The sequence below is a fragment of the Flammeovirga agarivorans genome (assembly GCF_012641475.1).
In the GTDB taxonomy this organism is placed as follows: domain Bacteria; phylum Bacteroidota; class Bacteroidia; order Cytophagales; family Flammeovirgaceae; genus Flammeovirga; species Flammeovirga agarivorans.
Window position 1 is genome coordinate 115,343 of the sequence record NZ_JABAIL010000006.1, and the last position, 115,343, is coordinate 230,685.

Annotated in this window: 53 protein-coding genes (2 of these 53 running past the window's edge); 34 read left to right on the forward strand and 19 right to left on the reverse strand. The window is 35.7% G+C overall.

Going from position 1 to position 115,343, the window contains the following annotated elements:
- The 12 genes from HGP29_RS19280 to HGP29_RS19335 all read left to right on the forward strand — a co-directional run.
- Window positions 1-1,241: the 3' portion of a glycoside hydrolase family 3 N-terminal domain-containing protein gene (locus tag HGP29_RS19280; RefSeq protein ID WP_168884061.1), read on the forward strand. 982 nt of this gene lie to the left of the window's left edge; the window shows 1,241 of its 2,223 coding nt (coding positions 983-2,223); the start codon falls outside the window, past its left edge; its stop codon occupies window positions 1,239-1,241.
- A 1-nt stretch (window position 1,242) separates the two neighbouring features.
- Window positions 1,243-3,015 (forward strand): DUF5060 domain-containing protein, encoded by a 1,773-nt coding sequence (locus HGP29_RS19285; protein ID WP_168884062.1) that lies wholly within the window; start codon window positions 1,243-1,245, stop codon window positions 3,013-3,015.
- A 102-nt stretch (window positions 3,016-3,117) separates the two neighbouring features.
- Window positions 3,118-4,278: an endo-1,4-beta-xylanase gene (locus HGP29_RS19290; RefSeq protein WP_168884063.1), complete on the forward strand. Its 1,161-nt coding sequence runs from the start codon at window positions 3,118-3,120 to the stop codon at window positions 4,276-4,278.
- Between the two features lie 240 nt (window positions 4,279-4,518).
- Window positions 4,519-8,448: a hybrid sensor histidine kinase/response regulator transcription factor gene (locus tag HGP29_RS19295; protein WP_211093344.1), complete on the forward strand. Its 3,930-nt coding sequence runs from the start codon at window positions 4,519-4,521 to the stop codon at window positions 8,446-8,448.
- 549 nt (window positions 8,449-8,997) lie between these two features.
- A complete protein-coding gene (locus HGP29_RS19300) occupies window positions 8,998-12,072 on the forward strand; it encodes a SusC/RagA family TonB-linked outer membrane protein (protein WP_168884065.1) in 3,075 nt (1,024 codons plus the stop codon).
- Window positions 12,073-12,077: 5 nt separating this feature from the next.
- A complete protein-coding gene (locus HGP29_RS19305) occupies window positions 12,078-13,547 on the forward strand; it encodes a RagB/SusD family nutrient uptake outer membrane protein (RefSeq protein ID WP_168884066.1) in 1,470 nt (489 codons plus the stop codon).
- A gap of 45 nt (window positions 13,548-13,592) precedes the next feature.
- Window positions 13,593-14,819, forward strand: coding sequence for a carbohydrate binding domain-containing protein (locus tag HGP29_RS19310; protein ID WP_168884067.1), 1,227 nt, complete (start codon window positions 13,593-13,595; stop codon window positions 14,817-14,819).
- Window positions 14,820-14,877: 58 nt separating this feature from the next.
- Window positions 14,878-16,224 (forward strand): endo-1,4-beta-xylanase, encoded by a 1,347-nt coding sequence (locus tag HGP29_RS19315; protein ID WP_168884068.1) that lies wholly within the window; start codon window positions 14,878-14,880, stop codon window positions 16,222-16,224.
- A 165-nt stretch (window positions 16,225-16,389) separates the two neighbouring features.
- Window positions 16,390-17,913, forward strand: a complete 1,524-nt coding sequence (locus HGP29_RS19320; protein WP_168884069.1) for an MFS transporter — start codon at window positions 16,390-16,392, stop codon at window positions 17,911-17,913.
- A gap of 33 nt (window positions 17,914-17,946) precedes the next feature.
- Window positions 17,947-18,927 carry a glycoside hydrolase family 43 protein gene (locus HGP29_RS19325; RefSeq protein ID WP_168884070.1) on the forward strand — a complete coding sequence of 327 codons (981 nt, stop codon included), beginning with the start codon at window positions 17,947-17,949 and terminating at the stop codon, window positions 18,925-18,927.
- Window positions 18,928-19,193: 266 nt separating this feature from the next.
- Entirely contained in the window at window positions 19,194-21,872 is a 2,679-nt protein-coding gene (locus tag HGP29_RS19330; protein WP_168884071.1) for a glycosyl hydrolase family 8, read from the forward strand.
- Window positions 21,873-21,972: 100 nt separating this feature from the next.
- On the forward strand, window positions 21,973-23,325 hold the full coding sequence (locus HGP29_RS19335; RefSeq protein ID WP_168884072.1) for a glycoside hydrolase family 11 protein: 1,353 nt from the start codon (window positions 21,973-21,975) through the stop codon (window positions 23,323-23,325).
- A gap of 25 nt (window positions 23,326-23,350) precedes the next feature.
- Here the strand turns inward: HGP29_RS19335 and HGP29_RS19340 are convergent, their stop codons facing one another.
- Together HGP29_RS19340 and HGP29_RS19345 are read right to left on the reverse strand one after the other, a co-directional pair.
- Entirely contained in the window at window positions 23,351-23,809 is a 459-nt protein-coding gene (locus tag HGP29_RS19340; RefSeq protein ID WP_168884073.1) for an RNA methyltransferase, read from the reverse strand.
- 166 nt (window positions 23,810-23,975) lie between these two features.
- Window positions 23,976-25,598: a glycoside hydrolase family 43 protein gene (locus tag HGP29_RS19345; RefSeq protein ID WP_211093345.1), complete on the reverse strand. Its 1,623-nt coding sequence runs from the start codon at window positions 25,596-25,598 to the stop codon at window positions 23,976-23,978.
- Window positions 25,599-25,901: 303 nt separating this feature from the next.
- On the opposite strand from HGP29_RS19345, the gene HGP29_RS19350 reads away from it, so the two are divergent.
- The 3 genes from HGP29_RS19350 to HGP29_RS19360 all read left to right on the forward strand — a co-directional run bounded on the left by HGP29_RS19350 (window position 25,902) and on the right by HGP29_RS19360 (window position 30,809).
- Window positions 25,902-26,981: an alkene reductase gene (locus tag HGP29_RS19350; protein ID WP_168884074.1), complete on the forward strand. Its 1,080-nt coding sequence runs from the start codon at window positions 25,902-25,904 to the stop codon at window positions 26,979-26,981.
- Window positions 26,982-27,318: 337 nt separating this feature from the next.
- Window positions 27,319-29,280, forward strand: coding sequence for a family 43 glycosylhydrolase (locus HGP29_RS19355; protein WP_168884075.1), 1,962 nt, complete (start codon window positions 27,319-27,321; stop codon window positions 29,278-29,280).
- A 17-nt stretch (window positions 29,281-29,297) separates the two neighbouring features.
- Window positions 29,298-30,809, forward strand: a complete 1,512-nt coding sequence (locus tag HGP29_RS19360) for an alpha-L-fucosidase (RefSeq protein ID WP_168884076.1) — start codon at window positions 29,298-29,300, stop codon at window positions 30,807-30,809.
- Window positions 30,810-30,894: 85 nt separating this feature from the next.
- On the opposite strand, the gene HGP29_RS19365 is transcribed toward HGP29_RS19360, so the two are convergent.
- The 13 genes from HGP29_RS19365 to HGP29_RS19425 form a co-directional block, all read right to left on the reverse strand.
- Window positions 30,895-33,807: a T9SS type A sorting domain-containing protein gene (locus tag HGP29_RS19365; protein ID WP_168884077.1), complete on the reverse strand. Its 2,913-nt coding sequence runs from the start codon at window positions 33,805-33,807 to the stop codon at window positions 30,895-30,897.
- 199 nt (window positions 33,808-34,006) lie between these two features.
- Window positions 34,007-38,881, reverse strand: a complete 4,875-nt coding sequence (locus HGP29_RS19370; RefSeq protein ID WP_168884078.1) for a PKD domain-containing protein — start codon at window positions 38,879-38,881, stop codon at window positions 34,007-34,009.
- Between the two features lie 267 nt (window positions 38,882-39,148).
- A complete protein-coding gene (locus HGP29_RS19375; protein ID WP_168884079.1) occupies window positions 39,149-40,702 on the reverse strand; it encodes a sulfatase family protein in 1,554 nt (517 codons plus the stop codon).
- 1 nt (window position 40,703) lies between these two features.
- A complete protein-coding gene (locus HGP29_RS19380; protein WP_168884080.1) occupies window positions 40,704-43,199 on the reverse strand; it encodes a glycoside hydrolase family 2 TIM barrel-domain containing protein in 2,496 nt (831 codons plus the stop codon).
- A 32-nt stretch (window positions 43,200-43,231) separates the two neighbouring features.
- The gene (locus HGP29_RS19385; RefSeq protein WP_168884081.1) at window positions 43,232-44,923 is read right to left on the reverse strand and encodes a sulfatase-like hydrolase/transferase; all 1,692 of its coding nucleotides are present in this window, start codon (window positions 44,921-44,923) and stop codon (window positions 43,232-43,234) included.
- 12 nt (window positions 44,924-44,935) lie between these two features.
- Window positions 44,936-46,711, reverse strand: coding sequence for an arylsulfatase (locus tag HGP29_RS19390; protein WP_168884082.1), 1,776 nt, complete (start codon window positions 46,709-46,711; stop codon window positions 44,936-44,938).
- 12 nt (window positions 46,712-46,723) lie between these two features.
- Window positions 46,724-48,916 (reverse strand): glycoside hydrolase family 3 C-terminal domain-containing protein, encoded by a 2,193-nt coding sequence (locus HGP29_RS19395; protein WP_235958331.1) that lies wholly within the window; start codon window positions 48,914-48,916, stop codon window positions 46,724-46,726.
- Window positions 48,917-49,127: 211 nt separating this feature from the next.
- Window positions 49,128-52,034, reverse strand: coding sequence for a glycoside hydrolase family 2 TIM barrel-domain containing protein (locus HGP29_RS19400; protein ID WP_168884083.1), 2,907 nt, complete (start codon window positions 52,032-52,034; stop codon window positions 49,128-49,130).
- 19 nt (window positions 52,035-52,053) lie between these two features.
- Window positions 52,054-54,951: a T9SS type A sorting domain-containing protein gene (locus HGP29_RS19405; protein WP_168884084.1), complete on the reverse strand. Its 2,898-nt coding sequence runs from the start codon at window positions 54,949-54,951 to the stop codon at window positions 52,054-52,056.
- Window positions 54,952-55,188: 237 nt separating this feature from the next.
- The gene (locus HGP29_RS19410; protein WP_168884085.1) at window positions 55,189-56,703 is read right to left on the reverse strand and encodes a carbohydrate binding domain-containing protein; all 1,515 of its coding nucleotides are present in this window, start codon (window positions 56,701-56,703) and stop codon (window positions 55,189-55,191) included.
- A gap of 30 nt (window positions 56,704-56,733) precedes the next feature.
- A complete protein-coding gene (locus tag HGP29_RS19415; RefSeq protein WP_168884086.1) occupies window positions 56,734-58,380 on the reverse strand; it encodes a RagB/SusD family nutrient uptake outer membrane protein in 1,647 nt (548 codons plus the stop codon).
- Window positions 58,381-58,396: 16 nt separating this feature from the next.
- Window positions 58,397-61,504, reverse strand: a complete 3,108-nt coding sequence (locus HGP29_RS19420; protein WP_168884087.1) for a SusC/RagA family TonB-linked outer membrane protein — start codon at window positions 61,502-61,504, stop codon at window positions 58,397-58,399.
- Window positions 61,505-61,822: 318 nt separating this feature from the next.
- The gene (locus HGP29_RS19425) at window positions 61,823-66,001 is read right to left on the reverse strand and encodes a hybrid sensor histidine kinase/response regulator transcription factor (protein ID WP_168884088.1); all 4,179 of its coding nucleotides are present in this window, start codon (window positions 65,999-66,001) and stop codon (window positions 61,823-61,825) included.
- 473 nt (window positions 66,002-66,474) lie between these two features.
- Between HGP29_RS19425 and HGP29_RS19430 the strand changes: the two genes are divergently transcribed.
- From HGP29_RS19430 to HGP29_RS19450, 5 genes are all read left to right on the forward strand, one after another.
- Window positions 66,475-68,013, forward strand: coding sequence for an alpha-L-fucosidase (locus HGP29_RS19430; RefSeq protein ID WP_168884089.1), 1,539 nt, complete (start codon window positions 66,475-66,477; stop codon window positions 68,011-68,013).
- A gap of 71 nt (window positions 68,014-68,084) precedes the next feature.
- Entirely contained in the window at window positions 68,085-69,959 is a 1,875-nt protein-coding gene (locus HGP29_RS19435; protein ID WP_168884090.1) for a GH39 family glycosyl hydrolase, read from the forward strand.
- A gap of 522 nt (window positions 69,960-70,481) precedes the next feature.
- Entirely contained in the window at window positions 70,482-71,684 is a 1,203-nt protein-coding gene (locus HGP29_RS19440; protein WP_168884091.1) for a sensor histidine kinase, read from the forward strand.
- 242 nt (window positions 71,685-71,926) lie between these two features.
- Entirely contained in the window at window positions 71,927-75,910 is a 3,984-nt protein-coding gene (locus tag HGP29_RS19445; protein WP_168884092.1) for a hybrid sensor histidine kinase/response regulator transcription factor, read from the forward strand.
- Window positions 75,911-75,921: 11 nt separating this feature from the next.
- Complete coding sequence (locus HGP29_RS19450) at window positions 75,922-76,338, forward strand: energy transducer TonB (protein ID WP_168884093.1); 417 nt, start codon at window positions 75,922-75,924, stop codon at window positions 76,336-76,338.
- Window positions 76,339-76,406: 68 nt separating this feature from the next.
- Here the strand turns inward: HGP29_RS19450 and HGP29_RS19455 are convergent, their stop codons facing one another.
- The 3 genes from HGP29_RS19455 to HGP29_RS19465 form a co-directional block, all read right to left on the reverse strand.
- Entirely contained in the window at window positions 76,407-78,131 is a 1,725-nt protein-coding gene (locus HGP29_RS19455; protein WP_168884094.1) for a hypothetical protein, read from the reverse strand.
- Window positions 78,132-78,179: 48 nt separating this feature from the next.
- The gene (locus HGP29_RS19460; protein WP_211093346.1) at window positions 78,180-79,757 is read right to left on the reverse strand and encodes a RagB/SusD family nutrient uptake outer membrane protein; all 1,578 of its coding nucleotides are present in this window, start codon (window positions 79,755-79,757) and stop codon (window positions 78,180-78,182) included.
- Window positions 79,758-79,829: 72 nt separating this feature from the next.
- Window positions 79,830-82,871 carry a SusC/RagA family TonB-linked outer membrane protein gene (locus tag HGP29_RS19465; RefSeq protein ID WP_168884096.1) on the reverse strand — a complete coding sequence of 1,014 codons (3,042 nt, stop codon included), beginning with the start codon at window positions 82,869-82,871 and terminating at the stop codon, window positions 79,830-79,832.
- A 592-nt stretch (window positions 82,872-83,463) separates the two neighbouring features.
- Between HGP29_RS19465 and HGP29_RS19470 the strand changes: the two genes are divergently transcribed.
- The 12 genes from HGP29_RS19470 (at window position 83,464) to HGP29_RS19525 (ending at window position 105,665) form a co-directional block, all read left to right on the forward strand.
- Window positions 83,464-84,492 (forward strand): hypothetical protein, encoded by a 1,029-nt coding sequence (locus HGP29_RS19470; RefSeq protein WP_168884097.1) that lies wholly within the window; start codon window positions 83,464-83,466, stop codon window positions 84,490-84,492.
- 36 nt (window positions 84,493-84,528) lie between these two features.
- Window positions 84,529-85,665, forward strand: a complete 1,137-nt coding sequence (locus tag HGP29_RS19475) for a glycoside hydrolase family 26 protein (RefSeq protein ID WP_168884098.1) — start codon at window positions 84,529-84,531, stop codon at window positions 85,663-85,665.
- 6 nt (window positions 85,666-85,671) lie between these two features.
- A complete protein-coding gene (locus HGP29_RS19480) occupies window positions 85,672-87,555 on the forward strand; it encodes a sodium:solute symporter family protein (protein ID WP_168884099.1) in 1,884 nt (627 codons plus the stop codon).
- Window positions 87,556-87,636: 81 nt separating this feature from the next.
- Window positions 87,637-88,845: a glycoside hydrolase family 130 protein gene (locus HGP29_RS19485; RefSeq protein WP_168884100.1), complete on the forward strand. Its 1,209-nt coding sequence runs from the start codon at window positions 87,637-87,639 to the stop codon at window positions 88,843-88,845.
- A gap of 159 nt (window positions 88,846-89,004) precedes the next feature.
- Window positions 89,005-90,219 carry an AGE family epimerase/isomerase gene (locus tag HGP29_RS19490; protein WP_168884101.1) on the forward strand — a complete coding sequence of 405 codons (1,215 nt, stop codon included), beginning with the start codon at window positions 89,005-89,007 and terminating at the stop codon, window positions 90,217-90,219.
- Window positions 90,216-91,562: a glycoside hydrolase 5 family protein gene (locus tag HGP29_RS19495; protein WP_168884102.1), complete on the forward strand. Its 1,347-nt coding sequence runs from the start codon at window positions 90,216-90,218 to the stop codon at window positions 91,560-91,562. The genes HGP29_RS19490 and HGP29_RS19495 overlap by 4 nt, the downstream gene beginning before the upstream one ends.
- Complete coding sequence (locus tag HGP29_RS19500) at window positions 91,562-93,334, forward strand: arylsulfatase (protein WP_168884103.1); 1,773 nt, start codon at window positions 91,562-91,564, stop codon at window positions 93,332-93,334. Before HGP29_RS19495 ends, HGP29_RS19500 begins: the two co-directional genes overlap by 1 nt.
- A 92-nt stretch (window positions 93,335-93,426) precedes the next feature.
- Window positions 93,427-95,112: a DUF4493 domain-containing protein gene (locus tag HGP29_RS19505; RefSeq protein ID WP_168884104.1), complete on the forward strand. Its 1,686-nt coding sequence runs from the start codon at window positions 93,427-93,429 to the stop codon at window positions 95,110-95,112.
- Between the two features lie 17 nt (window positions 95,113-95,129).
- The gene (locus tag HGP29_RS19510; RefSeq protein WP_211093347.1) at window positions 95,130-95,750 is read left to right on the forward strand and encodes a DUF4493 domain-containing protein; all 621 of its coding nucleotides are present in this window, start codon (window positions 95,130-95,132) and stop codon (window positions 95,748-95,750) included.
- A 110-nt stretch (window positions 95,751-95,860) separates the two neighbouring features.
- Window positions 95,861-99,397 carry a two-component regulator propeller domain-containing protein gene (locus tag HGP29_RS19515; protein ID WP_168884106.1) on the forward strand — a complete coding sequence of 1,179 codons (3,537 nt, stop codon included), beginning with the start codon at window positions 95,861-95,863 and terminating at the stop codon, window positions 99,395-99,397.
- A gap of 221 nt (window positions 99,398-99,618) precedes the next feature.
- Complete coding sequence (locus HGP29_RS19520; protein ID WP_168884107.1) at window positions 99,619-100,011, forward strand: helix-turn-helix domain-containing protein; 393 nt, start codon at window positions 99,619-99,621, stop codon at window positions 100,009-100,011.
- 224 nt (window positions 100,012-100,235) lie between these two features.
- Window positions 100,236-105,665: a PKD domain-containing protein gene (locus tag HGP29_RS19525; RefSeq protein WP_168884108.1), complete on the forward strand. Its 5,430-nt coding sequence runs from the start codon at window positions 100,236-100,238 to the stop codon at window positions 105,663-105,665.
- 125 nt (window positions 105,666-105,790) lie between these two features.
- Here HGP29_RS19525 and HGP29_RS19530 read toward each other — a convergent pair whose 3' ends face one another.
- Window positions 105,791-107,131: a family 16 glycosylhydrolase gene (locus HGP29_RS19530; protein WP_168884109.1), complete on the reverse strand. Its 1,341-nt coding sequence runs from the start codon at window positions 107,129-107,131 to the stop codon at window positions 105,791-105,793.
- A 753-nt stretch (window positions 107,132-107,884) separates the two neighbouring features.
- Between HGP29_RS19530 and HGP29_RS28915 the strand changes: the two genes are divergently transcribed.
- The gene (locus HGP29_RS28915; protein ID WP_168884110.1) at window positions 107,885-114,025 is read left to right on the forward strand and encodes a PKD domain-containing protein; all 6,141 of its coding nucleotides are present in this window, start codon (window positions 107,885-107,887) and stop codon (window positions 114,023-114,025) included.
- A gap of 262 nt (window positions 114,026-114,287) precedes the next feature.
- Window positions 114,288-115,343, forward strand: the 5' portion of a protein-coding gene (locus HGP29_RS19540; protein WP_168884111.1) for a T9SS type A sorting domain-containing protein. It continues 1,431 nt past the right edge of the window; 1,056 of the gene's 2,487 nt are visible here — the first part of the coding sequence; its start codon is at window positions 114,288-114,290; its stop codon lies beyond the right edge, outside the window.

The window sequence follows — 115,343 nt, forward strand, 5'->3', positions numbered from 1 at the left end:
TCAACGATACAATAGCTTTGGATAGTAAGTCCTTTAGAAATAGAGCTTATATCTCGGCAACTCAGTCGATCGTATTGCTAAAAAACAACGGAATTTTGCCTTTAAAAAAAGACCTTGAAAAGGTGGCATTAGTTGGTCCAAATGCGGCTTCTGTAGAATCTTTATTGGGTGATTATACTTATCAATCACTAAAACTATATTGGGATAAACAGCCGATTGACCGACATAATCCTGAGTTGATCACATTATACGATGGATTGCAAAATGCGATAGGACAAGAAGTAGAAATTCTATATGAAAGAGGTTGCGATTGGATGGTAGAGCGTAAAGACCCATCAAAAACAGCAAAAAGTATGATTGGTGACGAGAGAGAAAAAAATGTAGTAGAGTTGCACCAAGATCATGTGACAGATTATAAAAAAGCGATCCGTTATGCTGAAGAGAGTGATATCATTATTGCTGCGATGGGAGAGAACAGGTACTTATGTGGTGAAAGTAGAAGTAGAAATGATATTCGATTGGCAGGGGAGCAGGAGCAATTTGTCAAAGACTTGATTAAAACAGGAAAACCTGTTGTGTTAATCATTTTTGGAGGAAGGCCTCATGTTCTTACTGCAGTGGAAAAAGGTTGTTCAGCGATCATTCAAGCTTGGTATCCAGGAGAAGAAGGTGGAAATGCCGTTGCTGATATACTAACAGGTAAAGTAAATCCTTCAGCTAAAATGACGGTTACGGTGCCTAGAACAAACGAACAATGTCCAATTTGGTATGGTAAGAGGTATAAAAACAAAAAGCCATTGTATCCATTTGGTCATGGGTTATCATATACTACTTTTTCTTATGATGAGTTTGAAATTTCAGATCAGAATAAGACATCGTCTAAATGGATCACTGTAAGTTGTAACATCACAAATACAGGCCAGAGAGATGGGGTAGAGATTCCGCAATTATACATTTCTCCTAAAGGTTTATCTATGCCAAGGCCTGCATTATCATTGCAAGGATTTACAAGAGTGGCCTTAAAAAAGGGAGAATCTAAAAGAGTTACTTTCCAAGTATCACCCGAACAATTGGCTTTTTATAATCAAGAGATGAGTCAGGTCATTGAACCAGGAACCTATGAGTTTTTAATTGGGGCATCCTCTACAGACATAAAATTTTCTAGCTTAATAGAGCTCAAAGGTGAGGAGATAAAATTACCACTAAAGAATATATTCTTTTCAGAAACGCTAATAAACTAACATGAAAAATTACCTTCTTTTTGTCTTATTTATCCTTTTGAATAACAGTCTATCGGCCCAACAGGTTACCGGTGAACTTAAGGTATGGCATACTGTTACTATCACTTTCGATGGACCAGATACTTACGAAAAGGATCCTATCAATCCTTTTTTAGATTATCGCTTAGACGTTACATTTTCGAATGGGAAAGAACAATTTGTAATACCTGGTTTTTATGCAGCTGATGGAAATGCAGCAGAAACTAGTGCGGATAAAGGAAACAAATGGAGAGTGCGCTTTACACCAAATGACATCGGAGAATGGTCTTACCATGCGACTTTCATTAAAGGTAAAAACTGTGCTGTTGCTGAAGATGTATCTTCCTTTCAAAAAGTTAAGCTCGATGGTGAAAAAGGGAACTTTCATATTTTAGCATCTGATAAAGAGGGAGTTGACTTAAGGGGAAAAGGTAGGCTAAAACCTTCTAATACCCATTATTTACAGTTTGAAGGAACAAAAGAATATTTTATTAAAGGAGGAGCGAATAGTCCAGAAGATTTATTAGGGTACTTTGAATTTGATGGAACTCCTCAAAAACATCGATTTGAAAAACACATTCCAGAATGGACGGATGAAGATATTACTTGGCAGAATGGAAAAGGAAAAGGTATTATTGGTGGACTAAATTACCTTTCTTCTAAAGGAATAAATACGGTATACTTTCTGACGATGAATGTAATGGGTGATGGTAAAAATGTTTGGCCTTGGACGGAAGAACATGAACGCTACCGTTTCGATGTCAGTAAACTAGCTCAGTGGGAAATGGTATTTTCTCATATGGATAAGAAGGGATTAGTAAAACATATCATCACACAAGAAACAGAAAATGAATGCCTATTGGATATGGGTTATACGGGGATTCAAAGAAAACTATATTACCGAGAATTAGTTGCAAGGTTTGCTCATCATCCAGGAATTATTTGGAATATGGGAGAGGAAAATGGAATTACGCACTGGTCTCCTGTTGGACAAACAGAAAAGATGCGTATTAAAATGATCGAATATATGAAAGGTTTGGATCCTTACGGCAATACTATTGCGATCCATACTTTACCTACTGAAAAAGATCATGATCGTACAGTTACACCTTTACTAGGCAATAAGTCTTTAGATGGGCTGTCATTTCAAATTCACAACTTATTCCATACGTATGAAACGACATTAAAATGGAGAGAGGCCTCTGAATCTTCGGGGAAGAAGTGGGTAGTATGGTTAGATGAAATTGGCCCTGCTGGAAAAGGAGTATTACCCGATGATTTTCCTGCTCAACAAGATACAGTCCGCAAAGAAGTCATTTGGGCAAACCTGATGGCCGGCGGAGGTGGGGTCGAACATTACTTTGGATATAAGTATCCGCATAATGATCTGAATTGTGAAGATTGGTATACAAGAGATAGAATTTGGGATATGACGTTTTATGCTACAGACTTTTTCCAGAAATATCTGCCATTTACAAAAATGAAAGCGGATAATAGTCTTATCGATACAAAAGATAGCTACTGTTTTGCATTAACAGGTCAGGTATATTGTATTTATCTCAAAAATGGAGGCCAACCAACTATCGATTTGTCAGATGCCCCGTTTAACTTTTCAGTGAATTGGTATAATCCAAGAAAAGGAGGAGAGTTAATTAAATCGAAGATCAAAAAAGTTAAAGGCGGACAAAGGGTTTCATTGGGAGCTTCTCCAACTTTAGATGAAGATTGGGTGGTTTTGGTGAGGAGAATAAATTAAGGTTAATTTTTATTTCATGAAATAAATGACTAAATAGTAATGTCGAAACAAAACTAGAATAATCAACTTGACTATGGTTTTACTCTTTTAAATTCATTGAGAATGAAAACTTATAGTTGTGTACTTTTATTATCAGTACTTTACGGGTTATTCAGTTGTACAAATCAAACATCTTCTTCTTCAAAAACACCACTTACCCTCAAAGAGGCTTATAAGGATAAATTTCTTATAGGTACTGCTTTAAATACGGACCATACCAATGGTTCAGAAAAATCAACATCTTTATTAATAGAAGAACAATTTAACACCATTGTTGCCGAAAATTGTATGAAACCTGAGGAGGTACATCCTTCAGAAAATATTTACGATTTTAGGAAAGCAGATCAGTTTGTAGAATACGGTGAGAAACACAATATGTTTATCGTGGGGCATACATTAATATGGCATTCTCAGGTACCAGATTGGTTTTTTGAAAATGAAGATGGAACAACATGTTCAAGAGAACGCTTGATAGAGCGTATGCGAGAGCATATTTATACAGTAGTAGGTCGTTATAAAGGACGAATCCATGCTTGGGATGTTGTTAATGAGGCCATTGATGATTTAGAAGGCTTAAGAAAAAGTAAATGGTATCAAATTATAGGAGAAGATTATATAGAACTTGCCTTCCAATTTGCCCACGAAGCAGACCCCAATGCCGAGTTATATTACAATGACTATTCATTGATATTATCACATAGAAGAGAGGAGGCGGTCAAACTTATCAAAAAATTACAAGAAAAAGAGATTAAAGTTGATGGTATCGGAATGCAAGCACATTATGGTTTAGATTATGTGAAAATTCCTGATTTTGAGAGAAGTATTACCGAATTTTCAGCACTAAATATAAAGGTAATGCTAACAGAATTAGACATTTCTGTCTTACCATTTCCTACAGAAAAAATTTCAGCAGAAATATCTCAGAAGTATGAAATGTTACCAGAGTATAATCCTTATACTGATACACTTCCAGATAGTATACAGCAACAGTTAGCACAAAACTATGTTGATCTTTTTAAGGTGTTATTGAAATATGAAGATAAAGTAAGTCGGATAACATTTTGGGGCGTAAATGATGAACATTCTTGGAGAAACGATTGGCCAATAGAAGGAAGAACGGATCATCCTTTATTGTTTGATCGAAACAATCAGCCTAAAGAAGCTTATTATTCAATTATTGAATTAGGCGAAGCGGCAAACAATACAAAAAAACAGGTACTATAAGCCATCGTTTATATTAATACCATGATCACGGTCCTCATCATGGATAATGATGTGTTTCATTTTTTTATCTATTAATTTCTCAGTATTATTATAAAAATATGAAATGAACCGTGATCTCTTTTTTTATTTAATCAACGATTACTACTTAGACTATATATGAAGTATTATGTACTATTTTTTATTCTATTACTATCGTCTAGGATCGCAATATGCCAACAAAATGAATTCATAAAATTAAATTTGAATACAGATGGAAGGCCAATAACAGATATAAATTTAGACGATGAAGGCTTCCTGTGGGTTGGAACTTTTGGAAATGGAATTTATAAATACGACGGACTGAACTATGAGTTGTTCAATAATTCATTTAACGATTCCTCTAAGCTTAATGATAATTTTGTGAGATGCTCTCTAATTGATAGGGACAAAAACTTATGGGTTGGAACAAATAAAGGAATTAGTATTTACAGTAAGGAAAACAATCACTTTAAGTCCATTTCAGTGGATGATCAAAGAGATGTAGTGACTTTTGAGATGATTGAAACGAAAGATCAATCACTACTATTATGTACCAATTCTAAAGGTCTTTATCAGAAGACATTAGACAATAACATTATTTACTACCCAATAGAGACTGCATTAGAGGAATACTTTAAGATCAATTCAATTGCTACAAAAAATTATAGTGATTATTACTTAGCAACAAATCAAGGATTGTTTGTTTTTAATGATCAGAACAAAACGTATAAAAGGCTGAACCTAAAAGAGGTAGAAGCCAATGTAAGTATTCAAAAAGTACATATAACTCCATCCGGTCATCTTTGGATAGGCACGGTTGAAAAAGGAGTGTATATGGTTGATTTAAAGAATAATACTACCCGAAAATATCCTATTACAAATGCTAGAGTGATGGACTTTAGTGAAAGTAAATGGGGGATTTTTGCAGCAACAGAAAACGATGGGGTTTTTATCTTTAAAGAAGATGGAACCTATAAGCACCTGGAAGCTGATGCAAAAAAAGAAAATGCTTTAGCATCCAATTCTGTTTGGTCGATACATACTGTAGATCAGACTATTGTTCTGATGGGATATTACGAATTTGGGCTAGGCTTATTTGACCCTAATTTTTATAAGTTCAATCAATTAACACATGATCCGTACAATAAAAATTCTTTAGGAACGTCTTCTGTCAATAGTATCGTTATCGGTAAAAATAATGTCTTGTGGATAGGACAAGATGGAGGAGGTATAACGAAATATGAAAAGGATAATGAGAAGTATACGGTAATTAATACGTTACACCATAATCTAGTAAAAGGGTTAAAAAGTGATGCCGTTCAGGCACTATTTAGGGATAGTAAAGGACAAGCTTGGATAGCTACTTGGGGGAATGGCATTTATCATTTATCAAAAGGGAATGACCATTTTACTAACCTCACAAAGGCTAACTCAGGACTGTCTTCTGATAGGATTATTTATTTTGATGAAGATACAAAAGGTAGAATTTGGATTGCTACTTTCGATAGAGGAGTTTGTTATTACGATCAGTCAGATAACATGGTACACTATCCAAATGACGGGGACTTTGTATCGACAAGTTTATCCACAAAAGATGTGAGAAAAGTCCTTGTAGATGACAAGGATAATGTTTGGGTTGCATCAACAGAAGGTCTATTTTTTATCAATACGGCTAGTGTTCCTTTTAAAGTGAAAAGAGTATTACAAGGACAATTAGGAGGCGATAATATTCTGTCCATTTATATCAGTAATGACAACCAACTTTGGATTGGTACAGATGGCGGTGGACTGTATAGTTATGATTTGGGCTCTAAAAAATTAACTGCCTTTAATGGTAGTGATAAAATCAATAGGAGAGTAATTTGTGGCATCGTTGAAGATAATTCTGGTAATATATGGGTTACTAGTAAGAATGGAATAGGTGTTATTCAAAAATGGAACAATTCCATCAGATACTTTTCGCAGAAAGATGGTTTAGTTTCTGAAAACTTTAATTACAATGCTGTCACTTTCGATAGTACTTCCAATACAATTTATGCCGGTTCTATCAAGGGACTTAACTTTATCAATACTTCGATTATTAGGCCACAGGAATGTGAAGCAAAAATTTTCCTGAACTCTATCAATATACATCAAACCAACTTTCAAGATGATCATCATAAAGTAAGGAAGAAAATTAGTACAGGCGATAAGATTATCTTATCTCAAGAAGAGAATATCTTTTCTATTGATTTTACGGGTATTGACTTTCCTTATTCGGATAAAATCAATTTTGCTTATTATCTAGAAGGACCTGAGAAAACATGGAATTATGTAGGAGCAAACCGTAGTGTCACCTATACGTCCTTACCCAAAGGAGATTATGTTTTTCATTTAAAAGGAATGGATAATAATGGAGTTTGGTCTGAAGAAAAAACGTTAGAAATTGAAGTACTCCCTTATTGGTACCAATCAAATCTAGCGATTGGAGTTTACATCCTCTTATTTTTACTTGGGTTATATATTTTGAATAGCTTAATGAAAGCGAGAGTAAGAATATTGGAAGAAGCGAAAGGCGAAAGAGAAAGACGTTTACATGAAGAAGAACTTACAAAAGCTAAGCTTCGATTCTTTACCAACATATCTCATGAGTTTAGAACACCGCTGACTTTGATATTAAATCCCATCACTGATATGTTGTCAGGGCAATATTCGACTCAACAGTTAAAAGAGAAGAATATATCAATTTATCGTAATGCCTTAAGGTTGAAGCATTTGATTGATGAATTGATGGATTTTAGAAAATTGAACTCAAAGAAAATTAGTTTAAAAGCACAGTTAGTAGATCCAATCGAAATCATTGAAGAATCTATTTTATTCTTTGAAGAGGAAGCTGAAAGTAGAGAAATAAATATTTCTATTATCAAAGAATATAAGAAAGAACTGAAAGTATATCTTGACGAAAGTATGATTGAAAAAATCATCTTCAATCTATTTTCAAACGCTTTTAAGCTAATGGAGAATGAAGGAGAAATTACAATTTACCTATCTATCATTGGCAATTATTTCAGGTTATCTGTGGAAGATACAGGCCCTGGTATATCTGAAGAAAATTTAGATAAAGTATTTGATAGGTTTTATCAGGTAGATTCTGTTCAAGATGCCTATTATGGAGGTACTGGTGTAGGATTGGAAGTCGTTAAACAATTTGTAGATCTACATAAAGGGAAAATATCGGTAGAAAGTACTTTAAATGTTGGAACTACATTCCATTTAGATTTTCCTATTGGTGAGGAGCATTTATCTGAAGATCAGAAATACCAGACAGAGAGTATTGTAAGGAAAAAATACACACTTCCAGTAAATGATCTCAAATCTAAAAGTCAAAATGAGACATCGTCTTCTTCTAAAAAACAATCTATATTATTGGTAGAAGATAATTACGAATTGAGGTCGTATTTAAAGGAAGTACTATATCTGAATTATAATATTTATGAAGTCAATGATGGAATGGCTGCATTGGATTTATTAGAAAATAAACCAATTGATATAATTATCTCAGATGTCATGATGCCGAAAATGAATGGTTTTGAGCTTTGTAAAAATGTAAAGAGTAACTTAAAAATCAGTCATATTCCACTTATTCTTTTAACAGCGAAGAATGATCAAGAGGATAAAATAAAGGGGATCGATTTAGGAGCAGATGCATATATTCAAAAACCTTTCGATTTAGAATTGCTTCAGGTAACAATAAAACAGCTACTTAAATCAAGGCAGATTTTGTTTGATAAATTTATTGGAAAGTTTCAGGAAAATGATTTTGAAACTGAGAACACCACCAATGTAGACAAAGAGTTTTTGAAAACGATCACAGACTATATTTATGAGAATATCTCAGATTCCAATTTAAATGTTGAACAATTATCAGAGGTGTTACATCTGAGCAGAAGCCAATTGTACAGAAAAATCAAAGCATTGACGGGTTTAACGGCAACAGTATTTATAAAAAGAATACGATTGGAAAAAGCAAAACAGATGATTCTTTCTGGGAATTCCAATATCAGTGAAGTTGGGTATCAAACAGGTTTTTCATCTCCTTCTTATTTTTCAAAATGTTATAAAGAGTACTTCAATATCTTACCAACGCAAGAAGTAAAGAATATAGAGGTCTAAGGAGATTACCATTGATCAAAAGGGTACTTATTAATTAAATAGCTCGATGATAAGTCGGGTTATTTTTTTGTATTTACCACATGTAGTTGAAAACAGTATCTTATCAGATTCCATGAAATAAAAGATATGTTGCATCAAATAAGACAAATGATGCATCATATGTCAGAATCAACATTTTTACCACAAATAGCTTCATTTTTTTTATATGTATTAAGTACGATTAATCAAATTGCAGTATGAAAAAAAAGTCAAGCGAACAAAATGTTCACTCTAGGAAATTAGTAGTACTAGAGGTCTTGGTTATTACTAGTTTAATTGGTCTAATCATTTTAATAGTAACAATTACTTAAAAGTTAGGCCAATAGTTTCGACACAATTTGATGCCCTACGGCAATTTTTTTACTTAAAAACCGAAATGAAAATATTATGAAAAAGACTGATACTTAAACAAAATTTCAAACTCTCATTTATGCTATCTCTAACTATTCGCTATAGTTTAATATATAACATATTTCTATAGTATCTGATGAATTTAATCTAGAAAATGAAATGAACAATTATTTACTTAGAGTGGGTGTACCTCATAAAGTACATCTAATGCTTACTCTATTTTGCTTTCTTCTTTTTCCTAAATTACTCTGTGCTCAAGACTCACGAATTATTAAAGGAGTTGTAGTTGATAACAATAACAGCCTACCTCTTCCTGGTGTAAATGTTTATATAGTTGGAACTACCGTTGGAACAATCACCAACTTTGATGGGGAGTACTCTCTGGAAGTTCCTTCTGATAAAACTGAGCTAGGGTTTCGATATATAGGTTACATAGATCAAACAGTAACGATCGGCAACCAAAAGAAAATTGATATTTCTTTGAGTGAAGACGTGATGCAATTAGAAGAAATTGTTGTTGTTGGATATGGTACACAGGAAAGAGCTAAAGTAACAGGTGCAATTGCAACGGTTGATTCAGAAACGATTACTTCTACTCCTGTATACACTGCAGATCAGGCCTTACAAGGTAGAGCAACTGGTGTTTCTGTAACGAATAACGGTTCTCCAGGTAGTGACCCTATTGTACAAATTCGTGGTGTTATGGGTACAAGTGGAAATAACCCTCTGATTGTAGTGGATGGTATCATTGTACAAGGTTTAGGAGATCTGAACCCTGCTGATATTGAAACGATGTCGGTATTAAAAGATGCATCTACAACGGCAATTTATGGTGCTCAAGGTGCAAATGGTGTAGTTGTAATTACGACAAAGAAAGGAAAGTCAGGTGATATTAAAATCGATATCGATGGTTACCGAGGTGTACAAATGGTCCAAAAGCAACACGAGGTAATGGAAAGAGACGATTATATCAACTATTCTCGCATGTGGGGTAATGCAGCACAAGGAAGACTCGAAAATGAAAAATATGCTGATATCAGTAAATATAATACGAATTGGCAAGATGAGATTTTCCAAAATGGAATCATTGAAAACTACAATGTAGGCTTATCAGGTGGTGGAGAAAACACCAATTATAGAATTAGCGGTAATTACATGAATCAAGAAGGTGTGTTAAAGAACACTGGAATTGAAAGATTTATGTTTAGATCAAATGCGAATTATACGAAAGGCAGATTGAAAGTGGCTCAAACTTTTTCCGTTTCATCTACAGAGAAAAAGCCTGAACAAACAAGTGCTGGACGCTCGGCCTTGGAACATGCGATAAAAATGCCTCCGTACCTTACACCGTATAATGCAAGTAACTTAGGTGGTTTTCAAGGAACAGATATTCAGTTGGACGGACAAGATGCTGAAAACCCAGTACGAGTTTTAGAGCATACGGAGATATCAAATAAGAGAGTGAACTTAATGGGAACATTATCTGCAGAACTCGAACTATTCCAAGGTTTTTCGATCAAAGGACAAGGTGGTATCGACTACTTTAACTATAACAACGATTTATTCTCACCTTCTTACGATGATGGGTCCGCTTTAGCTAGACCAACAAGGTCATTAATTGAGAAGGGGTATGGTTCTCATGCCATGATGACCTTAATTGGTCAAGCGACCTACAACAAACAATTTGGTAAGCATAATGTAAATGCTGTTGCAGTTGTGGAACGTATTGAGAAGAAAAATATGAACGCTGGTACATCAAGTTTTAATGAGATTACCAATGAGATAAAAAATACAACAAATACAGATCTTACTGGAGGTTCTTTTACTGTAGATTATGGTAAACTTGGTTACTTAGGGCGTATCAATTATGATTATGACGGAAGGTACTTATTTGCTGCTTCCTACAGAAGAGATGCTTCGTCAAGGTTTGGTAGCAATAACCGATGGGCTGGATTCTATTCTGTTTCTTTAGGTTGGAATGTATTAGATGAAGCTTTTATTCCCGATTCAGAATGGATGTCTCAACTTAAGTTAAGAGGTAGTTACGGATCTGTTGGTAACGATAATATTGGCGATTATAGATATTCAGCATCTATTGTATCAGGGAATCACAGTTATGTTTTTAATGGTGCAAATGGGGTATATCAGGCATTTGGTACTACAGCAGGAAATCTACCAAACCCAGATTTAAGATGGGAAACCACTTATATGACGAACGTTGGTGTAGACTTAGGTTTCTTTGAAGACCGACTGACTTTATCTGCTGAATATTATAAAAACGAAAGTAACGATCTACTTATCAATGTTCGACAAGTATCATCGATTGGTGGTGTAAATGCTACTCAGGCAAAAAATGCAGGGTCAGCTCAAGTAAGTGGTTTTGAATTTAACTTAGGAATCAAAAACCAGGAAAAAGCACTTAAGTGGTCTACAAACCTTAACATCAGTACAATGGAAAACATTGTCAATGATTTAGGTGGAGAAATTCTTTACGAAGGGTACTATGAAAATAACGGTTCTATTTTAAGAACAATCGAAGGTGAACCTTTAAGACATTTTTATGGGTACCAAACTCTAGGGATCTTCCGTTCATGGGAGGAGATTTACACTTCACCTGTACAAACATCAAATACGGCTCCTGGAGATATTAAGTTCAAAGATATTTCTGGCCCTGATGGTACGCCAGATGGTGTGATCGATCATTATGATCAAACAATAATTGGTAACCCAACACCTGATATTGTGTTTGGTTTGAATATGGATTTCAGTTACAAGAATTTTGACTTAAACATATTTTTTAATGGTACTTATGGTAACGAAATCTATAATACAACGAGATGGTATTTAGAAGGAGGTCAAAGATTCTTTAATGCAAATCCTAAGATGCTTGATGCTTGGACGCCTGAGAATCCAGATTCAGATGTACCAAGATTAAGCGAATCGGGTGATAATCTAAGAACATCTAATCGTTTTGTTGAAGATGGTTCATACCTAAGACTAAAGAATGTGACTCTAGGGTATACACTTCCAAAGAAAGTATTATCAAAATACATTTCGAGATGTAGATTCTATGTCAGTGGCCAAAATGTTTTTACAGTGACAAAATACTCTGGTTTGGATCCTGAAGTTGGAGCTGCTGCTGCAAGTGGTAACAACCCAGCAGAGACAGGTATTGACAGAGGTAATTACCCAACACCATTGACAATTATCGGAGGATTACAATTAAACTTCTAAACAGCATGAAAAAATCATATTATATATATTCCGTTGTCTTGATGTTAGTTTTTGGGAGTGGCTGTAGTACAGATTTCCTGAACATTTCTAATCCAAACGAACTAACAGAAGACACTTACTTTAAGAACAAATCACAGTTACAATCTTCTGTAGATGCTTCTTATGTAAACCTTCAATCTAAAGGATTATATATCCGTCATCTATTCTTTATGAATGATAATATGGGACATGAGGTGGAACTAAACCCCCAACATGAACCCGACAAGAGGCAGTATTATAATTTTACTTTTGATGCCAATCATGAAGGAATTTTCACCTATTGGGATAACTGTTTCAGAGGTATAAATAAAGCCAACTTTGTGATATCTAATCAAGAAAAGTTCGAAAATGTATCTCAAGATGATATTGATAGAGCATTAGGCGAAACTCATTTTATGAGGGCTTTCTACTACCATTTATTAGTTACAAGGTTTGGTGGTGTGCCGATCTATTCAGAATTGACAAGTACTCCTAATCCAAGAGCGACAAAAGAGGAAGTATATCAGTTTATTCTAGAAGATCTAGCGTTAGCTGCACAGCTTTTACCTGTACAAGCAAATACTGAAGGTGGAAGAGCATCTTCTGGTGCCGCTTGGGCATTAAAAGGTAAAATGCATCTATACCGTCAGGAGTGGCAGGAAGCGAAGGAAAGCTTTGAGAAAGTAACAGGTTATACATTGGTTGATGAATACAAAGACAACTTCTTAGAAGAAACAGAATATAATACGGAGTCTGTTTTCGAAGTAGGTTTTACAAGAGAGTTTGGTTGGTCAGATCAAGATACTTGGTGGGTAGAAGATGCATCGGGTATGCAGTTCGTATCTCTTAGAGGTCAAGAATATGGGTGGAATGATTGGTTTAATTCTTATCCAGGAGATGACCTATTGGATGAGTACGAAGCCAATGACCCTAGATATACTGCAAACTTCTACACTGATGGCGAATTATTTAATAATGATACAGAAGTGGTAAGCTTACCAGACCATAGAGCGGCATGGAAGAAGTACCAGAATTATTACCAAAGACCAAAAGAAGAAATTGCTTCTGGTATTAATCATAGGGTGATCCGATATGCTGATGTCTTGTTGATGTGGGCAGAAGCAGAAAATGAACTTGGTAATTCTAGTAAAGCAATTGATTTAATGAATCAGGTGCGAACAAGGGTGAGCATGCCTTTATATGGTTCTTCAGAGATGAATGCCAACTATCCGGTAAGTAACAAATCAGAAATCTTTAATGCTATTGTTCATGAACGTAAAGTAGAGTTAGCTGGAGAGCAGGTAAGGTATAACGATTTATTAAGATGGGGTTTAGCTGAGTCTTTCTTACAAGGGACAGGCTTTGTTAAAGGGAAATCAGAATTGCTTCCTATTCCTCAAAAAGAAATTGATGTTAACCCCGAAATCTCTGCAGGGGATCAAAACCCTGGATATTAATCCATGGCAAAGTGAACATACTTTTGAATTGAAAATGATATTAATATGAAAAAGCAATATATCTTTCTTCTAATCTCAGTGTTAAGTGTAATGTGGAGTTGCTCTACAGATGAAACAACTGTGGTGGAAGAAATGCCAAAAGCTGCATTTACTGCGACTCCAACCAATGAAAACCCCAATTATATTGTACTAGAAAATCAATCGACGGGTACAAATATTATGAGCTCTTGGAAGTTCAAAGAGGATGGCCCATTTGTTAGAGGGTCTCAAAGTAGCGATACAACATATTATCCTAATGAAGGGACTTATAAAGTCACACTTTACACAGGAAATAATTTGGGGGTGGACACAATCTCACAGGAAATTATTATCGAACAAAGAGACCCTGATTTACCACCAATTGGAGGTGATGATGCTTTTCTTCTTTTAGGTGATTTTGAAGATGGAGAAGTAGGAGATTGGAATGCATGGGGACAAGATGTTTCGGTGGTGAGTAACCCTGCTGGTTCTGCAGTAAACTCTTCGGACTTAGTATTAAAAATGACACAAACAGAACCATGGCAAAATAGTGCAGTTCGAAATATCCCTCAGGTGACTTCATTTGCGACTAAAATTGTAGTGGATGTTTATTTTGAACAAGAAGGTGATTTGAAATTACAAATAGAAGGTGACTTTGCAACGGGTTATTTCCAATCGGTTACACCTGGTGAGTGGGTTACTTTAGAGTATACTCTTGAAGGAGAAGTTGACGACAGTACTGAATACCCTTGGATATTATTTCAAGGTAATACTTCAGGAAGTTATTATATCGATAATATTAAGTATTACGCATTAGATATTGGAGGAGATAACGGAACTGTTTATGGTGATTTTGAAGATGAGCAAGTTGGTGACTGGAACGCTTGGAATCAAGATGTCTCTGTTATTGCTAACCCTGCCGTAGATGCAGTAAACTCTTCTGATTTTGTGCTACTGATGACACAGGTAGATCCTTTTTCAGTAAATGCGGTAAGAAATGGACAAATAGTTGGTGTTGCAGCCGATAAAATTACGGTTGATGTGTACTTCGAACAAGCGGGGTCTCTGAAATTACAATTAGAAAGTGATTTTGAGACAGGATACTTCCTAGATGTGGAACCAGGTAAGTGGGTGACATTAGAATATGATTTGAACGGACAAATTGATGGAAGTATCGAATACCCTTGGGTGGTGATTCAAGGGAATACCCCAGGTAATTATTACATAGATAATATTACTTATTACGAACAGTAAATAGACAATCCAGGGATCAACTCCCTGGACTGTTTCCTAAAGATTTAAAGAAAATACAATGAAAAGAATATTAATATTGTTATCAACTTTGGTGACCCTCTTGTCATCATGTGAAGATAATCAAGTTCAGGAGGTAACACTTTCCTCTCCAGATATCTATAAGATTTCAAATTTAAAAGCCAGTAGCTTCACAGCAGATTGGACAAGTATTGTCAATGCACAAAGTTATGAACTTAATTTAGCAACAGATGCCAACTTTACTAATCTGGTATCACCCTATGAAAGTGTAGCAACGAAAGAAGATTCTTATCACTTTGAGGGGGTTGAAAATGGTCAGACATTTTATGTAAGAGTCAAAGCACTTTATAAGGATAAATCATCGGATTATTCCAACTCAAAATCTATCACAACATTAGAAGAAGACGGTGTAGAACCTGATACCCCTTTAAAAGATGTTGCTACTACATTTAGAGTAGGTATGGCCACCATTGTGAACCGCTTAAATGGTACTCATGATGAAATCTATAAGAGAGAGTACAATCAAATTACTGCTGAGTGGGAAATGAAAATGAACATTATGTACCCTGAAGAAGGTAGGTATGATTTTACTCTTGCTGATCAATTGGTAGAATATGCTCAGAATAACAATATGGAAATTCATGGACATGCATTGATTTGGCATGCAGCAACTCCTGATTGGGTGGTGAATTTTGAGGGAACTGATGCTGAGTTTTCTGATATGGTAGAAGACTACATTAAAACTACAGTGACTAGATATAAAGGAAAAGTGTTGTCATGGGATGTTGTGAACGAAGCCATAGATGATGTTGGAGGGAACTATAGAAGTTCGGTATTCTTAGATCGAATGGGAGAAGAGTACATCGCAAAATGTTTTCAATGGGCGAGAGAAGCTGACCCAGATGTATTGTTATTTTACAACGATTACAACTTATGTTGGGATAGAACTAAGCTGAATGGAGTAATCGATAAGGTTATTACTAATTTTAAAACAAACGGAATTCCTCTAGATGGTATTGGTTTTCAAATGCACATAGGCTACAACGGACCTACTAAAACCAAAATTGCAGAACACACCAAGTTAATTACAGACGAAGGTCTCTTAATGCATTATTCAGAGTTAGATGTGAAAATCAATCCTGATAATGATTTAACTACACCTACTGAAGAGAGAGAATTTATTCAAAAAGATAAAGTACGTGAGGTTGTAGAAGTGTATAATGCGATTCCTGAAAGCAGTAAATTCGCTTTGACTATCTGGGGACTTAAAGATGACGAATCGTGGATTCCAAGTGTACAAGGACATGACGATTGGCCATTACTCTACGATAATAACTTTACGATTAAAAAAGCACATACAGGCTTCTTAGAAGGCCTTCAAGAATAGAGTTAGCATATGGAGGGAGGGGGAATAGTAGTACCTCTTTCTCCAACTAACAAACAAGCATCAAATTATTTTTATCAGCTCGTCAATGAATAGAGTACTCATTATTTATGGGACTTCTTTAAGTACTATTCTTTAAATTTTATTGACCATACTACGTAAATTAAAATGAAACTAGATCACCAAAAAGTTTCTCTTAAGGAGAAGGTGGGATACAGTCTTGGAGATTGTTCTGTAAACTTCGTTTTTCAAATAATGTTGGTATTTCAGTTGGGGTTTTACACCGATGTTTTTGGAATAAAAGCAACAGCTGCAGGTACAATTCTTCTTATGGCAAGGATCATCGATGCCTTTGTTGACCCTTTGGTAGGAATAATGTCGGACAGAACAAATACCAAGTGGGGGAAGTATAGACCATGGGTGTTATGGACTGCGCTACCTTTTGGCTTATTCTTCTTTCTTGCATTTACCACACCCGATGTTTCAGAACAATATAAGATAATCTATGCAGGGATAACATATACCCTGTTAATGGCCATCTACTCACTTAACAATACACCTTACTCTGCTTTGCATGGAGTAATGTCAAGTAATATAGATGAAAGAACTAGTATTGGTTCTGTTCGATTTGTTTTAGCGATGGTCGCATCATTAATAGTACAAGGCTTTACTTTACCATTAGTAGATAAGTTAGGGCAAGGAGACGATCAAAAAGGCTGGTCTATGGCTATTGGTGTTTTGGCATTAGTTTCTATTGTATTTTTTATCATTACTTTTTTGTCAACCAAAGAAAGGATCACTCCACCGGCCACCCAAAAAACATCAATAAAACAAGACATTAAAGACCTACGACATAATGGGCCATGGTTTTCTATGTTTATCGTGACTCTATTTATCTTTACTACTTTGTCTTTATGGGGTGGCGGAATGTATTACTTTTTTAGTTATTACATGGAGCCTGAAGCTATCTTTTCATTCCTGAAGGAATTCAATTTAGTAAAACAGTTAGATCAAGAAAGTTCTATGATGTACAATATTATGGATGCTTTTGGTTTGTTGGTATTGCCAGATAAAAGCAATGCTTTTAGTGTAGGATTCAGCTTTTTTAATATGGTGGGTCAGTTTTTTACGATAGTAGGAGTCTTGACCATGTCTTCATTTTTAGCTAAGAAATTTGGCAAGCGAAATACATTTATCGTATGTCTTTTTATGACGGCTATTTTTACGGGGTTATTTTTCTTCGTTCCATCGGATAGAGTAGATCTTGCGTTTAGTTTAAATATTCTAAAATCGATTTTTTATGCTCCAACTATTCCCCTTCTATGGGCAATGATGGGAGATGTAGCAGACTATTCGGAATGGAAATACAAAAGAAGAGCTACAGGTTTTGTTTTCTCAGGGATTGTATTTGCGCTTAAGGCAGGTTTAGGTTTTGGTGGTGCGCTGTGTGGGTGGATTGTTTCTATATATGGCTATGAACCAAATGCTATACAATCTCCCGATGCAATTTTTGGTATTCGACTTACAGCTTCCATTGTGCCATCAGCAACATTTATGGTATCAGTAATTTCATTGATTTTCTATGTGATTACAAAAGAGTTTAATATCAAAATGCAAAAAGATCTATCCGAGAGAAGAGAACAGTTACACATGGCCAATGTTACCGAAGTAGAAAATTCGATCACTATATAGTTTATATATAATAGTTATTAAAAATATAAAAAAATGAATAAGATTAAGAATAAACCAAAATATATCGCAGACCATTTATATACTGCAGACCCTTCAGCTCATGTATTTAATGGTAAACTCTATATTTATCCATCACATGATATTGAATCAGGAGTGACCGAAAATGATAATGGTGACCACTTCAATATGCAAGATTATCATGTTTTCTCAATGGAAGATACAGATGGTGAAGTACAAGATCATGGATGTGTTTTAAAACTAGAAGATATTCCATGGGCAGGAAGACAGTTGTGGGCCCCTGATGCTGCTGAAAAAGATGGAAAATATTATCTATACTTTCCGATGAAGGATAAGAACGATATTTTCCGAATGGGTGTAGCCATAAGTCAACAACCGGAAGGTCCATTTGTTCCTGAACCAACACCAATAGATGGAAGTTACAGCATAGACCCTGCAGTATTTCAAGATAACCAAGAAGATTATTATATGTACTTTGGAGGAATCTGGGGAGGTCAATTGCAACGATATAGAGATAACAAAGCGATAGAAGTTGGGCAAGAACCTGCTGACCATGAGGATGCTCTTTGTCCAAAAGTGGTTAAATTATCGAAAGATATGAAAGCATTTGCTGAAGCACCTCGAGACTTAGTCATTTTGGATGAAAATGGTACTCCATTGAAGGCAGGTGACTATGATAGAAGGTATTTCGAGGGACCTTGGATGCATAAATATAACGGTAAATATTACTTCTCCTATTCAACTGGTAATACCCATAAAATCTGCTATGCAGTAAGTGATTCTCCTTATGGTCCATTTGAATATAAAGGTATCATTTTAACTTCTGTAGTCGGTTGGACCACACATCATTCTATAGTAGAATTTAAGAATAAGTGGTATTTATTTTACCATGATAGTCAACCATCGGGAGGAAAGACTTGGCTAAGAAGTGTCAAATTTGTGGAAATCGATTATCATGAAGATGGCACAATTTCAACGATCGAAGGTAAAGATTAATTTATAGTATTTATTTCATTTCCAAAAAGCATATCATATTGATATGCTTTTTTTATATAACACATTTGATGCATCGGAATGCAACATATTTACATGCAACATTTTTAGGAGTTTTTGGAGATAAATTGATATTTAATTATTTGGTATTCAGTTACATTTATGTGTGAGATCTCAATGAAATGAATTAACTCTTCTACTTTCTATTTTGTTCCGGCTACATTTTAGAAGTCAGAAAGAGTGCTAACTAAATCGACTAAATTTTTGAAATGAAAAACTATCTAAATGAAAAGGTAAATCTTAGGAACAATAATTTAAAACCACCAAACTTTGTAAATACTATCACTCTCTTATTTATTTCACTACTGTTGATTAGAGTGGATTGTAATGCCGTTATTTCTAATTCGGGTATGACAATACAAACAGAGTCAATGACTTTAGGAGGAGCATATGCAAGTACGACAACAATTCCTTTTGATGGTATCATTTTATATGCTAATGATGATCATGGAGCTACAACAATTCAAATTTCAAATGCCCCTGGAGTATTTGATATAAGCTTAAAAGGAGCCTCAACAAATACCAATGCTGCAGGTGTTAGCTTAGAAATTGATGGAACTGAAGTGACCTCTTTTTCTTTTTCTGGAACTGCCCCAAGTATTGATACAAAATCAATTAAAATTGAAGGAAATGCAGGAAATAAAGTAATCAGGTTGGTTCTGAAAACAGATAATGGATCTAATGATACACTACTGGATTGGATCAGCTTTACTAGAATGGGTGATATCCCACCTCCACCAGCACCTCCAACTTTGCCAAGCGAGGGTGCTTTCTATACAGGGAATTATAGAAATATGTTCAAAGAGGCAGGGTATACACAGCAACAAATTGATGATAAAATTAATAGTGTATATCAACAGTTATTTAATGGAGATGATGCCACTGAGAGAGTATATTATCCCAAAGGTTCAGATGAAGCTTACATTCTAGATATCGATAATAATGATGTAAGATCAGAAGGAATGTCTTACGGAATGATGATCGCGGTTCAGATGAACAAGCAAGAAGAATTCGATCGGATGTGGAAATTCGCGAAAACTCATATGCAACATGGTCCGGGAAATAGAGAAGGATATTTTCGTTGGATTGTGGATGCTAATGGAGCAGAATTAGATCCTAATACGGCTTCAGATGGTGAAATCTATTTTATCACTGCCTTGTATTTTGCCTCAGTAAGATTTGGCGATCGTGGAGGTATTTATAATTACCGAGCAGAAGCGGATTATATCTTGGAGCAAATTATGAACAAAGGGTGGCCACACAATCAGATCATTGGTTCAGTGCCAAATATGTTTAATGATGAAAAGAAAGTATGTTTCGTGCCTTATGCTCAAGCTTCTACTTATACAGACCCTTCTTATTTCTTGCCTTCTTTTTATGAAGTTTGGGGAATGATGGCAAAAACCAATCGTCAATATTGGAAAGACGCCGCAGTTGTTGCTCGCGACTTTTTTCAAGCAGCTGCACATCCAACAACAGGTTTAATGCCTGATTATTCCAATTATGATGGTAGTCCAACCGGCGGACACAAAGAGGATTTTGTGGTTGATGCTTGGCGATGTGCTATGAATATATCCATGGATTATGCTTGGTTTAAGAAAGACGAAAGAGAGAAAACTATTACCGATAACATTCAAGACTTTTTCTATGGTGAAGGTATTTATAGTTACTCAAGTGGTTATACTTTAGATGGTAATCCATTACCAGGGACAGACTATCAAGCAGTGGGTTTGGTCGCTTGTAATGCCATGACATCTTTGGCTTCCACCGATGCGAAATCTTGGGAATTTATCAATGCTTTATGGGATCGAGCACCAACAACAGGTCGATACCGCTATTATGATGGGTTATTACAAATGATGTGTCTATTGCATTTATCAGGTAACTTTAAAGCTTATGTTGATGGTTCTGCTCCTCCTGTTGATCCTAATCCGATTCCTGTAACAGGAATTACTTTAACTCCATCATCATTGTCTTTGGAAGTGGGACAAACCAATAATTTGTCAGTGAGTATTTCCCCCTCAAATGCTGATGATAAACAAGTAAGTTATACATCGTCGAATACGAGTATTGCAACCGTTTCAAATTTGGGTTTTGTTCAAGCGATTCAAGCAGGAAGTGCAACAATTACAGTAAGAACTGTAGATGGTGGTTTTACAGATCAAATTTCAATTACCATAACTTCTGAAGGCGGTAATAATGGAGGAGACAATGGTGGGAATACAGGAACCTGTTCTTTTGGTTTACCTAGTTCGGAAGCATTTCCAACAATCAATACAAGTTTCACTCATGCCCATGTATTAGGTAATGGCCCTGACCTATCTCATGTAAATAACATTTCAGTCAATTGGTCGAAAGAAGGTGGACAAATTTGGGACTTCTCTATGCGTACAAATAATGGTGTGCCAAATTGGTATGTTGATCTTAAAACAGCTATCACACATACTTTAGGTAGTGCTTCTCCATCGATCACTTTTTCGAATAGTGGATTCAACGGACTAGATGGAGCGTATTGGATAGGCAAGGAAGGTTCAAATGTAGTATTGGTTTCTAAAACTTCAGATTTCACTATTTACTTAAATAATTCTTCTTCAGCACCAAGCTGCTCTAATGCTAGGAGGATGTCAGTGAATTTAATGTCAAATAGTGGTTTGGAAGATGAAATTCAGCTATACCCAAATCCTGCTACTGATCAGGTGATCATCAAGGGAGTTCAAGGGAATACTGCTAAAGTCAAAGTTTATACGATAAGTGGAGTATTGGTTTCAACTTCAATTTTAACTGGAGATGTAAGAAAGTTGAATGTTTCAGCTTTAAAGAAAGGCACCTACATACTTCAGGTTGTATCGGATGATAACTATCAAATTAAAAAACTGATGATTCAGTAATCAATTTATCCATTCAAGAGTCCAATAATTCACTATTCTACATCACTCAAAACTATGTATTGGGCTCTTGAATTTTTTATGAAATGAAAACTTTATTAAAATGAAAAATCAACTATCCATGAATACGCTTTATATTTTAAGTGGTATTGAAATCAACAATCAATTGATCCAACGTTTAAGTAAAAGCGTTTTTGTATTATCACTTTATCTATTCTTAGTATTTGATATACAGGCTCAAACCATCTGTAATAATCAGATTGGTAGTCAGGGTGGGTATACCTATGAATATTGGAAAGATTCTGGTAGTGGATGCATGACCCTCAATAATGGTGGTAATTTCTATGTTTCCTGGAACAATATTGGGAATCTTTTGGCTAGAAAAGGAAAGCGACCTGGTGTGAAAAATCAGACAGTGACTTATGGAGCCAATTATCAGCCGTCCGGTAATTCTTATTTGTGTATTTATGGCTGGAGTCAGAACCCTTTAGTAGAGTATTATATTGTGGAAAGTTGGGGAAGTTGGAGGCCTCCCGGAGCAAATGCTAAAGGTACTGTTACAACAGATGGAGGTACCTATGATATTTATGAAACCACTAGGGTTCAGCAACCATCCATAGAAGGCACAAAAACATTTCAGCAATATTGGAGTGTAAGAAGAAATAAACGAACGAGCGGAACGGTAACTTGTGCAAATCATTTTAATGCATGGGCCAATTTAGGAATGAATATAGGCAGTTTATACGAAGTCTCTTTTACGGTTGAAGGATACCAAAGTAGTGGTACCTGTGATGTTTACAGCATGACGATGGGAACAAGTAATGGCAATAGTGGAGGAAACAATTCCACTTCCATTAAAGTAAGAGCGAGAGGGGTGACTGGACAGGAAAAATTGAATATAAGAATTGATAATCAGACAATACAAACATTGTCTTTAACAACGAATTTTAAAGAATACACTGTAAATACTAACTCTTCTGGAGGCGTAAATGTGGAGTATTTTAATGATGCTTCAGGTAGAGATGTGCAAATAGATTGGCTTGAAATTAATGGCAACCGTAAGCAGGCAGAACAACAATCCTATAACACTGCCGTTTGGCAAAATAATACATGTGGAGGGCAGTACAGTGAATGGATGCATTGTAATGGAGTGATAGGTTTTGGATCCACTTCCAACAATAGAACTATATCACATAAAAACGGTAATGGATTAATTACAAACAGTATATTTCCGAACCCAGTACAAGGTAATTCACTTACCATTCGAAATGCCAATCTAGGAGAAGTCAAAGAAGCTATAGTGTATAATTCTTTAGGCCAAATAGTATACCACCAATATTTTGAATCTAGCTTTTCAGAACAAGAAATGCCCATAGCATTACCCAATGGATTGTATTTTATCCATGTTATAGGATCATTGAATTCTATTCAAGAAAAAATAGAAATTAGAAGGTAATACTAGATACCAGGGAAGGGGTTATTTAAACCCTTTCCTTACCCAATTGTCTATCGTACATTACAATACTTCCTGCAACAGCTACATTTAAACTTTTAGGCGATTTAAATTTGACAAGGAAATGACTCGAATCCATGGCTTGTTTGGACAAACCGTGGTCTTCAGCACCTAGTAAATAAACACATCTTCTTGGGTGATGAAAGGTTTCAAGATCTTCAGATTTATCAGTAAGTTCTACGCCAACAATTCGAGTACCTACAGGAAGATTATTGACAAAATCTTCGAAGGTATTATAATGATAGTAAGGAATAGCTTTTACCGCATTATGAGTATCACTAGCTTGTTTTGCATAACGGTTACCTATGGTAAAGATAAAGCTAGCTCCAAAATTTTGAGCAGAACGCCATAAAACGCCTAGGTTTTCGGGTGTTTTACCATTTTGAATGCCAATGCCAAAATATTCATTTGTGAAGTTTGACTCCATAGTTATTAATCCGTTTTTTAGTCTATACCATACCAATTAAGCACAATGCCAAAAGGAGGAACAAAAGTAGAACTAAAATTTTGCTTAACTATGGATTTTAGGAAATATTGTATGTATTCATCATGTAGAAGATCACCCAAAGTATTGATTCTTTAGGAGACCTTTTTTAATCTATTATTGTCTTCTTCTCAACTCCTTGATAGCTAAACCAATCAAAGAAGGCTTTATTTTTAGTCGGTTTACCATTGCTTGTTGCATAGATACCAATACCAGGGCCATTAAATTGTGCATTACCCTGACCATCTGCAATGGTGATTAAACTGAGAGGTTCACCAATTGGTAGAAAGTGATCATTGGTAGTACTATAATAGAATTGTATTTTCATATCTTCAGCCATGGCTTTAAGATGAATACCCTTGTGATGATAAGGAACACTAGCAACCTCTTTTCTCTTCCCCTTGAAACTCTCAATAAGTACTAAGGAATCTTTTCTTTTCATCAGTGTAAAGTAGTTTTCATTGGTTCTATAAACACATAACCCCACTTCTTCATTTGTTTTTTGTGTCTTAAAAGAGAATGAAGTTTTTGCCACAAAATGATGATCCATTATTCTTTGAACCAATAGAGAGGAGTGAACCAAACTATCGATCACTTCAGGTTGTAATGCTAATTGTAATTGGCTGTTTTTTATTGTAAAATAAGTGGATTGGGGAGTACGAATAGTACACCATTTTAGATCTAAATCATGTTGATCGAAATGATCGATTACAGATGGTTTTGGCACTGGAGTCCATGGTAGATCTGGCCTTTTTTGTTCTGATAATACCTTACCAAATCCTTTGTTAATAATAGGTGTTTGTCCTTCAAATTCTACTTTTGCTAAAAAGGTTTCTCTGGCCAGTGTGGTAATTCCTTTATTCAATCGTTTACCCAGCATCACACACCACCATTCTCCATTTTGTGTTTCTACTAGATCTCCATGGCCAACAGCATAAATAGGGTATTCTTTACCAAGGTGTCGGTGTGTAAGTATAGGATTTACTATATCAGCAACAAAAGGTCCTTTTAAATTATCGCTATGATGTACTGACATAGCATGATACTGTTCTGTTCCTCCTTCAGAAAGTAGCAAAACATATTTTCCATTAATTTTATAGATGTGAGGCCCTTCTGCGTAAGCAGCATTATTAGCATGACCAAAAGATAGTTCGTTTCTTTCCCCAATAAGCTGATGGGTATTAAGATCAATTTCTTGGTTATACACTACAGTTTGTGCAGGCCAAGCTTTGTCTTTTACACTTCCCATTCCGGTGTAATAACATTTTCCATCGTCATCCCAAAATAAAGAAGGGTCAATGCCTGGGGCATCACTTAACCAAATTGGGTCAGACCATGGTCCGGCAGGGTTTTTAGCAGTGATGTAAAAGTTCATCTTACATCCTACGCATGTATTGATGATATAAAAAGTACCATTATGGTGTCGAATGGTGGGAGCAAATAAACCCAATTTATCTTTCAACCCATTAAAGTTTACAGCTTTTTCATTACTTATCCCATACCCAATATGTTCCCAGTTTACAAGGTCTTTACTATGATATATGGGTAAACCAGGAAACCATACAAAAGAAGAATTAACGAGATAATAATCGTCACCTACCCTACAAATGGAAGGATCAGGATGGTAACCTGAGAGAATAGGATTTTTAAATTGAGTGGGTGGAATTTGTGATATAGAAGTAAAATGAATGGTAAAAAATAAGACACTCATTACGATTGTTTTTAGTTTCATGGAGGTTGATAGTAATAATTTATTATTCAATTTCATTGAACTTAAAGATACGAACGATCAGTTTTTCTTTGTGAAATAAAAAGCACTAATACCGGTGCTAAATTAATTATCGCGTTTTCTAATTTATTGAAAATCAATACTCATTAATATTCAAGCATCTAGAGTGTGATAGCATATCTAATTGTAACGAAGGGGTGATTACCAATATTAATTTTAAGTGAAAAAAGTGTAAATGAGTTTTTTTATTTAGAATATAAAATTATATTCGTTTAAACAATATACGTATAAACGATAAAGTAAACCATGAAACTATTTTCATCATACTCATTAGGCAATACTAGTTTAAATAATAGAATTGTAATGGCTCCAATGACACGTTGTAGAGCTGAAAATAATATACCCAATAAGCTTATGGCAGAATATTATGCACAGAGAGCTTCAGCAGGTCTAATTATTACAGAAGGTACGGCACCTTCAAAAAACGGATTAGGTTATGCTAGAATTCCTGGTATTTATTCTGAAGCCCAAGTAGAGGGGTGGAAAAAAGTAACTCAAGCAGTTCACCAGCAGGGAGGAAAGATATTTATACAATTAATGCATACAGGAAGAGCATCTCATCCATTAAATATGGAAGCCGATACAAGAGTAGTTGCACCTTCACCCATTGTATTAAGTGGAGAAATGTATACGGATTCGGAAGGTAATCAGCCTTATCCTGTTCCTGAGCAAATGACAGAGCAAGATATTCAGGAAGCCATTCAGGAGTTTGTCAATGCAGCGAAAAATTCAATAGAAGCAGGAGCTGATGGTGTTGAACTTCATGCGGCCAATGGATATTTGATCAATCAATTTCTTAGTCCATTATCAAATCAAAGAACAGATAGTTATGGTGGAAGTGCTGAAAATAGAAATCGTTTTGCCATTGAAGTAGCACAAGCTGTGATCGATGCGATTGGTGCTGATAAAGTGGGAGTGAGAATATCACCTTATGGTGTATTTAATGATTTAGCTCCTTTTGAGGGCATAGACGAACAGTACCTTTCATTAGTAGATGCTTTCAACAATTTGGGTGTTGTTTATCTACATTTAGTGGATCATAGCGGAATGGGAGCCCCTGAGGTACCTGTTTCTATTAAAGAAAAATTAAAAGAGGCGTTCAATAATACATTTATTGCTAGTGGTGGTTTAGACAGAAAGAAAGCCATCGATATTTTAGAAGCGGACCAAGGAGACTTAGTAGCTTTCGGAAGGCCTTTTATATCCAATCCAGATCTCGTTCATCGATTAAAAGATGATCTTGAATTAACACCACCCGACTTTGATACTTTCTATACACCGGGAGAAAAGGGTTATACAGACTATGCCTTTAAAGTAGCAGAGTAATAAGATCTGGATTTGGGTTGCATGATATTTTATCAGTATTGACCAATGTATTTTACCCAAAAATTCCCCAACAGTTCAAACTTCCAAGGCTTTCAATAGATGATATTGAAGGCCTTTTTTATGTGTTTTATGAGAAAAATTTATGGAAATATAGGGGGGAAATAAGCGTATATTAATTTGAAGGTATAAACGCTTCATTTTCTTCCAACAACACTGCTATGGATTTCTTTTCTTGAAGTAATCAATGAATGAATTATTACCATGAGAGAAGAACAACTACAAAATGTAAATACCAACATTGTTTTGATATTCATGGTGCAAAAGTTATGAAATCACAATGATGAAACTAAACTGTAAAAATCTATTATTCTTTTTGGGTTGGGTATGGTCAATAGCAGGCTATTCTCAGAATCCTTTAATCACACATCGTTTTTCTGCAGATCCTACAGCTAGGGTCATGAATGATACACTATTTGTATTTCCCTCATCAGATACTACATGTACTCAGATCAAAGGGAACAATGGTTTTTGTATGCCAGATTACCATGTCTATTCTACAACGGATCTTACAACTTGGAAAGATCATGGAGAAATTCTTTCTCATAACACAGTGCCTTGGGTAGAAGAAAATAGTTATGGTATGTGGGCGCCAGATTGTATCGAAAAAGACGGTAAATATTATTTCTATTTTCCAGCAATGCCCAAAGATGGTAGTGCATTTAGAAGAATAGGGGTTGCCGTAGCAGACACTCCAACAGGACCGTATACACCAGAAAATTCATATATCGAGGGAATTGAAGGTATAGACCCCAATGTATTTATTGATGATGATGGTAGCATATTCTTATATTTCGGTGGTGGCGAGAACCTTTTCTATGTTGAATTGAATCAAGATATGAAAACGATCAAGACGAAGCCTCAGAAGGTAGAAGGCTTGCCATCAAAGTATAAAGAAGGGCCATTTGTTTTTAAGCGAAAGGATAAATACTATTTTACTTTTCCACATGCACCAGGGCCAGCAGAAGAGATTTCTTATGCAGTAGGTGATAGTCCAAGAGGACCTTTTGAATACAAAGGAAAAGTATTAGAACATTGGAAAGATGGCTGTTGGACCAACCACCATTCGTTTGTAGAATATAAAGGTGAGTGGTTATTATTCTACCATCATATGGATATTTCAGGAAATAAACACAGAAGATCAATGTGTGCTGATCGCATCTATTTTGATGAAGATGGAAATATACCTGAAATCAAAGCAACTCAGAGAGGTATTGCCGCACTAACAGCAAATAATGCTATCCAATTGGATAGATATAGTGTTCTTGAAAATGCGACTGTAACTAAAACAAATGCAGCTACACCCAATTGGATCGTCAAAAGAATTTCTGAAAAGACTCAACTTGAAATTAATGAGATCAACTTTGAAAATAACAAATGGGATCATTTAGCTCTTTTTGTAAGCTCTCAAGAAAAAGCAACTATTGAGGTATTAGCGAACAACAAAAAATTATCGGCTGTTGAAGTCCCTAAAATGAAGGAAGGAGAATGGAGGTTAGTGAAAGCACCATTATTATTTTCTCCAGAAGGGATGGTTGATCTCTCATTCCAATTTTCGGGTAATACAGAATTCTTAGCATTGGATTGGATGCAATGTCTTACTAGAAAACAAGTACTACTTTCTAAATCTTATGATATTGATCTATTTAATGCAGCCAACCAAAAGATCCTTTTTCAAGCTAATCAAGGGAATATTTATTCAGAAAAGGAATTTAGACAGCTAAAGCCACATATTCTATCTACCTCATTGGTACAAGGAGAAATGCATATCAATAGTGAAAATGCGGTACACTTGGATGGAGTTAAAAAGGGCGATGTTGTTAGTTTCTCATCAGATAAATCAAGAAAAATGTATGATGCATTTGTAGGGATAGAAGCGGCTAATTATTCAGATCAAGAAGGAGTAATGGTAGAGTCATGTAAGCTAGGCGGTAAAAACGTTGGTTACATTGAAAATGGGGATTACCTGATGTTCAATAATTTGTTATTCCCTCATTCTCCTAAAAAAGTAACCATCGGAATCGCATCACCAAATAAAGGAGGTATAGTCGAAATAAGAAAAGAAAAAGTTGACGGTGAGTTAGTTGCTTCATTTAATATCGATCAGACTGGGGGTTGGCAAAATTGGTCTTCTATTACTTCAGATATAACTGCTCACCTTGTTGAAGACGAGAAAATCTATGTTGTCTTTAAAGGCGACAAAGGCTTCCTAATGAATATCAAAGATGTAAGATTCGAGTAAAACCAATAAACAATATCATGATTAAAAAATATATTACTTCTGCATTGTTGAGTGTCTTATTAGGGGCATGTGCAACGAAAGAGACGGTCAAACAAACAGCAAAAATTAACTATGAAGCGAACTGGGAATCTTTAAGTCAATATGAAGTGCCAGAATGGTGGAAAAACACCAAGTTTGGTATCTATTTTCATTGGGGTCCTTACTCTGTACCTGCACATGAAACAGAGTGGTACTCACATTACATGTATAATCCTGGTAATGAAGTGAGAAAGTACCATGAAGAAACGTATGGTCCACTCAATGAATTTGGCTATAAGGACTTTATTCCCATGTTTACTGGAGAGCATTTTAATGCTGATGAGTGGGCAAAGCTATTTAAAGAGGCAGGGGCACAATTTGCTGGCCCTGTAGCTGAACATGCAGACGGTTTTGCCATGTGGGATAGTGACTTAACGCATTGGGATGCCAAAGAGATGGGACCAAAACGAGATATCGTTGGAGAGATGGCTGAGGCGGTTAAGAAACACGATATGAAGTTTATTGCGACATACCACAGACATTGGATGTATGCTTGGTTCCCTACATGGGATAAAACAACAGATGCTGCCGATAAAAAATACGAAGGGTTATATGGACCCTATACTCCAAAAGGGACATTTAATATGGCAAAGACAAAGAGTGACCCTTTACCTGATGATAAATTCAATGAAGAGTGGTTGGCAAGGTTGGATGAACTGATGGAAAAGTATCAACCGGATATCATCTGGTTTGATAACCGTATGGACATTATTGGAGAGAAATACAGACAACAGTTTCTTGCTAATTACTACAATAATGCTCAGAAATGGGGAAAAGAAGTGGTATGTACATATAAGTTTCATGATTTACAAGAGGGGACAGCTGTTTTGGATTTAGAACGTTCTCGAATGAAAGAGAAACAGCCTTTCGTATGGTTAACAGATGATTCTGTAGATTGGAAAGCTTGGTGCCATATTAACGATCCAAAGTACAAAACAACCAATAGACTCATTGATTTCTTAGTAGATGTCGTTTCAAAAAATGGAGCGGTATTATTGAATATACCACCAAAAGCCAATGGTGAAATTCCCCAAGAAGTCATCACTAGGTTAAAGGAAATGGGGAAATGGTTAAATACAAATGGTGAAGCAATTTACGATACCAGACCATGGAAAATCTTTGGAGAAGGTCCTCAAGAAATCAAAGAAGGACATTTAAGTGAGCATAAAAATAAGGAAGCAGTAGCTGAGGATATTCGTTTTACAACAAAAGGCGACTATTTGTATGCTATCGCTTTGGATTGGCCAAAAGATGGAATTCTAAAGGTAAAAAGCCTTGGACAGAATAGTGAGGTATTATCTCAGGAACTGCTTCAGGTAAGTATGCTAGGAAGTAATAAAGTGATAGAATGGGAACAGGAAAAAGAGTATTTGAAAGTTCAATTACCAGAAGATAGACCCTGTGAGCATGCTTTTGTGATTAAGTTGAAATTAAGTCCTCAAGATTTATAAACAGCGATCCGATTCATTAAAACAAAGAAAAGGCTACCAAAATATTTATTGGTAGCCTTTCTTTTTTTAGATAGTGTAAGCGAATTTAATTCTTTAGCATTTTATATAAAATATTTAAGTTGTTAGAAGTGATTTTTAAAAAGTAAATTCCTTTCTGAAGATCGGATATATTAATAGATTGAAGACCTTTTGCTAATGAAAGAGTCCTTACTTTTTGTCCATTGGAAGTAAAAAAGATCACATCAGAAGCATCCTTTAATTCTACATTTACAATATCATCAACAGGGTTTGGATAGAAAGGGATACTCTCTTCGATATTCAAAGCATATGTAGGGATGTCTGTTGAATTTGGAGTAACTGTTACAGTAACTTCATCGTATTCTGTAAGCCCTTCTCTTGTTCCTTCAAATTCAAAGACAAAGGCTGTTTCACTTTCTACTTCAGGAGCAGTAAATTGAATGGACAGCGCTTCAGAGTTTTCAATTAGTATAGAAGAAGAGGAAGACCATTTTGTTACAAACTCATCATTGTGAGAAGTAGAAGCGGTAAGTGTGACTAAGTCACCACTTTCAACAGTCTGATCGTCACCAGCATTTACCCAAGCTTCTGATGTTAAAGTCAACACAACGGGAATGGATAAATCTTGATCTGAGATGGTAAATGAGCTATTGTAAGTAGTATACCCTGAAAGTTCCACAGAAAAGTCAAATTCACCTGCTTCTAGTTCCGAAAAACTGATATTACCTTCTGAATTTGAAGTTTTTTTTTCCTCTCCAATCGTTATGATGGCACCTTCTAAGATTTGTTCGGATTCATCTTTAATAGTAAAGTTAGCAGCAAAAGTATCTCCTTTTTCTACTGCAATCACATCGTTTTTTTGATCTGTTGCGAGATTATATTGCCAACTTTTTCCTTCAGGGCGAATACTGGCCTTGATGATATATTTCTCTCCAATAGTGGGTGCATTCTGTAAAGGAATACGTAAAGTTTGAGTTCCACTGCCTGCATCAATGGTTTTAGTTGCTTGTCCTAACCATTGTTGTGAGGACCAAAATTCAGCAACTAAATCTCTTGTGGTTGTTGCTGTATATTTTAGATCTATACTTACCTGTTCAGCACTTCCAATAGTATTATTAGGAAGTAAAATCTCTACACTTTCCATCCCGATAGAGATATCTTTCTCATTAGAAAGCTCCAAAATCATTGAACTAATATGGCCACCCTCATCAGGGAAAGTGACAGAGATTTTATTGTTTGCTTTTAATAGATCAGAATCAAAAGGGATTTCGATCACACCAAAGAAGTCATCTCTATGTGCTTGGTCACTACCTTTCCAATTGCTAGGGACAGTGATCATTACATCATTTACTTTAATCGTAGGTTGTTTCGACTTATCATGCTTTCTACCTATTCCCATATGAAGGATAACTTGTTGTGTACCATCCGTATCAACGCCGTTAAAAGTAAAGGTGTTGGTTTGGTTCGATTGAATGGCTTTGATATGTTCTGGTGCATAATATTTTTGCTCTACCATTGCAGAAGTAAGCGTAGGTGCTTCTTCAAAATGATAGGCTAGAATACAAGTTTCTCCACCAATCAATTCTAATGAAGAAATGGATTCATTGAGCGTTGTAATACTCATCTCTTCTTGTTTATCATCATAGATACGAAGCGACTTTTTAGTGATAGACTTCAACGCATCTAAGTTTTCTACAAACTCAATATCAATAGTTTGACTGTTATCGTCTAAATTATTGAAGGCGATGTATAAGGTATTTTCTTCTTGGAAAGCATGAGTTTGAATATCAGGGTTGTCCGAGTTTATTTGCACTCTTTTTCCTTTAACATCTTTCCATAATTCATAAAAATGAATCCTTGGAGAATATCTCCATCCTTTTACCTCTGCCTCCCCAATGTTTGTTGGAATAAACAATGCAGCTCCATAAGGTTGGTAATTATTACCAGCATTAAGATGCCATTTAGATTTATCTGTGATAAATGGAATAGAAATATCAATCACATTTTCTCTATCCAATAAATTAAATAACATATGGTTGATTCCTTTTACAGATTGTACACTTTCCAAATCTGTATAGTCATCATCAAAGCCATGAGTAATTACTCCGTACTCAGTAATGGCATGTGGTTTTACTTTTCCCCATTTCAGGTAACTGTAAGTTTCAATAAGGTCTAATATGGCTTCAGAGTTACTACCAGAACGAATATTATTCTGACCCGTAATATTCACACCGTCATATAAATGTGTTGAAAAACCGTCCATATGTTCACCTGCAACATCCATAAACATTTTCATATTCTCTTCCCAATGGGCAAAGTCATGAATCTCCATAGATGGCCAAGCAGCAGAATAACCGACCACCTTCATTTTTCCAAGGGAAGGTGTTTCATGGATTTTTTTACCAATAGCAGCAAATAAATCAGCCATTCTGCGTTTTACTCTAATTTCATCTTCTGTAATCCACTTCCCTTCATAAAAATCATGAGCGTGTACAAAAGGCTCGTTCATTGGTTCATAGAATTGTGGGCGGTCATTTACACTCACTTCATCTACAAAATATTTTACAGCCCAATCAGCAGCTTTATCTACATCCATTTCATCCAGGAAGGCACTTTTAGGATGTTCTGTACCAACATATCTGAAGACATCTTTTTCTGCTGTGCTATTATCGTTTACAGTGGAGTTGGGGTAGGTGCCTACAGCAAATCCTTTTCTTTTAGACTCTGATAAAGGACCCCAAAAACCACGGCCTTGTCCCACATTGTATTCTTCATAAAATGCGTTCAGTTCTGCATCGTTTGCTTTTGCATGAAGATTGAAAAATTTGTTTCGGTTTAGTTCGGAAACACCTCCTATAAATCGTTGAGTTTTGTGATTGATCGTCACTTTTGTTTGTGCATTGCCTTGCCATGGACTGAGTGTGAAAACAAGTCCAAGGAGCGTCCAAACAAACGTACTACATGTTGTATTCCATTTCATTTCAAATTATTTAAATAGTTGATTAAGTGATTGTTTATTGATCAAAATTAATCACTTAAAGACCGAGCGATGGTTTGAAATTTTAGTAAATAACGAGGGGGAATTATTTTTAATAAATAAAAAAATACCGGAGAAAAACATCTCCGGTACTTCTTTCAAAAATAACATGAGTGAATAAATTTTATCACCTATGTTGTATTTATTTTACGATTAATTGAATACTCTTTATGAAGCTTTCAGATTGTACATGTAGAATGTATACTCCGCTAGCAGCATCACTTAAGTCCAGCTCATGGATACCTGTAGATAAAGATTTTCTCTCTACTACTTGCCCTGAAAGATTGATTACTGATACTTCAGCATCACTTAATAACTCAATATTTGTTCTTCCTGAATGAGTAGGATTCGGGTAGCATTTTACTAGGTCAGCAGCTAAATCTTCTGCAGAAGTAGGTGCTTGAATGTTCGCTGACAATACAGTTACTGTTACTTGATCTGTAACTACCATATCCGCTACTGTTGCCTTAAGTACAAATACATAATCATTGTCATACTCAAGTTCAGGTGCAGTGAATGTTGGTGTAGCACTATTAACATCAGAAAGTGTAATTCCTTCAGGAACGATCCACTCTAGTTGTACATCTAAAGGAGTAGAAGCCGTACCATCTAATGTCACTTCATCACCCGCATTAACCGTTTGGTCTTCCCCAGCATTGGCTACTGGTTGTTCTACAGATTTGATTGTAATCATTACTTCGTCTGTAGATGTCATGTCTCTGTAAGTGGCAGTTAATGTGAAAGTATATTCAGTATCTTCAGCCAATTCAGGTACATTGAAAGTAGGTTGTAATGCATTAGCATCACTTAAAGTAATTCCTTCTGGGGCAGTCCAAGTAATGTTAGCGTTTTGTGGTATTGTTGCCGTAGCATCCAATGTCACTGTGCTGTTAATGTAGGCTACTTGATCATCCCCAGCATTGGCTACCAATTCAGGATATACCAATACTTCCACTTCGTCAGTAGATTCTCCTTCAAGGTATTGTGCTCTAAGTGTAAATGTCAATGTAGTTTCTTCAGTAACATTTGGTGCTGTAAATGTCGGCATTGCTGAAGTGTTATCAGATAGAGTAATACCTTCCGGTGCTTCCCAAACAAATGTAGTTTCCTCAGGTGTTGTTGCAGAGGCATCTAAAGTTACTGTCGTACCTTGTTTTACTACTTGATCATCGCCAGCATTAGCATTGATTTCTGGAACTACAGTTACTTTCACTTTATCAGAATAAGAAAGCATTCCTTTTTTAGCTGTTACTGTAAATTCATATTCCATAGGAGCTACTAAACCAGATGCACTTGTAAATGTTGTTGACTTCATATCTGTTGAAGACAAAGTAACACCACTCGGAGCAGTCCAAGTATAAGTAAACTCATCAGAAGAGTTGTGAGTGGCCATTAGGTCAACTGAACTACCAGATTGGATAACGATATCATCACCAGCATCCAATTGGAAATCAATACCATATTCTACAACGCTGAAATCATCTAAATAGAATAATTCCTCTTCTGTTTTAGGTGTTTGGATATATAACCTTGTTGGTACAATATCTCCTTGTGATAATGATTTTGAGATATGGAAATTCTCATCGATTGTGATGATTTTTTCAAAAGAAACCCATTCACCAATAGTGGCATTGAAATCTCCCCAGCTTATACCTGGAGCAGTGATACCTAACTTCGTTGCGCCAGAATCTTTCCACTCATCACTTGGCATAAATCTAATGTTGTAGACTTCAACATTCATTGTTTCTACCAAGATTTTACCTGTGAACTTATATTGTTTTCCCACTTCTAGATTAAAGTAGCTATCTGAAGATGTTTCTACTAAGTCGATTTTTGCAGTGGCTGCAACTTCTAAGCTTGATGTTCCTTTCGATTGCTCTGAAACAATATCAGAAATAGAGAACATTTCACTTTCAATACCAGACCAACCTACTGATTTGCCCTCTTCAAATCCACCATTCACTAAAAGTTCTAAGCCACTAATCTTTTCATTAATTACGGTAATAACTACGTCATCTGCTTTTGATGAATTTACCCCATCATTTACAATTAAACTGAAAGTGAAAGAAGTTTCTCCTTCTACCATCGGGGCCGTAAATGTAGGCATTGCAGCAGTATTGTCCGATAACGTAATTCCTTCTGGAGCAGTCCATGCATACGATAAATCACCTTCTGTCTGACTTTGAGAACCAGAACCATCTAAAGTAATAGTCGCTCCAGTTCCTACAGTTTGATCATTCCCAGCATCTGCTACAGGAATTGAACTTGGGTTTACTGTAATCACTACTTCATCAGAAGCAGAAGATTCACCTAAGTTGACAGCCAAAGAGAATGTAAAAGTAGTACTTTCAGTCACGATAGGAGCAGTGAAAGTTGGCATAGCAACATTAACATCAGATAAAGTGATACCTTCTGGTGCTGTCCAAGTTAAGGTAACATCTTCAGGTGTAGTGTTTGATGCGTCTAAAGTGACAATATCTCCGGCATCTACTGTCTGATCATCGCCAGCATTGGCAGAAATTCCTGGAACAACAACAACATTTACCTCGTCAGAAGCTTCAAAACTTCCATCACTAGCTTTTAACTTTAATGTATAAGTAGTTTCTTCAGTGATATCACTAGCAACATCAAAAGAAGTAGCTAATGTATTTGTAGAAGTTAATGTAATTCCTTCAGGTGCTTCCCAAGTATATGTAAATGAATTTGATGAATTATGGCTACCCATTAGATCAACAGTGGCACCAGGAAGTGTTGTTTGATCTTCTCCAGCAGACAAAGTAAAATCAATGTCTGTTTCTTCTAACATCAAATCATCAAAATAAATAAGTTCGTCTGTTGCATCATTTGAACTTTGAAGATGTAATCTTGTGCTAACCACATCACCTTTTGATGAACCAGCCGCAAAAGCTTCGTCAAAAGTTAATATCTTTTCGAAAGAAACCCAGCTTCCTTTTTCTGGTTGTAAATCACCCCAGCCACTACCTGATTGTGTAATAGAGAACTTCGCATTATCAGCATCAAACCAATCATTTGATGGCATAAAACGTAAATTGAATACCGTAACCATCATTTTATCAACTCTGACTTTACCAGAGAATTTGTAAGCTTTTCCGATTTCAACATCTATGAAATCATCCATATGAGTTTGGACACCGTCTACTTTACTAGACGTTTCAAACTTAACACTTTTACTACCTTTCGACATTGGATCTACCACATCTGATTGAGCATAAGCACCCATGCCAGTCCAACCTTTCGTTAGTTCTTCTTCAAAACCTCCATTAACGATTAAGTTTAATCCATTAATGATTTTGCTTTTTGCAACGAAAGAAACAGTAGCAGGTTCAGAGTCTACTTCTCCGTCATTTACGACTAATGAAAATGTTAGTGTCGTTGTTTCTGTAACCACAGGAACTGTAAAAGTAGGAATAGCAGCATATGCATTAGACAAGGTAACTCCATCAGGGGCTGTCCATGTAAATGATAGTGCATCTTTGTTTTCATCATAAGAATCTGCACCGTATAATGTTACTACCTCACCAGATTCTACTGTTCTTCCTGACCCTACAACGGCTACAGGAGCTTTATTGATTTCTACTAGAGTAATCTCCTCGTTATAGTTTTCTGTTGATAGGGTAAATGTTCCCTTTTTCTCTTCAAATAACGTTTTTTGAATAGCGTATTCGTAATCACCAACAACAAGTTTTTCAACAGTCACTTTGCCTTCAGCATCCGTAGTGAATGATTTATCGAAAGTAAGGTCTGTCTTTTTTAAATTGAATGTAGCATCTGCTACAACTTCACCGTCCTCATCTTTTACTACAAAAGCAGCAGTATACGTTACCAGCGCATCTGAGACTAAAGTGATAGTTTTTTGTTCATCACCTGTACTGAATGATCCAGTATATTCGTTGTAGCCTTCAGCATTTACTGAATAGTCGTAAGTACCAGATTCTACTAGACCTTCAGGGTTACCGTTAGCGTCTGTTGTATAGTCTTTTAAATTGATAGTCACAGTAGCACCACTAATTGGATCTGTTCCATTAGAAGTAACAGTTAGAGGTATATCATAAAAAGCGTCCATTATAGAGAATGCCGCGTCTGGGAATCCGCTTAGAACAGGGTAAGAGTTGGTATTCATTTTCCAAGCACCACTTTCTGTAAAATCTAATGCTGAGAATTGACTTGCATCTGTCATTTCAAGAGGAGTAAGTACAGTTACCTTGTCAGAAGGATTTTCTTTACCCGTAGTAGAAATGGCATATAAGCCAGAAATCGCAATATCGTTTTTAATATTTGCATCTGCTGTGATACCAGGAACACCATTTAAAACAGTACCATAAGTGGTAGCATTAGTGATGGATGCACTTGCTTCTACAGCATTCATATTACCAACAATACCACCGTTATTACCCCATTTGGCATCCAGTTCTACTGCAGCAAAGCAATCTGTTAGCGTTACATTTACAACCATACCAATCAATCCGCCAATTGAGCCAGATCCTGATACTTTTCCACCTAAAATAAAACACTGATCAACTATCGTATTCCATTCTGCATGACCAATAAGTCCACCAACTCTTTCAATGTTAGGTACTTTTTGTTCGTTCGATAAATTAATAATACCTAAATGTTTTATTGAAGCACCTTGGCTATATCCGATAAATCCAACTCCTAACGAAGATTGGTCCGGATGTTTCGTAATCGTAAGGTTGCTGATGGTATTGAAGCCCCCATCAAATGAACCTTTAAACGTTTTTGAAACATCACTTCCAACTTTATATCCAATAGGATGGAAAGTTTCGCCATCCATATCAATATCCGTAGTTAATTTAAAGTGCATACCCCATAACTCAGAAGAATTATCTAATTCAATCAATTGAGCTTTCGATGAAATTAAATAAGGGTCTTCTACAGTACCGGCACCATCAAACGATTGAGCTTGGCCGGTGGTATGAAAACATAGGCTATACACTGCGAGCCATAACAGTGTATGTAGTTTGTAGATGTATTTCATTTTATACTAAGAATAGATTGTTTTAAAAAGTTTTTTCGTACTTCAAAGATGTAAAACTTACACTAAAAAATAGGGTGTAAAAAATCCGCCAATTGAGGGGGTGAATTTTTTATATTTTCGCCCTTAGTAATCCTTTCTAAGTAGGTATACCTAAAAATAAGCTTTTTTGGGGTATAAATAAATAACTATGTGATGAATACGATTTAGGACATAAAAAAAGGAGAAGATAAACACCTTCCCCTTTTCAATTCTTAAGCTATTTTATAGTTACATCAGTTCTAATTTTTTTGTTTCGTTATAGTCCAGTCCTCTAAGTTTTTGAAATTCAGCCAACAGTTGTTTTGTCAATTGTGGATTGTCTTTCGCAATATTTTTCATTTGTGAAGGGTCTTCTTTCAAGTTGTAAAGTTGAATTTCAGTGTCATTACCCAACTCAATATTTACCTGTTTATTTTTCTTCTTCCCTTTGTAAGGAGGTATCAATACTAAGTCTCCTTTTCTGTATGAAGTTCTTGTTGTCGCTTCAAGAATAAGGGAAGTTCTTCCTTTTTGATCAGCACTTAATAAAGCCCCTAAAACATTTTCTGAATCTGGAGTGGAAATTTCACTACCTGTAAGAGCAGCTAATGAATTCAATAAGTCCATTTGACACACTAAAGCATCCGATTTTCCAGGTGCGATGGTTCCTTTCCAATAAGTAATAAATGGAACATGGGCACCCGCATCATAAAGGGAATATTTTCCTCCTCTTAATCCACCTTTTGGATCATGATTACCAATTAATTCTACCGCTTGATCGTAGTAACCATCGTTTAATACTGGCCCATTATCAGATGAGAAAACGATTAGCGTATTTTCTTCAATACCCTCTTCTTTTAATGTTTTTAAAAGTTCGCCAATACACCAATCGGCTTCAAGAATCACATCACCTCTTGGACCCATTCCTGATTTTCCTACAAATCTTGGATGTGGCGTTCTAGGTACGTGAGGCTGCTGCATTGTGTAGGTTAAGAAGAATGGAGCTTCTTTATTTGACTGATCTTTGATATACGATTTCACTTTTAAAAGGAAATGATCTGCCATATCTACATCACTCCATAAAGCAGATTTACCACCTTTCATATAACCGATTCTAGGGATACCATTCACAATTGAGTTATTGTGCCCATGGTGCCATTTCATTTTCACCATTTCTGGGTGATCGATAGCTGTTGGTTCTCCTTCAAAATTTTTATGGTAATCGATCTGAATTGGATCATTTTTATCCAATCCAACTACATCACCATCTTCAATATAGACAGTAGGAACTCTATCTTGAGTTGCTGCCATGATGTAAGAATAATCGAAACCTACTTCGTTCGGGCCTGGTGAAATATGTTCGTTCCAATCTTTATCATGTGTACCTAAACCAAGGTGCCATTTACCAATAATGGCTGTTGAATAACCAGATGATTTCAACATTTTTGGTAACGTCATTTGTTTAGTACTGATGAGCATCGGAGCAGATCCAGGAAGTATTTGAGCATTTTTTCTCCAAGGATACTCTCCGGTAAATGCCGCATACCTAGAAGGTGTACAAGTGGCCGACGAGGCATACCCATTAGAAAAGTTAATTCCACCATTGGCTAAGGCATCCATGTTAGGCGTTTTAATCTCAGTAGCTCCATTGGCACTAATATCACCGTAGCCAAGATCATCCATATATACAAAAATGATATTTGGTTTCTTGTTGAGGGATTCACTTACCGTAGAGGTGTTTTTTTGGCACCCCCATGACAGTAATGCCATAGGGATGATCATCAAATTATATATGCTTCTCATCTTAAAGACTTTGTTGAAATGAAATAATAGTTTCTGCAGAGGCTAAACCTTCTGCTGTTGCTGTTAATTTTATTGGTGAAGAAGCATTTTTTGTTCCCTGGATTATTGCTAATGCCAAGCCATTAAATACTTCCATATGTTTTCCTTTGTGTGGAGTAACTGATGTGGCATCTCCATTGCCAACACCTGCAATTTTACCATCACCTGATACTTCGAACTGAATATCATTTGAAGCGGTGTAACAGAAGTTACCGTCTTTATCTACTACTTTAACAGTAACATAAGATAAATCTTTACCGTCTGAAGCAATTAAATTACGGTCTGCTTCAAGCACAATATGATGTGGTTTTCCTGCAGTCTTAATGACTTTTCTAGCCACCTCTTTTTTATCAGTATAGGCTACCACTTCGATTTTACCTGGCGTAAATGGAACGTCCCAACTTAATCTATATTTAGACATCATAGGTCCTTTCTTCTTCCAATCTCTATGCGTCATTTTGATAGGAGTAAGGTCTACGCCTTTCACTTTTTTACCGAAAGATTTTCCGTTAACGAAAAGCTCAACTTCCTCAGCATTGGTAAAAGCATGTATTGGTATAATTTCGCCTTCTTTACCGTCCCAGTTCCAATGCGGTAAAACATGTACCATTGGTGTTTTAGTCCACTGACTTTGGTACAAGAAATACCTGTCTTTAGGGAATCCACATAAATCGGCTGCACCAAAATAAGACGAATGGGAAGGCCAATCTCCGTTCCAATATCCATTGGTCCAGTTGTCTTTTCCTCCAAAAGGTGTTGGTTCTCCTAGATAATCGAAACCGGTCCACATAAACTCACCCAAAATTCGGGGGCTTTTTTCTAACATATCAAATTCCAAATCAGGAGGATAAGCCCAAGGTGGTCCTACTAAATCATAACTTGTAACTTGTTTAGATCCTTCGGCAACTTTAGGCTCGACGGGTAAGTCATAGTATCCTCTTGAACTGGTACATGAAGAAGTCTCTGAACCATAAACTATCCATTCAGGATATTCTTCAAGAATTTTTTCATAACGCATAGGGAAGTAGTTAAACCCTACAACATCAATCTCATGTGCTAACTTGTTGACAATCGCTAATGGATGGTAGTTAAAACCTGCAGTGACAGGTCTTGAAGTATCTTCAGATTTTGTAATTCTAGCTAAACGTCTGGCTTCTTTCCAACCGTCTTTTTTTGTTTGTTCTAGAATCTCATTTCCAATACTCCACATAATGATAGAAGGGTGATTTCGGTCTCTGCGGATCATTGCTCTAAGATCAATTTCACTCCACTTATCCCAATCTTTGTTGTAACCGTTTTCTACCTTTCCGATTTTCCAATTATCAAAGGCTTCATCAATCACAACCAATCCCATTTTATCACAAAGTTCTAATAATACTTTTGATGGAGGGTTATGGCTAGTTCTTATGGCATTTACTCCCATGTCTTTCATGATTTGTAATTGCCTTTCTTTGGCTCTTCTATTTACAGCAGCTCCTAAAGGACCTTGATCATGATGAAGACATACCCCTTTAAGTTGGATTCTTTCACCATTGAGTAAAAAACCTTCCTTTGCTAAAAATTCAATTTCTCTTACCCCAAATGAAGACACATATTTGTCTAAAACCTCATCTCCTTGTTTGATATATGTGACTGCTGAGTAAAGGTGAGGGTTTTCCATCGACCAAATTTCTGGTTGCTCAATAGTTAATGTTTGAGAAACTGTTTTTTGAGCATTTTTATCCAGTTTATAGGATTTTGTGATATTACCCACTTTCTCACCTTTTTGATTCTGAACGATGGTTTCAATATCAATAGATGATTGTTTTTCTAATGAATTGACAACATCAATATCAATCACTAGTTCTGCTTTCTCTTCTGAAATAACAGGCGTTTTGATGAATGTACCATCAAAAGCAATATGGATAGGGTGTTTAAATTCTACCCACACATCTCTGTAAATACCCGCACCAGGGTACCATCTAGCACTAAGATCTTCAGGGGCACATTTTACTGCTACTGTATTTATTTCACCAAAGTTTAAATATTGGGTCATGTCTAATTCAAAGCCGATATAGCCATAAGGACGTTCTCCAATTTTTTTACCATTAATAAATACCTCGGCATTATTCATTACTCCTTCAAAATGGATAAAAGCTTTTTTGCCTTCCATCTTTGAAGGAACATTAAATTCCTTTCTATACCAAGCTTCACCATGCACAGGTAGACCACCTGTACGGGAGTTATAGGCAATATCAAAAGGTTCTTCGATGGCCCAATCATGTGGGAGATCTAGTGATTTCCAAGACGCATCATTGAAGTCTTTTTTCATTGCATCAGCTTTCTTACCTCTAGAGAATTTCCATTGATCATTAAAGCTGATTTCCTCTAAACTCTCATAATCCTGTTGGGGAATTTGCTGAGAGCAAGACATTAGTCCGCATAGAAGACCAATGCCTAATACCTTTATATTTTTCATTTTATTTTCTGTTGAAATGATGTATCGAATAGTTAATCATGGATTAGCTTTGAAGGATTTTTTTGAAATTCAAAACTAGATTCCACCGTAAAACGTTCCACTAATGGTTGCCCTTCGCCTCTCGCATTTTTAATTTCATTCTCCCATACCTTTCTTAATGATTGAAGCTTTTCTTTGTAGAAGCTATCCTCTGCAAGGTTATGTAACTCATTGGGGTCAGTGCTTAGATGATAAAGTTCTTCATACACAGGAATTTCACCGTTTAATGGCCCTTCGACAAAACTTCTGTAAATAGGTATCTCTTTGTCTGTCATAGAATAAAGCACACTGTTGACATTAATGTCCATTGCTTTTGCGTATTGAATCCTTTTGCTAGCAGAAAAGTTTTCGTTTTTGTAATAACGAATATATTTCCACTCTTTGTCTTGAACGGCCTCACATCTTGGGTTACCAAATTGAGTAGACCATAAATTTTCGGTAAATAAATAAGGTCTTACTTCTGCCTCTTTATTGACTAAAAGCGGTGATAAATCTTTACCTTGATATACTTCTGGGATGTTAATTCCCGCCTTTGCTAAAAGAGTAGGGGCGATATCTATACTTTGTACCAAAGCATCAGTGTGTGGAACTCTTTTCTTTTTTGGAATTGTTGGATCGTATATAATAGTTGAAACTCTAGTACAATACTCATACAATAAAGCTTTTCCTCCCAATCCATATTGTCCCATTAATAAACCATGATCAGATGAGAAAACGATAATGGTATTTTTATCTAACTTCAGTTCTTTTAATTTTTCTTGAAGGTGACCAACTAAACGATCAATACCCTTCATTGCTTGGTACTGTCGAATCAATCGCTCCTTTGTCATTTCAGGAGTATCTACATGATCATAAATATTTTGTCGGTCTTCTACTCTTAGTAAATCAGAAGGTAGCTTAGGAGTTTTGATGTCCTTTTTTGCTATATAGTTCTCTGGTAACGGAATCTCCTGATCTCGTAAAAAACTTTTATATAATTCATCATCACTCTCTCTTTGTTGCATGCTAGACGTACTTGCTCCATGTGGTAAGTTGAAGCAAAGATTGATCAAGAAAGGTTGATCTGTTGGTCTTCCTTCCATGACCTTAAAGGCTTGCTCAATTCTGAAATCATTATTGTCTAATACATCAAAGGCCGCTTCTTCTACAATTTCAATTTGAGTATCTTTTTTAGCCCCTCTAAAGATCTTATGACGATCCTTTGGATAGAAACCTAAATGACGATGTCCACCATAGAAGTAGTCAAAGGAGTTTTCCATCACCATAGACTTGTAGCCATTTTTTCCAAGAGGAGTATGGTTTTTTCCTATATAAGCGGTGAAATAACCGGCATCTCTCATGACCATCGGGTAGGAGTTTTGCCATGCCTCTTCAGATAAAGCGGTGGCAGAATTAAAGTTTACACCATGTTTTCTTTCGAACTGAGACATCAACATCGATACTCTACTAGGCATACAAATAGGGCTTGTAATATGTGCATTAGTAAATAATGTCCCTTCATTCGCCAGTCTATCAATATTTGGAGTGGTAATCACTTTATTTCCCGTAACGCTCAAGTAATCATAAGGTTGATCGTCAGTAAGAATAAAAATAATATTTGGACGTTGATCTGTTGTTTTATTTTGAGCTACCATACTATTGATGAAAGCAAATAATAAAACATTGATAAGTATATATTTCAGCATAGTTTAAGTCATTTATAGTTTCTCCACATACACATAGTATGCACCCACTTCATTTTTATTCTTCTCGACTAAAGTGGCACTTAATGTGGTTTCCCCTTCCGGTATATTGACTTCAAAAGTGATACTTTTAGAATTTTCTGAAGAAATGTTTTCTTCCCAAACTTGATCACCAACTCTTAAATGTCCTTTCGTTATTTGGAACACTTTTCCTGCGGGTAGTACATAATTTTTGAATTCACTATGATATACTTCTGCAGAGGCATTGATAGGTAAGTTGGCCTCTTTAGGATAGCGTTGGATTGAGATTTTGTATTTTCCTGTTTGAGTGAAATTAACTCTCCATTCTCCATTTCCATTTCCACCTTTTCGGATTAATTTCTGATTCCAAGGGATCATACGTTCCTCAGCTACATGCCAATCATGGGCAGTTAATGTAGATGGATTTTCATATTCTGTACCCAGTTTGATATAAGGGAATTGATCGAAACATTTGTATTGTTTTTTCCAGTTCTTCTCGTAGCCTTTTCTTAGTTCCTGAGCGATTTCTGGAAATACTTTAATTACATTTTTAGCCTGCCCAGGATCAGAAGATACATTATACAGTTCTTCATTGTTGACTAACCTCCAGTTGCCTTTCATGGTGTAAGAATTTCTCCATTTTTCTGGGAATTCAATACGTTGAGAGTCTCCAACTAGTATTCTTTCAATATCCTTATTGTTAGATAATACCTCTGTTAAATCTGTACCATCAAACTTTACTTTATTAGGTAATGTTAGTCCACACATTTTTACTAAAGTGGGTAATAAGTCGATATGTGCAGTTAGAGTATTGACATCTTTAATTTTTGATAGTTGACCATCTTTCCAGTAGAAGAAGCAAGGAACTCGATGCCCACCTTCATAGGCACTACCTTTTGTTCCTCTCATACCGGCATTGTATCCACTCGCCAGTAAACCATCTTTAAACTTGGCACCATAAGCGGTACCGTTATCGGTCATAAAAATTAAGATAGTATTATCAGCAATACCCCATTCTGTGAGTTTATCTCTTAAGACACCGAGATTATCATCGATGTTAGAAATCATCCCATAAAATTCAGCTCTACCTTTTGGAACACCTTGTTCTAAATAGGGTTTGGAGTATTGTGTAGGCACATTTAAAGGTCCATGAGGAGCGTTGGTAGAAATGTAGCAAAAGAACGGCTGATCTTTATTTGTTTCAATAAAAGATAAGGCATTGCGAAACCACACATCAGTACAATAACCTTTTACTTTTTCTTCTTCTCCATTTCTTAAGTAGACATCATCCTGATAATCATTGTTCCAATAATCAGGAGTTTGACCTACACCACCGCCTCCATGAGTAAGTACCTCTTGAAAACCTCTAAACCTTGGTGAAAACGGATAGTTATCTCCTAGGTGCCATTTACCAAACATGGCTGTTTTATAGTTATTATGGCTGAAAATATCTGCCATCGTTACTTCATTTTCATACAATAAAGATCTTCCCATTACAGTATGCCAAACACCAACACTATTAGCATACTTCCCTGTCATAATAGCCGCTCGGGTAGGGGCACATGTAGGACTAACATGGAAATTAGTTAAGTGAACACTTTCACCATATAGATGATCAATGTTAGGTGTATGAATTTCTTTATTTCCATGTGCACCTAAATCTCCGTACCCTTGATCATCAGTGACAATAAGTATCACATTTGGCTGTTGTGCATAATTAAATGCGGTAACGTATAAAGTTGAAAAAAGGAAGATGATAAAATATCTCATGTTGTAGTCCTTCTATAGGATTTTGACTGTTGTAGTTTTTAAGTTGGCGCCTAGTTCATTGCTTCTTTTCATTGGTGAAGCATTACCTATCGTAATATTTAACTTCCCTTTTGGATCTACAGCTTTCCCTTGATCATCAAAAATTTGTCGCTCTTCTTGTGAGATATGGAATGACACTTCTTTAGATTCTCCCGGAGCTAATTTTATTCTCTGGAACCCTTTCAGTGAATGGTTTGGAGCATCAAATTTTACTTTGTATTCCGATAAATATAATTGTACTACATCCTCTGCTGTATGTTGACCTGTGTTTGTGATTTTTACAGTTACTTTCAAGTCTTCTTTTGCTTTTATTGAAGATTTTGATAGTATGATATCATCGTAAGAGAAAGAGGTATAAGAAAGACCGTAACCAAATGGATACATAGGATCTACATCCATATATCTGTAAGTTCTTCCTGCCATAGTGTAATCATCATATGCTGGAAGTTGGTCAACAGACTTAGGGAAAGTGATTGGTAATTTTCCTGAAGGTGAGGCATTACCAAAGATCAAGTCACCTATGGCATCTCCGCCTTCTTGTCCAGGGTACCAAGCAAATAAAATGGCATCGGCTACCTCTGCTACCTCTGTTAAATTGATAGGGCTACCTCCTGTGATAATAACAATCAAAGGATTCTTAGACTTCGATTTAATTTTCTTTAGGTAAGCAATTTGATTTTCTGGTAGCTTCATGTTGTTTCTATCTCCCTTTGAGGATGAAGCAATAGCTTCTCCTTCTTCTCCTTCAATCAGCCCAGAAATACCCATTACAGCAATACAAGCATCAGCACTAGCTGCTTCACCCGTCGACCAATCGATAGGGTTATTATTTGGACGGTCTAGTAAAATACCTTGTTTGTAATTGATACTTGTACCAAGGCTTACTTTGCTGACGATACCTTCTAAGATGTTTGTCATATGTCCACTCACACCGAAGTAATTACCTAATAATACTTCACTATTATTGGCATTAGGACCAACAACATATAATGTTTTAATGTCTTTCTTAAGTGGTAGTGCATGATTGTCATTTTTTAATAACACTACAGACTTTAAAGCAGCATTATAGGCTAGATTTCTATGAGTCTCACATTCTACAGTATCCGGAGAAACTTTATTGTAAGGGTTCAGCTCTGCTGGATCGAATAGGCCTAGTTTGAATCGAGTAGCAAGAAGATTACGCATTCTATCATCTACTTCTTTTTCCGTAATTAAACCTTGGTTTACTGCAGCCACAATATTTTGTTTATATACTTTACCACAGTTTAGATCAGTTCCAGCTTTGATAGCTGCTGCTGTGGCTTCAACACCCGATGGATAAACTTTATGATGAGCATAAAAATCTTCAATAGCTCCGCAATCAGAAACTACATGTCCATCAAAACCCCATTCTTTTCTTAAAATATCATCTAATAATAATTCACTACCACATGCAGGGTCTCCAAAAACTCTATTATATGCACCCATTACTGCTTCTACATCACCTTCTTTTACCAAAGTTTTGAAAGCAGGTAGATATGTTTCTCTAAAATCTCTTTGATTTGGTACGGCATCAAAAACATGGCGATCTTCTTCAGGGCCTGAATGTACAGCATAATGTTTTGCACAAGCTGCCGCTTGCAAGTACTTCTCATGGTCACCTTGTAAACCTTGTACAAAGTTTAACCCCATTTGTCCAGATAGGTAAGGATCTTCACCATAAGTCTCCTGACCACGACCCCATCTTGGATCTCTAAATATATTGACATTTGGTGACCAGAACGTTAACCCAGCATACTTACTTCTATTGTCCATTTCCATTGCCACCAAAAACTTTGCTCTAGCTTCTGCACCGATAGCAGTGGCGATATCATGAATAAGTTCCTTATCGAAAGTCGCAGCCATACCAATCGCCTGAGGGAATACGGTTGCTCTACCATTTCTGGCAACACCATGTAAACTCTCATTCCACCAACAATATTTTGGTACTTCCAGTCTAGGAATAGCTTCACTTACATCGATTAATTGAGAGGCTTTTTCTTCTAAAGTCATTGCTTTTAGGAGTGCATCAATACGATCATCTGTGTCGCGATAAGGATCCAACCAGATAAATTCTTCTTGTGCTTGTGCTCTAAAATTTAGAGTGAACAAACATAAGGTCATTAGAGTAAGTAATAGAGTTTTCATTTCGATACCTAAAAATATTTGTTGTTGTTTAACTACTATTTCAAAGGTATTATATTAACTATAAACGAATGGGTGTAATTTTTACATAAATAAAGGGGGTAGATTTTAAGGCGATTTTTACCTGTTGATAAACAGTGAATTACACCAAACAAAAAATCCCTTATAAACCAAGGGTCTATAAGGGAAAATGAATTATTAAAATGATTACTATTTACAACGTTTGTTTTGTGATTTGTGTTTTATTCTTCTTGGTAATCTCAAAACCATTTAATACCACAGGAATATCCTGTGCATAGTTTTTAATGATTACCTTAATTTCTGATTTACCATCTGAAGTGATAGAATAATTTGCTTTGGCTGGGAAAAGGTTTCTTAATTTTGTGCCACTTGTTGGTTCTATCGCAGGAACTGCAATTCGTTTTCCTAATGCGTCTTCAACATTAATTTGATACGTATTGAGTTTCTTTTCAAGAATAGCATTTCCTTTTACTTTTGCTAAAACCTTTATTGAGTGATGATATGTTTTAAGATCATAAGTACCTTTTGGTAAGTTCTTGAAAGTGATGCTAAGTTCATCTTTGCCATCTACAATAACACCATCCATAGCTAGGTAAGGTTGGTTACCAAGTAAACCGAAAGCGGTTGTCCATTGATTTTCTTGTTTTGATGATACAGTAACTTCTGCGTTATCATAATCTTTTAGTGTAAATGTAGAAGAGTTAGTTCCATCCCAACGGTACCAGTCAAATTGTAGTAATTGATCATCACCACCCATATCTACTTTTACGATAGGGAAGTCATAAACCTCAGCGATATTCTGCTGACGGATATCTCTATTGTAAGGAAGCGTTTTTCCTTCAATAGTAGAAGATTTTAATCCTTTTGCTTTAGCTGTAATTTTAAAGTTTCCTGCCGTAAGCGTTGACTTTAATACAATAGAGGCAGTACCCCAATATGCTTTATTTGGGTTGGCACCAATTTCAGCATCCCCAACTAAAATTCCTTCACCCTCAATTTTAAATGAAACCAACGATTGATCACCGATGACATGGTTACCGTCTTTATCTAAGATATAGGCTCTCACCATTCTCATATCTGAACCACTGGCTACCATCGTTTTATTTTGTTCTTCAATTTCTAATTTTAGCTGATAAGCTTTACCATATTTGTTTAGGGTATAATCGGCTACTTCTACACCTCTAATTAGTCCTTTTGCTTTTAAATCACCTTTCTCGCTATTTAAAGTAAATGTATAAGAAGGAGAGTTACAGAAGCTTCTGTTTGGATCACTGTCGGGTTTTTGTTTTGCGACTAACTGACCATTATTATATAGCTCTACTTCATCGCAGTTACTGAATACAACAATTTTTGTATCCGTTGATGCTCTCTCATCTGCAATATACACCATTGGTGTTTTCGTTAATTCAGACTTATACCAATAGTTTACAGGGTTAGGAACTCTGTAAATAGAGAAAGGTCTTCTTGGTTGCATTCCCCAATCTTTTTGGAAAGAGAAATAATCATGAGCTGTCCATAAAGCAACACCAAATCGATTGGCAGAAGCTCTCGATTTAGATACCTCAAACTGATTCGTTAATGCATCCTTTGATGAGCCATGCTCACATAAGAATGAGAAATCATCTTCTGTAACAGGAGTATTTTGGTAATCCATAGGAGTATAGATATCACAAATTCCAGAATGAACAGGGCCTGTCCATGGAGCACCATTGGATCCAGTCATACGCGTAGGATCTTCTTCCTTACATGCATAGTGTAACCTTTCTACTGGACCTCTATGGTTTAATCCGCCACTCCACATTAATATCGAAGGGTGGTTTCTATGGTTACGAATCATAATTCTTGTAGCTTCTTCGAGATTGTCGAACCATTCTCCTTCAACAAAGTGAATCCAAGATGGAGCTTCTTCGATCAGTAAGATTCCTAATTCATCACAAGCTTCAACAAAAGAATTATCATGAGGGTAATGTGCTAAACGGACAACATTATACCCTGCCTCTTTAAATTGTTCAGCATCTTTTCTGTGTAAACTGTTGGCTACTGCATCTCCAACAAAAGGGTATTGCTGATGTTTGTTGACACCAATCAATTCAATATTTTCACCATTTAATAAGAAACCTTCGCCATCTATAAAATCAAACTTTCTGATGCCAAGTGGGTTTTCCACCATATCCATTACTTGATCATTTTGATAAACGATGGTTTGTACTCTATATAAATAAGGGTCGTCAATAGACCAGCTGTGTAAATTTTCAGTAATACCGGCGGTCTGATTAAATGTATACTCAGTGTTAGGGCCAACTTCTTTTTCTGAAGTCATCTTAGCAATTACATACCCATCCTGGTCAATAATTCTTTGAACAACCGTTGTAGATACCGCTGATTTTTGTTCATTTCTAACTGTAGAGCGAATACTTACTGTAGCGTTGTTTTTAGCTACTGATGGCGTTGTGATGTATACACCTGCATACTTATCTTCCCAATCGAAAGTAAGATGCAAAGGGTTTTTTACTACTAGATATACATCACGATATAAACCACTATAAAGAATGTAATCTCTTCTATCTCCATCAGGAGGAATATTTGGATTTAAGCGGTTATCTACACTTAAAACGATAGTATTTGCTTTGCCGTCTTTATGGAAAAAATCAGTCACATCGAAATGAAAAGGAGTGAAGCCACTTACCATATCTTCTCCTACATATTTACCATTCACCCAAAGTTTTGTATGTTGATGTGCACCTTCAAATTCAAGGTATACTTTTTGGCTAGCATTCGCTTGTACTTTTAGTTCTTTTCTGTACCACCCAATATAGCGATGGAAAGTGCGTTGGTAAGAAGTATCTGTAGAATTATCGAGCTCATTGGAAGATAATTTCATACTGTGTGGTACATTTACTACTTCCCATTTTGAGTCATCAAAAGTAGTAGACGTTACCTCTTGTTCATTTAATTCACCTCTATAGAAGGTCCATTGTTCGTTAATATCTAACTTAACTCTTGCTTTTTGTAGTTGTGTAGTTGTTTGTGCAATAAGCCCGTTAGTTAAAAGGATGCTAACGAAAATTAGCATCCCTTTAATTGATTTTATTAGTTTCATTTTTGATTTAACCGTTTATTTATTGGATCATTATCTTTTTTGTGTAACTTCCTTGCTCACCATATATTTTCACTAAGTAGATACCTTGTTGGTAATGTCCTTTTATTGAGAGATTTACTTGTTTTAAAGGTTGTGAGAACTCAAAAGTATCCAATACCTGACCATGCATATTGATCACTTCTACTTGATAAATTTTGCTCTCTCCTCTGATACCTAAGCTTTGGTTTTGTCTTAATGGATTAGGGAATACTGTGATTAATTCTTCATCAGCCAATCCATTCTCGACAGATAAAACTGGGTTGAAGTCGAACTCAGTATATACTTCCTCAGCAAAACTATTTAGGCTATTACTATTTACTTGAACTACTCTAGCGACCAACTCAACATTGGAATAGTTTAAAGGTTCTGCATAGACATCCAATGGGATATCTGCATTACCAGTACCCGCTTCTACAGTTACTCTTGATTGTCCTAATAAGAAGGCATCTCCCCATAATTCTAATACAATATCTCTGGCATTTGCTGCCGTATATTCTACTTCAAAAGTATTTGTTTCACCCATCTTAATTTCAGAGTTACTAGAAGTAAAAGTGATGGCATCTGATAAAGTTTGAGCATTAGAAAACTCTAAATAATCGACTTTAACATCACCATTGGCCGATAAATGTAATGGGTAACTTCCTTTTGGTAGTTCCACTTGGATTTCCTTCTCCATATTATCACTGTTGGTGATAGTGATAGGCTCTCCTAAGTTTTCATTATCAACAGCAAGAGTGATCTTAGATTCTTCAGTATTCGAAGATGTATTCAATTTTAATGTATATGAAGCAGATTCAGGTACATCGATACTATATGATGTCCATTCTCCATCTTGTAAATTGATTTCAAAAGCATCATCATTCTTATCAATATTCACCCCTTCATTTAGACGATAAAAACCAAGAGTATTTTCATTTTTCGCGGTATTGTATGCGATGCCTTGCCCACCGAAATCAAAGTCTTCTGCTTCTACTTTTTGAGGAAGTGAAAAGGCTTGTCCATTAAATGGCAAACGTCCTTTTACATCATAAATATTATTGACGAAAAGTACTACTGAACTTACAGTACCTCCATCATCAGGGAAACTGATTTCAACAGTATTGCTCGCTTTTAGCAATTGGTGAGGTACAGGCACTTCAATAACTCCAAAGAAATCATCTCTGTTGGCTTGGTCGTACCCTTTCCAATTAGATAATACATTTACCTCTGTACCGTTAAGTTTAATTTTTGGCTTTTTTGTAAGGTTATGAATTCTACCGATGGCCATTCTTAAACGAGCTTCACCATTTGGAGCATTAACTTCAACATCATTGAAATCGAAAGTTAGTTTCTCTCCATTTTCAATAGGTTGCATGTACGTTTTCGAGTAGTATTCTTTACGTACTGCCTTTTTGTTGAACGTAACCGCTTTGTCTAAGTCGTAAGTAAGCACAACTGTTTCATGTGGTTCTAAAGTCACTGATTCAGGTACTTTGTCTATATCCACATCCTCATAAATAGCTTTCTCGTTTTGGTAGATTTTTAAACTTCTCTTGTTGATGTTTTCGATATCACCCACAGAAGATAAAAACTGTAACGCTACATCTTGATTATCAGTAGCAATATTATTTAAACAGATATAGGCTTTGTCTTCATGCACAAATGCTTGTACAAAAACATCTGGATTGCTAGATGAACAACGTACCCTTTTACCTTGAACATTTTTCCAAAGGTCATAGAACATCACTTTTTCTGTAAATGAATATTCTTTAATCACACCATTCTCTACAGAACTTTTTACAGGTCTCCAAAGGTTCGCACCGTAAGGCTCGTAATCATTGGCCTCATAATACCATGGAGATTTACCTGTAATAAATGGAATTGAGATCATTAAACGGTCCTCTCTATCCATCAAACCAAATATGATGTGATTGATTGAACGAACAGTCTGAATACTTTCTACATCAGTATAAGTATTACCATAACCTTCAGAAATACCACCATATTCAGTAATAGCATGTGGTTTAATCATGCCCCACTTGATATAACTATATGTTTCGATAAGGTCCAAAATGGCATCAGCATTACTACCTGATCTTTCTGTGTCTTGTCCTGTTACGTTGATACCGTCATAAAGGTGAGTAGAGAACCCATCCATATAATCTCCGGCAACATCCATGAACATCTTCATTCTAGATTCCCAATGTCCAAAGTCCCAAAGTTCCATAGACGGCCAAGCAGAAGAGTAACCGACAACAAAAGTATTTAAACCTTCTTCATCAAATGCCTTACCGATTTCTTTAAAATATTCGGCTGTTTTTCTTCTTACTTCACTCTCTTTATAAGAGTCGCCCATAAATTCTTTTGCATGTACAAAAGGTTCATTTACTGGCTCGTAATACAACGGTCTTAACTCGTCTTCATAATTGTATTTAAAATACTTCGCGGCAAATTTTCCAGCCTCTTCAGTATCTAAATCCATATGAATCATAGAACTTGGGTGATCGGTAACCACAAGTTGTCTTGTAATATGTTTATAGAAAGGCTGTTCTTTTGTACTGATAATATTCTTCTGTCCATCCGACATGATCTTATCCTCAGTAGGGAATACTTGGTTAGAGGAGATATAGTCATTATATCTACCAAAGGCTCCCCAAAAAGAACGCCCCATTTTTACATCCCATTCTTGTAGATCTTCCATGTCTTGGTCAGAGTAATCTTTACCTGCCGACATGTGTATATTAAAAAATTTTGATCGGTCTAATTCTGACACCTCATCAAGATACCTTTGAGTTTGAAAGTCAATAGATACTGCAGTTTGTGCTGTTGTTTCTTGCGCGTATACCAATACTGAAACACAAGCCAAAACCTTACTTAAAGAGTGATAGATTTTTTTCATACTGACTGCTTATTAGTAATAATTCGTTTAGTTCAAATATAGTCTATTGATCTAAGGCGATGTGGGTATAATATTATTGAAAATAGGGGGGTAATTATTTAAAAAATTGCCCTTATACCTATTTAATTGCCTATTTTTTCTATACCTATATAAAAGTATAAAACAGGACACTCAATAAAGAATGCCCTGTGTTTTCTTCTTTTAGAAGAACATGGTTCAAAGTTTTGTACTCACTGATTACTCGGTCGGTCCTACCTCATATTCATAGAATCTCATATTATCGATTTCAATTTTACTTTGACCACCAGCTCCACTAAATAATTGGAAGTGTATTTTTGTTGCCTCCCAATCTGCAGGAGGATTTTTATCAGTTAACATTGTGATTTTTTGCCATGTACCGTTGTTTTCAGTTTTTAACTGATTTGTACAGCAGCTACCAAACCATTGTTTGTAACCATCATTCCATCCATCAGATGGCATAAATCTTACCGTCATTTCAAAATTCGATGGATTCTCATCTACTTTGATCCAGAATTCGAATGCGTATACTTTGTCCTTTTCAACAGGGAAGAAGCCGTCGACCATTGCGAATGACATTCTTGTACTTTCTCCCATTGTAATACCCAATGAATGTTCGCCACTAGCAGCAGATCCTGTTAAAATGGCTGCACTGCCTGTACCTCCTGCACCTGCATTTTCAACAAATGGAGCACCAAATGGAGATAATTCACCAGATTCAAAGTCATTGTTTGTCGTAAATACCTCAACAGCAAAGATATCGATAGCTAAATCTGTGAATGTTTCAACATCCACAAAGTCAGACGATCTTAATGCACCATTGTCTGCATTGTATGAAACGGTTGCTGTCTGAGAATTTAAAATATCTTCTTCAACTGTAATTTCTAAGATACTTGCATCATCACTATTCAACGCTAAACCTTGAATAGTAGCTGGAGTAGTTTCATCAATCATTACAGTAAAGTTCCCAATTTCGTTACTGAAAACATCTAAGTCTCTACTGAACTGTAGTTGAATTACACCCATATCAGTTTCACTTACTTCTGTCACAACAATTGGAAGAGTTGAAGGAATTACTTCAATAAAATCAGTAAGAAGTAATGTATCTGGGCGGCCGTAAGGCTTCACTCTAGAAGAAACTAATTGTACATCAAATACACCCAATTTCTTATAAAGAAGGTCAATAGATTTTGACGTATATGCTTCGTCTTCAAAACCTTCTAAGATCCACTCATAAGTATCAGGATTTCCAGAACTGGTATCTTTTAATGTTACAATAGAACCAGCTTCGATAACCAATTTTCCGTCTTGCTCAGTGAAATTACCTTGAATATTTTCTACTGAAATGTCTGCTGTGATAGAATCTAAAACAGTTACCATTAAAGTAGAGTCGTAGTTCAATGTACTATCTGCAAATTCTAAATGTAAGTTGACAGGAATTCGACCAACTTCCATAAAGCGAATATGTGCAATGTCTTCTGTTAATTCAGAAGTATCGTTATTGATAAAGTACGAAGGGTTAGGGACAGTCCATAACCTAGAAGTTGTTCCTCTAGAACCATCTGCAAAAGATGCTGTGCCTTCTACTTGTACTGTTACTCCCCCAGAAGCAGGGGAGAAAACAGCAATGTCAGTAAAGTCACCATAAGGAATCACATCATCTTCTTGGTTACAGGCTGTTACTATCGAAAAGCCTGCTAGAATGCTTAAAAATATATTTTTATATGATTTCATTTCTCAATTAGTTTAGATCTCTCCAAAAAATTAGTTGCTACTACTTTCACCAATATTTGGATTGGTCAAGGTCTCATCAACTGGGATAGGGAAATAATTATGAGTATCTGGAGTATAAGCATCTGAGCCTTCTCCATACTCCTTTAAAGTAGTTACACCCAAATCATCGAATGTGGCATAACGTAAAACTTTCTCTTCAATAATAAATTCCAAATCAGACAAACGGTCATATTGTTCTTGGATTTTATCCCATCTTCTTAAATCTACCCAACGAGTATCATGTCCTTCGAACATTAATTCTAATGGTCTTTCAGTCCACATGATATGTTCCATTAACGAACGAGAACTATACTCAATCGGGTCTAACTGAACAACTCCTGAACGAGCACGAATTAAGTTGATTAAACGAACAGACTCATTTACACCTGCATCTCCGTTTAATTGTAATAAACATTCAGCATATAATAAGTACACATCTGCTAAACGAATTACTCTCTCATTAATACCCGAGTTGGCAATTTGACCTAAACCATCATTATCATTCCAGTGGTTTTGGTATTTTCTTAAGTAAGAAGCTTCGTTGTTATTAAAACCTGCAGTAGCTACTTCTTTTTGATAGAAGGTAGTACCATCATCTGCCATAGCAATAGATGCTTCTGCTCTTAGAGAGAATGCTCTACCTTCGTTTCTGCTATCATTAGGATCCATTTCTTCTTCTCTAAATTGCATAGTCATCCAATAAGATGGCATTACAATTCTCCATCCACCTGCAGGACCTGGAGCTAATGTTCTTGCTCTTGTTGTTCCTTCAGAACCTGTTGGACCATCATCTACATATCCTGAAGAACCTGCTTTTTGTACTGCAGAGAAAACGACTTCAAAGATAGATTCTGAGTTGAATTCATGCTCAATATCAAAGTTCCAAGAAATCTCAGGAGTTAGTTGGTATAAATCTGTTCTATCTACTACTTTCTTGAACTCATCATGAGCAAGTTGGTATTCATGTTCGTTGATATATACTTGACCTAACACCGAAGTGGCAGCTCCCCAAGTTGCTCTACCTAACATATTGTCTTCCCAAGTTTCAGGAAGGTTTTCTTGAGCAAACTTCAAGTCTTCAATAATGATCGCTAAAACTTCTTCTCTGTCTGAAAGTGGTTTAGCAAAATCTTCTTTTGAGTTCGGAACAGTTAAGTGAACAATGATATTACCATGGTTATACGTACTGAATAACCAGTAATAATATAAACCTCTCAAGAATCTAGCTTCAGCAATGAAAAGTGTTTTTTCTTCTTCGTCCATCTCAATATCAGGGACATTATTGATCACCTGATTGGTTCTTAGAATACCAGTATATAAATCTGACCACTTTTCCTTTACTACATTTGTATTATCATTGAAAGATAATTTTTGTAAAGCTTGTGCTCCAGCATTCCAGTTGTTGGGTCTTCCTGTATCTGATCTTACAGGAAGGTTAGTAGTAGATGTACCTCCCATAGAACCAGAGTGTTGTAAGGCACTGTAAGAAGCCATTAAACCTTTAAATGCATCCTCTCCATTTTGCCAGAAAGAATCTTCTGTAATTGTGTTTGGGTTATCTACATCGAAGTAATCACTACAACTAAATAATGTAGCGGTGAAGAAAAACCCAAGAACTATTTTTGATATATATTTCATAATTTCAACTACTCTTTTAGAATTGTAATGAAAGACCACCTCTATAGATTGCTGAGATAGGATAATTACCTCTATCCACACCTCTTAAGAATATGTTTTGTGAACCCACTTCTGGATCAAAACCGTTGTAGTTAGTGAAAGTGAATGGGTTTTGAGCACTACCATATACTCTTAAACTACCAACTTTAATTCTTTCCATCCATTTCTTAGGGAATGTATAACCCAATGAGATATTCTGGATTCTTAAGTAAGAACCGTCTTCCAAGAAATAGTCTGAGAATGTTCTTGTATTGAAATGCTCAATTTCGTCTCTTGGTGTAGGAATCTCTGAAGTCGGGTTAGATGGTTGCCAAGCATTTGTCAATTCTTTGTTTCTCTTCACTAAGTAAGAATAAGCTCTAGATCCATTGAATACTTTTGATCCATATGCTCCAAATAATTGAATACCTAAGTCAACACCTTTATAGCTTACATTAAGGCTTAAACCTGCTTCCCATTGAGGTGTACCGCTACCCATATATTGTCTATCATCCTGGTTAATATCGCCGCTATTATCCGTATCAACATACTTAAGGTCTCCTAATCTTGCTGAAGGAACAAGCTCTTGATATGCTTTCAATTCTTCTTCAGTTTTGATCGTTCCTTCTGTTGGAATTAGGAAAAATGACCCCGCAGTATATCCTGGCTTTAAGAATGTAGTAGGTTCACTACCTCTTACCATGATTGGCTCACCACCTGAAACTGATTCTACTGAAGGAGCTAGTGCAATTACTTTGTTGTTGTTTTTAGTGAAAGTACCATTCACTTGGAAGTGTACATCACCAATGTGGTTGTTATAACCTAATGCTAATTCAATACCTTCATTAGAAAGGTTACCTACATTTTGCCATACTAAATCGTAGTTGTTGGCCGAAGTAGCACCAGTTGATGGAGGAATCTTCACAGCTAAAAGCATGTCTCTTTTTTCTGCTCTGTAGATATCTGCTGAGAAAGTAATTCTACCTTCCAAAAATTCAGTGTCGATACCAATGTTTTGTGATACGTTCGTTTCCCATTTGATATTACGATCAACGAAAGTAGGAGCAGTGGAACCGTAGTATAAATTATCACTACCTTCTTTACCTAAAGTATAATCTACCTGTGGTGTGATGATCGATTGGTAAGGTAGGTCAGCCATTAAGTTCTGTAAACCTTGACCCGCTTTATCACTACCTGTTTCACCATAACCATATCGAATTTTAAAATTCGATACTGTCTTTTTGATAGGCTCCCAGAATTTTTCTTCTGAAATATTCCAACCTGCAGAAACTGATGGGAATAAACCCCAGTTGTGGTTGTTATCAGAATGGAATCTTGATGATCCATCTCTTCTTATTGATGCACTAAATAAATATCTGTTATCATAGTTGTATTGAACTCTACCTAACATACCGATATTTTTCGATTTCGAATAACGTTCATCAGAAGCTCTAAACTCGTTGGCAGCACCCATAGATTGAGCATCGTTGCTTGGGAAGTCCGCACCATGGATAAAGATTTTACTAGCCTGAGCTGATTCGAAAGTCACACCAGCTACTACACCAACTTTATGCTTACCAAATTTCTTATTGTAAGTGGCAGTATATTCCTGAATTGTTCTTGTGTATTCATAGTCCGTATATTTCAATTCAGAAATTGGGTTAGAAGCATTTAAAATATACTCACCATTTTGATCATAAATAGAGTAAGTAGGCTTAAACCATTTATTTTCATTTCTTGATACAGATCCACCAATGTTGGCATTCAATTTAAATCCACTGAAAAATTCATAAGATAAGATTGCATTACCATTATAACCATTTGTTCTTGTTTCATTTACCTCGTTTAACTTACCAATAAACTGACCCATATTTTCTGGGTTGGCACCAGGAACAACATAATCAGAACCACCCGCTGAAATACCTTGACGGTAAGGAGCTTGCTTAATAGCATCATATTGTAATGCCCATGGTTCGTTGTCTTTTTGGCTATTGTTTAAGCCCATGTTTACTTGGAACTTAAATTTATTTTTCTTGAATGTAGTGTTTGCTCTTAAAGTTTGTCTACCATAAGCAGAACCAATAAGTACCCCTTGCTGATCGAAGATAGTACCTGTAATGTTATATGTTAAGTACTCAGAACCACCTGAAAGTCTTAAACTGTAGTTTTGTATCGGAGCATTATCTTGTTGTAGCTCTTTTAACCAGTCTGTGTTATAATATAAACCGTTTGGAGCTTGCTCTAGTGGGTTGAAAATACCAGACTCTTTACCTAAGTTGGTGATCTTGTTAATGTATAACGACTCCACTGTATTTGCTAAAGGAATACCTGAAGTAATTTTTTGAACACCATAGTAAGAATCAAAATTCACTTTAAGCGAACCTTTCTCACCACGTTTTGTCGTGATTAAGATAACACCGGCAGATGCTCTTGATCCATAAATCGCAGCAGAAGCACCATCTTTTAATACTTCAATAGATTCGATTTCCTGAGGGGAGATGTTGGGATTGGTAGTATACGTTACACCGTCCACAACATATAAAGGTTCTGAACCACCATCTTGGAATGAGGTTACACCTCTAATTGTAATTGTTGAGTTAGCACCAGGAGAACCTGAAGCAGCTCTAACACTTACACCGGCCATTTGACCTTGTAATGCAGTACCAATATCTGAAGTAGCCAATTTGTCTAGATCTTCAGATTTCACTTGAGTGATGGCACCAGTTACTTCTCTTTTTTCTTGTTCACCGTAACCAATTACGACAACTTCATCCAATGCTTCCGTATCGAAAGGAAGAACGATGTTGAATGTAGTTCTTTCACCGATAGCTAACTCTAATGTTTGATAGCCAATTGATGATACTACAATTGTAGATTCTTTATTTGGTGCTTTCAATTCAAAATTACCATTCAAATCTGTAACGGTACCTATAGTAGTACCTTTTACGATTACGTAAGCACCAATTAATGGTGTCTTCTCTTCATCTACAATATTACCTCTGATTATTAAGTCTTGGGCATATAGATTGAAAGATGAAAACAATACTAAAAGGGACAGTATCCCCAAGCATTTTAATAGCGTTGTTTTTGTAGAATAAAAACTCATACTTTACATACTAAGTTTGTTAAAAATTCAATTCATTCATCATTGATGTTTCAAAACTAGAATGTTAATTTCTATTAAGTGTTGAAAAAACTATTATAAATTAGGGGGGAAAAAAATTATAGAAAGAGGTATAAAATATTTTGATTGGCTAAAAAATTAACCCCCGCCGGTGTAAAGAGTTTGATCAGATGAAATTTTAATAGAAAAAGGATGTAGTTAAATTATAATTGTAGAGAATTGATACATATTATAGCTTAAAAAGTTTAAAAAATAGAGTAATCTACTCATCTATAAATATAAGTAGACTACTCCAAAATATTAGTCTTGCAATTCAATATTTTCCATAGAAATAGAATTATTTTCCTCACTTGCTTCTTTCAAATACGTTGAAGGAGGGATGCCAAATTCTTTCTTGAAGCAATTTCTAAAGTATTTTAAATCATTGAATCCCACTTCATAAGTGACATCACTGACGCTGTATCGTCCTAATTTTAACATCTGAGCGGCTCTTTTCAATCGGATATTTCTAATAAACCCTTTTGCTGTTTGCCCAGTTAATGCTTTTAGCTTCTGATTTAGGCGAATTGGTGTAGCACCATACTCTGTCGCTAACTTATCTACTGTGAATTCTGAATCCGAGATATTTTCTTCGACAATACTTACAAGTTTCTTTAAGAACTTCTCATCAATAGAGGTAAAAGTGATTTCACTAGGAGTGACATCTACTTTAGTTCTGAATTTTTTCTGTTGATTCTTTCTGTTTTCTATCAAAGCATGGATTCTTGCTAAAAGAACGTCAGAGTTAAATGGTTTTGTGACGTAAGCGTCTACTCCATATTCATACCCTTTCAATTTACTATCTTCCGAGTTTTTCGCTGTTAGTAAAATGATAGGTAAATGACATAATTGGTCATCATCTCTAATGCTTTTTGTTAGCTCATAACCATCCATAATAGGCATCATGATATCAGAAAGGACCAAATTAGGCATCACTTCTTTGGCTTTTTGTAAACCTTTTTGGCCATCTTCGGCAGTATAGACTTCATAGTCATCTTCCAGTAATCCTTTTAATAGATCTCTAATGGAGTGGTTGTCATCAATAACCAAGATTTTTTGTTTTGCCGATACATCCAATTCATCTTCTTCCTGAGCGTTTTGCTCTTCTTCATTGGTAGCAACAGGGGCAAGATCAACAATTTCTTCAGGAGAAAATGCATCTCTTTCCAATGGGAATTCTAAAGTGAAAGTGGTGCCAATATTCACAGTGCTTTCCACATTAATAGTACCATGATGAAGATCCACAAGACTTTTTGTAAAGGCCAATCCAATACCTGTACCTCTATTTTTTGCTGTTTTAAGGTTAGAAACTTGGTAAAAGCGATTGAATAGATAATCTAATTTTTCTGCTGAAATACCAATACCAGTATCCTTTAATTGAATAACGGCTTTATTGTCTTTTTGAGTGATGGATAATTTAATTTCACCATTATATGTGAATTTAAATGCATTGGATAATAAGTTATATAAGATCTTTTCCAACTTATCATGATCCATAAATCCATGAATATCGTTTTCTGGTCTTTCAATAACGAAAGCGATATTTTCATGTTCAGCAAATTCTTTAAAAGAATAATATACTTGTTCGATAAAGGTAGACCAGTTTCCTCTCGACAACTGTAACTTCATCTGTCCTTGTTCTACTTTTCTAAAGTCTAACAATTGATTGACTAAGCGCATCAAGTGTTCTACATTCTTAAAAATTAACTGATAGCTCTTTTCTCTCTCACTCGCAGAGAGCAAACTTCCTTTTTTGATAAGCTGCTCAATAGGAGTGTGGATCAATGTTAGGGGAGTTCTTAACTCATGAGAGATGTTGGTAAAAAACTGAAGTTTCAACTGACTTAAGTCTTCTAGTTTTTCTCTCTCAAACTTCTCCATTTCTAGTTGACTCTTTTTTCTCGCTGTAATAATTGAGTAACGAGAGAAGAAGAAAATCGCTGCAACTAGGATACCGAAGTAGATAATTTTTGCCCACCAGCTCATCCACCAAGGAGGAAGTACAGTTACTTTCAGCTCTATAGGGTTAGGATTCCAGATATTGTCCGCATTCGATGCTTTTACTAGCAAAGTATATTCTCCTGGAGAAAGGTTGGTATATTTTGCTTCTCTTTGCTCTACATCTGCTACAATCCAATTGTCGTCAAAACCAACCAATTTGTACTTGTAATGATTGTTTTCTGAAGCTCCATAATGTAAGGATGCAAATTTTACCGAAAAACTATTCTGATCGTGGTGAAGCTCAATGGCTTTAGTGTTTTGTAATGCCGCTTTAAGGATCAGGTTCCCGTCAAACTCATCGTAAGTATGGATCTCTTTATTGAGTACCTTCAATTGTGTAAAGATCACATTGGCAATTGTATTGTCATCTATAATTTCATGAGGTTTGAAGATATTAATACCATTCACCCCACCAAAAAGCAGTTCTCCATTGTTTAGTTTAAAGGCAGATAATTCACCAAATTCATCATCTTGCAAACCGTCTGTAACATCGAAGTTTTTAATGCTTCTGTTTTCTAAGTTTATTTTACTTAACCCTTTATTACTCGCTACCCATAGATTACCATAATCATCTTCTAAAATAGATTTGATAACATTACTCGGTAAACCGTCATTAGTGGAGAGCTTGCTAAAAGTAATATGTTGAATATCAGATTTTTTTGGTTCATAGATATTCAAACCACCACCCATAGTTCCAATCCAAATCTGTCCGTTGGAAGCTTCGAAAATAGGAAGAACATAGTTATAACTTAAGCTACTGTTATCATCGTCGATGTGTTGAATCACCTGAAAACGAGGTTTTTCTTTATTTTTTTCTTCTCTAGAAACAAAGACAACTCCTTGGTTTGTACCTACCCATAAGTTACCATGACTGTCTATCATTAGACTTCTGATAATTTCAATTCGATCGTCATCATTGTCTAATATTTCAGGATAAGACCAAACCATTTTTTTTCCTTCTAAATGACCTCTGATCAAGCCTCCACCATATGTGGCTAACCAAAGAATTGAGTCTCCATCATTTTGCACATCAAACGTCGAATTACTGTGAGTATCTGGGTGCAATACATATTTTGAAGATTTGACATTCAGTTGAAGTGCCTCCTTGATATCAATGGCAAGTGTTTTTAAGGGATAGCCGATACCAAAAATTAATTGATCTTGGAATTGATCAATGGCGTAAACTACATTTTGTGATTTCTTATTGGGAGCAACATTAATTTCCTTAATTTCATTATTATCAATAACGTTAATGCCTGCACCTTCAGTACCGATCCAAATTCTATCGAATTCATCTTGGTATACACCTCTAATTTTATTGTAGGTTAGGTCAGAGCTGCGTTCTCCTTTTTTGATATGTCTAAATTTCTTTCTTCTTGGGTTATACTTATTGATACCACTACCGTTTGTGCCAATCCAAATTACACCTAACTGATCTTTGTACAGCGCAGTGATGATATTAGAATTGACAAATTGGTTATTATGGCTGTTTTGATAGCCGATAACATCCAAAGAGTTACGCATGTCATCAAATTTCAATTGATATAAACCATCGCTTGTTCCTGCCCAAATGATTCCGTTATCATCACTTAGCAGACATTCTGATTTAATATCACTTACTTTCTTGAACTCTCCTTTACTATCACCAATTCCTTTTACTTTTAGCTGGTAAATACCATCAAAATAAGAGACCAATAAACAGTTTTGACCTTCGATAACAGAGAGTACACTATTTTCTTCAGACTTATTGAATCGTTTGAATATACTGTATTGTCCTTTCTCGTCGGGGTTAATTAAGAGTTGAATCCCTCTTTTACTGCCAACCCATAAGTTGCCATAATGGTCTACAAATAGGTTAGTGATATAATTGGATAAAATGCTTTCATGATTATGTGGGTTATGATAGAATTTTTCGACGACAATCTTTTCATCATTAATATGTTGATGAAGAACTTTATTTAGACCTTTTGAATTACCAAACCATAAGTTACCACTTGGGTCTTTTACTAGATTGGTGATATTATTATGAGTGATTAGTTTCGGCGATGTCTTTGTATTGGCAAAGAATGAAAACTTTTCTGTTTCCAAGTTAAACCTAAAAAGGCCAGCATCGGTAGAACCTATCCATAGGTTACCATAGTTGTCCTCACAAATTGAATTGATCAAATTTGATGGTAGACCATGGGTGTCCATTCTATAGTTTTTAAACTCATATCCATCAAACCTGCTAAAGCCATCGTTAGTGCCAATCCACATTAACCCAGACTTATCTTGAAAGATACAGTTCACATCATTTTGCGACAGACCTTGTTTGGTTGTGTAATGAGAGAATACAATATCCTTGTTAATAGCATATGAAATAGTTCCTTGTAAACAAGCACCTACTACAAACAGAAAGATACGGAGTAGTGCTTTGGTTTTTAGAGATAGTAATTCCATGTTATTGTGTAATCAAGTAATAATTCAATTTCATAAAAGTCTTTTAAGTCTCTTCGACTAGTCCAAAAAATTCGTGTACAAATTACACAAAAATAATCCGTCAATAGCTACTCTGTTGGGGGAAAAATTAAAATACCCCCTTTAAATGCGAAAATAATTTTCCTTGATAATTACAAAAATACGGCCATTGCATTGAATAGAGCGGGTTAAGGTATAATAGTAACCCGTACGCAGCCCTTTTTGGGCAACAAACATAAAAGTGGATATTGTTAGGGGGTGAAAAATTCATTTTGATGAAATATTTTGCAAAATCAGGACTCTATTCTTTGAAGTGTAATTATGACCCCTCTATTTCAAATTATAATTTCCAAGTCCTCTTCTTTAGATCCGATAAATTTGAAGTATTGATGTGGCGATCACATTTGATAACAAGTCAGATTGATAAGTATTACTATATATATAAAGAAAGAAGTATGAGAAATGTAATTATATTCATTACGGCTGTCTTTCTCGGATCTTGTTCTGTACAAAAAGATAACAAGGTTTCTAACAGAGAAGTTTTTGAGCCAAATTGGGAGTCTCTCCAACAGTATGATGTGCCAGATTGGTTCCAAGATGCAAAGCTAGGTATCTTCATTCATTGGGGTGCTTATTCGGTACCAGCATACGGTTCAGAATGGTACCCACGATTAATGTATATGGATAGTGTGGAGTGGGGACCCAACGGTGACACTAAGAAGATTGGGGCAACGAATATGAACCAATATCATGTTGAGCACTTTGGTTCATTAGATAAATTTGGCTACAAGGACTTTATCCCAATGTTTAAAGGAGAGAATTTTAATGCTTCGGAATGGATAGATATCTTTGAGAAGTCAGGAGCAAAATATATTGTACCTGTGGCAGAGCATCATGATGGTTTCGCTATGTATAAATCCAATCATACACGATGGAATGCTGTTGATATGGGACCTAAAAAAGATATACTTGGAGAATTAACTAAGGAAGCAAGAAGAAGAGATATTAAAATTGGAGCATCATCACATTATGCTTTTAATTGGAATTACTTTACCTATAAAAAAGGATTCGACACAATGAATCCTGAATATAGTGATTTATATAGCAGACCTCATGATCACTATGCTCCGGCAGACCAAGAATTTCTAACACATTGGTGGAATAGAACGGTGGATATTATCGATAATTACCAACCAGATATTTTATGGTTTGATTTCTATATCGATAGAGAAGAGTTTATGCCGTATCACCCTAAATTAGCTGCATATTACTACAATAAAGGAATTGAGTGGAAGAAGGACGTAGTGTTACAGACTAAAAATTTCAAGATGGTAACTTTCCCAGAAGGGACGCATGTACTGGATATTGAAAGAGGTAAAATGTCTGATATAAGCCCTAGAGTATGGCAAACGGATACGTCTATTGGAAAAAATTCTTGGGGTTATGTGACGAATTGGGAATCGAAAGATGCCAATACAATTATCGATGACCTTGTAGATATTGTTAGTAAAAATGGTTGTCTATTATTAAATGTAGGACCTAAAGCAGACGGTACAATTCCAGAAGATCAAGTAGCAATATTGATGGAAATCGGTGAGTGGCTATCTGTAAACGGAAAGGCGATTTATGGTTCAAGACCTTGGGAAATCTATGGAGATGGACCAACACAGGTAGCAACAGGACATCACACAGAAGGAAAAAATAAAGAGTTAACAGCAAATGATTTCCGTTTTACGACAAATAATGGAAAACTATATGCGATCTCAATGGCTTGGGCCAATAATGGAAAAGTGAAAATCCCTGTATTAAAAACATCTTCGCAATACATTTCCTCTGGTATCAAAAACATTAAGTTATTAGGACATAAAAAATCGTTGGATTTTACACAGAATGATAAAAATTTAGTGATTCAGTTACCAAAAGAGAAACCATGTAATCATGCGTTCGTTTTTGAAATTGAATTTGAAGACAAAGATCAAATAGCATTACAGTAAAATAGTAAATTTAATAGAAACTGAAAGCTGTTCCTCCAATAGAGAACAGCTTTTTTTAATATATAAATAATATGAAAAAACTAATCTTACTCTCTCTAATGGTCATCAGTCAAGGGTTAGCACATGGCCAAGATCAAAGGAGTACTAAAGCTAAAGTAATCGTAGAACCTTTAACCAAAGTAGCTTATGAGGGTGTTTCTACTTTTGAAAGAAAGAGGTACATCAATGTGCATTCAAATTATGAACATATCCCTAAAGAATTTCGAGACTATCTGTATGATAGTTTGGGGGTATCAGATGGACGTAGATTTGGCTTAGGAACTCCTTCGAATAAGCTAAGTCAGACCAATCATAAACACCCAGGAACTTTCTCTAAGAAAGTATTTGAGAAGGAGATGAAAAGTATTCAGAAAAAGGGCAGAGACTATCGCTTTGAAGAAGAGATGATTGTTACTTCACATCCTGGTTCTTACTTTCCTGTAGGTAATTTTGTGATGACTTCCCCTAAGAAAAATCTTGTGGGCATAGAGGCAATCAATGCTTACTACGTAGGGAGAATGAGTGAAGAAAATATCACAAAAGGATATGTAGAGCTACTAAATGAACCATTCGTACATGATCGTTCTATGCACACGACCGTAGATACAATCATAGAGATGTATTCGACAACTGCTAAAGCAATCCATAAAAAATATCCTAAAGTAAGAGTGGGTGGCCCTGGACATGCTTGGCCTGCTTATGAATTGAATGATTTTCAAATCTGGAAAGAACGTATGGGTAGTTTTATCGAGAAAGCGGGTAAGGAAATGGACTTTTTATCTGTTCATTTATACTCTACCTATTATGACGATAAAGCCAGTTATAGAGCAGGTGCAAATGCAGAAGCTATTCTAGATCTTATTGAAGCTAAATCAAAAGAAGTAACTGCGACTTTTAAGCCTATGGTGATCTCAGAATATGGAGCAGGATTTAAGAAAGGAACTAAAATTAGAGAAGACTATTTTGCTCAAAGAGATTGGTTTATCATGCATGCTGTAAATTCTAAAATGTTTCAGTTTATTCAGCGTCCACATGTTATTCAAAAAGCGGTGCCTTTTATTTGTGGTACAGCCACTTGGTATGATTCTCCTTACCCTTATCCATTTGTATTATTTCATGAACAAGAAAATGGAGGGTTTAAGATTACTCATTTGATGAAGTTCTATGAATTTTGGAAGGGAATTGAAGGTGATTATGTATATACAAAGTCTAATAATGCTGATATTCAGTCTTTTTCTTTGAGAAAGGATAACAAGACTTATATCTGTTTTGATAATCTTGAAGACAAAAAACAACCTCTTGATTTATCCGTTTTAGATTTGAATAAAAAGGATATTTCATCGATAAAAGTAAGACGATTATACTCTCTAGGACAAGTACCTATTCTTGAAGAAAAATTAGTCGATGATATCTCACAACTTACACTTTACCCTGATGAGACAATGATCATTATTTTAGAGGAGAAAGAAACAGAAAAGTGGAGTTCGGTAGTAGATGTTAGCCAAGAGTATCATCAAGATTTAATCACGAAAATTGATAAAAAGGGTAAAGAGTTTACTTTTGCTACGGACACTGATAACTTGGCTTTTGCTCAATTATGCCTAGGTGTTTCTAAACCAATTTCTCTTAATGAAGTTCCTGTAATTGTATTAAATGGCCAAAAATTAATATATGACCCCAATGAAATGGGTAGAACCCAAGACTTTAAAGAGTTAACTTTTGAGGGAGCCGAAGAACCGAAAGTAAAGCGACCTCAACAACAAAATTTCTTTGGTGTTTATAAGATAGATTTACCTCAAAAATTATTGAAAAAGAAGAATATTGTTACAGTATCTTTTGAGAGAGGCGAAGGCTTTGTTTCTACTTTTAAGGTTGTTTCTGGACATAGAAGAAACCTTGAAAATTAGGTAACTCTAGTGATATTGTACTTTTTTAAAGATAGGTTATCACTTGGTTAAGTCCTGATTAGAAAACTACATTAAAGTAGCAGAATATTTACACATAAAACTAAAATCCCTAGAAAATCCAATCGTATTTTTCTAGGGTTTTAGTTGAAATATTACATAAAACTGTCACCACCCACTCATTTATTATCACACCTAACACTTTGAAAACTAACTAATAATCAATATTTTGAATGAAGATTTTAATTTAATGTGGAACCCATGAATTCGAAAACGTCAGAACCCAAGGTTTTGTTGATATTACTGACCTAAGTCTGATATATTGAATATACAAATACTAGAATTTATCAATTCTTGAAAGTTTGATAAAATAGACCGCTAACCACTAAATTGTAGTGGATACTATTGGAAGCTTATCAAGTCCTGGAAATAATAGCTATTGATCCCTAAATGTAAAGGGATAATGAAAATGAATAATACGCTCTAAATTGATATTGACCCTGAATACTATTAATTAACACTAATATGATACAACCCGTAATACCAAAGAACGAACTTGAAAGATTAGAAGAATTAAAATCTTATTCCATTTTAGATACGTTGGAAGAAGATGATTACGATAACCTAACAGCCATAGCTAGTGAAATTTGTCAGACGCCAATTTCATTGGTTAGTCTCGTTGATGATAAACGCCAATGGTTTAAATCTCACCATGGAATTGATGCAGATCATACTCCAAAAGAAGTGGCTTTTTGTGCACACGCTATCAATAAGCCAAAAGAAGTATTGATTGTCAATGATTCAAGAGAAGATGTACGTTTTCATGACAATCCATTAGTGGTAGGAGAGACTAAAGTGATATTTTATGCCGGAGTTCCTTTAGTTTCTGAAAAAGGATTACCTATGGGAACGTTGTGCGTCATTGATCATGAACCTAGAGAGTTAACATCCTCTCAGGTAGAAACGCTAAGAGCTCTAGGGCAGCAAGTAATGCGACTAATGGAGTTGAGAAAAAGTAAGAAAGTATTAACTCAAACAGTACTTACCTTAGAAGAAAAAAATAAAGAATTAGATAAGTTTGCCTATGTCGCTGCCCATGACTTAAAATCTCCTTTAAACAACATACTAAATATCTCAGAATTATTATCAGAGCAGTATGGAGCGACTTTAGACATCACTGGAAATAAGCTGATTGGACACATTATTGAGTCTTCAAAAAAATTACGTACACTAATCGTAGATATTTTAAACTATAGTAAGAATCAGCATCTTATTAAAGATAAAAAAGACTTTGTGACTTTTAAGGATATTAAAAATAGTGTTCAAGATTATTTCTTTAATGATTTTAGTACAGCTATTTCCTTTAACACTGATGTAGATGAATTGTTAATCAATAAAACGGCTCTGGATCAAGTATTGATTAATATTATTTCGAATGCCATCAAATACAATGACAAAGACTTAATAAAGGTAGAAATTGGAATTTCAGAAACCGATAGATATTATCAATTTTATGTAAGAGACAACGGTTCTGGGATCGATGAAAAAGATCAAAAGGAAATCTTTGAATTATTTAAAGTTATTTCATCGCAAGATCGATTTGGATCTTCAGGAAATGGTATTGGATTGGCGACAGTAAAAAAGATTGTCCAAGCCTTGGGTGGAGAAATTTGTTTAGAGTCAGAAAAGAATGTTGGAACGACTTTCCATTTTAGTATTGAAAAGTAAAAATTAAGAAGTTATAGGTGATCATCTACCATTATTTTTATCAGTTAAATCTAATAAAAATGTAAAAAGGAATATTGTATGTCATCAGTATAGGACTTTCGTAAGAAATATTGTTTTTTATCCTATTTTAAGCCATATTTATACTCTAGGAGTCATTGTATAATAGGCGTTATATGAGGTTAATTTTTATACTAATTTTTTTCATTACTTTTCTTGTTCAGCTTCAGGCAACTCCTCTAAAATTGGAGAAATTTACGGGTTCAGTAACTAACATCATTCAAGATAAAGAAGGCTATTTATGGTTTACATCATGGGATGGTTTATATAAATTCGATGGATACGAGATTACCGTATTCGGAGAAAGAAACTATCAGCCTTTATTGGATAAAAAGATTGCCACCATAATGGAACATTCTAATGGGCAGTTATGGATTGGTACAGACAATAACGGCATTTTTATTTATGATAAGAAGTCGGATAGTTTTGAACACCTTACTCAAAATTCAGAATCTGCAAGAACATTAGATATTCAAAGAATCACTTCATTCTCTGAAGACGATTACGGCAATGTATGGATTGGTACGCAGGGAAATGGATTGGTATTTTATAATATCAGTGACAAGTTATTTACAGAGTATACTCAAAAAGAATTTGGTAGTATCTTTAATGCCCAACTTTTTCAAGATTTAGTAGTGTCAGTTCACTATGATGCTAATGGATATATTTGGTTTGGTACCATGCAAGGCCTGGGATGTATGGACATTAAAACAAAAGAAGTATTCTTACTTTCAGGAAAAGAATATATTGGTGTATACAGTATCTACCAAACAGAAGATAACGATATTTGGTGCTCGAATATGCAAGGGCTATTTACGGTATCTTTCAAAAATAAATCATTACAAGGTGAGATTATTACGGAGTTAATCAGTAACAAGAAGTCTTATATCAAGAAATCGTATTCTGATGAGGATAGACTTTGGTTTATGACTGCCAATCAAATTTATGCAATTGATCTAAAAACAAAGCAGCTTCAAGATGTTGAAGAGTTTAAAACTAATACGTCATTCTCTGCCATTTTTGAAGATCGAGCAGGTGTACTTTGGGTAGGAACCCATTTTGGTGTTTATTCATTAGATCTTTTTAAGAAACCAATCCAGCCTTTACTTAATGAGATTATTGATCCTGTAGCTGCTATTGAAGAAATCGATCAAAAAATATGGCTAGGTACTATTGATGGTAAATTGTACTACGAAAAAGATAAGACAATTACAGGAGCTTCTAATTATGTACAACATCAACATCGTTTTGAACAAATTACAGGTATAGCGGAATATGATAATTCTACTTGGGTTTCGACTGCGGGAAAAGGTGTAGTCCACCTTGATAACACTTCTGCAAAAATTATCCATCAATATACTACTCAGAAAGAAATTGTGAACCTCTTTGTGATGTCTGTTGCAAAGAGTAATTATGATAACAGCCTTTGGATTGGATTTTGGGATTCAGGCATTTCATACTATGATAAAGAACTAGACCGATTTGCGTCTCTGAATACGGGAAAAGGAAGAGAATTGTTGAGTATGCCCATTGTAAAGATCTACCCTGAAAAGGAGGGGGAACTTTGGATTGGTACAAGAGGAAAAGGGTTATGGAATGTGAAGTATAACAAGGATTATGTAATCACTGATGTAGAGCAATTTAATGTACAAACGCCTACTATGAATACATCCTTGATTTCAGATATTGTTGAAAAGGATCATAAAACGTTATTGGTAGCAACGGAAAACGGTCTCTTTGAATTTATAAAAAACAGGAAAAGTTTCTCTCAAAAAAACGTTCCTGCCAAACTATTAAAAGCCACTATTAGTAGTATCGTCAAAACACCTAATAACAAAATTTGGGGAACCACACTGACCAATGCTTTTGAGTGGAAGGATGGAAATTATTTCACTTACAGTACAGAAGATGGACTACTTAATGAAAGATATTACAACAAATCGAAGAAGCTAACTTCTAAAGGAAATATCCTATTGGGTGGTGAAAAAGGGGTTGACATGCTAAAAGTGCCAGATTTTATTGAGAATCCTTATAAAGTTGAACCTGTTATTTCTCGTTTTTATTTGAATGAAAGAGAAATCCATCCACAGGAAAAAATCGATGCAAAAGTGATCCTTAAGGATGAAATCAATAAAACAGAGGAGCTCTTTTTGACACATGATCAAAATTCATTCTCTTTCTATTTATCTACCTTAAACTATTCAAAAGGGGAGAAGAAAGTGTTTAGGTATATATTGGAAAACCTAGATAAAGAATGGGTACAAACTACAGAAGATAAACATATCATTTCATATAATGGATTGATGCCTGGTAAATACCAATTAAAGATAAAAGCAGCCAATGTCGATGGTATTTGGAGTGATGAAGTAAAAACATTAACCATCAATATTAGTCCGATTTGGTATAAATCTACCTTGGCATATATCTTCTATCTTGTGATGTTTATTGGGCTGATTACGTACATAATGATGTGGTGGAGACGTAAAGTTCATAAAGCCAATGAAGAAAAATATGAGCATCTTAAAATGAGAGATGAAAAGGTAGAATACGAGAGAAAAGTAAACTTCTTTACAAATCTATCGCATGAATTACGTACTCCACTTACCCTTGTATTAGGTCCTATCGAACAAATTGCAAAAAACAATACGGTACAATCAGCCCTTCAGGAGCCCTTAGGGATTGCCTACCGAAATGCCCAAAGATTATTACGTTTAACAGATCAGTTGATGTTTTTGACCAAAAGTCAACATGGTCAGATGCATTTAAACATCAAATTAGAGAATACAAATACTGTAATAAAAGATGCTACAGATGCTTTCAAGCATATCGCAAAGCGTAAAAAGATAAACTATACGATTAACTTCCTCGATACACTTCAAGAAAACATCTACCTAGATAAAGTGATGTTAGAGGCGGTGATGTATAACATCTTATCGAATGCCTTCAAATATAACGTAGATAATGGCGGGGTATGGGTGAATGTTTCTACTGTTGATTTTGAATCCATACAAAACAAATTATACAATTATACAGGGAATGCTCCATCAAAATATTCTAACCGTTATTTAAGTGTTGAAATTAAAGACTCGGGAATTGGTATAAATAAAGAGGACATTGAAATTATCTTCGATCGTTTCTATCAAGTAAAGTCTAATACTGATACGGGTTCAGGAATAGGTTTAGCATTTTCTAAGTCCATTATTGAAGCCATGAAAGGGATCATCTATGTAGAAAGTGAACTTTCATTGGGTTCAAAATTTACATTATATATCCCTTCAGATGACGATTTCTATTCTTCAGAAGAAAAGAAAAATGAGTCTAGTGAGTTAGTATCGAAGCTTCTTTATTCAGAAACTGAAAAATTAGAGTTTGTGAAGAAGTCCAATGAAGAAGTGGTAAGTGAGAAGGTGGATAAAGAAGAGCTTATTTTAATTGTTGAAAAATCGAATGAGATTAGAGAGTACATTGCGAGTATTTTAGAAAAAGAGTATAAAATCATGTACGCCGAAAACGGTTTAGATGCTTATGAGAAAATGCTGAAATACTATCCATCTTTAGTGATTTCTGAAATCTATTTAGAGGGACTAGATGGACTACAACTTTCAGGAAAAATTAAATCGGGTGAGAAAACGAAAAATACACCAATTATCCTTCTGTCGTCTAACCCAGATACTCAAGAACGAATTAAAGCATTAGAAGCTGGAGCAGATTCATTTATTGCAAAACCATTTTCTCCAAAACATATGGAGGTAAGGGTGAACCAATTGTTGAAATCGAGATCGAATATTTTATCTTCTGATAAAACAAGTAAGAAGACGAAGAAAAAGACGAATCAAAAAGCTGAAATATCTTTTGAGGATCAAACAAGAAAGATCATCGAACGAAATATTTCAGAAGCAGAATTCTCAGTGCCTGAATTAGCAAAAGAAATGGATATGAGTAATATTCAGTTTTACAGAAAAATGAAGGCCGAAACAGGGATGCCTCCTGTGGAGTTTGTAAGGAATATTCGATTACAAAAAGCTTTGGAGTTACTAAAAACATCAGAATTGAATATTTCTGAAATCGCTTATGAAGTTGGTTTTAATGACCCTCAATATTTCAGGAAATCATTCAAAAAGCAATTTGGTCAGACGCCAACACAGTATCGTAAACCGATTAAAAATTAAACGAAGGATAAATGTATTACAATTTACTGTTGTTATTTTGTTTGTCCTCAATTACATTATTTGCTCAAGAAAAGTCGAAGTGTGTATCAACATATGATGCTGAACTAGGTGAAGAGGTTTATGAATACTTAGATGAACCTGCGACTACTAAAGGTGAATCATCTAAACTTTTTAGAACACTGGTAAAGAATATTAAATATCCTACTGAAGCCAAGAGAATTGGACTTGAAGGTAAATTGTATATTGATTTTGTAGTGACAAAAAAAGGGAAGGTGGCGAATCTAAGAGTAAGTATTGGAGATGTTCCTCTGGATGATACAGAATCTGTTTATCGGGTGCTTTCCAATGAAGAATGGATTATAGGAAAATGTAATGGTAAACATGTAGCTACAAAATTAAAAATTGTAATAACCATTTGCCTAGGATAGAAAGAGGTAAAAGAAAAGGCCCCAATCAAAAAAATGATTGGGGCCTTTATTATAAACAGTTGTGATGATTAGAACATTGGTCCATCAGTAATCATGATGTCATCAACATTCATTTCATATCTTTCTCCATCAATATTACCTGTAGAGAAACCAAATGCTAGATAATCTAATGTACCTGTGAAGTCTGGTTTTTCAGCGTCACCACCCCAGTTACTCCAAGACATTGTACTTAATCTGAAAGTATATAATGTCCATTCTCCATTAGTTTCCACATAGTAATTCTCTCTATCAATATCACTACCAAACTTAGTGTCATTTTGGTAAATCTCGAACTGTAAGTTACCTTTTGCATTACCTGTGTTTACCCAGAATGAAAGGTGTGGATCAGTAACACCAGAAAGGTCTAAACTGTTTGAGTTGTCCATCTTTAATGTACCAGTCCAATTCCATGAAGTAGCACCATCTAAGTTCACATGGATATAATGGTCACCTGCAATTGCAGACATGCTACCACCATCGATACTGTTTGTAGCTCCACCACCATTATCTTCCCAGATATAAGTAGCTGTTTCAAAGTTTTCTAACTCCTTTGCTACGATAACTGGACCATCAGTGATCATAACATTGTCAAGGTTTAAGATATAAGGATTGGCTCCATTACCTTGTTTGTAAGATAATTTCACAAAATCTAATGTACCTTTGATATCTACAGCTTCTAATCCGCCGCCCCAATCAGATAACTCTAACTCTTTTAAGCTAACTGTTACCCATTGCCACTCGTTATTTGTAGCTCTAAATACATAGTTGTCACCTTCGTTACCAGTGTTACTTGCCTTAAAGTCAGCACCGTTTTTGTTTCCATTTTGGCCAATTTCTAATTGGAAATAACCTTGAGAGTTCTCAGAGTTAATTTGGAAGCTTAAGTGTGGATCAGTAAAAGTAACCAAGTCAATCGGCTGACCATAGTATAATTGTCCCATCCAAGAAGTCCAGCCATCACCATCTGCTTTTCTTACTGTTAAGTAGTGATCTCCTCTACCTTTTGAAATACCATTACCAGCATCTAAACCATTTTCAGGAGTAACATCACCTGGTTCATAAGGGTTAACGCCATCTTCAAAATCAAATAGAACTACAGGTTCTACAGGATCAAAGAATTCACCTGCATCCTCAACAGTGATAGATCCAGATTCTGGAACGTTAGATTCAGCATTATATGTTGAAACTTTAATCGTTACTTCATCTGCTAAATCGCTTGGTGCTAAAACGTTAATTTGAGATGCATTGCTATTGATACCATCTACCTCAATAGTGTGGCCACCAACGACAACTTCATAAATTAAATCAACATTTGTTCCTTTGATCGTAAAAACCTGACCTCTTGTGATCAGCGTAGGGTATTCTACATTTTCAGTAAGCGGGTAGATAGGTTCGAACGCACTTTCCGAAAGCACTTCCTGCTTATAAGCATTGACAACTCTTAATTGAGAAGTTTCGAAGATTCTTGGTAGTACTGCATTAATTGTATCCTCTGTAGCACTTACTGTGATTTCAGTACAAGGCGTTTCTCCAATATATACTTTAGCATTTTTAAAGTTTTCACCAACCAAAACGAAAGGCTCACCAATAACGGTAGGATTTTGGATGTTAGAGTCAGCGATTTTTGGTTGAGGGTAGTCAATGTCGTTAGATTGACTGTACTCTTTTTGAGTAGTACAAGCGTTCATTCCGCATAACATTCCAAAGAATGCTATGCCTAATGATGCTTTATGTATTTGATTTTTAATATTCATGATTTGTAATCTCTATAAGTAAGCAAAATTTAGAAAGAGTGCTTAGGATTAATAACCAGGGTTTTGAGTTAATCCAAATGAAGCTACTTCTGCTGCTGGGATAGGTAAAACAGGAACCCCGTTTAGTTTTTTACCTTCCATATTTGAAACAACAGTGCTACCAGTAATTTCATCTCTGTATCCAATGTTGTCTTTCTGAATAGCAGCTTCATAGTTATCTGTTCTTAACAGATCCCATAAACGTAGACCTTCCAATGATAGCTCTACTCTTCTCTCATGAAGAATGGCAGCTAAAAGGTCATTTCCTGAGGCTGTTACTTCTGGTAAAGCCGCTGAATTATCTCTTTCAGTATAATCATTAGATTCCTCAGTCCAACCCTTAGGGTAAGTCATGTTTCTCGCTCTGTCTCTTACTTCGTTTACTCTCTGACGAGCCATTCCTTCATTACCCAAGTGATACGCAGCTTCAGCATTCATCAATAATACATCTGCATATCTTAATTTTCTTTGGTTCTGAGGATTGTCAGATTGCTCATTTGGACGAAGTGCTTGGTCCATTAATACTTTTCTTGGGAAGTAACCAGACAAGAACTGAGAGGCTGATACACCTTGTGCAACACCATGAGCAAATTGTCCATTCTGACCTGCAGTCCATTCTAAACGCGGATCATTTTCTTCAAATTCATCTACCAAATCTTGCGTAGGGTTTAAGAATCCCCAACCCCAACCTTTGATATCAGCAGTACCTCTTGGAGCTGTTAAGATAGGAGAAGTAGAACCTGTGTTTTGGTTGGCCCAACCTGTATTTGAAGTAGTGTGTTGTACTTCAAAGATAGAACCCACACCGTTTTCACCATCTTTTTCAAATACTGTAGCTAAATTAGACGCTAAGCTGTATTGACCTGAGTTGATTACTGCATTAGTTAAATCATATACTTCTTGCCAAGTATTGTCATTAGATTTCCAGATACCAATATCATACATGGATACTCTTGCGTGGTAGGCTAAAGCCGTACCTGATGTTGCTCTACCCAATTCCATTTCAGATCTGTTACCTAACATGCTGGCCGCAGAATCTAAATCTGCTTCGATTTGAGCGATAACATCTTTTACTGGAGTTCTTCCGATAGATCCAATTTCTTCTGGTGAAACTGGAGCCGTAAATAAAGGTACATCACCAAATAATCGTACTAAGTAGAAGTAGCTGTATGCTCTGATAAATAGTGCTTCGCCTACTAATTGATCTCTAGTTTCCTCATCAAAACTAGTAGCAGGAGAGATACCCTGGATCGCTGTGTTGGCTCTGTGAATAGCTTGATAATATGTTTTCCAAGCAGAGTGAGAGGTGGCGTTTACATTTACAGCAGACCATTCTTTCAACATCTGCACATCTTGCATATCGCCAAAGTCAGATCCACCTTTCCAAGAGTTGTCGGTCATTACTTCTCCAAACATCCACTCTTGCATATGAGCAACAACACCTTGATCTTGTGCAATGGCTTGGTAACATGCGTTGACTGCCATTTGAGCATTTTCAAGATCATCATAATATGCCGGAGTATCTACAGCCTGACCTTGTGGCTCTCTATCTAAGAAACTTGAACAGCTATTTCCTAGTGTTAGCATGCTACAACATGCTAGTACATTTATAATATTTTTGAATTTCATTTCTTTTCTACTTTTACGTGATTCCTCTGATTAAAAAGTAACATTCAAGCCTAATGAATAAGTAGTAGATTTTGGATAGTTACCAATATCAACACCTTGTGCTAATGGATCACCGTAATGATCACCTACTTCAGGATCATAACCACTGTAGTTAGTTAGTGTAAATAAGTTATCTACTGAAGCATAAACTCTGAAACGTTGCATGTGTAATTTCTTACAAACATTCTCATTGAAAGAATAACCTAATTGAACGTTTTGTAATCTTAGGTAAGAAGCATCTTCCACATATCTGTCAGAGAATCTACGGTTGTTGTTTGGATCACCCGATACAACTCTTGGTAAAGTACCTTCAGGATTGTTTTCTGGGTGGAAACGGTTATCGTAGTAATTTTTAGTTTGATTTTTCTGAACGTTAGAATCTTCAATCCAGAACTTCTGAATATTGGCTACTTCATTACCATATGAGCCAGTGAAGAATAAGTTCATGTCAAACCCTTTGTACTCTAGTCCAATATTGAATGAACCTGTAAATGTTGGGATAGCAGAACCAAGGTTAGTTTTATCTTCATCATCAATAGTACCGTCACCATTTAAATCGACAAACTTCACATCACCGATGCCAGCATTAGGTTGTAGTGGATTACCGTCTGCATCAACATGTGCATCTAACTCTTCTTGTGATCTAAAGATACCGTCTGTTTTATAACCATAGAAGTAAGCAATTTCTTGTCCTTCTTCGGTTCTTGTAGTATATCCTAACTTGTCAATATAACCACCATCAATGTGACCAGTTTCACCTAAGTCAGTAATTTTGTTATCGATGACTGCGATATTAGCACCAACATTCCATTTTACTTCATGCTCAACATTTCTGTAGTTGATGGCGAATTCAAAACCTTTGTTTTGCATAGTACCTACGTTGACATTTGGAGAGTTTGCACCTACATAGTCAGGAACAGGCTGTGGAACCACCATGTCTTTAGTATCCTTAATGAAGTATTCTGCACTTACAGTAATCTTGTCGTTTAAGAATCCTGCATCTACACCAAAGTTGGTCATTTGTGCAGATTCCCATCTTAAATCAGGGTTAGACATTGTTGTTGGAATACGACCTTCAACGACATTACCATCAACCACATATCTTAAGTTGTTTGTTACCGTTGATAAGTAATCATTGTTACCTGCAGAAGATTGATTACCTACTTCACCCCAACCAGCTCTCAGCTTAAGTTGTGAGACAATTTCAGAAGTTTGTAAGAAATCTTCTTCTTTGATATTCCATCCTGCAGAGAATGATGGGAAGAATCCCCAACGGTTACCTTCTGCGAATTTTGATGAACCATCTGCTCTAAATGTGGCTGTCAATAAATACTTGTTGTCGTAGCTATAGTTAGCTCTAGCAAAATACGATTGTAATGAATTGGCTCCTTGTGAAGAGGTAGCGAAATAATCAGCACCTTTTGCAGCACCTAAATATCTCATGTTTTCATTGAAAGGAACATCATAACCTGTAGCCATAATATTGTTGTAGCTGAAGTATTGCATCTCCATACCTACCATTGCTCCGAAGTTGTGATTTCCAATACTTTTCGTATAGTTAGCATAGTTAGACCAAACCCAGTCAAACTTGTTGTTTCTATGTTCATCCAACTGAGAAGTCATTCTTTGTTCTTCATTCGAAACAAAGAATTCAGGGTAGTACATCTTTTGTTGTTGGTTTCTATAATCCACACCAAAGTTGGATGTTAACGTTAGGTCTTTCGTTGCTTTAGCATTCAAAGAGAAGTTACCAACGATTCTGTTATCCCAAGAACGTTTGTATTGTTCTTGCTCTGCCATTCTTGCAGGGTTGTTGTTATAAGACCAAGTTGCTCTAGCATAAGATCCATCAGGGTTATATACTGGAGTAATTGGGTCTGTCCATAATGCTTGAGTTAGCGGACTTGAATAAACATCATTCAAGTTTGTAAGAGAGTAATTTGCGTGTGTATAGGCAATGTTTTGTCCAAAGTTTAACCAATCGTTGAATTTATGTGTGTTGTTGAACTTCACAAAGAATTTCTCCAAGTCAGTTCCTTTTAATATCCCTTCATCTTTCACATAAGATGTAGAGAAATTGAATTGATTCTTTTCAGAACCACCGTTAATTCCTAAGTTGTAATTTTGGAAAGATCCTTCTCTTAATAATTCATCTTGCCAGTCAGTACCTTTATAGTTACCATTTGCTACATATTTTAATTGCTCATACTCATCTGTACCTTCAGCAAATCTGTTGGCTTCTAATCCCATCTGAGCATATTCTGATGCATTAGCCATCTCAATAGTGTTAGACGCTTGCTTAACACCAGTTTGTGCATTAAATGTATACGTTACTTTATCTTGTACTTTACCTTTCTTTGTGGCAATTAAAATAACACCATTGGCACCTCTTGAACCATATACTGCAGTTGCCGAAGCATCCTTTAGTACTTCCATAGATTCAATATCTTGAGGAGCAATGTGCGAAATGTCTTGCATTGGGAAACCATCAACTACATATAAAGGATCTGAGTTGTTGATCGTACCAATACCTCTTACTCTTACTTTTGATCCTGAGGCAGGGTTACCAGAGTTGGTTACTTGTACACCTGGTACACGACCTTGAAGGGCTTTGTTTACATCCTCAGTGGCTATAACAGTCAATTCATCCGTTTTTACGGTCGAAACTGAACCTGTTACATCACTCTTTTTAGCAGTACCATAACCGATAACAACTACTTCTTCTAATTCTTCTAGGTCTACTTCCATATTAATCTTGAACTCTGTCTGAGTACCTACATTAATATTTTGACTTATATAGCCAATAGAAGAAATTGCTAATACTGTATCATTAGTTTTTACGTTTAACTGAAATTTACCATCAAAGTCGGAGATTGTTCCAATAGTTGTTCCTTTAATAGTGATGTTCACCCCTGGAAGAGGACTACCTGTTTCATCTGATACGCTACCTTTTATTGTTCGTTCTTGTGCGTAGGCACTTATTGAAAATGTAATAGCGATGAACAGCAGAAAAAAATTTTTTAAGATCTGCATGACTATCTTTTATTGTTTAGTTGTTGTTCTATCTAAATGACTTTAGTAAAACATAAATTAAAAATAACCGCGGCGTTATGTTACAAATGTAGGGTAGACACTAATTACTTCAGAGGTTGATTTTTGACAAAAAGGAGTCTGAAAAAATATTTTTTTATCAGGGGAGAAATTTTAAATAGGGAAAAAAATTACATTTTTGATGAAAATTTACCCCTACTTGAAAGTGTCGGAAGTGTTTATCATTTATCCTTCTTTTTAACCTTGAATGCATTAGCGAAATTTTCGAATCTTACCCGTTAATTTATGATGATAGTTGTTTCATTTCATATATTTTTTGATGAAAAAGGAACTTTTTTATGTGATTCATATTCTTCAAATATTATACCTAATTGATGAAAAAATCTACTAATAATGCTCATTTAAGCTAAATAGAGAAGGTTTATGATTAAAAAGTGCCTAAATGCTATTTGTCGAATTAAGTAGTATTTGTTCATAGGCCTTATCAAAATTAAAAATCTCCATATCGTCCTTTAATTGTATCAAGTACATTTGAGGTATAACCATTTGGAAGTTTTTAAAATCTATCTCTGAAATGAAGAATATATATACATACATAGTGATCATTTTTTACTCTTTGTGTGTAGTGTCATGTTCTTCAAATCAAAAGAAAGTAGTGATAGAAAAAAAAGAGATTCCAAATGTAATTATTACCACAGACATTAATAATAAGGATTATTCCATTACAGATGAACATGCATTTTTATACTTATTATGGTACCTAAATAATGTTAGTGTTCAATCAGTAATGCTAGATGAATACAATGATTATGGTCTTGAAATCTTAAATAATATTATACAGTGTTATGCTCAAGATTATAAGAACCAGAGTTATTCATTTGAAGCTAGGAATTTTCCTTCGCCAGATGATCTTAAGAAGACTATTCTTACAGATAAAGAAAAGGGGATTAAAAAGGTCATCCGACAGATAAGACAAAGTAACGATTCACCAACATATTTCCTAGTACTTGGGAGTATGAAGACGGTGAAAGAAGTTCTTTTTAGAGCACCGGATTTGGCAAAGAAAGTAAGAGTTATCTCCGTTGCTTCAGGAATTAAACCTCCTGATGAAGATGTTTGTGGGAACCTGAACTGGAATGGTTGGGGAAGAACGGAAATCTTTGAAAGGTTTACAGAACTATGGTGGATAGAAAACGATTGGGCATTTAAAGGAATCTCAGAAGGAGAGGAATCGAACAAGTTGTATAAAGAAGTGATCCATTTCGGAGCGATGGGTAAATATCTTTCTGAAAAGGAGAACACTTTTTTCAACTTAGAAGAAGCTATTCCATTTATGTTTCTCATCGATCCACAAGTAAATACCAAGTATCCAGAATTTGGAGGATGGACCGGGAATTACATCAAACCATTTCCGGTAGAACGTCCAAACTATTGGGTAGACAGAGCAAATACCAAAAAATGGAATTATCAAAAACCATGTAATACTTGGGACCTTGCTTTTCAGGTGTTGAATGAACGAAAAATGAGCATTGTTGATCGTAGGGACGACATGTCAACTTCACTATTATCTAATCTAAACAAACTGTATTCCTCAAATAAATAAAAGAGGAGTGAACGAAATTTTTTAAAATTCAGAATAATGAAAACACAGAATTTAATCGCTTTATTTCTGTTTTGTTTTATATCTATTGGTAGTACAAATGCTACTGATAAGGAAAATGAACCAAAACTAAATGATAAAAAAGCAACTAAAGCAACCAACGCATTATACCAAAAATTATCTCAGGTATCGGCTGAAGGTAAAACAATTTTTGGGCATCAAGATGATTTAGCATATGGATACCATTGGTGGGGCAATGGGTCTGACGTAAAGAATGTAACAGGTGATTATCCAGGTCTTTACGGATGGGACATGGGTGAAATTGGAAATGATAAAAATTTAGATGGTGTTTTATTTAGTGACATCAAGAAATATATCAAAGAAGCTTATGCTAGAGGAGGCATGACAACTTTGTCATGGCATATGATTAACCTTAAGGCAAAAACAAGTTCATGGGACACCACAAGGGTTGTTGATGAAATGCTTAAAGGAGGAAAATATCATGAAGACTTCTTAAAGAAACTAGATCTATTCGCAGATTTTGTCAATGACTTAGAGATTGATGGAGAAAAGATTCCTGTACTTTTTAGACCTTGGCATGAACATAACGGATCATGGTTCTGGTGGGGAGGTAAAAATGTCACTGAAGAGGATTACAAAAGCTTATGGCAGTTTACTGTAAAGTACTTAAGAGATAAGAAAAAAATACACCACCTGATTTATGTGTACTCTACGGATGCTTTTCAAACGGAAGAGCAATACCTAGAAAGATTCCCAGGTGATGAATATGTAGATGTATTAGGTTTTGACGATTACGGTGCATTTAGAGAAAATGCTACACCAGAAAGAGAAGCTTGGGTGATCAATGAATTGGAAATTGTAGCCAAGCTTGCAGATAAGAAAGGTAAAGTTTGTGCCTTTTCAGAGTCTGGCCTTGAAGCCGTAACTGATGACACTTTCTTTACTGAAAAACTACTTCCAAAGTTAAACCATAATGAATGGACAAAGAAGGCAGCTTATATGATGCTATGGAGAAATGCGAATTATGAAAAAGAACAAAGAGACCATTTCTATGTGCCTTATAAAGGACATTCTTCAGCAAGTGATTTTATAAAATTTGTTGAAGACCCAAGCATCCTTTTAGAGTCTGAATTATCTAAAATGAAAGTAAACTAATTCATTATGCAACTCGAAGTATTAGACTTGATCATCATAGGTTTATACCTGCTTTCAACAGTAGTAATTGGTATCTACCTTAAAAAACAAGCCTCAAAAAATATGGAATCTTATTTCCTAGGAGGCAACTCATTACCATGGTATATGCTGGGTTTATCCAATGCATCTGGGATGTTTGATATCTCTGGTACCATGTGGATGGTATATCTATGTTTTGTATATGGATTGAAAAGTGTTTGGATCCCGTGGCTATGGCCTGCATTTAACCAGATTTTCCTGATGATTTATTTATCTATTTGGTTGCGTAGATCAAACGTATTAACTGGTGCAGAGTGGATTAGAACAAGATTTGGTGATGGTACCGGTGGAAAATTATCACACATGGTTGTTGTGTTTTTCGCCATCCTGAGCTGTTTAGGTTTTCTGTCTTATGGTTTTATTGGTATTGGTAAATTTATCGAGATCTTCATACCATGGTCATATGTTGGGCAGTTTATGCCATTTGATCTAACGGCAGAGCAAGTACCTTATGTTTATGGTATTCTGTTTACAACTATCGCTACGTTTTATGTAGTTATGGGAGGTATGCTTTCAATTGTTTGGACAGACGTTTTACAATTTGGTATCATGACTGTTTCTGCGATCGTTATTGCAGGCATTGCAATGTTCCAAGTAGATGCAGATACGTTAATGGGTATGGTACCAGAAGGATGGAACTCTCCATTATTCAATTATGATTTACATATGGATTGGTCCGCTTATATCCCTTCCGTAAATGATAAAATTTCAAACGATGGCTTTTCACCATTTTCTATCTTCTTTATGATGATGTTGTTTAAAGGATTCTTTGCATCGATGGCTGGTCCAGCACCAAACTTTGATATGCAAAAGATTTTATCGACAAAGTCGCCAAAGGAAGCTGCAAAAATGAGTGGTTTTGTATCTGCAGTTATGTTCTTACCAAGATACTTAATGATAGGTGGGTTTACCATCTTAGCTGTAGTATACTTTAGTGGAGATATTAATGCTGCCGGATCAGGTTTTGATTTTGAAAATATCTTACCAATGGCCATTAAAGAATTTGTTCCTTCAGGGCTTATGGGATTATTATTAGCAGGTTTATTGGCTGCTTTTATGTCAACCTTCGCTTCTACGGTGAATGCCGCTCCAGCTTATTTAGTGAATGATATTTACTTAAGATATATCAACCCTAATGCAAGTGGTAAACTACAAATGAGAGCAAGTTATATCATATCAGCTTCAGTAGTAGTTTTAAGTACTATTATTGGTTTATATGTTGAGGATATTAATTCTGTATTACAATGGATAGTTTCTGCACTGTATGGTGGTTATATTGCTGCTAACTTCTTAAAATGGCATTGGTGGAGATTTAATGGTCATGGATTCTTCTGGGGTATGGCAGCAGGTATTGCCGCGTCAATGGTTTTCCCATTAGTGTTTAAAGAAACTTTAGAGTTGTATTACTTCCCATTACTCTTTGTTGTTTCATTAATCGGTTCTGTTGCAGGTACTTTACTGACAGCTCCAACAGAAGAAAAAACGCTAATGAACTTCTACAAGTCGGTAAAACCTTGGGGTTTCTGGGGGCCAATAAAGCGTAAAGTGATGGAGAAAGATCCAAGCTTTGAAAGTAATAAAGATTTCAAAAAAGACATGTTCAATGTTGTAACGGGTATCGTATGGCAGTCAATGCTAACACTATTGCCTCTATACATTGTGATCAAGGAGGAAATGGGAATTCTTTCAACTGCAGCCATCTTAATTATTACCACGCTAATCCTTAAGAAAAATTGGTACGATAAGTTGCCTGAAGAACCAATAAAGGTTCCTGAAAATAAAGAAGAAAAAGAACTAGTATCAGCCAACTAAAATATTGCTTTTAAGAAGCAATAGGGAGATATAAAGTAGAATAAATTACAAACGAAGTAGAGAGTACAAAATATTATCAAGATGAATTTTAAAGAGAAATTAGTCGATATAATTGAAAAACAAGAAGTATTACTAAGCAAGAAAAATACTCCTTCAGAAGCATATAATGGTATTTTTACGAAATATAAACATCCAATTATTACTGCAGAACATACACCTGTATATTGGAGATATGATCTAAATGAAGCGACGAACCCATTATTACAAGAGCGTATTGGAATGAATGCTACTTTCAATGCTGGTGCAATCCGCTTCAATGGGAAATATGTACTAATGGTAAGAGTAGAAGGTGTGGATAGAAAATCATTCTTTGCCGTTGCAGAAAGTGATAATGGTATCGATAATTTCAGATTTTGGGATAAACCAGTTTTAATGCCTGAAACGGATGAACCGGATACTAACGTTTACGATATGCGTTTAACACAACATGAAGACGGTTGGATCTATGGTATTTTCTGTACAGAAAGAAAAGATCCTAATGCACCATCAGGAGATACATCTTCTGCCGTAGCTGCGGCAGGTATTGTTCGTACTAAAGACTTGGTAAACTTCGAACGTCTTCCAGATTTAATCTCTTATTCTGGTCAACAAAGAAATGTAGTATTGCACCCAGAATTTGTAGAGGGTAAATATGCTCTTTACACTAGACCTCAAGACGGGTTTATAGATACGGGTTCTGGAGGCGGAATTGCCTGGGGGTTAACAGACTCAATGGAAAATGCCGAGGTAAAAGAAGAGGTTGTGATTGAACCGAAAGTGTATCACACCATTAAAGAAGTAAAAAACGGACAAGGACCGGCTCCAATCAAAACTTCAGAAGGTTGGTTGCATCTAGCACATGGTGTTAGAAATACTGCAGCAGGTCTTCGTTATGTATTGTATATGTTTATGACTTCTTTGGAAGATCCAACAAAAGTAACACATCGTCCGGGTGGACATTTTATTGCTCCATTAGGAGAGGAAAGAGTTGGCGATGTTTCTAATGTAGCTTTTGCAAATGGTTGGATTGCAGATGAAAGTGGAGAAGTGAAAATATATTATGCGTCATCCGATACTAGAATGCATGTGGCGACTTCTACTGTAGCACAGTTAATAGACTATTGTAAGAATACTCCCAAAGATGGTTATCGTTCAGTAACATCAGTGCAGACGATTCATGATATGGTCGATCAGAATGAAAAAATGATAGACGAATTGGGACTTACTATTCCTAACAGACAAACTGTTTAAATGATAAGAAGAGAGAGGTGAGAGGTATAGTTGCAAGTTTCATTAAATCTCACCTCTTTTTCTTCTTGTGTCCCTTATTAAAATTAGATTATTTATAGATAGTTAAGGGTTTTATATACTACAGAATACATCAAAATAACATCATCAAATTTCCATCAAATGAATAGAGAGTCATTCAAAATATCGCTAGAAAAAGAACTTAAGGATGGTATTTTAAACTATTGGTTGTCAAATACAATTGATCATAAAAATGGAGGTTTTTTTGGCCAGATTACTTATGATAATATAGTACACAAAGAAGCCGACAAAGGATCGATTATGCATGCAAGAATCTTATGGACATTTGCAGCAGCATATAACCAATTGAAAAATGATAAGTACTTGGAATTATGTGATTATGCCTATGACTACATTAAGAAGGTATTTATCGATAAAAATCATGGTGGTGTTTATTGGATGGTTGATTATTTAGGTAATAAGGTAGATGGAAAGAAACAAATTTATGCGAATGCATTTGTGATCTACGCCTTTTCTGAATATGCAATTGCAAAAGGTATTCAAGAACCATTAGACCTGGCAATGGACCTCTTTCATAAAATCGAAGAACATGCTTTTGATAAAGAATTAAATGGTTATTTCGAAGCATATTCTGAAGAGTGGGTTTTGATGGAAGATTTACGACTTAGCGAGAAAGACAAAAACGAAAAGAAAACAAATAATACGCACTTACATATATTAGAAGCCTATACCACATTATTTAAAGCAACTAAAGATAAACAGGTAGGACAACAGTTGAAAAACTTAATTGTACTATTCTTGGATACTATCTTGGATTCTAATACCTTCCATTTTAAATTATTTTTTGATGAAAACTGGACACTTAAATCTGATGAAATTAGCTATGGTCATGATATAGAAGGAGCATGGTTAATTCAGGAAGCAGCTCAAGAGCTGGGTGATGTGACACTATTAGAAAGAGTAAAGGATACAGCAGTGAAAATTGCAGATGTTACTTTAGCTGAAGGTATTGCAGAAGATGGAGCCATCGTCAATGAAGGTGACCCGACGGGTATCACAGATACAGACCGACATTGGTGGCCACAGATTGAAGCGATGGTAGGTTTTATCAATGCTTATGAAAATACAGATGATGAAAAGTATCTAATTGCAGCCCATCGTTTGTGGGAATATTCGATAGAACATTTAGTCAATAAAGAATTTGGCGAATGGTGGTGGAGAGTTGATGAAAATAATACACCTAATTTAGAAGAAGATAAAGTAGGCCCATGGAAAGCACCATATCATAATGGTCGCGCATGTTTAGAAGGTATAAAACGATTTGAAAAATTAGCACAAACAACATCAATAAAATGAAAGAAATTAAATTACTCTTAAAATACATGATACTGCTTGTAGTAGTGGCATCATGTTCAAAACCAACTCAAGAGCAAAGTACTTCCTTAAATAACAACTTTGTTACGGTACAAAATGGTGCCTTTTTTCTAAATGGGAATCCCTATTATTTTATGGGAGCGAATTATTGGTATGGAATGAATATCGGTATGGAAAAAGGTGGCGACCGTCAACGTCTGATCAATGAATTGGATCAGATGAAAAATATGGGGATCACTAACCTGAGAATTTTAGCTTCTTCAGAAGGTGATGAAAACCAGTCCTTTCAAGTACACCCAACAATGCAAACGGCTCCGGGTGAATACAATGAAGATGTATTTGTTGGTCTAGACTTTTTACTTCAGGAGATGGGGAAAAGAGATATGAAAGCCGTTATGGTATTAAATAACTTTTGGACTTGGTCTGGAGGAATGCCTCAATATCTACAATGGTCTGGAAAAGGAGCTATTCCTTATCCTCAAATTTCAAAAGAATGGAACAAATTTACGGACTACTCTAAACAGTTCTACTCTGATGAAAAAGCCTTAAAAATGTTTGATGACCATTTGAGAGTACTGATCAATAGAAAAAATTCTTTAACAGGTTTGGCCTATAGTGAAGACCCGACCATTATGTCTTGGCAACTTAGTAATGAGCCAAGAGGGTATAGTGAAGTGGAAGCGTATCATAAATGGATTAAAGCTACTGCAACGCTTATTAAGGAACTTGATCCAAACCATTTAGTATCATTGGGTTCTGAAGGAGACTCCCCAGGTCCTGATGCGGGTATCAGCCTTCTAAAAGATAATGTGATCGATGAAATTGATTATGTAACCATACATATTTGGGCTCAGAATTGGGGTTGGTACGATCCTGCACACCCAGAAGAAAAGTTTGAAGAGACAAAGAAAAAAGTCACTACTTATTTAACAAAACATATCCAAGACGCTAAACAGTTAGGAAAACCTGCAGTATTGGAAGAGTTTGGGATTGCTAGAGATAACGATGACTATTCACCTACAGCGACAACGGTCTGGAGAGATAAATATTATCAATTTGTATTTAATGAAGTCGTAAAACATGCACAGGAAAACGCTCCTATCTATGGTATGAATTTCTGGGCTTACTCAGGGGGAGGACGTCCAGCAGCACCAAAAGAATTTTGGAAAAAAGGAGATGACTTTATTGGAGATCCTCCACATGAACCACAAGGTTGGTATGGAGTTTATGATAAAGACCAAAGTACTATTCAGGTGATTAAGGAGTATGCTAAGAAAATGAATGTACTGTCTACTAAAGTGGTAGCTGAAAATGTAACTCAATAATGAAGACAGTAATAAAATATATTTTTGGTTGTTATCTCTTGGGTATTTTGTTTCCAACATTTGCCCAAGAGAAAAGACCTCCCAATGTCATTTTGATATTAACCGATGATCAAGGATGGGGCGACTTTTCTTACACAGGAAATGAGTTTCTGAAAACACCTCACTTTGATCAGATGACAGAAGAAAGTGCCGTATTGGATCACTTTTATGTCAGTCCTGTTTGTGCACCAACAAGAGCAAGTGTATTAACAGGTAGGTACCACTTAAGGACAGGTGTGTCGTTTGTGACGAGAGGTAGGGAAAATATGAGAGCAGAGGAAATAACCATTGCCGAAGCATTTAAATCAGCAGGTTATGCCACAGGCTGTTTTGGAAAATGGCATAATGGAGCTCATTACCCTGAAAATCCCCAAGGACAAGGTTTTGATACTTTCCTTGGGTTTACCTCCGGTCATTGGAGTAATTACTTTGATACACAATTGGAGAATAATGGAGAAATGGTAGAGACAAAGGGATACATCACTGATGTTTTGACCGATGCGACGATCGAATTTATTGAAAAAAATAAAGATCAACCATTTTTTGCATATGTACCGTTTAATGCTCCTCACACTCCATACCAAGTACCAGATAAGTACTATGATCTTTATAAAGACATTGATTTTGGGTATAGCGAAAAGCAAAATAAGAAGATTGCCACTATTTATGGAATGTGTAAAAATGTGGACGATAATCTTGGAAGAATTCGTCAGTACTTAAAAGAGAACAATTTAGAAGAAAATACAATTGTTTTGTTTTTGTCTGACAATGGCCCTCAAGGAGATCGTTACAATGGTCCATGGAGAGGAGGAAAAACATCAGTACATGAAGGAGGCTCATTGGTTCCTTGTACTATTCAATGGAAAGGAAAGATACCTTCATCTGTAAAAACACAATCAACGGCTCATATTGATCTTATGCCTACACTAATTGGGTTAGCTGGTATTGAGAAATCTCAACAAATCCAATTTGATGGGATAGATTTGAGCGAGTATTTATTAGACTCCAAAGCAGTTATTGAAGACCGAAATCTATATACACATATGACGGGATTTGAAATAACGGCAGAAAGAGGTGCAGTGAGACAGGGAAATTATAGGTTTACGACAGAATTTGGAGAGAAAGGATTGTATAATCTTAAAGAAGACCCTTCTGAGAAAAAGAACCTAATAGACCAATTACCTAATAAATCTAAGGAACTAGAAAATGCATTTCTAGATTGGTACAAAGATGTTACGGCTTCAGGTTTTTCAGATTTACGAATTCCTATGGGATACTCTGAAAGTAAAAGAGTAGTGCTAGCTGCTCACGAAAGTAGCTCTAAGGGTGATTTAAAATTTAAAGCTAACGTAAACGGTTGGGCACATGATTGGTACTTAGTCGATGGCTATGCTGAAATCCAATGGCCTATTGCTATCGTACAACCTTCAACTTTTCATTTACAATTAAAGTACGCTGGAGACGTAGTAAAAGGAGATATTATAGAAGTGACAATTGGTCATCAAACGATAAAGAAAAAAATCAGAAAAAATTATACTCCGACACCATTACCAACTCCGGATAGAGTAATGAGAGAACAGGAGGCAAAAGAACAAACTTGGGGAACTCTAGACCTTGGGAAGGTATCCTTACCTGAATTAGGAAAAACTACCTGTGAAATAAAAATACAGAAAGTGAATAAAGGAACTCTTGAGGTGAAAGAATTGATCACAAGAAGAATAGATACGCTGTAAAGCTAGCTGTATCAGGAAAGAAAACAATCAGATATGATTTTTTAAACTAAACATAATTTAAAATATTTTTCACTTGGATTATGAGAAAAAAGATGAATACATACTTATTATTACTTTTTCTAGGGTTGATAAGTTGTTCGACAGAAGAACCAACAGATACCCCAGAAACTACTATGGGAAACTTGACGCTCTCTGTCGCTATCGATGAACAAGTTGATGAACAAAGCTCTCAGCGTCAAAAGGAAGAAACATTGGACATGAAAATCGATATCGTTGATGTTGATGGCAAGACAGTGGATTCTTACGCATCAATAAATGAATTACCAGAGGAGATCGAATTAGCAACAGGTGTATATACTGCACAAGGAGTAAGCACATCATCTAAACAATTGGGTTTTGATGATCCTCAATATGGTGGTACTTCAGAGGATTTTTCGATCCAATCCGATCAATTAACTGCAGTGAGTTTATCATGTAATCTTCAGAATACAATGGTTTCTGTAGCCTATTCAGATGTGGTAAAAAATCAGTTTTCGGTATATTCTTCTGTTGTAAAATCTTCTTTTGGAGAGTTAGCGTTCGAACAAGGCGAAACTAGATCAGGTTACTTTAGATCGAGTGGAAGCTTAACAGTAAATTCAACGATAGGAGAAGGAAATAGCCAGTTGAATGCAGAAGTAACAATTGATAATATCCAACCTACAACACATTACACTGTAACTATTGATGTGGATACAGGTACAGGAAAATTAGTAATTACTGTTGATGAAACTGTACTTGATGGTGGTGAAAAAGATATTGTAATTACTCCAGTAGAGGGAGAAGAAAGACCAGATTACAACACATCTATTGGTTTCTTTACTAAAGATGGAAAATTATACGATGCCAATGGAGTAGAATTTATTGCTAGAGGCCTTAACAATGCTCACTTCTGGTTCGATAACGGAGGAAGAGAATTGGCATTAGATGCGTTGACTCCAATTGCGGCCTATCACTCAAATGCAGTACGATTGGTTTGGCAAACAAACTATGAAGCTAAAAACTGGAACAATGTTGAAGAAAGTGTTCAACTAAGAAAGTTGATCACAACAACGATCGATAAAGGTATGGTGCCAATGATCGAATTACATGATGTAACAGGAGATGAAAGTAAGGAAAACTTATTAAAAATGGCCGAATTTTATGTCAGAGCAGATATTCTTGCAGTGATGAAAGAGTTCGAAAGTATCCTTCTAATTAACATCGCAAATGAATGGAGTGGTAAAACAACTACATATAGAGATGCTTATAAAGAGGCGGTGACCATGATGAGAAATGCAGGCCTTAAACATACCATCGTTATTGATGCAAGTGGCTGGGGACAAGACATGACACCGATTTTTGATTATGGACAGGAAATCATCGATAATGATCCTCAGAAGAATATTCTGTTCTCTGTTCACATGTACCAAAGTTATAGAAATGAAGTGACCATTACTTCAAACCTTGAGAAAGCAGTTGAAATGAAATTGCCATTGATTGTTGGTGAATTTGGTTTCCAACATGGTGGAACTCCAGAAGCACCAATTCAGATTCCATATGAACATATTCTTTCAGAGTGTGAACGCTTAGGAATCGGATGGTATGCCTGGTCATGGAAAGGAAATTCTGGAGGAGTAGAATACTTGGACCTTTCTGAAGATTGGGAAGGTACTACACTAACAGATTGGGGTGATGGTATTGTAAATGATGTCAATGGCCTAAAGAATACATCGAAGAAAGTATCAGTGATTAACTAATTGAAACAATGAAAAACATGAAAAAATTATTTATCACAGCACTTGTAAGTGTACTATTTTTCAGTTGTACTACTTCAGATGAAAAAGAAAATGAAGTACATCATGGACAGTTGGTTATTCAGCTTTCGAGTAACCAGAGAAGTTTGGAAGAGGTAGAAGAATATGGATTATCTATAGTAAATGCAGAAGGTGAGGCAGTTATTGTTTATGACAAAGTTGCTGATGCACCAGCCTCTATTGACTTAGCAGTGGGGAGCTATACTGTAAAAGTATACAGTGCAGAGGAGAAACCTCCTTTTTCTTTCGATGCACCATATTTCTATGGAGAAGAAGCATGTGTGATTGAAAGTGGTCAGGAGACTTCTGTAAGCATTGACTGTAAGATGGAACATGTTAAACTAACATTAGCGTATTCATCTGAAATTACAAATAATGCAAAATCTTATTCGTCTGTTATTGAATCTTCTAATGGACAAATTACAATAGATGAAGAAACATCAAACACTGTATATGCAGAGCGTTCTGCATTAATCATATCAACAACAATAGAGGAACAAGACGGAACTGTTTTGACAGGTAAACAGGTGATTTCTGGGTTAGAAAATCAAACGGAATATTTAATAAATATTTCTTACTAACTACTACTAAGTATAAACCAAAAAATAGAAAAGCTATCCCGTTTGGGGTAGGCTTTTCTCTACTATCAATTCACAACTAACGATTATCCACAACAAAACTTTTTAGTGAAATGAAAAAAATTATTTATACATCGATACTGTTACTTTTTTTTAGTATTACATATTCTCAGGATAAAATTTTTCACCATATCAATGAGAATTCAGGTTTAACAAATAAGGTAGTTAAAGACCTTATCAGGGATAAAAAAGGCTTTTTATGGGCAGCAACACAAAACGGGCTGCACCGCTATGATGGATATAAAATGAAGGTGTATAGAACTTCATCTTCAGATCCGAATTTTGCACTTTCTAGTAATGACATTAATGTCTTAATGGAAGACAACGAACAGCGTTTGTGGGTAGGTACTACAACCAACTTACACATGATGAATGCTGATGGAGAATCATTTATAAAATTAATGGATAAATCACCTTTTGGTGAAGAGGCTTTTGTGTTTGAAATCACTTCGATTATTCAAGACAAAGACGATGATATTTGGGTAGGAACAAAAGGAGCAGGTTTATATAAGTTTAATGAAGATGGTGAACTATTGGTTCATTATTTATCAAATAAAGAAAGTAGGTACTTGTCTACTATCAATGCGTTAGCCGAGGACAAAAACGGAAATATTTGGATTGGTCATGATGAGTTGAACATTAGTGTTTTTGATAGAGAAAACGGGGCGTTTTCAATGATCCGTTTGGACCAAAATCAAAGTCACTTTGTGAATAATAATGCTAGTGATATTACTAAAATAATCGTCACAGAAAATAAAGGAATATTAGTGGGGACGTTGCAAAATGGCCTCTTTTCAATTCACCCACAAACCAAAGAGATAGATTATTTATATACCATAAATAAAACCCTAAAGCACCCATCTATCCAAGATATTGTTGTCGATAATTTTAGACAAGTTTGGGTGGCAACTTCTGATGGGTTACACCTATTATCATCATATAGTGATAAGGTGACGAAGATATACAGAAATGATGATCTAAATAAAAAGAGTATTGCATCGAATGCCTTGAAGTCTCTTTGTTATGATCAACAGAATATTTTATGGGTTGGTGTTTCGGGAAAAGGTATTGATTACATAGAACCAAACTTTAAGAAATTCAACACTTACAAAAGAGAGGTGATGAATTACAATAGTCTTAAGCACACAACAGTGCAAACTATTTTTGAAGATAGTAAAAAGAACTTGTGGTTTGGTACAAGTGGTGGTGGTGTATCTTTCTTAAATACAAAAACAGGAAAATACGAACACTATACCCCAGAAAAAGGAAATCCAGATAAGTTACAAGAGTGGTCAGTTTTTTCTATTTATGAAGACCACCAAGGAAATATTTGGGTCGGTTCGTATTTAGGTGGTTTAGCAAAATTCGATACCAAAACTAAAAAGTTTAAGACCTACAAAAATAATTCTTGGGATAAGTCAAGCCTACCTCATGATGACGTTAGAGATATTTTTGAAGATAGTAAAAACCAATTGTGGGTGACTACAAATGGAGGCGGTGTTGCTATTTTTGATAGAGAGCAAGAAACTTTTAAAGTATTTCAGAGAGAACATAACAAAGGAGCTGAAACGTTATCGAGTAATTGGACTCTCAATGTTTATGAAGATTCAAGAGGTTGGATTTGGGTAGGAACATATGGAGGATTATCTATTTATTACCCTAATGAAGACCGTTGGATTAACTTTATGAATGATAAAGATGATCCCAAGTCTTTATCGCACAACTGGGTATATGCAGTCCACGAAGATAAAGAGGGCAATATTTGGATTGGTACCGCTGGAGGTTTGAATAAGATTGATGAAGAAAAGATGTCATCACCGATCAAAGAATATACCTCAGATCTTATGAGTTTATACTCTGAAAAAGAAGGACTGATGAGCAATAGTATTCATGGTATTTTAGAAGACCAAAAAGGCAACTTATGGTTGAGCTCTAACTCTGGTATTACAAAATTTAATGTAGATGAAAATTCATTCCGTCATTTTACCAAAGACGATGGATTACAAGGCAATGAGTTTATACCCATGTCTTATATGAAAACAGCAAAAGGGAAACTTATTTTTGGTGGAAATAACGGTGCCAACGAGTTTTTACCCAAAGAGATTAATATCAATCCTTTTTCTCCTAAAGTAGTACTCACAGGATTTTCACTTTTTAATCAAGAAGTAAAAGCCAGTACTAACTCACCCATTCTATCAAGAGATATAACAAGTACAGATGAGATCGTTTTGAACCATGATCAAAATGTATTGACATTCAGTTTTGTAGCCCTAAATCTAATTTCACCAGAGAAAAACCAATATGCATATAAAATGGATGGTTTTGATAAGGATTGGAATTATGTTAATCATAAAAGAGAGGCAATTTATACTAACCTCGATCCGGGTGATTATATTTTTATGGTAAAAGGAACCAATAATGATGGCTTATGGAGTGAGGATGAACAAGAAATCCTACTAACTATTTATCCTCCATATTGGCAGACTTGGTGGTTTAGACTTTCAGTATTTCTATTGTTGGTATTAACGATCTACTTAGGGTATAAATGGAAAGTTAGAGCTTACAAGAGAGAACAACAGGTTTTGGAAAATACTGTAAATGAAAGGACTGCGGAACTTGCTGAAAGAAATGATGATCTTTTAATGATCAACGAGGAAGTTCAGCAACAAGCGGAAGAACTTGAAATGCAGAGGGACAACCTTTCGAACACCAATAAGTTGATTTCAGAACGAAACATTGAACTAAATAAAAAGAACACTGAGATTTCGACTTTATTGGATCAGTTAAAAGTGGCCAATGGGGAGATTTCATTAAAAAACAGACATATAACAGATTCCATTCGTTATGCTCAAACAATGCAGGAAGCGATTCTTCCATTAACAGGACAGTTTTCGCAGTTCTTTACGAATCACTTTATTCTTTTTAAACCAAAAGACATAGTCTCTGGAGACTTCTATTGGTTAAGTGCAAAAGATACCGAAAACAGACTTTTTGTAGCAGTTGTGGACTGTACCGGACATGGTGTTCCAGGGGCTTTTATGTCGATGATCGGCATGTCTTTATTGAATAAAATTGTCAACGAGAACAATATTAGTTCTCCTGCATTAGTCTTAAAAAAATTAGACGAAGGGATCAGAAAAGCATTAAAACAGGAGCATTCTAAAAATTCTGATGGGATGGATTTAAGTATTATACGCATCGACCCTACAGAGAATGGTAGCAAAGAATTATGTTTCTCTTCTGCAAAAGGGATGATGTACATCTACAATAAAGAGGAGCATGCACTAAAGAAAATATCTGGGGATAGAATCTCAATTGGAGGAATAAAAAGAAGAAAAGAGAAGAAGTTTACGGAACAAAATTTCTCACTGAAAAAAGGAGACCGATTGTATCTTCTTACTGACGGATACATTGATCAATGCGATATCGACCGTAAGAAATTTGGTTCTATAAAATTGGAGAAAATCTTTTTCCAATCTATCAAAATGCCATTAGAAAAACAGTATAGTTTATTGTTGGATGTATTAAGGATACACCAAGGGGATGCGGAACAACGAGACGATATTACTATTCTGGGATTTGAAATTTAATGAATAGAAAATGAGTGAATAATGTGAAATAAAAATAACTAACTATGAAAACAGATAAATTGATTAGAATAAGTTTTATTTTTCTAATATTCTTATTCGCTACTGTGATTATTATTGAATCTGTTTATCTACTCTTCACTTTAGACAACAGGTTCAGTATTCACATGATTTATTTGATTCTTTTACTCTTTATGATTTTATGTGTTTTATTATTTTATAATATGAAATACAATAAAAAAATCAAAAAGAGTAAAAGAACTACGCTCTCCGTAATTGAAGAAGTTGATGAAATGATGATCTCTAAAATAGAATCGATCATTGACAAACATCTTTCAGATTCAACATTTAGCGTTTCAGAAATAGAAAAACAAATAGGGGTAAGTCGACCTGTATTACTTAGCCAATTTAAACGAGTAAAAGGAACAACTTTGGTCAACTATATAAAACTTGAACGGTTGAAAAAAGCTTCTTTATTATTGATAAACACCAATAAAAATATTTCAGAAGTAGCCTACCAAGTAGGATTTTCAGATCCGAAATACTTTAGTAGAGCATTTAGAATAGAATATGGAGAGACACCTACAGAATATAGAAAAATTAAACGGAACAGTTAGAACAGAGCGAAGAATAACTATTGAATAATAGTTGTGGGAATTTCATTTCATGTTGATAGAGGGACATAATTTATGTTCCTTTATTTTTTGCATTACAATTTGACAAAAATAAGAAAAAGAATAGGTGTAAATTTTTAAAATTGAACTTTATAATTAAAAAAATACACTTCATAGGCATACGTTATGATCAACTTGGGAGGGTAATTTAACTAACTTTTTTAACTATGAAGTCTGAAATGAAAATGATGCGTTGCATCTTGAAATGGTTAATTCTAACCCTTTCTCTTTATGGGCTAAGTATCGCAACGGTACAAGCTCAAAGTTCAACGGGAATAAGTTGTTCTTCTAATGATCACTGCCCAGAAGGGTACGTCTGTGAAGGATGGCCTACCTATGAATGTGTACCTGATGGATCGGGTGGAGGTGAAGACAATGAAGAAGGTCCACAACCACCAACTCCATCACATGGAGCCAATAAAATTGGTATTCTATGGACCTCTTGGGATGTTTCTCACTTTAGTAACTATTCTACCTACATCGATAATATGGATAGCTGGGGGATTGAATATGTTTCTATTAATCCTACCTACTTTGTAAACACCTATGAAGAAGGAATCATAACCACTTGGCAAGGGGCGGAGAAAACACCAAGTATTTCTTTACAAAAATCTGTGATTAAAGAATTGATCAGTAGAGATTATTATATCAACTATAGACCTCACATTGACCCCATTAAGTATGCAATGCCAATGGGAGCAACAAGAGATAATTGGAACACAATTCCTGGAGGGCAAGATTGGAGAGGTAAGTTTGATCAATTTGATCCTACAAACCCAACAATTGGATACAGAGAAATTGTAATCTTACCGGGCCTTCATATGTTAGCAGAAGCAATCCGAGAATCAGGGGCTCCTACAATGCCTATTCGCTTTGATTTGGGAGCGGAACTGATGGACGCCATGTTGAACTATCCAAATGAATGGATTACTCTTCGTAATGAAGTGGAAGTTTTATTAGCTACAACATATAGTGATGTAGCTGAACACATTACGTTAAGCCATAACTTCTGTCATCATATTGAACTGTTATTAAGTATTCCAGAGCATCAAGATTTCTTTGAAAGAATAGAACCTAATCAACAACTTAATCCTGAAGGTCAATTTCTAGATAGAGAAGGGGTAACGGATGAAGATAGAGCTGCCATTGGACAGTATATTGCAGGATTGGATGAGGTGACAATTTCTCAATATATGCCATTAGATATCTTTGCTCAAAATGGTGCAACTACTACTCCAGACGAAGTAAATCAAGCATTATTATGGCATGAGGAAAACTTTATCAATGAGGTATTAATTGGTGCTCTTGGTATTGCACCAGAAGATATTCCAATTCTACATATTGGAGAGTATGGTATGGGTTGGAGAGGTTTAGCAGCTCCAAATGTTTGGGATGCTGAGGCATGGTATGATGCAGGTGCTGGTCAGTATATCTTAAATGATGAAGAGCAAATGGCTGATGCTGCCATTGCAATCGATGGTATATTGAAATATGTTGCTGATGATTCAGGGACAAAATTCAACTCTTTCCTCTTATGGTTTGGAGGTGCTCCATATGATGTGATCGGTATCAACGAACATTCAGAATGGTACAATGCTCCTGCGGCAGATGCTTTATCTAACTATTGGAACTCACATAGTGGTGCTCCTTCTCCATTAATTCCTCCTTTTGAGGGGCCAGTTTATGTACCTGTTGCAAAAGCTGGAGCAGATCAAACGGTCATTGATGAAGATGGGAATGGCGTTGCAACCATTACATTAGATGGTAGTACAAGTACTGATGATATAGCAGTGACTTCTTATTCTTGGTCAGATGAAAATGGGGTGATTGCAACTGAAGCTATTGTATCACTTGAATTAGCAGTAGGGACTTACACTTATACTTTAACAGTAGAAGATGCGGATGGCAATGTGGATACGGATAAAGTTATTATTGTAGTAAGTGAATCACTTCCAAATCAAAATCCAGTAGCTGTAAGTACAATAGCAAGAGCAACAGATACTGACAATAATGGAGTAGAGTCTGTTACTTTAAATGCTTCAGAAAGTACTGATGATGGAACAATTGTATCGTATGTATGGACTCTAGATGGTACAGAAATCGGTACTGGTGTATCAATCACCGAGGATTTTACTGTCGGTACTCATATTGTTGAATTAACAGTAACAGATGATGAAGGAGCAGTTAGTTCGACTACAACTACAGTGATAGTAGATCCTTTCAATGCCAGTAGAATGGATAGAATACTTGTAGGCAATCAGTCTCTTTTCTTATCGGGAGGTAACTTAGCATGGTATAATTTTGCGAATGATTTTGGAGAGAAAACAACAAACCTAGAGTATTATGAGCAGGCTATTTCTGACTTTGCTACTAGAGGTGGTAACTCCATGCGTTTATGGGTGCACATCAATGGAGCCAATAATCCAGAGCTAGATGCTAGTGGGTATACATCTGGACTTGAGCCTTCAATGATTCAAGATTTAAGAGATGTATTAGACATTGCGTACGACCATAATGTTGTCTTGAATTTATGTCTATGGTCTTTTGATATGTTGAATACAAGAGACTATCCTACTGAAGTTTCACAAAGAGCAAAAAAGTTATTAGAAAATGAGGAAAACATTGATGCGTATATCAACAATGCTTTAATTCCAATGGTGAGTGGGTTGAAAGATCATGAGGCATTATTATCATGGGAAATCTTCAATGAGCCTGAAGGAATGAGTAACGAATTTGGTTGGGATTTCACAGATCATGTTCCAATGTCTACAATTCAGCGATTTATTAATAGACTTTCTGGAGCAATCCATAGGGAAGATCCTGAGGCAAAAGTAACAAACGGCGCTTGGTCTTTTAAAGCCAATTCAGACATCTTCTCTGGAGTGGAGAAAAACTACTATTCTGATGCAGAGTTGATTGCCGCAGGCGGTGATGTAGACGGTACTTTAGATTACTACCAAGTGCATTATTACAGTTGGGCAGGGACTACTTATTCTCCATTTGTACATCCAGCATCGCATTGGGAACTTGATAAGCCATTAGTCATGGGAGAATTCTATGTGGAAGATCAACCAGGCTCAATTGCAGAAGAAGACTTGTTTGAGATTCTTTATAATAATGGTTATGCCGGTGCATGGGGATGGCAATATAGAACATATGATGACGGTGATAATACCGATGAAATACATCGAGATGCCATGCTTGCAGGTGTAGTGACTTTAGATGGGTACCCTGATATTGCGATTGATCCTAATAGAAATCATAGACCTACAATTATTGGAACTATTAATAGTTTCAGAACAGACAAAGATGCAGCAACATTACAAAACTATTTAGATTTAAATACAATATTTTTTGATCCAGAAGGAACAAACCTGAACTATACAGTAGAGACTTCTCCAAGTAATGTAGTCATTCCATCCGTTGATAACGGAATGTTAACTTTAGCTTTTGCTGATGGAGCAACTGCTGATGTAACTGTAACAGTCATAGCTACAGATTCAGGAACTCCTGCAGCGTCTAATTCAATTGATTTCGTAGTGAGTGTCAATGAACCAGGAACAGGTAACTTAGCACTTTATCAAACAGTATCGGCTTCTTCTGTAGAAGAAGGCCCCAATACAGCTGAAAGTGTAAATGATGGAGATTTATTGACAAGATGGTCGAGCTTATATGAGGATCCTAGCTGGATTGCTGTAGCATTTGATCAAGAATATTCTGTCAATGAGGTGAAGATATATTGGGAAGGATCATACAGCTCTCAATACGAAATTCAAGTATCTCAAGATGGGACTTCTTGGAATTCTGTGTATACAAATAACGCGGGTACAGGTGGAGAAGATATTATTACATTCCCTGCAGTCAATGCAAAACATATCAGAATGTATGGTATTCAAAGAGCCATCGAGTGGGGACATTCAATCTATGAGTTTGAAGTATATGGAGACGTTCCAAAATCCATTTCAGCAAATGCCGGTGCAGATCAATTCTTAAATGACCATGATGGAAACGGATCGGAGATGGTTACGCTGAACGGTACTGCATCAACAGATGCCGAACAAACTATTGTTACTTATGAATGGACTGAAAATGGAGCATCAATTGCTTCAGGAGCTACAGCAGATGTAGAACTTGGAGTGGGAGACCATAACATCACTTTAACGGTAACCAACGATTTAGGTGTGAGCAGTACAGATCACATAAAAGTGAAGATTTTACCTGCGGGATGTACCACAGAAAGTACACCACTTGTATCAAATTGGTCATTAGGAAACGAGTGGTCAGATCAGAATAATGGTTCAAACTTATCGAATGCAGGAGGAGCATTGGTGTTGAATCATAGAATGTGGGGTAAGACAGATATTTGGTTGATGCAAACAGGTATTCCTTTATCAATTACTCAAGGAGAGCCGGTGAATGTAGCGTTTGATTTTAGTGCAGCAAGTACTCCATCTGTGACTTCAATGAGTGTAGCATTAATTTCTTCTTTTGATAATGAAGGTCCTGTTGATGTAATTCAATCAGGTATCAATGTTGATGGGCCATTTGAAACTGGATTTAATTCTTACAGTATTGATTTCACAGCGGAAGAAACTTCAAATGAGGCCTACTTAGCATTTTATTTAGTATTTGATACTCAACCAAATGCAGAAGTGACTTATGCATTGAAAAACCTAACTGTTTGTACAGGAACAGTCAATGTTAATACAGCACCAATTGCCAATGCTGGAATTGATCAGTCTGTTGAGGATATCGATCAAAATGGATTTGAAACCATATCGTTAGATGGTTCATCTAGTAGCGATTTAGAAGGAGCTATAGCCTCTTATTGCTGGACTTTGAATGGGGCAGAAATCGCGACAGGTGTAAATCCATCCGTTGAGTTAGCAGTTGGAACCCATCAGATTACACTAACAGTAACAGATAATGAAGGTCTAACTGATACAGATGAAGTAACAGTGTCGGTTGAAGAAGTAATATTTGAGACAAGTTTATATGAAGCAGAAAATGCATCATTAACTTCAGTTTCTGTTGAATCAGATGCTACTGCTAGCGAAGGTGCTTATGTTCATATGCAAGGAGATGGATCTATTACTTGGACTTTTAATGCCTCTACTGCAGGCACACAAACCATCAATATTGGCTATTTGTTACCACATGGAAATAAAAACCAATATGTTAGTATCAATGGTAATTCGTTGGGTAGTATCCTTTTTGATGGCCCTACTAATGCTTGGTTAGAGAAATCAATAGATGTCGAAGTGGTTACAGGTAATAATACAGTGACCATCAACAAACATTGGGGATATATGTATTTTGATTACTTGAGTGTAGGTAGTGGTTCAAATTCAAGAGCAGTTGCTCTAGTACCTGAGATTACTGCTGATGAAGTATCCATCTATCCAAACCCAGCAACTACAGAATTTACAGTTGCTGTAGAAGGTTTTGAGTCAATGATAGTTTATGATTTGAAAGGTATAGCTTTGATTAACTCAAATCAACCTACTGCTCAAGTTGGAGCATTGGGAACAGGTATTTACTTAGTAAGAGTATATACAACAAATGGTATTAAAAATATCAGATTGAGTGTAAGGTAATCTCTTTGAAATAGATGAATAAAATAGGGTTGGATAGTATCGTACTGTCCAACCCTTATTAAAATGAAAATGAGGCCATACATTGTAAGACCTCATCTCAATCATGATGAATATATTCGTATTAACTATTTTCCATCCAATACTTCCGGTGCAGCTTCTACTTCCGTCAATTCGAAGTAATCTACATGTACTTCCTTTTTCTGCCATTTGTTGGTAAAGTAGATATAAGTTTGATTCGCAAACTGCCCAGTAGTGAAAACAATACTTTGGCGGTACCATTCATTCTTAAAATACTTAATAATTGGCTGTTGCCCTTTTTTACCAAAAGCCTTGACACCCAACCAACCGTTCTGCCAAATGTCTTTCATATTTGTCATCGGAGCGCGAGCTGAAGCAGATAACACATAGGTAGTATTTGGTTTTAATTTCACTGTTCTTGAAATGGTAGACTCTTTTCCAGCGCCAAGCTTGATATAATTCATACCTGCCTCATTTTTACCTTTAGCATTAACAAGCTTCACCTTTCCTTCAATATCCCAATTTTCTAAACCATTGTCGAAGTCAGCATTTTCAAGTACATTCTCATGAATTTCACAGGAAACATCTGAAGATGGTTTTCTTTGCCATACGCGGACATAATCCACCAAAAACTCTACTCCTTTCTCAGTGATATCTTCCTTTTTAGGATTCACTTTCCATGGAAACACTTCGTTATCAACCCAAACTTTTTGTTCGTTGTTCATTACCCATTTGTCTCCCAATTCCTCTTTGGTAACGCATCGGATTAATTGTCCATCGATATATAACTTTAGGAAATCTTCACCCCACTCACAACCATATACATGATAATCGGCCGCTAGTCTATACGGTAATTGTGCTTTATTATCCCAGCTAGTTTTTCCATATAAAGGGTCTTTTCTGTCTTTGCCCCAATCATGAAAAGAAGTGTGATACAACTTTTCTACATGTTTATCTTTTGGATATTTACCAAAAATCTCAAATAGGTCTAATTCTCCACCTTTACCTGTAAACCAGAAAGCACTAGAAAGAGGAGCATCAGCCGGTTTACATTTAATTTCCATGTATCCCGTCTTGAATTTCTGTTTTGTAATAATCGCTCCGGTAGTAATATTTTCATATTTATAACCTTTATGTTGCCCCTTTAGAAATTTAAAGTTCGGTTCCCAGCGAGTAGTGATCACAAGGTGCCCATTTTTTACATCTACTGCATGAGGTACAAATTGAGAAGGTGCTCTTCCTTTAAAATTATTTTCATAGTGGTCGTTTTCTCCCTGAACGATCCATTTGTCTTTATCAATAGAAGCTCCGTTGAATTCATCACTTACCTCTTTGTTAAGTGTCCAACCTTGTTTGTTGTTAGGATCAGAGTAGGGAGACTGTGCTAAAACCGAAGTAGTAACAAAAGATGCCACACACAGTGTACCGATTCTGATTAACTTGTTCATGTTATTCATTTCAATACAATAAAAGTCACAAAAATATCTGTCATTAAATGTTGTAAGTGCAATTTCTGTAAAAATGCAGGAGTGTAGGTTTTTATAAGTAAATATAACTTTTCTATACGTAAAGTCTCTGTTTAATAGTGTTTTTTACCGACACTAGAAGCTTATCGAGTGATAAAGTAGATCGTTTGATATTTGATAGAATGTATATACTAGTCAAATAGTCGACTTTCTGTTCATTTCTATAAAAAGGAGTTCAAAGAAATACTTTCATCCTGCCAGATATTCTGATTTTATCTTTGTTTATGATATCAAAAGCCTTGTTTCGCTAAAAAATGTTTCTCTAATGTTGTTTTATCTTCTTACCGAAAGTTACATCTTATTCACTTAAAATCACCTAAGTAAATAAGAATGAAGATACCTTTGGATACGTTAAATGTTGTTTCTACAAATATTTTTCTTCATCAATTAATAAAGAGAATTATGAAATAATTGAAATGAAATGAATCCAGAGTTATAGAATGATAGCTCAAACTGTTTGCTACATATATTATCCAATTTTTATAAGAGACAAGATAGACCGATATATGGATGTTATACTGGCGAACGGCAACTTAATTTATATACTAATTATAAGCTTCAGATCTAACATACTTTTTTAAAGAATGAAGGTTCTTACTTTTTAAGAATACGTTCAAAACAACTTGTTAAAGATCAACTAATAACGAAGCAACTCTTCATGAACAAAGTAACATTATGAAAAGAAATGGACTTTTTTTGGGGATGATTATGATCTTGTTGTCAAATCTTCTTTTTGCTCAAGACAAACCCAATATACTTATTATTCATACTGATGAGCATAACTTTAAAACCATCAGTAAATACCGAGAACTAGATATGCATAGTGGGGACCTCACCAATGAGGAATATTATAACCCATGGAATGCTACCGATGTAGTTACTACTCCAAACATGGACCGTATTGGTACGGAAGGAGCAGTGAGTACAAAACACTATGTAACTTCTCCGACTTGTACACCTTCTAGAGCATCATTAATGACGTCAATGTACCCAGGTTCAACAGGAGCAGCAAGAAATGACAGACCGATGAACGAGGATATTAAAACGTTTGCTCATGTTTTGAAAGACAATGGTTACAGTACTTCTTATGTAGGAAAGTGGCACTTGGAAGGGAAAGACGACCCAGCCAACCAAGTTTGGGGTGCTGGTAGAAACTTCGGTTTTGATAACATCGAATGGCGTATTGAAAAAGAACACTGGACTTGGTACAACGAAGATGGTGTGCCTCCATACGATTGGGGAGAGCAAGGAAAACCAAACGGAGAGTGGATTTATGCTACAGAGTTCTATACGAACAAAGCAATAGAAATTATGGACAAAGACATTTCAGAAGACAAACCTTTCTGTTTGTTGGTGTCTATTCCAGATCCCCATACACCAAATCACTCTGCTCCAGAATACCAAGATTGGTGTCGAAATGTAAACTTTACTGCTCCATACACTTATGATCTTACTTATGATACAGAAGGAGTAAGACCAAATTGGGCTGATAAAGAAAATAATAACGATGTACATCCTCATTCGCACCGTTATAGCGAATTCGATGAATTCTATATGCAAGAATATTGGGGTATGGTAAAAGCAGTAGATGATAACATCGGTAGAATGTTTGACCTACTGGAAGAAAAAGGACAACTAGATAATACGATTATTGTATATACTGTAGATCATGGAGACATGCTTTTTGAATACAGCCGTATTAATAAAGGGGTACCTTACGAAAGTTCTGCAAAAGTCCCATTTATGATTCGTTACCCAAAGAAAATTCCTAGTGGAAAAGTGGTAACAACACCGCATGTAAATGTTGATGTAGGACCTACCTTATTAAGCCTTGCAGGTCTTCCAACAATGGAGGATGTGCATGGACAAGATATTTCTCGTCTTTACACAAGTGAAGAGCTAATGGTTACTGAAGAAGACACCGTTTTCATTACTGAAGATGCAGGGTGGTGGGTGTCTGCTGCGACGACTCGCTTTAAGTTAGTATTAAGTAATAAGGACAACCCTTATCTTATCGATTTAAAAGTTGATCCATTAGAAACAACCAACCAATTGGTAGATACGGAAGGTGAAAATTATGCAATGTATAGAGAGAAAGCTTTAGAATTAGAAGCGAGCTTAAAGCATAAAATGATCCAAAAGAATGAGCTATATGGTGCTGGTATTAAGTTCTTAATTTGGATGACAACAGGTCCTGTTATTCCAGACCCTCCTGCAGTAGAAGTTTCAGATTTACCTCTAAACAAAGATTTATTTGGGTTTGAAGGTACTGCGGTTGTAGATGGTACTGCTAAAAGATGGTCTATGGGAGCAAGCAACGACTTCTCGATCACTGATGAAAAAGCAGCTACAGGTAATAGTAGTTTACGTTTCTATCATACTTCTGCCTTAACAGGTAATGGAGGTGCAGCTCATGCTCCTGCAGGTATGGTAAAATTAGCGGCAGGGAAATTTACATTCAAAGCAAAAGTCTTTATTGAGGAAGGTAGTGCTGCGAATCGTTTCAGACTTTTCCTGAAAAACCCGAACAATACTTTAGATCCTTTTACTCTACCTAGTACAACAGGTTCTTGGGTAGATGTGAGTTATGATTTTACGATGGATCAAGGTACTTCTGATGAAGGAACGTTCTCAATTGTTATCCAGCCAGGTGATGCTACAAATAATGGAGGAACATTCTCTGATGTTTATTTTGATGATATTGAGATTGTTGAAAATATTCCATTACCATACCTTGGTTTAGATCCTGTTTTATTTGGTTTCGAAGGAAGTCAATTAATTGATAATGAAGAGAAAAATTGGACGATTGGATCTAATGGAGCAGCATATTCACAAGAAGAAAAAGCATCAGGAAACAGAAGTTTGAACATGTCTAATGTTTCTTTGGTGAATGCATTGACATCTTCTGCAGTTCACTCGCCTATCAAGTCGATTTATATGAACGAAGGGGATTATGAACTTTCATTGAAAGTAAAGGCAAAAGAAAATAACAAGATCAAACAATTTGATATCATCCTAAAGGATAACAAACAACAAAGTTTATTTATTCAGAATACGTTTGATATCTCATCAGTAACAGAATCTGATGGTTGGGTGACCTTGAAAAAGACATTTACTTTCAATAAAGAAAGTGATCCTAATAATGGACAGATGACAATTAGAATCCGAGAGGTTGATTTAAACCCTGAAGGGGAAGGTTTCTTGTTCTTGGATGATATACGCTTAGTAAAAGTGCAAAATGATAATGGCGGAGGAACAGATCCTGCTGATGAAACGCCACTTGATATTGCAAATGCTCCAGAAGATCTTAATTATATCAATTCTCACTTATTTGGCTTTGAAGGTCCTACATTAATTGATTTAGGAAGTGGTAAGGTAAGAGTAAGATGGACAGGAGATAGCAGTTTTGGTATTGTAAATATTAATGGTGCACCTCATGGCCATAGAGTCATGCGTTTTAAGAATGAAGGTACATTACCAAAAAATCAATCAGTTTATGTAGATAAAAATTCTGCCAATTTACCGACTGATAGAGATGTTGAATTCTCTATGAAAGTGTTTATTGAAGAAGGAAGCACTGTTCAGAAAATTAGAGTGACTGATCTAACTTCTCCGATAATGCAATTCGATGTATCTGGGGTGGAGAGAAATAAATGGGTAACACTGAAAAGTATCATTTCTCCAGATAATCATAATGCATCTAAGCGTGTGAAGTTACAGATTCAACCGGTAGAGGCGGGAGATAATAACATCATTTATTTTGATGAGGTTAGAGTAGCAGATGTTATGGAAGAAGTAGCAGGTGGATGTATGAATAATGAGAAATCGTTGATCAATACTTGTGATTTTGGTTTTGAACAAAACACTGCGGATTGGGCATCTAATGCGATCTATTCTGTTACAGATGAAATGGCATGGGGTGGTAGTAGTGCCTTAAAAGTGCAAATCGATGAAGAGATTACATCAGGCAATTTGAATCATACTCCGAAGACAGCGATTATGCCTAATGTGACTATCAACGAAGAAAATGTTGTAGTAAACTTTAGAATGTATATCGATGGAGCATCTACTCTTAGTCAATTCTTACTATTAGCAAAATTTGATGGAAATACTCCTCAAACATTTACGCTACCATTAACAGATATCATAAGAGACAAGTGGGTTTCAATCAATGCAACATTTACTGTGAAGGATTTTGATACATCATCGGTATTGAATTGGATAGGGTTCCGTTTCAATTCGTCAACAGAAGGTACAGGTACCATCTATTTTGATGATGTAAAAGCAGTCGTTCAGAGTGAATATGTAGCAGATGGATTAAGAGATGTGACCTTTACGGTAAAAGATACGCAAGGAAATCCTATTGAAGATGCTCTTGTCAGTGTTGAAGGATTTATTGGAGGATCTACAGATAGTAATGGGCAGGTAGTTGTCAAATCATCTAACATCAATGGTAAATCATTTACTGTATCAAAAACAGGGTACAATACAGTGGCATCATCTTATACTGTTTTCAATGAAGATATCGCTGTCGATGTGGTATTGCCAATATTTGTTCCTGAAAGGTATGCATATACATTAATGATCAAAGATGAGAATGGACAACCATTATCGGGAGTAGATGTAGTGGATAATACTACGGATCAAGTGTATACTTCAGATGTAAGAGGTGCAGTTGTATTTACAGGGTTATTAGAGAACGATGTTATTGACTATTCTATTAATCATGAAGGTTTCTCAGCTGAAGCTAATCAAGTAACGATAGGAGTAGAAGATGTTGTTAATACAGTAACATTAGTAAAACAATTATTAGCACCAATCGCAGATTTCACTGCGAATAGAACTGAAGGTGATGATCCATTAACGGTAAGCTTCACAGACAAATCAACCAATGACCCTACCTCATGGTTATGGACCTTTGGTGATGGTACAACTTCTGATGAGCAGCATCCATTCCATACTTACCAAGAAGCGGGAGTATATACGGTGACATTAAAAGCAATGAATGAAACCGGAGAGGATGAGGCAAGTATGGAAGACTATATCTCTGCTGGTTTATTCCCTGTGGCTGGGTTTGAAACAGATCAAACTACAGTTGATTTAGGTACAGCTATTCAGTTTACAGATACTTCTACAGGATCACCTACTTCATGGTTATGGAATTTTGGAGATGAATCAACTTCTGTTGAACAACACCCATCACATACTTATGAAAATGCAGGTACGTATTCTATTAAGTTGACGGTTGGTAATGAAGATGGAGAAGATTTAATAATGATGTTGGATTACATTACTGTAAATGAAATTCCAGAAGTAACAGCAGGTTTTGAGTTTGCAGTGGATAATGCTTCATCAAAAACATATCACTTTACAGATATTTCTTCAGGAAACCCTACCTCATGGTTATGGACTTTTGGTGATGGTACAACTTCTGACGAACAAAACCCATCGCACACTTATGCCAATGCAGGTGAGTATAAAGTGATGTTACAAGTAGAAAATGAAAACGGTACATCATCATCAGAAGAAACAATTGTAGTAACAGCACTAACTTTCTCTGATGTTTATGCGAATGACTTTGAAGAATTTGATGAAGCAGAGTCATTGTTAGATGATGCTAGAGCAGAAGATAGAAAGTTCCATTACATTGCTTTCCAACAAGCAGAATTGGCAAGAACTTTAACTACTGTGGTAGAAGGTGAAAACAAGTTTATGCGATATGGTGACAGTGAGACGACGGCGTCTGCGAATGGCCAGATCAGAACAAACACTGTAATTTCTTTTGTGGCAGGTAAGAAGTATCAATTAACAATGAGAACTAGAGGTCTTGCGATCCACTTCCCATTAATTATGGATACGGAAACAAATTCTCCAAGATTCAGAGGTGACCAAATTAATATCGGTAACGCTACAGATTGGTACACACATACTTTAGAGTTTGAAACAACAGAGGACTTTGATGCGACAATCGCTATCGGCAGAAACTGGTACGGAATCTTGGATATTGATGATATCTCATTAGTAGAAGTTGAAGAGGAGGTAGAACAACCTGAAGCATTGAATGCAGCAATTACAGTATCATCTACTTCTGTGATGATTAATGAGGCTGTTCAATTTACAGATGCAACGACAGGTAATCCTACAGGCTGGACATGGGACTTTGGTGATGACCAATTCTCTACAGAACAAAATCCGACACATACCTATACTACTAAGGGAGAATATACAGTAACCTTAACAGTATTAAATGATGCATCGTCGAGTTCATCTGCTACAGTGAAAATCCTAGTTAGTGAAGAAAGTGTTGTTGTAACCGCACCTGTTGCAGCATTCTCAGTATCTGAAACAAATATTGAAGAAAATGAATCAGTACAGTTTACAGATGCTTCTTCAGATGCTACCTCTTGGGCATGGGATTTTGGTGATGGTGAAACTTCATCGGAACAAAACCCAACGCATACTTATACCACTGCAGGAACTTATTCTGTCAAACTAACAGTGACAAATGAAGCGGGTTCTTCTACGGAAACAAAAACAGACCTTATTCAGGTTGCTAACACTACACCAACTTCAGTTGCATTAGAGGAAGCAGGAATTAAATTATTCCCTAATCCAACAACAGAAGAAGTAAATATTGTTTCTTCAAAAGTAGTGAAAGTAAGTATTTACAATATTTCAGGTCAGAAAATGAAGTCATTGGATAAAAATGATGAATCGATGACAATTTCTGTTCGAGATCTAAATAAAGGAATGTACATCTTTATGCTATCTACAAAAGATGGTAGAAGAATAACAACTAAAGTTCAAGTGAAATAGGTTTCATTTGATTTTCCCTAGGCCCTTTCTTACTAGTATAGCTAGAAGAAAGGGCCATTTTTTTAAGAATATTCTCATACCTACTCAAAATTAACTACCACACTATAGAATTGATAAGTAAGTAGAAGTGATTGATAATCTAGTGCCATAGATTGATTTTGGAACACTGTAGATTTGAGATGATCATTATAATTCATGAAATGAAATAAAAGAAGATTGAGAAACACTCTTCAACGTATTTTTTAATTATTACTTAATTGCTATGAAAACAAATCTAATACTGTTACTATTACTATTTAATACCTTCTGTTTTGGACAGAATACGGTATATGAAAACGACTTCAGTGGATATACTGTTGGGGACAATCTGGTAGATGCTGGAGAGTTTTTATTGCAAGAAATGCAAGACCCAAATGATGAACAAGATGTAACTTTGGTTATCGGAGAGGAAGAATCTAATAACCATTTAGTTTACGATACTCCAGGAGCTGCTGTTTCAAGAAACACTAATATTAGAATTACTCAAGAAATAACGTTCAAAGCAGGAGTAGAATATACTTTAACAGCAAGATCAAAAGGTCCTTTTGCAAGAGGACTAAGAGTTATTAATGTGGCAACAGATGGACCTGCACATGCAGAGACCAATTATACTGCAGGTAATAATGATGAGCTTAAAGTATTATGGCATAACCACTCCCTAGTTTTTACACCAGCAGAGGATTTTGTTGGTTTGATTGCAATGTTTAGAGGTTGGAATGGAGAATTAATGGTGGATGATATCTTGTTAAAGGATAACCTACCTTTAGAAGAAGAGGAAGAAGAACCTGCACCAGAAGATGAGGTTTTTTATGTTTATACGAATGAATTTCAAACTTACTCAGACGGCGAAAATCTTTTAGCTAGTGATTTCAAGCTTGATGTATTCCAATTACCTGAATTAACAAGAACATTAACGGTAAATGAAGAGTCAGGAGATAAGTACGCTACTTTAGAAATTGAAGGTGCAACTGCTTCTGCAAATACATTGATAAGTGTATCACAAGATATCCAATTGAAATCAGGTATTGAATATACACTAAAGGCTGATACAAGAGGTCCTTTCACAAGAGATATCAGAATCTTAGAAAAAGGTGGTGGAGTAATGTTTACTTCAGATGCTTATAACGCTAAGAATGATGCTGAAACAAGAGACGCATGGTATTCTCATACTTTAACGTTTACTCCAGATAGAGACTTTACAGGTCAGATTTCAGTATTAAGATCATATTATGGTACATTAGATATTAATAATATCACCCTTTCTACATTATCTGCTGAG

What these genes read in the sequence shown, in the direction of transcription:
- HGP29_RS19285 (WP_168884062.1), top strand. Translation starts at nt 1,243, where the DNA reads ATGAAAAATTACCTTCTTTTTGTCTTATTTATCCTTTTGAATAACAGT.
- HGP29_RS19290 (WP_168884063.1), top strand. Translation starts at nt 3,118, where the DNA reads ATGAAAACTTATAGTTGTGTACTTTTATTATCAGTACTTTACGGGTTA.
- HGP29_RS19300 (WP_168884065.1), top strand. Translation starts at nt 8,998, where the DNA reads ATGAACAATTATTTACTTAGAGTGGGTGTACCTCATAAAGTACATCTA.
- HGP29_RS19305 (WP_168884066.1), top strand. Translation starts at nt 12,078, where the DNA reads ATGAAAAAATCATATTATATATATTCCGTTGTCTTGATGTTAGTTTTT.
- HGP29_RS19310 (WP_168884067.1), top strand. Translation starts at nt 13,593, where the DNA reads ATGAAAAAGCAATATATCTTTCTTCTAATCTCAGTGTTAAGTGTAATG.
- HGP29_RS19315 (WP_168884068.1), top strand. Translation starts at nt 14,878, where the DNA reads ATGAAAAGAATATTAATATTGTTATCAACTTTGGTGACCCTCTTGTCA.
- HGP29_RS19320 (WP_168884069.1), top strand. Translation starts at nt 16,390, where the DNA reads ATGAAACTAGATCACCAAAAAGTTTCTCTTAAGGAGAAGGTGGGATAC.
- HGP29_RS19325 (WP_168884070.1), top strand. Translation starts at nt 17,947, where the DNA reads ATGAATAAGATTAAGAATAAACCAAAATATATCGCAGACCATTTATAT.
- HGP29_RS19330 (WP_168884071.1), top strand. Translation starts at nt 19,194, where the DNA reads ATGAAAAACTATCTAAATGAAAAGGTAAATCTTAGGAACAATAATTTA.
- HGP29_RS19335 (WP_168884072.1), top strand. Translation starts at nt 21,973, where the DNA reads ATGAAAAATCAACTATCCATGAATACGCTTTATATTTTAAGTGGTATT.
- HGP29_RS19340 (WP_168884073.1), bottom strand. Translation starts at nt 23,809, where the DNA reads ATGGAGTCAAACTTCACAAATGAATATTTTGGCATTGGCATTCAAAAT.
- HGP29_RS19345 (WP_211093345.1), bottom strand. Translation starts at nt 25,598, where the DNA reads ATGAAACTAAAAACAATCGTAATGAGTGTCTTATTTTTTACCATTCAT.
- HGP29_RS19350 (WP_168884074.1), top strand. Translation starts at nt 25,902, where the DNA reads ATGAAACTATTTTCATCATACTCATTAGGCAATACTAGTTTAAATAAT.
- HGP29_RS19355 (WP_168884075.1), top strand. Translation starts at nt 27,319, where the DNA reads ATGATGAAACTAAACTGTAAAAATCTATTATTCTTTTTGGGTTGGGTA.
- HGP29_RS19360 (WP_168884076.1), top strand. Translation starts at nt 29,298, where the DNA reads ATGATTAAAAAATATATTACTTCTGCATTGTTGAGTGTCTTATTAGGG.
- HGP29_RS19365 (WP_168884077.1), bottom strand. Translation starts at nt 33,807, where the DNA reads ATGAAATGGAATACAACATGTAGTACGTTTGTTTGGACGCTCCTTGGA.
- HGP29_RS19370 (WP_168884078.1), bottom strand. Translation starts at nt 38,881, where the DNA reads ATGAAATACATCTACAAACTACATACACTGTTATGGCTCGCAGTGTAT.
- HGP29_RS19375 (WP_168884079.1), bottom strand. Translation starts at nt 40,702, where the DNA reads ATGAGAAGCATATATAATTTGATGATCATCCCTATGGCATTACTGTCA.
- HGP29_RS19380 (WP_168884080.1), bottom strand. Translation starts at nt 43,199, where the DNA reads ATGAAAAATATAAAGGTATTAGGCATTGGTCTTCTATGCGGACTAATG.
- HGP29_RS19385 (WP_168884081.1), bottom strand. Translation starts at nt 44,923, where the DNA reads ATGCTGAAATATATACTTATCAATGTTTTATTATTTGCTTTCATCAAT.
- HGP29_RS19390 (WP_168884082.1), bottom strand. Translation starts at nt 46,711, where the DNA reads ATGAGATATTTTATCATCTTCCTTTTTTCAACTTTATACGTTACCGCA.
- HGP29_RS19395 (WP_235958331.1), bottom strand. Translation starts at nt 48,916, where the DNA reads ATGAAAACTCTATTACTTACTCTAATGACCTTATGTTTGTTCACTCTA.
- HGP29_RS19400 (WP_168884083.1), bottom strand. Translation starts at nt 52,034, where the DNA reads ATGAAACTAATAAAATCAATTAAAGGGATGCTAATTTTCGTTAGCATC.
- HGP29_RS19405 (WP_168884084.1), bottom strand. Translation starts at nt 54,951, where the DNA reads ATGAAAAAAATCTATCACTCTTTAAGTAAGGTTTTGGCTTGTGTTTCA.
- HGP29_RS19410 (WP_168884085.1), bottom strand. Translation starts at nt 56,703, where the DNA reads ATGAAATCATATAAAAATATATTTTTAAGCATTCTAGCAGGCTTTTCG.
- HGP29_RS19415 (WP_168884086.1), bottom strand. Translation starts at nt 58,380, where the DNA reads ATGAAATATATATCAAAAATAGTTCTTGGGTTTTTCTTCACCGCTACA.
- HGP29_RS19420 (WP_168884087.1), bottom strand. Translation starts at nt 61,504, where the DNA reads ATGAGTTTTTATTCTACAAAAACAACGCTATTAAAATGCTTGGGGATA.
- HGP29_RS19425 (WP_168884088.1), bottom strand. Translation starts at nt 66,001, where the DNA reads ATGGAATTACTATCTCTAAAAACCAAAGCACTACTCCGTATCTTTCTG.
- HGP29_RS19430 (WP_168884089.1), top strand. Translation starts at nt 66,475, where the DNA reads ATGAGAAATGTAATTATATTCATTACGGCTGTCTTTCTCGGATCTTGT.
- HGP29_RS19435 (WP_168884090.1), top strand. Translation starts at nt 68,085, where the DNA reads ATGAAAAAACTAATCTTACTCTCTCTAATGGTCATCAGTCAAGGGTTA.
- HGP29_RS19440 (WP_168884091.1), top strand. Translation starts at nt 70,482, where the DNA reads ATGATACAACCCGTAATACCAAAGAACGAACTTGAAAGATTAGAAGAA.
- HGP29_RS19450 (WP_168884093.1), top strand. Translation starts at nt 75,922, where the DNA reads ATGTATTACAATTTACTGTTGTTATTTTGTTTGTCCTCAATTACATTA.
- HGP29_RS19455 (WP_168884094.1), bottom strand. Translation starts at nt 78,131, where the DNA reads ATGAATATTAAAAATCAAATACATAAAGCATCATTAGGCATAGCATTC.
- HGP29_RS19460 (WP_211093346.1), bottom strand. Translation starts at nt 79,757, where the DNA reads ATGCTAACACTAGGAAATAGCTGTTCAAGTTTCTTAGATAGAGAGCCA.
- HGP29_RS19465 (WP_168884096.1), bottom strand. Translation starts at nt 82,871, where the DNA reads ATGCAGATCTTAAAAAATTTTTTTCTGCTGTTCATCGCTATTACATTT.
- HGP29_RS19470 (WP_168884097.1), top strand. Translation starts at nt 83,464, where the DNA reads ATGAAGAATATATATACATACATAGTGATCATTTTTTACTCTTTGTGT.
- HGP29_RS19475 (WP_168884098.1), top strand. Translation starts at nt 84,529, where the DNA reads ATGAAAACACAGAATTTAATCGCTTTATTTCTGTTTTGTTTTATATCT.
- HGP29_RS19480 (WP_168884099.1), top strand. Translation starts at nt 85,672, where the DNA reads ATGCAACTCGAAGTATTAGACTTGATCATCATAGGTTTATACCTGCTT.
- HGP29_RS19485 (WP_168884100.1), top strand. Translation starts at nt 87,637, where the DNA reads ATGAATTTTAAAGAGAAATTAGTCGATATAATTGAAAAACAAGAAGTA.
- HGP29_RS19490 (WP_168884101.1), top strand. Translation starts at nt 89,005, where the DNA reads ATGAATAGAGAGTCATTCAAAATATCGCTAGAAAAAGAACTTAAGGAT.
- HGP29_RS19495 (WP_168884102.1), top strand. Translation starts at nt 90,216, where the DNA reads ATGAAAGAAATTAAATTACTCTTAAAATACATGATACTGCTTGTAGTA.
- HGP29_RS19500 (WP_168884103.1), top strand. Translation starts at nt 91,562, where the DNA reads ATGAAGACAGTAATAAAATATATTTTTGGTTGTTATCTCTTGGGTATT.
- HGP29_RS19505 (WP_168884104.1), top strand. Translation starts at nt 93,427, where the DNA reads ATGAATACATACTTATTATTACTTTTTCTAGGGTTGATAAGTTGTTCG.
- HGP29_RS19510 (WP_211093347.1), top strand. Translation starts at nt 95,130, where the DNA reads ATGAAAAAATTATTTATCACAGCACTTGTAAGTGTACTATTTTTCAGT.
- HGP29_RS19515 (WP_168884106.1), top strand. Translation starts at nt 95,861, where the DNA reads ATGAAAAAAATTATTTATACATCGATACTGTTACTTTTTTTTAGTATT.
- HGP29_RS19520 (WP_168884107.1), top strand. Translation starts at nt 99,619, where the DNA reads ATGAAATACAATAAAAAAATCAAAAAGAGTAAAAGAACTACGCTCTCC.
- HGP29_RS19525 (WP_168884108.1), top strand. Translation starts at nt 100,236, where the DNA reads ATGAAGTCTGAAATGAAAATGATGCGTTGCATCTTGAAATGGTTAATT.
- HGP29_RS19530 (WP_168884109.1), bottom strand. Translation starts at nt 107,131, where the DNA reads ATGAACAAGTTAATCAGAATCGGTACACTGTGTGTGGCATCTTTTGTT.
- HGP29_RS28915 (WP_168884110.1), top strand. Translation starts at nt 107,885, where the DNA reads ATGAAAAGAAATGGACTTTTTTTGGGGATGATTATGATCTTGTTGTCA.